At 65.5% G+C, this 98,662-nt stretch carries 92 protein-coding genes and 2 pseudogenes; 56 read left to right on the top strand and 38 right to left on the bottom strand.

Annotated features, from left to right (window positions below; all coding sequences use genetic code 11):
* Window positions 1-194, bottom strand: a 194-nt coding sequence (locus tag ACFTWF_RS36895; RefSeq protein WP_378466019.1) for a flavin reductase, incomplete at its 3' end; no start/stop codon positions are given.
* A gap of 497 nt (window positions 195-691) precedes the next feature.
* Between ACFTWF_RS36895 and ACFTWF_RS36890 the strand changes: the two genes are divergently transcribed.
* The 4 genes from ACFTWF_RS36890 to ACFTWF_RS36875 all read left to right on the top strand — a co-directional run bounded on the left by ACFTWF_RS36890 (window position 692) and on the right by ACFTWF_RS36875 (window position 5,884).
* Window positions 692-2,026 (top strand): MFS transporter, encoded by a 1,335-nt coding sequence (locus ACFTWF_RS36890; RefSeq protein ID WP_378466018.1) that lies wholly within the window; start codon window positions 692-694, stop codon window positions 2,024-2,026.
* 92 nt (window positions 2,027-2,118) lie between these two features.
* On the top strand, window positions 2,119-3,360 hold the full coding sequence (gene ribA / locus ACFTWF_RS36885) for a GTP cyclohydrolase II (RefSeq protein ID WP_378466017.1): 1,242 nt from the start codon (window positions 2,119-2,121) through the stop codon (window positions 3,358-3,360).
* An 84-nt stretch (window positions 3,361-3,444) separates the two neighbouring features.
* Complete coding sequence (locus ACFTWF_RS36880) at window positions 3,445-3,867, top strand: RidA family protein (RefSeq protein WP_378466016.1); 423 nt, start codon at window positions 3,445-3,447, stop codon at window positions 3,865-3,867.
* 46 nt (window positions 3,868-3,913) lie between these two features.
* Complete coding sequence (locus ACFTWF_RS36875) at window positions 3,914-5,884, top strand: FAD-dependent oxidoreductase (RefSeq protein WP_378466015.1); 1,971 nt, start codon at window positions 3,914-3,916, stop codon at window positions 5,882-5,884.
* 189 nt (window positions 5,885-6,073) lie between these two features.
* Here the strand turns inward: ACFTWF_RS36875 and ACFTWF_RS36870 are convergent, their stop codons facing one another.
* Together ACFTWF_RS36870 and ACFTWF_RS36865 are read right to left on the bottom strand one after the other, a co-directional pair.
* Window positions 6,074-7,198: a mandelate racemase/muconate lactonizing enzyme family protein gene (locus ACFTWF_RS36870; protein WP_378466014.1), complete on the bottom strand. Its 1,125-nt coding sequence runs from the start codon at window positions 7,196-7,198 to the stop codon at window positions 6,074-6,076.
* 48 nt (window positions 7,199-7,246) lie between these two features.
* A complete protein-coding gene (locus tag ACFTWF_RS36865) occupies window positions 7,247-8,599 on the bottom strand; it encodes an MFS transporter (protein ID WP_378466013.1) in 1,353 nt (450 codons plus the stop codon).
* A 238-nt stretch (window positions 8,600-8,837) separates the two neighbouring features.
* Here ACFTWF_RS36865 and ACFTWF_RS36860 point away from each other — a divergent pair, with 238 nt between their 5' ends.
* Window positions 8,838-10,223 carry an LLM class flavin-dependent oxidoreductase gene (locus ACFTWF_RS36860; protein ID WP_378466012.1) on the top strand — a complete coding sequence of 462 codons (1,386 nt, stop codon included), beginning with the start codon at window positions 8,838-8,840 and terminating at the stop codon, window positions 10,221-10,223.
* 44 nt (window positions 10,224-10,267) lie between these two features.
* Window positions 10,268-11,350 (top strand): alcohol dehydrogenase family protein, encoded by a 1,083-nt coding sequence (locus tag ACFTWF_RS36855; RefSeq protein WP_378466011.1) that lies wholly within the window; start codon window positions 10,268-10,270, stop codon window positions 11,348-11,350.
* 91 nt (window positions 11,351-11,441) lie between these two features.
* Here the strand turns inward: ACFTWF_RS36855 and ACFTWF_RS36850 are convergent, their stop codons facing one another.
* Both ACFTWF_RS36850 and ACFTWF_RS36845 read right to left on the bottom strand, forming a co-directional pair.
* Window positions 11,442-12,779, bottom strand: coding sequence for an MFS transporter (locus tag ACFTWF_RS36850; RefSeq protein WP_378466010.1), 1,338 nt, complete (start codon window positions 12,777-12,779; stop codon window positions 11,442-11,444).
* 36 nt (window positions 12,780-12,815) lie between these two features.
* Window positions 12,816-13,781 carry a quinone oxidoreductase family protein gene (locus ACFTWF_RS36845; protein WP_378466009.1) on the bottom strand — a complete coding sequence of 322 codons (966 nt, stop codon included), beginning with the start codon at window positions 13,779-13,781 and terminating at the stop codon, window positions 12,816-12,818.
* Window positions 13,782-14,080: 299 nt separating this feature from the next.
* Here ACFTWF_RS36845 and ACFTWF_RS36840 point away from each other — a divergent pair, with 299 nt between their 5' ends.
* Together ACFTWF_RS36840 and ACFTWF_RS36835 are read left to right on the top strand one after the other, a co-directional pair.
* Entirely contained in the window at window positions 14,081-15,184 is a 1,104-nt protein-coding gene (locus ACFTWF_RS36840) for a mandelate racemase/muconate lactonizing enzyme family protein (protein WP_378466008.1), read from the top strand.
* Between the two features lie 193 nt (window positions 15,185-15,377).
* A complete protein-coding gene (locus ACFTWF_RS36835; protein ID WP_378466007.1) occupies window positions 15,378-16,037 on the top strand; it encodes a GNAT family N-acetyltransferase in 660 nt (219 codons plus the stop codon).
* Window positions 16,038-16,144: 107 nt separating this feature from the next.
* Here the strand turns inward: ACFTWF_RS36835 and fdhA are convergent, their stop codons facing one another.
* The 3 genes from fdhA to ACFTWF_RS36820 form a co-directional block, all read right to left on the bottom strand.
* Entirely contained in the window at window positions 16,145-17,362 is a 1,218-nt protein-coding gene (gene fdhA / locus ACFTWF_RS36830; RefSeq protein WP_378466006.1) for a formaldehyde dehydrogenase, glutathione-independent, read from the bottom strand.
* 62 nt (window positions 17,363-17,424) lie between these two features.
* A complete protein-coding gene (locus tag ACFTWF_RS36825; RefSeq protein ID WP_378466005.1) occupies window positions 17,425-18,555 on the bottom strand; it encodes an FAD-binding oxidoreductase in 1,131 nt (376 codons plus the stop codon).
* Window positions 18,552-19,841: an SRPBCC family protein gene (locus ACFTWF_RS36820; protein WP_378466004.1), complete on the bottom strand. Its 1,290-nt coding sequence runs from the start codon at window positions 19,839-19,841 to the stop codon at window positions 18,552-18,554. Before ACFTWF_RS36820 ends, ACFTWF_RS36825 begins: the two co-directional genes overlap by 4 nt.
* 455 nt (window positions 19,842-20,296) lie before the next feature.
* Between ACFTWF_RS36820 and ACFTWF_RS36815 the strand changes: the two genes are divergently transcribed.
* The 4 genes from ACFTWF_RS36815 to ACFTWF_RS36800 all read left to right on the top strand — a co-directional run bounded on the left by ACFTWF_RS36815 (window position 20,297) and on the right by ACFTWF_RS36800 (window position 23,788).
* Window positions 20,297-20,710 (top strand): RidA family protein, encoded by a 414-nt coding sequence (locus tag ACFTWF_RS36815; RefSeq protein ID WP_378466003.1) that lies wholly within the window; start codon window positions 20,297-20,299, stop codon window positions 20,708-20,710.
* 133 nt (window positions 20,711-20,843) lie between these two features.
* Window positions 20,844-21,224: a WhiB family transcriptional regulator gene (locus ACFTWF_RS36810; protein WP_378466002.1), complete on the top strand. Its 381-nt coding sequence runs from the start codon at window positions 20,844-20,846 to the stop codon at window positions 21,222-21,224.
* Between the two features lie 373 nt (window positions 21,225-21,597).
* Window positions 21,598-22,836: an MFS transporter gene (locus ACFTWF_RS36805; protein ID WP_378466024.1), complete on the top strand. Its 1,239-nt coding sequence runs from the start codon at window positions 21,598-21,600 to the stop codon at window positions 22,834-22,836.
* Window positions 22,837-23,032: 196 nt separating this feature from the next.
* Window positions 23,033-23,788 carry an IclR family transcriptional regulator gene (locus tag ACFTWF_RS36800; RefSeq protein ID WP_378466001.1) on the top strand — a complete coding sequence of 252 codons (756 nt, stop codon included), beginning with the start codon at window positions 23,033-23,035 and terminating at the stop codon, window positions 23,786-23,788.
* Between the two features lie 55 nt (window positions 23,789-23,843).
* On the opposite strand, the gene ACFTWF_RS36795 is transcribed toward ACFTWF_RS36800, so the two are convergent.
* Window positions 23,844-25,127, bottom strand: coding sequence for a PucR family transcriptional regulator (locus ACFTWF_RS36795; RefSeq protein ID WP_378466000.1), 1,284 nt, complete (start codon window positions 25,125-25,127; stop codon window positions 23,844-23,846).
* Between the two features lie 159 nt (window positions 25,128-25,286).
* Here ACFTWF_RS36795 and ACFTWF_RS36790 point away from each other — a divergent pair, with 159 nt between their 5' ends.
* From ACFTWF_RS36790 to ACFTWF_RS36765, 6 genes and pseudogenes are all read left to right on the top strand, one after another.
* Window positions 25,287-26,468, top strand: coding sequence for a mandelate racemase/muconate lactonizing enzyme family protein (locus ACFTWF_RS36790; protein ID WP_378465999.1), 1,182 nt, complete (start codon window positions 25,287-25,289; stop codon window positions 26,466-26,468).
* 125 nt (window positions 26,469-26,593) lie between these two features.
* A complete protein-coding gene (locus tag ACFTWF_RS36785) occupies window positions 26,594-28,972 on the top strand; it encodes an FdhF/YdeP family oxidoreductase (RefSeq protein ID WP_378465998.1) in 2,379 nt (792 codons plus the stop codon).
* Window positions 28,899-29,462: pseudogene (locus ACFTWF_RS36780) on the top strand (hypothetical protein); the annotation flags it as partial. The gene ACFTWF_RS36785 and the pseudogene ACFTWF_RS36780, both read left to right, overlap by 74 nt.
* Before the next feature lie 357 nt (window positions 29,463-29,819).
* Window positions 29,820-30,140, top strand: a complete 321-nt coding sequence (locus tag ACFTWF_RS36775; protein ID WP_378465997.1) for a WhiB family transcriptional regulator — start codon at window positions 29,820-29,822, stop codon at window positions 30,138-30,140.
* Window positions 30,141-30,346: 206 nt separating this feature from the next.
* The gene (locus tag ACFTWF_RS36770) at window positions 30,347-30,844 is read left to right on the top strand and encodes a flavin reductase family protein (protein WP_378465996.1); all 498 of its coding nucleotides are present in this window, start codon (window positions 30,347-30,349) and stop codon (window positions 30,842-30,844) included.
* 88 nt (window positions 30,845-30,932) lie between these two features.
* Window positions 30,933-31,739: an HpcH/HpaI aldolase/citrate lyase family protein gene (locus ACFTWF_RS36765; RefSeq protein WP_378465995.1), complete on the top strand. Its 807-nt coding sequence runs from the start codon at window positions 30,933-30,935 to the stop codon at window positions 31,737-31,739.
* 46 nt (window positions 31,740-31,785) lie between these two features.
* On the opposite strand, the gene ACFTWF_RS36760 is transcribed toward ACFTWF_RS36765, so the two are convergent.
* Both ACFTWF_RS36760 and ACFTWF_RS36755 read right to left on the bottom strand, forming a co-directional pair.
* Complete coding sequence (locus ACFTWF_RS36760) at window positions 31,786-32,586, bottom strand: SDR family NAD(P)-dependent oxidoreductase (protein WP_378465994.1); 801 nt, start codon at window positions 32,584-32,586, stop codon at window positions 31,786-31,788.
* 57 nt (window positions 32,587-32,643) lie between these two features.
* Window positions 32,644-33,642, bottom strand: coding sequence for a sugar phosphate isomerase/epimerase family protein (locus ACFTWF_RS36755; RefSeq protein ID WP_378465993.1), 999 nt, complete (start codon window positions 33,640-33,642; stop codon window positions 32,644-32,646).
* A 231-nt stretch (window positions 33,643-33,873) separates the two neighbouring features.
* On the opposite strand from ACFTWF_RS36755, the gene ACFTWF_RS36750 reads away from it, so the two are divergent.
* On the top strand, window positions 33,874-34,881 hold the full coding sequence (locus ACFTWF_RS36750) for a LacI family DNA-binding transcriptional regulator (RefSeq protein WP_378466023.1): 1,008 nt from the start codon (window positions 33,874-33,876) through the stop codon (window positions 34,879-34,881).
* Here the strand turns inward: ACFTWF_RS36750 and ACFTWF_RS36745 are convergent.
* Window positions 34,839-35,861, bottom strand: a complete 1,023-nt coding sequence (locus ACFTWF_RS36745; protein ID WP_378466022.1) for a LacI family DNA-binding transcriptional regulator — start codon at window positions 35,859-35,861, stop codon at window positions 34,839-34,841. The two genes, ACFTWF_RS36750 and ACFTWF_RS36745, sit on opposite strands and share 43 nt — an antisense overlap.
* 311 nt (window positions 35,862-36,172) lie before the next feature.
* Here ACFTWF_RS36745 and ACFTWF_RS36740 point away from each other — a divergent pair, with 311 nt between their 5' ends.
* The 6 genes from ACFTWF_RS36740 to ACFTWF_RS36715 all read left to right on the top strand — a co-directional run bounded on the left by ACFTWF_RS36740 (window position 36,173) and on the right by ACFTWF_RS36715 (window position 43,293).
* Entirely contained in the window at window positions 36,173-36,322 is a 150-nt protein-coding gene (locus tag ACFTWF_RS36740; protein WP_378465992.1) for a hypothetical protein, read from the top strand.
* A 108-nt stretch (window positions 36,323-36,430) separates the two neighbouring features.
* The gene (locus ACFTWF_RS36735; RefSeq protein ID WP_378465991.1) at window positions 36,431-37,609 is read left to right on the top strand and encodes a PucR family transcriptional regulator; all 1,179 of its coding nucleotides are present in this window, start codon (window positions 36,431-36,433) and stop codon (window positions 37,607-37,609) included.
* Between the two features lie 219 nt (window positions 37,610-37,828).
* A complete protein-coding gene (locus ACFTWF_RS36730) occupies window positions 37,829-39,205 on the top strand; it encodes an MFS transporter (RefSeq protein WP_378465990.1) in 1,377 nt (458 codons plus the stop codon).
* Window positions 39,206-39,276: 71 nt separating this feature from the next.
* On the top strand, window positions 39,277-40,707 hold the full coding sequence (locus ACFTWF_RS36725) for an aromatic amino acid lyase (protein WP_378465989.1): 1,431 nt from the start codon (window positions 39,277-39,279) through the stop codon (window positions 40,705-40,707).
* 35 nt (window positions 40,708-40,742) lie between these two features.
* Complete coding sequence (locus tag ACFTWF_RS36720; protein WP_378465988.1) at window positions 40,743-41,990, top strand: NAD(P)/FAD-dependent oxidoreductase; 1,248 nt, start codon at window positions 40,743-40,745, stop codon at window positions 41,988-41,990.
* Between the two features lie 199 nt (window positions 41,991-42,189).
* The gene (locus tag ACFTWF_RS36715; protein ID WP_378466021.1) at window positions 42,190-43,293 is read left to right on the top strand and encodes a nitric oxide synthase oxygenase; all 1,104 of its coding nucleotides are present in this window, start codon (window positions 42,190-42,192) and stop codon (window positions 43,291-43,293) included.
* On the opposite strand, the gene ACFTWF_RS36710 is transcribed toward ACFTWF_RS36715, so the two are convergent.
* The gene (locus tag ACFTWF_RS36710) at window positions 43,281-43,751 is read right to left on the bottom strand and encodes a group II truncated hemoglobin (protein ID WP_378465987.1); all 471 of its coding nucleotides are present in this window, start codon (window positions 43,749-43,751) and stop codon (window positions 43,281-43,283) included. The two genes, ACFTWF_RS36715 and ACFTWF_RS36710, sit on opposite strands and share 13 nt — an antisense overlap.
* A gap of 70 nt (window positions 43,752-43,821) precedes the next feature.
* Here ACFTWF_RS36710 and ACFTWF_RS36705 point away from each other — a divergent pair, with 70 nt between their 5' ends.
* Window positions 43,822-44,400, top strand: a complete 579-nt coding sequence (locus ACFTWF_RS36705; protein ID WP_378465986.1) for a helix-turn-helix domain-containing protein — start codon at window positions 43,822-43,824, stop codon at window positions 44,398-44,400.
* A 7-nt stretch (window positions 44,401-44,407) separates the two neighbouring features.
* On the opposite strand, the gene ACFTWF_RS36700 is transcribed toward ACFTWF_RS36705, so the two are convergent.
* Together ACFTWF_RS36700 and ACFTWF_RS36695 are read right to left on the bottom strand one after the other, a co-directional pair.
* Window positions 44,408-45,832, bottom strand: coding sequence for an MFS transporter (locus ACFTWF_RS36700; protein ID WP_378465985.1), 1,425 nt, complete (start codon window positions 45,830-45,832; stop codon window positions 44,408-44,410).
* Window positions 45,829-46,284 (bottom strand): MarR family winged helix-turn-helix transcriptional regulator, encoded by a 456-nt coding sequence (locus ACFTWF_RS36695; RefSeq protein ID WP_378465984.1) that lies wholly within the window; start codon window positions 46,282-46,284, stop codon window positions 45,829-45,831. The genes ACFTWF_RS36700 and ACFTWF_RS36695 overlap by 4 nt, the downstream gene beginning before the upstream one ends.
* Before the next feature lie 256 nt (window positions 46,285-46,540).
* Here ACFTWF_RS36695 and ACFTWF_RS36690 point away from each other — a divergent pair, with 256 nt between their 5' ends.
* The 4 genes from ACFTWF_RS36690 (at window position 46,541) to ACFTWF_RS36675 (ending at window position 52,222) form a co-directional block, all read left to right on the top strand.
* On the top strand, window positions 46,541-47,740 hold the full coding sequence (locus ACFTWF_RS36690; protein WP_378465983.1) for an Ig-like domain-containing protein: 1,200 nt from the start codon (window positions 46,541-46,543) through the stop codon (window positions 47,738-47,740).
* Between the two features lie 9 nt (window positions 47,741-47,749).
* On the top strand, window positions 47,750-49,159 hold the full coding sequence (locus tag ACFTWF_RS36685) for an FAD-binding oxidoreductase (protein ID WP_378465982.1): 1,410 nt from the start codon (window positions 47,750-47,752) through the stop codon (window positions 49,157-49,159).
* Window positions 49,160-49,376: 217 nt separating this feature from the next.
* Window positions 49,377-49,862: a MarR family winged helix-turn-helix transcriptional regulator gene (locus ACFTWF_RS36680; RefSeq protein WP_378465981.1), complete on the top strand. Its 486-nt coding sequence runs from the start codon at window positions 49,377-49,379 to the stop codon at window positions 49,860-49,862.
* A gap of 71 nt (window positions 49,863-49,933) precedes the next feature.
* A complete protein-coding gene (locus ACFTWF_RS36675) occupies window positions 49,934-52,222 on the top strand; it encodes an ATP-binding protein (protein WP_378465980.1) in 2,289 nt (762 codons plus the stop codon).
* An 11-nt stretch (window positions 52,223-52,233) separates the two neighbouring features.
* Here ACFTWF_RS36675 and ACFTWF_RS36670 read toward each other — a convergent pair whose 3' ends face one another.
* Together ACFTWF_RS36670 and ACFTWF_RS36665 are read right to left on the bottom strand one after the other, a co-directional pair.
* Window positions 52,234-52,491 (bottom strand): hypothetical protein, encoded by a 258-nt coding sequence (locus ACFTWF_RS36670; protein WP_378465979.1) that lies wholly within the window; start codon window positions 52,489-52,491, stop codon window positions 52,234-52,236.
* Window positions 52,492-52,621: 130 nt separating this feature from the next.
* Window positions 52,622-53,377 (bottom strand): GntR family transcriptional regulator, encoded by a 756-nt coding sequence (locus tag ACFTWF_RS36665; protein ID WP_378465978.1) that lies wholly within the window; start codon window positions 53,375-53,377, stop codon window positions 52,622-52,624.
* A 165-nt stretch (window positions 53,378-53,542) separates the two neighbouring features.
* Here ACFTWF_RS36665 and ACFTWF_RS36660 point away from each other — a divergent pair, with 165 nt between their 5' ends.
* From ACFTWF_RS36660 to ACFTWF_RS36645, 4 genes are read left to right on the top strand one after another with little or no spacing between them, the layout of a single operon-like run.
* On the top strand, window positions 53,543-54,430 hold the full coding sequence (locus ACFTWF_RS36660; protein ID WP_378465977.1) for a phosphate/phosphite/phosphonate ABC transporter substrate-binding protein: 888 nt from the start codon (window positions 53,543-53,545) through the stop codon (window positions 54,428-54,430).
* Window positions 54,427-55,215, top strand: a complete 789-nt coding sequence (phnC, locus tag ACFTWF_RS36655) for a phosphonate ABC transporter ATP-binding protein (RefSeq protein ID WP_378465976.1) — start codon at window positions 54,427-54,429, stop codon at window positions 55,213-55,215. The genes ACFTWF_RS36660 and phnC overlap by 4 nt, the downstream gene beginning before the upstream one ends.
* Window positions 55,215-56,024 (top strand): phosphonate ABC transporter, permease protein PhnE, encoded by an 810-nt coding sequence (gene phnE / locus ACFTWF_RS36650; protein ID WP_378465975.1) that lies wholly within the window; start codon window positions 55,215-55,217, stop codon window positions 56,022-56,024. The genes phnC and phnE overlap by 1 nt, the downstream gene beginning before the upstream one ends.
* Complete coding sequence (locus tag ACFTWF_RS36645; RefSeq protein WP_378465974.1) at window positions 56,021-56,731, top strand: tyrosine-protein phosphatase; 711 nt, start codon at window positions 56,021-56,023, stop codon at window positions 56,729-56,731. Before phnE ends, ACFTWF_RS36645 begins: the two co-directional genes overlap by 4 nt.
* 63 nt (window positions 56,732-56,794) lie before the next feature.
* Here ACFTWF_RS36645 and ACFTWF_RS36640 read toward each other — a convergent pair whose 3' ends face one another.
* From ACFTWF_RS36640 to ACFTWF_RS36630, 3 genes are all read right to left on the bottom strand, one after another.
* Window positions 56,795-58,534: a PEP-utilizing enzyme gene (locus ACFTWF_RS36640; protein WP_378465973.1), complete on the bottom strand. Its 1,740-nt coding sequence runs from the start codon at window positions 58,532-58,534 to the stop codon at window positions 56,795-56,797.
* A gap of 74 nt (window positions 58,535-58,608) precedes the next feature.
* On the bottom strand, window positions 58,609-59,712 hold the full coding sequence (locus ACFTWF_RS36635) for a hypothetical protein (RefSeq protein WP_378465972.1): 1,104 nt from the start codon (window positions 59,710-59,712) through the stop codon (window positions 58,609-58,611).
* Window positions 59,706-60,974 carry a phosphotransferase family protein gene (locus tag ACFTWF_RS36630; protein WP_378465971.1) on the bottom strand — a complete coding sequence of 423 codons (1,269 nt, stop codon included), beginning with the start codon at window positions 60,972-60,974 and terminating at the stop codon, window positions 59,706-59,708. Before ACFTWF_RS36630 ends, ACFTWF_RS36635 begins: the two co-directional genes overlap by 7 nt.
* A gap of 87 nt (window positions 60,975-61,061) precedes the next feature.
* Here ACFTWF_RS36630 and ACFTWF_RS36625 point away from each other — a divergent pair, with 87 nt between their 5' ends.
* Complete coding sequence (locus ACFTWF_RS36625; protein ID WP_378465970.1) at window positions 61,062-62,198, top strand: hypothetical protein; 1,137 nt, start codon at window positions 61,062-61,064, stop codon at window positions 62,196-62,198.
* 64 nt (window positions 62,199-62,262) lie between these two features.
* On the opposite strand, the gene ACFTWF_RS36620 is transcribed toward ACFTWF_RS36625, so the two are convergent.
* From ACFTWF_RS36620 to ACFTWF_RS36610, 3 genes are all read right to left on the bottom strand, one after another.
* Window positions 62,263-63,195, bottom strand: coding sequence for an SDR family NAD(P)-dependent oxidoreductase (locus ACFTWF_RS36620; protein WP_378465969.1), 933 nt, complete (start codon window positions 63,193-63,195; stop codon window positions 62,263-62,265).
* A 98-nt stretch (window positions 63,196-63,293) separates the two neighbouring features.
* A complete protein-coding gene (locus ACFTWF_RS36615) occupies window positions 63,294-63,734 on the bottom strand; it encodes a limonene-1,2-epoxide hydrolase family protein (RefSeq protein ID WP_378465968.1) in 441 nt (146 codons plus the stop codon).
* 123 nt (window positions 63,735-63,857) lie between these two features.
* Window positions 63,858-65,216, bottom strand: coding sequence for an FAD-dependent oxidoreductase (locus ACFTWF_RS36610; RefSeq protein ID WP_378465967.1), 1,359 nt, complete (start codon window positions 65,214-65,216; stop codon window positions 63,858-63,860).
* Between the two features lie 97 nt (window positions 65,217-65,313).
* On the opposite strand from ACFTWF_RS36610, the gene ACFTWF_RS36605 reads away from it, so the two are divergent.
* From ACFTWF_RS36605 to ACFTWF_RS36575, 7 genes are all read left to right on the top strand, one after another.
* The gene (locus tag ACFTWF_RS36605) at window positions 65,314-65,745 is read left to right on the top strand and encodes a limonene-1,2-epoxide hydrolase family protein (RefSeq protein WP_378465966.1); all 432 of its coding nucleotides are present in this window, start codon (window positions 65,314-65,316) and stop codon (window positions 65,743-65,745) included.
* A gap of 24 nt (window positions 65,746-65,769) precedes the next feature.
* Window positions 65,770-66,234, top strand: a complete 465-nt coding sequence (locus ACFTWF_RS36600) for a nuclear transport factor 2 family protein (RefSeq protein ID WP_378465965.1) — start codon at window positions 65,770-65,772, stop codon at window positions 66,232-66,234.
* Window positions 66,235-66,272: 38 nt separating this feature from the next.
* Window positions 66,273-67,127, top strand: a complete 855-nt coding sequence (locus ACFTWF_RS36595; protein WP_378465964.1) for a TIGR03619 family F420-dependent LLM class oxidoreductase — start codon at window positions 66,273-66,275, stop codon at window positions 67,125-67,127.
* 5 nt (window positions 67,128-67,132) lie between these two features.
* Window positions 67,133-68,086, top strand: a complete 954-nt coding sequence (locus ACFTWF_RS36590) for a PDR/VanB family oxidoreductase (RefSeq protein ID WP_378465963.1) — start codon at window positions 67,133-67,135, stop codon at window positions 68,084-68,086.
* A gap of 89 nt (window positions 68,087-68,175) precedes the next feature.
* The gene (locus ACFTWF_RS36585) at window positions 68,176-69,483 is read left to right on the top strand and encodes a cytochrome P450 (protein ID WP_378465962.1); all 1,308 of its coding nucleotides are present in this window, start codon (window positions 68,176-68,178) and stop codon (window positions 69,481-69,483) included.
* A gap of 180 nt (window positions 69,484-69,663) precedes the next feature.
* Window positions 69,664-70,032 (top strand): ester cyclase, encoded by a 369-nt coding sequence (locus ACFTWF_RS36580; RefSeq protein ID WP_378465961.1) that lies wholly within the window; start codon window positions 69,664-69,666, stop codon window positions 70,030-70,032.
* Between the two features lie 143 nt (window positions 70,033-70,175).
* Window positions 70,176-70,988 (top strand): hypothetical protein, encoded by an 813-nt coding sequence (locus ACFTWF_RS36575; RefSeq protein ID WP_378465960.1) that lies wholly within the window; start codon window positions 70,176-70,178, stop codon window positions 70,986-70,988.
* A 329-nt stretch (window positions 70,989-71,317) separates the two neighbouring features.
* On the opposite strand, the gene ACFTWF_RS36570 is transcribed toward ACFTWF_RS36575, so the two are convergent.
* The 3 genes from ACFTWF_RS36570 to ACFTWF_RS36560 are packed head-to-tail and all read right to left on the bottom strand — an operon-like array spanning window position 71,318 to window position 73,972.
* Window positions 71,318-72,952 carry a PEP-utilizing enzyme gene (locus ACFTWF_RS36570; protein WP_378465959.1) on the bottom strand — a complete coding sequence of 545 codons (1,635 nt, stop codon included), beginning with the start codon at window positions 72,950-72,952 and terminating at the stop codon, window positions 71,318-71,320.
* Window positions 72,953-72,959: 7 nt separating this feature from the next.
* Window positions 72,960-73,253: a hypothetical protein gene (locus tag ACFTWF_RS36565; protein WP_378465958.1), complete on the bottom strand. Its 294-nt coding sequence runs from the start codon at window positions 73,251-73,253 to the stop codon at window positions 72,960-72,962.
* Window positions 73,250-73,972 carry a hypothetical protein gene (locus tag ACFTWF_RS36560; RefSeq protein ID WP_378465957.1) on the bottom strand — a complete coding sequence of 241 codons (723 nt, stop codon included), beginning with the start codon at window positions 73,970-73,972 and terminating at the stop codon, window positions 73,250-73,252. Before ACFTWF_RS36560 ends, ACFTWF_RS36565 begins: the two co-directional genes overlap by 4 nt.
* Window positions 73,973-74,483: 511 nt before the next feature.
* Here ACFTWF_RS36560 and ACFTWF_RS36555 point away from each other — a divergent pair.
* On the top strand, window positions 74,484-75,290 hold the full coding sequence (locus tag ACFTWF_RS36555; protein ID WP_378465956.1) for a hypothetical protein: 807 nt from the start codon (window positions 74,484-74,486) through the stop codon (window positions 75,288-75,290).
* On the opposite strand, the gene ACFTWF_RS36550 is transcribed toward ACFTWF_RS36555, so the two are convergent.
* From ACFTWF_RS36550 to ACFTWF_RS36535, 4 genes are all read right to left on the bottom strand, one after another.
* The gene (locus ACFTWF_RS36550; RefSeq protein WP_378465955.1) at window positions 75,271-75,561 is read right to left on the bottom strand and encodes a hypothetical protein; all 291 of its coding nucleotides are present in this window, start codon (window positions 75,559-75,561) and stop codon (window positions 75,271-75,273) included. The two genes, ACFTWF_RS36555 and ACFTWF_RS36550, sit on opposite strands and share 20 nt — an antisense overlap.
* Window positions 75,562-75,930: 369 nt before the next feature.
* The gene (locus ACFTWF_RS36545) at window positions 75,931-77,394 is read right to left on the bottom strand and encodes a pyruvate, phosphate dikinase (RefSeq protein WP_378465954.1); all 1,464 of its coding nucleotides are present in this window, start codon (window positions 77,392-77,394) and stop codon (window positions 75,931-75,933) included.
* Between the two features lie 46 nt (window positions 77,395-77,440).
* The gene (locus tag ACFTWF_RS36540; protein ID WP_378465953.1) at window positions 77,441-78,085 is read right to left on the bottom strand and encodes a hypothetical protein; all 645 of its coding nucleotides are present in this window, start codon (window positions 78,083-78,085) and stop codon (window positions 77,441-77,443) included.
* Between the two features lie 106 nt (window positions 78,086-78,191).
* Window positions 78,192-79,310, bottom strand: a complete 1,119-nt coding sequence (locus ACFTWF_RS36535; protein ID WP_378465952.1) for a Gfo/Idh/MocA family protein — start codon at window positions 79,308-79,310, stop codon at window positions 78,192-78,194.
* A gap of 234 nt (window positions 79,311-79,544) precedes the next feature.
* Here ACFTWF_RS36535 and ACFTWF_RS36530 point away from each other — a divergent pair, with 234 nt between their 5' ends.
* Both ACFTWF_RS36530 and ACFTWF_RS36525 read left to right on the top strand, forming a co-directional pair.
* Window positions 79,545-80,129, top strand: coding sequence for a nuclear transport factor 2 family protein (locus ACFTWF_RS36530; RefSeq protein WP_378465951.1), 585 nt, complete (start codon window positions 79,545-79,547; stop codon window positions 80,127-80,129).
* Window positions 80,130-80,211: 82 nt separating this feature from the next.
* Window positions 80,212-80,934: a histidine phosphatase family protein gene (locus ACFTWF_RS36525; RefSeq protein WP_378465950.1), complete on the top strand. Its 723-nt coding sequence runs from the start codon at window positions 80,212-80,214 to the stop codon at window positions 80,932-80,934.
* A 36-nt stretch (window positions 80,935-80,970) separates the two neighbouring features.
* Here ACFTWF_RS36525 and ACFTWF_RS36520 read toward each other — a convergent pair whose 3' ends face one another.
* The 5 genes from ACFTWF_RS36520 to ACFTWF_RS36500 form a co-directional block, all read right to left on the bottom strand.
* A complete protein-coding gene (locus ACFTWF_RS36520; protein WP_378465949.1) occupies window positions 80,971-81,522 on the bottom strand; it encodes a MarR family winged helix-turn-helix transcriptional regulator in 552 nt (183 codons plus the stop codon).
* A 48-nt stretch (window positions 81,523-81,570) separates the two neighbouring features.
* The gene (locus ACFTWF_RS36515; protein WP_378465948.1) at window positions 81,571-82,548 is read right to left on the bottom strand and encodes an NAD(P)H-dependent flavin oxidoreductase; all 978 of its coding nucleotides are present in this window, start codon (window positions 82,546-82,548) and stop codon (window positions 81,571-81,573) included.
* A gap of 42 nt (window positions 82,549-82,590) precedes the next feature.
* Entirely contained in the window at window positions 82,591-83,460 is an 870-nt protein-coding gene (locus ACFTWF_RS36510; protein WP_378465947.1) for a MaoC/PaaZ C-terminal domain-containing protein, read from the bottom strand.
* 43 nt (window positions 83,461-83,503) lie between these two features.
* Window positions 83,504-84,688 (bottom strand): CaiB/BaiF CoA transferase family protein, encoded by a 1,185-nt coding sequence (locus ACFTWF_RS36505; protein ID WP_378465946.1) that lies wholly within the window; start codon window positions 84,686-84,688, stop codon window positions 83,504-83,506.
* 88 nt (window positions 84,689-84,776) lie between these two features.
* Window positions 84,777-86,006, bottom strand: a complete 1,230-nt coding sequence (locus ACFTWF_RS36500; protein ID WP_378465945.1) for an acetyl-CoA C-acetyltransferase — start codon at window positions 86,004-86,006, stop codon at window positions 84,777-84,779.
* 153 nt (window positions 86,007-86,159) lie between these two features.
* Between ACFTWF_RS36500 and ACFTWF_RS36495 the strand changes: the two genes are divergently transcribed.
* The 6 genes from ACFTWF_RS36495 (at window position 86,160) to ACFTWF_RS36470 (ending at window position 91,580) form a co-directional block, all read left to right on the top strand.
* Window positions 86,160-86,561, top strand: coding sequence for a Zn-ribbon domain-containing OB-fold protein (locus ACFTWF_RS36495; protein ID WP_378465944.1), 402 nt, complete (start codon window positions 86,160-86,162; stop codon window positions 86,559-86,561).
* Window positions 86,558-87,763, top strand: a complete 1,206-nt coding sequence (locus tag ACFTWF_RS36490) for a thiolase family protein (RefSeq protein ID WP_378465943.1) — start codon at window positions 86,558-86,560, stop codon at window positions 87,761-87,763. The genes ACFTWF_RS36495 and ACFTWF_RS36490 overlap by 4 nt, the downstream gene beginning before the upstream one ends.
* Window positions 87,763-88,920 carry an acyl-CoA dehydrogenase family protein gene (locus tag ACFTWF_RS36485; RefSeq protein ID WP_378465942.1) on the top strand — a complete coding sequence of 386 codons (1,158 nt, stop codon included), beginning with the start codon at window positions 87,763-87,765 and terminating at the stop codon, window positions 88,918-88,920. Before ACFTWF_RS36490 ends, ACFTWF_RS36485 begins: the two co-directional genes overlap by 1 nt.
* Complete coding sequence (locus ACFTWF_RS36480; protein WP_378465941.1) at window positions 88,917-89,927, top strand: acyl-CoA dehydrogenase family protein; 1,011 nt, start codon at window positions 88,917-88,919, stop codon at window positions 89,925-89,927. The genes ACFTWF_RS36485 and ACFTWF_RS36480 overlap by 4 nt, the downstream gene beginning before the upstream one ends.
* A complete protein-coding gene (locus ACFTWF_RS36475) occupies window positions 89,924-90,775 on the top strand; it encodes an acyl-CoA thioesterase (RefSeq protein WP_378465940.1) in 852 nt (283 codons plus the stop codon). The genes ACFTWF_RS36480 and ACFTWF_RS36475 overlap by 4 nt, the downstream gene beginning before the upstream one ends.
* A gap of 61 nt (window positions 90,776-90,836) precedes the next feature.
* Window positions 90,837-91,580, top strand: coding sequence for a histidine phosphatase family protein (locus ACFTWF_RS36470; protein ID WP_378465939.1), 744 nt, complete (start codon window positions 90,837-90,839; stop codon window positions 91,578-91,580).
* Window positions 91,581-91,659: 79 nt separating this feature from the next.
* On the opposite strand, the gene ACFTWF_RS36465 is transcribed toward ACFTWF_RS36470, so the two are convergent.
* Window positions 91,660-92,739, bottom strand: a complete 1,080-nt coding sequence (locus ACFTWF_RS36465) for a porin PorA family protein (protein WP_378465938.1) — start codon at window positions 92,737-92,739, stop codon at window positions 91,660-91,662.
* 316 nt (window positions 92,740-93,055) lie between these two features.
* Between ACFTWF_RS36465 and ACFTWF_RS36460 the strand changes: the two genes are divergently transcribed.
* A complete protein-coding gene (locus ACFTWF_RS36460) occupies window positions 93,056-94,054 on the top strand; it encodes an SMP-30/gluconolactonase/LRE family protein (protein ID WP_378465937.1) in 999 nt (332 codons plus the stop codon).
* A 95-nt stretch (window positions 94,055-94,149) separates the two neighbouring features.
* Here ACFTWF_RS36460 and ACFTWF_RS36455 read toward each other — a convergent pair whose 3' ends face one another.
* The gene (locus ACFTWF_RS36455) at window positions 94,150-94,584 is read right to left on the bottom strand and encodes an SIS domain-containing protein (RefSeq protein WP_378466020.1); all 435 of its coding nucleotides are present in this window, start codon (window positions 94,582-94,584) and stop codon (window positions 94,150-94,152) included.
* Between the two features lie 126 nt (window positions 94,585-94,710).
* Window positions 94,711-94,965: pseudogene (locus tag ACFTWF_RS36450) on the bottom strand (hypothetical protein); the annotation flags it as partial.
* A gap of 156 nt (window positions 94,966-95,121) precedes the next feature.
* Here ACFTWF_RS36450 and ACFTWF_RS36445 point away from each other — a divergent pair.
* From ACFTWF_RS36445 to ACFTWF_RS36430, 4 genes are all read left to right on the top strand, one after another.
* Window positions 95,122-95,682: a nuclear transport factor 2 family protein gene (locus tag ACFTWF_RS36445; protein ID WP_378465936.1), complete on the top strand. Its 561-nt coding sequence runs from the start codon at window positions 95,122-95,124 to the stop codon at window positions 95,680-95,682.
* Between the two features lie 220 nt (window positions 95,683-95,902).
* Window positions 95,903-97,072 carry a hypothetical protein gene (locus ACFTWF_RS36440; RefSeq protein WP_378465935.1) on the top strand — a complete coding sequence of 390 codons (1,170 nt, stop codon included), beginning with the start codon at window positions 95,903-95,905 and terminating at the stop codon, window positions 97,070-97,072.
* Window positions 97,072-98,145 carry a phosphotransferase gene (locus tag ACFTWF_RS36435; RefSeq protein ID WP_378465934.1) on the top strand — a complete coding sequence of 358 codons (1,074 nt, stop codon included), beginning with the start codon at window positions 97,072-97,074 and terminating at the stop codon, window positions 98,143-98,145. Before ACFTWF_RS36440 ends, ACFTWF_RS36435 begins: the two co-directional genes overlap by 1 nt.
* Window positions 98,142-98,606, top strand: a complete 465-nt coding sequence (locus ACFTWF_RS36430; RefSeq protein WP_378465933.1) for a hypothetical protein — start codon at window positions 98,142-98,144, stop codon at window positions 98,604-98,606. Before ACFTWF_RS36435 ends, ACFTWF_RS36430 begins: the two co-directional genes overlap by 4 nt.
* The last annotated feature ends 56 nt before the right edge of the window (window positions 98,607-98,662 follow it).

Below are 98,662 nucleotides of genomic sequence, written 5' to 3'. Positions count from 1 at the left end.
TTCGGCCAGGAGGTGGAGGTGTGCGCAACACTGAAGCTGACCAGCGGCGGGTCCAGGGACAGGGATTGGAAGGTGCCGACCACCAGCCCGCACGGGTACTCCGCCCCGGCGGTGATGCCGGACAGGGCGACCACCCCGGTCGGCAGATGGCCCATCACGCTGCGGTAGTGCGCCTGATCGATGGTGCTGAGCATGGTGGCTCCTATTCGGGTCATCCGCTGGCGCGGACGCCGGTCCGGTCGGAAAGGCTGAGCTCAACGGTTTGACGTTCATAATATGAACGCTCCGTTCAATCACTACATCAATCGTGCGTCCTGGGTCACAATCTGTCAACCCGGCGGCGCCGGCGCGCCGCGAACCCTGCGCAAGACACCGCGCGGCGGATAGCCGTCGCCCTTCCCGTGCCCCCTCCGCAGATCGCTCACGCGAGCCTTCCCGAAGCGTTCCCACTGGCCATCGGGTTGCATGCCCGGGGCACAACCCGACATTCCGCGACGGGCTCGACCGATTCTTCCGATCACACCTTGACGAGCCATGAGGCCCATGTCACACTTTTGATCACCTCGTTCATTAAATGAACACATCGGAAGTTCCTCCCCCGACACCGGTACAGCTCCCCGAGAAGGTCGTGAACACCCGTGCGAACACCCCACCACCGTCCATTCGCCCACCTCGCGCAAGGAGTGAACTGGTGACGACTACCAAGCCTCAACCCGTCGGAATCGACCACGGCCGGGTCGACAAGCAGCGCTTCGTCGTCAAGCTCACCGGCGTGATCGCCGGCGGCATGTTCATCGACGGCTACATCCTGGGCATCGTCGGCACCGTGATCGGTGCGATGACCGTCGATCTCGACATGTCGCTGTTCTGGGAGGGGCTGATCGGCGCATCGGCACTCGTCGGCATCTTCGTCGGCGGCCCCCTCGGCGGTTGGCTGGCCGACAAACTCGGCCGCAAGCCGCTGTTCGCGATCGACCTGGCGATCTTCATCCTCGGATCTGCGCTGCAGTTCTTCGTCGACTCGGCGTGGCAGCTGTTCCTGGTCCGGTTGCTGATGGGCATCGCGATCGGCGCCGACTACTCCGTCGGCTGGCCGCTGCTCGCCGAATTCTCCCCGCGCCGGCTGCGCGGCAAACTCCTGGCCTTCTGCGAGGTCGCCTGGTACGTCGGCTTCATGCTCGCCTTCGTCATCGGTTTCGTGCTGACCACCGTGTGGTCGCTCGATTGGCGAATCGTGCTCGGCACCAGCACGATCCCTGCGGTGATTCTGTTCCTCGCCCGGTTGGGCATGCCCGAATCGCCGCGCTGGCTGATGAACAAGGGCCGCACCGAAGAAGCCACCGAGATCGCCCACGCGTACCTCGAAGACCCGACGGACGTCCTCGACATCGCCACCGAGGAGACCCGCAAGGGCACGTTCGGAATGCTCTTCTCGCCCGCCTACCGCCGCTCGACGATCTTCATCTCTGTCTTCTGGTTCTGCTGCGTGGCACCGTATTTCGCCATCGCGACGTTCGCCGCCAGTGTGCTGTCGGATTACGGCCTGGGGGACGGTCTGGCCGGTGCCATCGGCGTCAATGGACTCGCCCTGGTCGGTGTCGTCGTCTCGGTGCTGCTCATCGAACGGATCGGTCGCCGCAAGCTGACCATCCCGCAGCAGTGGGTGTGCGCCGTGGTGCTGCTGATCATCGGGTTGTGGTCCTCCGCCCCGCCCGCGGTCGTTCTGATCTGCTTCCTGGTCTTCGCGTTCGCGAACGCCATGTGCACCGCCCTCACCGGCGTCTACCCGGGCGAGGTCTTCCCCACCGAGATCCGCGGCCTGGGAACCGGTTTCGCGACCGCGTTCAGCCGCATCGGCGCGGGCCTGGGCACGTTCCTGCTGCCGTGGTCGATGCACAACCTCGGTTCCGGGATCACGATGATCATCGCCGCCGGGATCTGCGTCGTCGGTGCCGCAGTCTCGCAGGTCCTCGCACCCGAGACGATGGGCCGCAACCTCAGCGAGACGTCCGCACCGCGCGCCTAGGGCTTGTCCCCCAACCCTTCTCGACTACACCGTTTCCCATCAGATCGACACGCCACCGCAGTGCGGCTGTGCCACGAAAGGAGTCAGCGATCATGTCGACCATCACGGACGCAGTCACCGCACTGGCCAACAAGGGCATGGTCCTCGTCGTCGACGACGAGGACCGCGAAAACGAGGGCGACCTGATCATGGCCGCCGAACACGCCACCACCGACACGGTGGCGTTCTTCCTCGAGCACACCTCCGGCTTCCTCTGCGTCGCCGTCGACGAGGCCCGCGCCGACACCCTCGGCCTGGACCTGATGGTCCCCGACAACACCGAGGCCCACCAGACCGCCTTCCTGGTCAGCGTCGACTACCGGCACGGCACCACCACCGGCATCAGCGCCGGCGACCGCGCCGCCACCATCCGGGCCCTGGCCGACCCCACCCTGCAGCCCGCCGACCTGGCCCGCCCCGGCCACGTGATGCCGCTGCTCGCCCGCCCCGGCGGTGTCCTCGAACGCCCCGGACACACCGAAGCCGGGGTGGACCTGTGCCGGATGGCCGGACTCAGCGGCGCCGCCCTGCTCTGCGAGATCGTCACTCCCGACCGGCGGGAGATGATGCGCGGCACCGACCTCGAATCCCTCGCCGCTGAACACGACATCCCGATCGTGTCCATCGCTGCACTGCAGGACTTCCGCAGAACCACCGAGCGCGCCGGGAGGGTGATGGCCCCGGTATGCCACGACAAGCCCGTCACCCGCACCGGCCGCAGCACCCTGCCCACCGACCTCGGCACCTTCGACGCCCTCGCCTACCGGGCCCCCGACGGCGTCGAGCATCTGGCCCTGGTGATGGGCGACGTCACCGCCGCTAACGCGCCGCTGGTCCGGGTGCACAGCGAATGCCTGACCGGGGACCTCGCCGGGTCGTTGCGGTGTGACTGCGGGCCGCAGTTCCGGTCCGCACTCGGCGCGATCGCGGACGCCGGCACCGGGATCCTGATCTACCTGCGCGGGCACGAGGGCCGCGGCATCGGTCTGGGCCACAAACTGCGGGCCTACGAGTTGCAGTGGCACGAGGGCCTCGACACCGTCGACGCGAACGTCAGCCTCGGCTTCCCCGTCGACGGCCGCGACTACCGGGCGGCCGGGGAGATCCTCGACGATCTCGGTGTCACCCGGGTGCGGCTGATGACCAACAACCCCGACAAAGTCGCGGCCCTGCAAGCACACGGCATCGCCGTCACCGACACCCTCGCGCACGAATCGTTTCCCACCGCTTTCAACCGGCCCTACCTGACGGCCAAGCGTGACCGCCTCGGTCACACCCTGCAACGGCTCGGCTGACACACACCCGACACCGAAAATCGGTGCACCCCAATCGCGACACCACAACGGCCCCACTCCGGGGCCAGAACCGAGAGGATTTCCATGACGACCACCGAGACCATCGTCGAGACCCGCCCCGCCCCGTTCACCTGGGCGCAGTCCGCCCAGTACAGCCAGGGCGCCAAGGCCGGCGATCTGGTGTTCACGTCCGGTCAGGCCGGCTACGACGACGCCGGCACCCTCGTCGAGGGCGGTTTCGAGGCCCAGGCCCGCCAGGTGTTCCGCAACATCGAAACAATCCTGACCCAGCACGGCGCCACCCTGGCATCGGTGGTCAAGCTGACCGCCTACCTCGGCCACCGCGACGACTTCGACACCTTCAAAATGGTCCGCGCCGAGTTCTTCACCGCCCCGTACCCGGCGGTGACCGCCGTGCAGAACGACTTCCTCGTCGACGGCATGCTCTTCGAGGCCGACGCCGTCGCCGTCTCCGGTGCCCAGCGCGTCCTCGCCGACACCCCCTGACCCCACCCCCACATCCCCGCACCACCGGTAAGAAACTGGGATTTTCATGTCTGACACCCTCTTCCCGACCCTGTTCTCCCCGCTGCAGGTCGGCCCCGTCACCGTCAAGAACCGGATCTTTTCCTCCGGGCACGACACCGTGATGGTGCACGACGGCCAGGTCACCGACCAGCTCGTCGAATATCATCGCGCCCGCGCCGCCGGCGGTGCCGGGCTGATCGTCATGCAGGTCGCAGGAATCCACGAGACCGCCCGGTACACCTACCACGTGCTCATGGCCACCGACGACAGCTGCATCGAGGGATACCGGCGCGTCGCCGACGCCGTCCACGAGCACGGGTGCGCCCTGTTCGGGCAGGTGTTCCACCCGGGCCGGGAGATCATGGAATCCCAGGACGGTGCGCTTCCGGTCGCCTACGCCCCCTCGGCGGTGCCGAACGAACGCTTCCGGGTGATGCCCCGGCCGATGTCCCAGGCGATGATCGCCGAGGTCATGGCCGGGTACGCGGCCGGGGCGCGCCGCCTGCAGCGGGCCGGACTCGACGGCGTCGAGATCGTCGCCAGCCACGGCTACCTGCCCGCCCAGTTCCTCAACCCCGAGATCAACCTGCGCACCGACCACTACGGCGGGAACCTCGACAATCGGATGCGGTTCCTCCGCGAGATCGTCGCGGCCGTCCGCGAGGCCGTCGGACCGGGGTTCGCGGTCGGCGTCCGCATCTCCGGCATCGAACACTCCTCCCCGGAGGGGGAACCCACCGACATCGTCGAGGTGTGCCGCCGCCTCGACACCGACGGGCTGCTGGATTTCCTGAACGTCACCGAGGGCACCTCCGCCGGCCGGTCCGGATCCCTGCACATCGTCGCGCCGATGAGCGAGGAGGCCGCCTACACCGCCCCCGCCGCCGCCACCATCAAGGCGGCGGTGTCGATTCCGGTGCTCGTCGCCGGCCGGATCAACCAACCCCACGAAGCCGAACAAGTGCTCACCCGAGGCCAGGCCGACGCGTGCGCGATGACCCGCGCCCTGATCTGCGACCCGGACATGCCGGCCAAAGCCGCCGCCGAGCGGCCGGACGACATCCGGGCCTGCATCGGCTGCAACCAGGCCTGCATCGGCCATTTCCAGGCCGGGTACCCGATCTCCTGCATCCAGCGACCGGAGACCGGCCGGGAACGGGAGTTCGGCACCCTCACCCTCACCCCCAAACCGACGGACGTCATGGTCGTCGGCGGCGGACCCGCCGGGATGAAGGCCGCCTCCGTCGCCGCCCAACGCGGGCACCGGGTCACCCTCTACGAGGCCGCCGGCCGGGTCGGCGGGCAGATCCTGCTCGCCGAACGGCTCCCCGGCCGCGCCGAATTCGGCGGCGCCGCCACCAACCTGCACTCCGAGCTCGACCGGTACGGGGTGATCGTGAAGACCCGTGTCCGGGTCGATGCCGCGTTGATCGCCGAGCAGCGCCCCGACCACGTCATCGTCGCCACCGGGGCCACCCCGTACCGGCCGCCCCTCGAACTGGACGGGGACATGCCGGTCCTCGACGCCTGGGACGTCATCGGCACCGGCGGTGGCACCATCCCGAAGGGGGAGATCGTGGTCGCGGACTGGCGTGGCGACTGGACCGGCCTCGGGGTCGCGGAACTGCTTGCCCGCGAGGGCCGCAAGGTGACCCTCTGCGTCAACGGGTACGCCGCCGGGGAGAACCTGCAGCAGTTCACCCGCGTCGCGATGCTGCGTGCCGCGACCGAGGCGAAGGTCCGGGTCGTTCCGCACACCCGGTTGTTCGGCGCGGACGACGACACCGTCTACCTGGTCAACACCCTCACCGGGGAACCGATCATCCTCGACGGTATCGACGGACTCGTCCTGGCCCTCGGACACCGGCAGAACGACACGCTGCTCGCCGCACTCGACGCCACCGGCATCCCCCACACCGGAGTCGGTGACTCCCTCGCCCCGCGCACCGTGGAGGAAGCCGTCCTCGACGGACTGCGGGCCGCCACCGCGATCTAGCTCTCCCACGATCCCGATGCCGATACCGGCATCGGGACCTTTCGTGTGCACTGAGACGGGTGCTCTGCGATCACGAAGGCTAGGCAACGAGTTGCGTTGGCCGTCAACATACCTCAACCACAGAAAGCACCCACCGCCTACCGGTTCGTGGCCGGTAGGCGGTGGGTGCAGGCAGTGAGGAGCAGCGGTTCAGGCGCTCCACACGGCGACGGGATCGCCGAGAACGGACTCGTCGACCTCGATGCCCAGGCCGGGAGCAGCCGGCGGCAGAATGCCGCCGTCCTCGGTCAGCACGTCGAACCTCGCCGTCTGCAACGTCACCATGTCCTCGCAGTTGAGGACGCACCGCAACGAGCGCGGCGGAACGGTGGCACCGAGCTGCACGATCGCCGCGAATGCGATCGACGATCCGACGGTGTCCTGCACGCTGACGGTCATTCCCGCCGACAGGCAGATGTCGCGGTGACGCCGACCCCGGGTCAGACCGCCGGCCTTGGAGATCTTCAGCCCGATCCCGTCGGCGACGTCGTTCGCCAAGGCGAACGCGATGTCGTCGTCCTGCTGCGCGAGTTCGTCGATGATGATCGGGTACGGGCAGCGCTGCCGCAGCGACATCGTCTCCCGCCAGGTGGCGCAGGGGGCCTCGATCACGAAATCCAGCCCCGGCGGGAGCATCCGCAGCATCCGCAGCGCGGTCTCCGGCAGCAGCCCACCGTTGGCGTCGACAATGAAGAACTCACCGGGCTGCTTGTCGGCCAGCGATGCGGCGATCCGCTCGGCGTCGAGTGCAGGACCGCCCTCGCTGTCGAGCGCTCCGATCTTGACGGAGTGCCCGCGGTATCCCTTCGCCCGGTGATCGGCCACGCGGCGTCGCATCTCCTCCGGTTCGCCGGCGTAGATCGAGGAGATCATCGGCATGGGCACACCGGTGGAACCGCCGAGGAGCTCGGCGACCGGAAGTCCGACGGACTTGCCGAACAGGTCCCAGCACGCGACATCGATCGCGGTCTTGGCGTGGTTGTGGCCGACGAGCGCCTCGTCCATGGCGTCGTTGATCCGGTCGACCTGGCGCGGGTCGCGGCCGATCAGATGCGGTGCGATCTCGGCGATTCCGGCACGGGTGCCGAGTGCGTGGGATGCGATGTAGGTGGAGCCGAACGGTGTGCTCTCGCCCCATCCCTGGATGCCGCCATCGCTGGTGACACGGACGATGGACGCATCGAACGAGGTGTACGACCGGCCGCCCGAGAGCAGGTAGACCCCACCCGAGTACGGCAGGTCCACCTGGAAGAGTTCGATCTGAGAGATCTTCATCGTGTGTTCTTACTCCTTGTTCTTGTACGACGGTGCGAGGGAGGAAAGTCAGGATCGGGGGGCGGAGGTTTCGCTGAGGTTGCGGCCCATCGTTTCCGGTGCGAGAACCTGGGAGACGACGGCGCCGACGACGCAGATGCCTGCGGCGATCACCATCGTGGTCGCACTGCCGAGGTTGTGCATCGACCATGGCATCAGGAAGGTACCCGAGGCCGCTCCGATCCGGCTGAAGGACGTCGCGAAACCTGTTCCCAGACCGCGGATCTCGGTGGGAAAGATCTCGCCCGGATAGACTCCGGTCAGACCGGCGCACATGGCGTTGGCGAACGCGAAGACCAGAAAGCCGATCAGCACCATCAGCGGCGGGGCCGAGGACCACAGGCCGAGAACGAGCAGGACCACCGCGCACACCCACTGCTGCGGGATCGTCAACTTCCGCCGGCCGATCCGCTCGATGAGGAACACCGACACCACGACGCCGAGCAGGGCGAGTCCGTTGAGACCGATGGCACCGGCCAGCCCGTCACCGAGACCGTAGTCCGACAGCACGCTCGCAGCGAACGTGACGATCGGGAATTGCACTGTGATAGCGCAGAACCAGAATACGGAGATGAAGATCGTCGAGCGGCGATACGCCGGGGAGAACAGCATGCGGAAGGTGCCCTTGCGGGTGCCCTCGTTCGCGATGTCGAGGACATCCGTCGGGTCTTCGAGATATGCGTGGGCGATCTCGGTAGCTTCTTCCGTCCGACCGCGATTCATCAACCAGCGCGGTGATTCCGGCATACCCAGGCGGGCCAGGAACAAGATCACCGCGGGAATGGTGCTGGTGCCCAGAATGATGCGCCAATCGAGCGACCACGCAGTGGTCAGCACGTAGCCGACGACGAAGGCGACCATGAAGCCGACGAACCAGGCGACCTCGGTGACCGCCAGCAGTTTGCCGCGTCGCCGGTGGGGCGCGAACTCGGCGAGTAGCGGCCAGCCGACGGAGTAGTCGGCGCCGATTGCGATACCCATCAGCAGCCGGACGACGAACAGCTGCCACGCCGAGTCGACGAAGAACTGCAGCACGGACCCGAGAATGAAGACCGCCAGGTCGATCGCGAACAACGGCTTGCGGCCGAGCTTGTCGGCCAGCCAGCCCCCGAGGGGACCGCCGAAGAAGATACCGATCAATGCGGAGGCACCGATCAGCCCCTCCACGGCCAACGACAGGTCGAGATCGACGGTGATCGCACCGATGACGGGACCAACGATCCCGAGGATGTAACCGTCGATGAACATGCCGCCGGCGATCACACCGGTCAGCTTGACGAGGAAGCGCTGCTTGTCGACGGAATCGTGCCGGTTGCCGACGGAATAATGGTTGCCGATCGATTCTGAATTGGTAGTCGTCACCAGGTCACTCCTTGGTGGTATTGGCGATGCGCCACGATTTGCATCTGCGTTCATATATCGAACAATGCGGCCAAAAGTGTGACACGGGCCTCATTGGGCAGTCAAGACCGAACTCCGCGACGACTCGCACCCGCGACCCGAACCGGCACCGTTTCGGCGTTGACGTCCCCACATTCCGACCCTTAGAGTGTTGTTCACCACATGAACCGAGCGTTCATAAAATGAACGGAGATAGACGATGACGTCCCAGCGCATGCGACTGTTCGCCTTCGACTTCCAGGGACCGGCCCACCTGTCCGCCGGCCTCTGGCGGCACCCGGACGACCGGGGCGCGAACTACACGAACCTCGCCTACTGGACCGACTACGCCCAGCTGCTCGAGCAGGCCCGCTTCGACGGCATCTTCTTCGCCGACAACGTCGGCTACCACGATATCTACCAGGGCTCCGCCGACGCCGCCCTGGCCGACGCCGCCCAGATCCCGGCCAACGACCCGTTCATGGCCGTCTCCGCGATGGCCGCCGTCACCGAGAACCTCGGCTTCGGCCTCACCGGGTCCACCTCCTACGAGCACCCCTACGCCCTGGCCCGCAAGTTCAGCACCCTCGACCACCTCACCGACGGCCGGGTCGGCTGGAACCTGGTCACCTCCTACTCCGACAGCGCCGCCCGCAACCTCGGCACCGGACAACAGGTTCCGCACGACGAACGCTACGACATGGCCGCCGAATACCTCGAGGTCTGCTACAAACTCTGGGAAGGATCCTGGCAGGACGACGCCGTCGTCCGCGACGCCGACCGCGGCCTCTACGTCGACCCGAGCCGCGTCCACAACATCGACCACCACGGCAAATACTTCACCGTCCCCGGCTTCGCCCTCTGCGAGCCCTCCCGCCAACGCACCCCCGTCATCTTCCAGGCCGGCGGCTCCGCCAAGGGCCGCGCCCTCGCCGCCGCCAGCGCCGAAGCCGTGTTCGTCAACGCCGTGTCCATCCCCGCCCTGAAGAAGCAGGTCGACACCCTCCGCGCCCTCGCCGCCGAATCCGGCCGCGACCCGAACAACGTGCACGTGCTGCAGATGCTCAACGTCGTCGTCGCCCCCACCGACGAACAGGCGCACGCCAAATACGAGGCCTACCGCAAACTCGTCAGCTACACCGGCGCGATGGCCCGCTACAGCGGCTGGACCGGCCTGGACATGTCCCAATTCGACCCCGACGTCCCGTTCGAGAACGTCCAGACCAACGCCGGCCAGACCATGGTCGACCTGTTCTCCAAGATGGACCCCGACAAGAAATGGACCCCCCGCGACATCGCCGAATTCGTCGGCATCGGCGGCACCGGCCCCACCATCGTCGGCTCCCCCACCACCGTCGCCGACGAGCTCACCCGATGGATGACCGAAACCGGAATCGCCGGCTACAACCTCGCCCACGCCCTCAAACACCGCGACATCGCCGACTTCATCGAACTCGTCGTCCCCGAACTGCAACGCCGCGGCACCATGTGGACCGAATACGACGGCTCCACCCTCCGCGAAAAACTCTACGGCCCCGGCGCCGTCCGACTCCGCGACGACCACCCCGGACTCCGATTCGGCGTGTCTACCCCGGCTGCGGTCTAACCGATACCCTCAGATCAGAAGGAGCCACCTTGCTACCGGAAACCATGACCGCTGTTCTCCTGACGGGTCACGGCGGGCTCGACAAGCTCGAGTACCGCACCGATGTGGATGTTCCCCGCCCCGGGACCGGGGAGGTGTTGATCGAGGTCGCCGCCGCCGGGATCAACAACACCGACATCAACACCCGCATCGGCTGGTATTCGAAGGCCGTCACGTCCGACACCAGTTCCGGCGGTGCCACCGGCTTCGAGTCGGTCGATGACGACGACGATGCCAGCTGGTCCGGCACGACCCTCAAATTCCCGCGCATTCAGGGTGCCGATGCGTGCGGGCGGATCGTCGCGGTCGGCGACGGTGTGTCCGCCGACCGCATCGGCGAACGGGTCCTGGTGCGCAACATGCTGCGCACGTACGTCGACTACCGGCCGTACGAGTGCTGGACCTTCGGCAGCGAATGCGACGGCGGCTTCGCGCAATACACGGTGGCGCCGGCCCGCGAGACGTACTCGGTCGAATCCGACTGGAGCGACGTCGAACTCGCCGCGGTGCCGTGCGCGTACTCCACCGCCGAGAACATGCTGCACCGTGCCGACGTGGGAGCCGAACGCGTGCTGATCACCGGCGCGTCGGGCGGTGTCGGGCTTGCCGCCGTGCAGTTGGCCAAACGCCGCGGCGCCACCGTGATCGCGCTCTGCTCAGCCGACAAGGCCGCGGAAGTCATTGCGCAGGGCGCCGATCAGACGATCGCTCGAGGCACGGATCTGATCGGCGCGCTCGGCGCCGGTTCGGTCGACGTGGTGCTCGACCTCGTCGTCGGACCGCAGTGGCCCCAGTTGCTCGACGTGCTGCGTACCGGCGGGCGATACTCCGTCGCCGGTGCCATCGGTGGGCCGATCTCCGAGATCGACCTGCGCACCGTCTACCTCAAGGACCTCACCCTCTTCGGGTGCACCTTCCAGGACGACGCCGTTTTCGAGAACCTCATCGGATACATCGAGCGGAACGAGATCCGCCCGGTCGTCTCGGCCACCTACCCGTTGTCGGACATCGTCCGAGCGCAAGAGGATTTCCTCGCCAAGAAGCACATCGGGAAACTGGTGCTCGTTCCCCCGACGGCAGCGCAGTGACGGCTCTGTAGCGATCCTCGAGATCGCACACCGGACACCCCGGACCGAAGGCTATCGGTCCGGGGTGTCGATGTTGCCGGGGGCGACACCGTCAGGAACGGATGCGTGTGGTGTCGGCAAGGGACTTGCCCCGGGTTTCGGGTGCAAAGACGACACTGACCACGAGGCCGATCAGGGTGACTGCGGCGGCGCCGAGCATGGTCGGGCCGACGCCCCAGCGGTCCAGGGAGAACGGAACCAGGTAGGTACCGACGGCGCCGCCGATCCGGCTGAGCGAGGAGGCCAAACCCACCGCGCTGCCTCTGATTTCGGTCGGGAAGAGTTCGTTGGGGTACACCAGCTGTAGGACCTGGGCGCCGCCGGTGAAGATCGCATAGGTCGCGAACAGGCACAGGATGACGGCAACGGAGCTGTCCGGGAACAGTCCCAGGAAGAGCAGGGTCGCTCCGGACCACGCGAAGCTCTGAATCAACAGGGTGCGGCGACCCAGCCTGTCGATGGCCGCCATCGCGATGACGCAGCCCACCAGGAGCAGGATCGTGATGAAGGCGGAACCCAGGTTCGCCATTCGCCCGTCGAGACCGAGGCCCGCGAGGATCTTCGGGCCGAAGGCGTACACCGCGAACAGCGGCACGATTGCCGCGGTCCAGAACGCGGTGACGAAGACGATTCGGCCGAGGTATCCCGATTTCCACAACCCACCGGCGCCCCCGGCGGGGAGCCCGGATTCGATCTCGACGACACCGTGCCGCCCGAAGATCTTCGTGATCACCGCATTGGCTTCGTCGATGCGCCCCTTGCTTGCCAGCCAGCGGGGCGACTCCGGCGTCCCGATGCGTGCGAGCACGGTCAGCGCCGCCGGCACCGCGGCGCTGGCCAGCATCCATCGCCATCCCTCGTCGCTGACCCGGGTGAGGACGTCACCGACCAGGTACGCGGCGGCGGCACCGACGAACCACATCACGGTGAGGGCACCGATGAACGGGCCACGGTACTTCCTGGGGGCGAACTCGGTCAAAAGCGATGTGGCGATGGGATAGTCGGCCCCGATCGCCATTCCGATCAGAACCCGGAACAGAAACAGCCACAGAAAGTCGTCGACCCAGAACTGCGCGACCGAGAATACGACGACGCCGACCAGATCGCAGGCATAGAGAGTTCGGCGCCCGAAGCGGTCGGTGAGACCTCCCCCGAGGAACGCCCCGACGAAGATACCGATCGATGCCGATGCCGCGAGGAGTCCTTGCTGCGCCGAGGTCAGACCCCACTGCGGGGTGATGTGCACCATCGCGAGACCGATCATGCTCAGCACGTATCCGTCGAGGAAGGGTCCGCCGGCCGAGTAGAGGACGAGCCGTTTATGGAAGGGCAGCAGCGGGGCGTCGTCGACGCGGAAGACCGTTGCGTGGCCGAGGGGTGATTGATCCATCGCCTTCTCTCCTGATGTGTAGCGTCTCGATCTTTGTCAGGGAATGAGCACGATGGATCCGGTCGTCTTCCGTCCCTCCAGATCCCGGTGGGCATCGGCGGCGGATTCGAGCGGATATTGCGCGCTCACACGGATGTTCAGGGTGCCGTCCACGACGGCACCGAACACCTCCCCGGCTCGCCAGGCCAGCTCCTCGCGGGTGCGGACGTAGTGCGCGAGGGTGGGCCGGGTCAGGAACAGTGAACCTGCGGGATTGAGCCGCTGCGGGTCGAACGGCGGCACGAGGCCGCTCGCGGCGCCGAACAGGGCGACAGTGCCGCGGATGCGCACGGACGCGAGACTCGCGTCGAAGGTGGCGGCACCCACGCCGTCGTAGGCCGCGGCGACCCCCTCACCGTCGGTGAATTCACGTACCCGAGCGGCGATGTCGTCGTCGTAGCGCAGTACCTCGACCGCGCCGGCCTCCCGCGACAACTTCTCCTTGGTGTCCGACGAGACGGTGGTGATCACCCGCGCCCCGATCTTCGTCGCGAGTTGGGTCAGCATCAGTCCCACTCCACCGGCACCGGCGTGGACGAGCACCGTGTCGCCGGACTGCACCGGGTACGTCGAGTACACCAGGTAGTGGGCAGTCAGACCCTGACCCAGCGTCGACGCCGCCTGCGGCGCGGGCACACCCTCCGGCACCGCAATCGCGACCGCGGCGGGCACGACCACCTTCTCTGCGTAGTTGCCCGTTGTTCCACACCACGCGACGCGGTCGCCGGGGACGAAGTCGCGGACGTCGGCGCCCACAGCCTCGACGACGCCGGAGCCCTCCTCGCCGGGAACGTACGGCAGCGGCTGCGGGTACACCCCGGTCCGGAAATAGGTGTCGATGAAGTTGACGCCGATCGCCTCGGTCCGCACGAGGAGATCGTGCGGACCGGGCCGGGGATCCGGCATTTCGGCGATTTCGAGGACTTCGGGACCGCCACGACGAGAGACCTGTATTGCGCGCATGCGCTATGTTTACACGTTCAGCACATTTTTGAACATTTAGACTACAAAATGAACGGTTCGAGATGCGCGAATAGTCGACCTCGCGGTGTCACCCGACTCGCCATTTCGACTGCGCGGCAACCTTGACGACCCCTGAGTCGTGTGTCACACTTTTGACCGTTACGTTCATTAAATGAACTCTCCAACTCGCAGCTGCCGGGATTCCACTTCGAGCCTGCCGAGTTCCCCGCAGATCAACGGGACTCGAGTCTGCGACCACGCCGTTGTCATCGCCCACTCTCGCACTGAGGAGGACCGCATTGCGCATCGCCGAGGTTCACGTGTATCAGATGGATCTGCCGCTGAGCGGCAAGGCCTACCGCATGTCCGAAGGCACCTACACCTCCCTGGACTCGACGATCGTGCAGATCGTGTCCGATACCGGAGTCACCGGTTGGGGAGAGACGTGCCCGGTCGGACCGACGTACGCGCCGGAGCACGCCCTGGGCGCGCGGGCAGCACTCGGCCAGATGTCGGAAAGTCTGATCGGCACATCCGTGACCGGACCTCGCGCGGTGCGCCGCTCGCTGGACCGCGCCCTCAACGGACACAACTACGCAAAAGCCGCCATCGACATCGCGATTCACGACCTGATCGGCAAGGCCCACGGCATCCGGGTGTGCGACATGCTGGGAGGTGCAACGACCGATCGCGTGGATTCCTATTACGCTCTGTCCGTATGTGATCCGGACGAAGCCGCCGAGATCGCCGCGGAGAAGATCGCCGAGGGGTATCCGCGTCTGCAGATCAAGGTGGGCGGTCGACCGGTCGAGATCGACATCGAGGCCATTCGCAAGGTGTGGGAAGCAACTGGGTGCACCCGCATCGCCGTCGACGCGAACCGGGCACTGTACGCGCGGGACGTCCTGCGGATCGGCCGGGAATGCGCAGACATTCCCTTCGTCTTCGAACAACCCTGCAACACAATGGAAGAGATCGCCGCGATCCGCGGCCAACTGCATCATGCGGTCTACCTCGACGAGAACACCGAGAGCCTGAACGATGTGCTCCGGGCGATCTCGCTCGGTGTGTGCGACGGCTTCGGACTCAAGGTCACGCGACTGGGCGGCCTCGGCGCCCTCGCGACCGTGCGAGACCTCTGCGAGGCGCGCTCCATGCCGCATACCTGCGACGACTCGTGGGGTGGCGACATCATCGCGGCCGCCTGTGCCCACATCGGAGCAACGGTGCAACCGCGTCTGCTCGAAGGCGTGTGGATCGCCGCGCCGTACATGGAGAACCACTACGACTCGGCCAACCCCGTCCGGATCGACGGGGGTCGCATCCAGGTACCGACCGGCCCTGGTCTCGGAGTCGTTCCCGACGAGGGCGTCTTCGGCGAACCGGTCGCGTCCTTCTCGTAGACACGCTCGGCTGCCGGGATCGCCGGCGCGAGCGGGGCCGCAGATCTGCCCCGACCGACGGATGCGACGATGTACGTGGCCTCGACGGCTACCGCGTCGTCGACATTTCGAAGCTGGGTTCGGCCCTGGAACCCGGTCACCTGAGAGGGGCAGTGCAATAGACCTCCGCGACGCCACGGCACTCGACGACCCGGTGGGCGAATCACTGCGATCCCGGCACGCACATCTCGCACGCCGATACGGCCGGGCCGTCACCTACCTGCCGGAGGTGGCGACGTTCTCCGCGGTCGTCGACTCCGAACCGCAGGCGTGGGACGACCTCGCCCGGTTGCTCGGGCCGAGCGAGTTTGCCGACATGTTCAGCAGTGACGCGACGCCGCCGGCGGACTGGGAGCCGGTGTTCACCCTGGAAGGCCGCCAGATGATCTGGGTCGGCGACGGGCCGGACGATCGTGATCGGGCCGGAGTCGGTGTGGTCGAACTCGGCGCGGACAGTGTGCCCGACATGCGCGCCCTGATCGCGTCGACTCGGCCCGGACCGTTCTGGCCGCGTACCCATGAGCTCGGCGGCTATCTCGGTATCCGCGAGCACGGCACGCTGGTGGCGATGGCGGGCGAACGACTCCGGCCACCGGGATGGACAGAGATCAGCGCTGTGTGCACCGCGCGAGAGGCACGCGGGCGCGGCCACGCAGCCCGTCTGGTACTCGCGCTCGTCGCGCAGATCACCGCTCGCGGCGAACGCCCCTTTCTGCATGTGGCCGAGACGAACACCGGCGCGATCGCCCTCTACGAGCGGCTCGGCTTCCGCACACGCAAGCACGTGACATTCCGCGGATTCCGCACGCCCTGACCACCGTTACGCCGGGGCGTATGGAAGAGCTCGAGCAACACAGGCCGGCACTCCCCGGCCGTCCGAACCGATTGTCTCGGTCGGACGTCCGGGAAGCAGCATTCATGTCAGGCCGAGACGAGGCCGTGCGGGTCGATGACGAACTTCTTCGAGGCACCGCTGTCGAATTCGGCGTAGCCGGCGGGCGCGTCGTCGAGGGAGATGACGGTCGCGTTGACGGCTTCGGCGATGTGCACCCGGTCGCGGAGGATGGCGTGCATCAGTTCGCGGTGGTACTTCATCACGGGGCACTGTCCGGTGGCGAAGGACAGTGACTTCGCCCAGCCGGTGCCGAGGCTGAGCGACAACGCTCCCTTGCGGGCGGCGTCGTCCACGCCGCCCGGGTCGTCGGTGACGTAGAGGCCGGGGATGCCGATGCCGCCGCCCGCGGTGGTGATGTCCATGAGCGAATTGAGAACGGTCGCGGGCGCCTCGTGCCCGGCGTGGTCACCGTGTCCGCGGGCTTCGAATCCGACTGCGTCTACGGCGCAGTCGACCTCGGGAACCCCGAGGATCTGCTCGATCTGCGCGGCCGGGTCGCCCTGGGACACGTCGACGGTCTCGCAGCCGAACGAGCGGGCCTGCTCGAGGCGGCCGGCGTTCATGTCGGCGACGATGACGGCGGCGGCCCCGAGCAGCTGGGCTCCGACGGCGGCCGCGAGTCCGACCGGACCGGCACCGGCGATGTAGACGGTGGAGCCGGGTCGCACGCCGGCGGTGACCGCGCCGTGGTAGCCGGTGGGGAAGATGTCCGACAGCATCGTCAGGTCGAGGATCTTCTCGAGTGCCTGGTCGCGATCGGGGAACTTCAACAGGTTGAAGTCGGCGTACGGGACCATCACGTATTCGGCCTGCCCGCCGACCCAGCCACCCATGTCGACATAGCCGTAAGCCGAGCCGGGCCGGTCGGGGTTCACGTTCAGGCAAATGCCGGTCTGCCCGATCTTGCAGTTGCGGCAGCGGCCGCAGGCGATGTTGAACGGCACCGAACACAGGTCGCCGACGGAGAGGAATTCGACGTCGCGGCCGAGTTCGACGATTTCGCCGGTGATTTCGTGCCCGAGGACGAGCCCTTCGGGTGCGGTGGTGCGGCCGCGGACCATGTGCTGGTCACTGCCGCAGATGTTGGTGGTGACCACCTTCAGGATGGCACCGTGCTCGCACTTGCGTCCGATGTTGGCGGGATGGACTCCGGGCCCGTCCACCAGTTCCAGCTTGGGGAACGGGATGTCTTTGATGCGAACCTCTCCGGGTCCGACGTAGGTTACTGCTCTGTTCGATGCCATCTCTGGCCTCCTCGTCACTGAGGTCGGGGTTGCGATGTGGTCTGACGTGTCCTCGCCGGCGATCAAGCGTCGACGACGAGCGGGGTGCGCGGCGTGGAGCAGCACAGGAGGATCTTGTTCTGGGCGATCTCCTTCGGACGGATACCGCCGTTGTGCTGCATGTCGACCTCTCCGGAGACCAGTGTGACCTTGCAGGTCCCGCACAGGCCCTGACCGCAGGAGGACGGCATGTTCAGTCCCGCCTTGGTCGCGGCGTCGAGCACCGGCGTCCCCGTGGCGCAGCGGATCGTCGTGTTGCTCTTGGTGAATTCGACGTCGAAGCCGGTGTCGGTCTCGCTGTCGTCGCCGCCGGCGAGGATCACGTCGGCATCGCCGGCGTCGACGGCCTCGGAGTCGGAGAGCAACTCGTCGAGGACGAAGCTTTCCTGGTGGTGCCGGTCCATGTCGAAGCCGGCGTTCGACAGCAGCGACTTGACCGCGGCCATGTAGGGTCCCGGCCCGCACACGAACACTTCCCGATCGCGGAAGTCCGGGCAGATCTGCGTCAGCGTCTCGACGGTGAGCCGGCCCCGGTGACCCTCCCACGCCTCGGTGGGCGCATCGGTCTCGCAGACGTGCGCGACCTGCACGGACGGCGACGCCGCCGCGATGTCCGCGAGCTCCCGGCGGAAGACGATGTCGATGGGCGTGCGGGCACTGTGCACGAACACCACATCGGTGTCCTGGGAGAGATCGTGCAGGGTCCGGAGCATCGACATCACCGGTGTGATACCGCTGCCGCCGGAGAGGAACAGATACTTGTCGGCCGGGTAGTCGGCGCAGGTGAACTGTCCCAGCGGGCCGCGGGCGTTGATGCTCTGACCCGGCTGCAGATTGTCGTGCAGCCAATTCGACACGACGCCACCGGGCACCCGTTTGACCGTGATCGAGATCGTGAACGGCCTGGTGGGTGAGGAGGAGATCGTGTAGCAACGCTCGATCAGCGTTCCCTCGATCTCCACGCCGATGGTGATGAACTGACCGGGTTCGTAGTCGAACCGCCGCGGCGCGAGGGCCTCGAAGACGAAGGTGGTCACGTCGTGGGTGACGGCGTGGCGCCGCCGGCACACGAGAATGGTGTCTGTCTCGTCGTCCCAGGCGGGGCGCGCGCCCCAGGCGACGAGTTGGGTGGGTGATTCCTGCACGATGGTCATTCTGCGAGGTGCTTCCGGAGTCGGCCGATGTACCAGTTGATGAAGGCCTCGACCTGGTACTCGGAGGGGCTGTAGGGGCCGGGGATGTAGGCCGGGCTGAGCAGGCCCTGATGGGCGCGCTCGACGAATCCGGCGTCCTGTTCATTGGTGGCACGCCACACCGAGGTGAGGTTGTCGATGTCGTAGTCCACGCCTTCGACGGCATCCGGGTGAACCAGCCAGGTGGTACGTACCAGGGTCTGGTCCGGGGCGATCGGGATCGCGCTGAACGTGATGGCGTGGTCGGCCATGAAGTGGAACCAGGCATTCGGCTGAACGTGGAATCCCAACCGCCCCAACTTCGGCGACGGGAAGTCCGCCATGAGCCTCTTCGAGGCAGCTGTGCCGTCGGGGGTGAAGGACTCACCCGCCTTCTCGAGCGGCACCCGGTCGATCCGGAATCCGGTGGGCCGGGTGTCGAGTTCCTCGATCTCGGCGTACGGCAGGGACAGCGTCTCGCACTTGTCCACCAGCTCCGCCATCGCCGTGACATAGCGGTCGCGGGCCGGCACCAGGCGGGGCGGCAGGTCGTCGAGGTCGAAGCCGTAGACGGGGAAATACGAGGACAGCAGCTCGGGATGACCACCGCAGTGGTAGCACTCCCGGTTGTTCTCGACCGTGAGCTTCCAGTTGCCGTGCTCGATCAGGTCGATCTGCTTGGCCACCTTCGCCTCCCGCAGGCGGTGCGGTGCCAGGTACGGCTCGACGGTCGCGGCGAAGTCGTCGAAGTCCGGCGGGGTGTCGTTGCTGATGCAGATGAAGATGAGACCGCCGACGCTGCGCGCGTGGACGCCGCGCAGGGAGAAGCAGCTCGGATCGAAGTCCGGCGCCTGCGAGTCGGCGAAGACGAGCTTGCCGTCCATTCCGTAGGTCCACTGGTGGTACCCGCAGACGATACGACCGACGGACCCGCGCTCGTCGTTGATGATCCGGGCGCCGCGGTGACGGCACACATTGTGGTAGGCCCGCACGTTCTCGTCGTCGTCACGGGTGACGATGATGGAGTAGCGACCGACGGTGACCGTCACGTAGTCGCCGGCGTCGGGGATCTCCGCCTCGTTGGCGACGAAGATCCAGGACTTGGCGAAGATCGCGTCGATGTCGAGGTCGTAGTACTCCTGACTGGTGTAGAAGGGCGCCTCCAGGCTCATACCCACTTCCCGACGTTCTACGAGCTGGCGCGGATCGCCCGCGGCTTCCTCGCGAGCGAGGTCGGGGTCGAACTGTGGCTGGGTGGGGGCACTCATGGCATCTCCAAGGGTGTCGACGGTGTGGGCTGGAGTCCGGATGACCAGGCTCGGAACTGACAGAGAACTGAATCGATCTGCATGCCAATAGCTTCCGTGCCTCTTCGGGATGTGGGGTCTCGCACCGATTCGGGCTGTCACACGCGATTGCTGTCACAGCCATTCCGGTATTCGGTTCATCGCGGTTGTTTCGTATCGTGAAACAGTGTCGCGATATGAAACAATTCTGATTCACGCCGGGGTGTGGTGTCAAGCACTCTTTTGCACCGGCTGCGGTCGGAGTCGCACCACATCGCGGGGCACGCGCCCGGATCGACCCTCCCGTCCGCCCGCATGCGGACGGGAGGACCGATCTTTCCTCACACAGGCGGATGCGTTCGGGCTGTCATCCAGATCACCCTGGAACCCAACCCGCAATCCTGAACATCCCGGCCCACCGCACTGGAGAGAACACCATGCATGACATGCACATTCTGAATGCCACGACCGAGCGCGACGGCATCGTCACGGGCGGTTCGATGACCGCCTTCGCAGCCGCGACCCGGACCGGCGAACTGCTCTACCTGTCGGGCCAGATCGCCCCGGAGCCGGACCGCGGTCCCGCCTCGACCGTCGTCTCACAGACCGAGGCCGCCTACCGGCAGGTCGAGCAACTCCTCGCCTCCCACAACCTGACACTGCAGGATGTGCGGTACGTGACCGGCTATCTGAACAACCCGGCCGACTTCGACGAGTACCACGCGACGTGGCGAAAAGTCTTCCCCGTCGACCCGCCTGCCCGGACCACCGTCGCCGCCGCGATCCTCGCCGACAACGCGCTGATCGAACTGTCGGTGATCGCCGCACTCACCACGCACCCCGGCGACTAGACCGTTCGACCAATTGCCGGAAACCTGTTCGACCACAACAGCTACCGCTGTCACCGGCACTCGAAACTGCCGCCTCCGCGCCGGTTCACCGCGGGGGCGGCTTCTTTTTGACGACGAAGAGGAGGGACGGACCATGACCCGACGGCCGCTGCTTCAGGTCCCGAGGCCCTGCACCGGCCAATGGGACTGGCAGCTCGAAGCGCTGTGCCGCTACCTGGACACCGACGTGTTCTTCGCCCGGGACAACGAGAGCAAACCCGCACGAATCCGCCGTGAACGCGCAGCGAAAGAAATCTGCGACGACTGCCCCGTTCGGGCGAAGTGCCGAGAATTCGCACTGTCGACCAGCGAACCCTTCGGCGTCTGGGGCGGCACCTCCGAAGCGGACCGCCGTGCCTTCGCGCACCAGCCCGAACCCGAGCGCACCGAGCGCCGGCCGCTGCGGATCACCGGGCAGTACCGCTCCCCCAGCATGCGGAGGTCCACCGAATCCGTCGACTGCGCAGCCGGATGACGAATCAGCGTACCCAGGCTTCGACAGTGCACGACAACACCTTTCGACACGAGTCCGACACGCCCTCGAGGAGGAGGTGCGCATCGAACCCGCGGCCGCTCAACCTCCAGCGTGAGCACAAACAGGGCTGGTTTTCCTCATACCGTCGGATGCCCTCGGGCTGTAACCCGGATCACACTAGAACCCTGCCGCACTTCGACCGGACCACCATCCGAGATCGCAACCAGTGAAGGACGTTCCATTGAAAAACATCACAACGGATGAGGGGTCATCGGTGCCATCGATCACCAATCCGGCCGCCGATCAGGGTAAGACGTCCGCGGCGTTCAAGCGCCGCTTCAAGTGGAGACTGCTCGCCGTCCTCACCGGTGGGATGTTCCTCGACGGCTACATCCTCGGGATCATCGGTCCGGTGACCGGCACGATGTCCGCCGACCTGGGCCTCTCCACATTGTGGGAGGGCATGATCGCCGCGGGCGCGCTGATCGGCATCCTGGTCGGCTCGCCGCTCGGCGGGTGGGCAGGCGACAAGTTCGGACGCAAGCCGCTGTTCCTGGCGGATATGGGTGTGTTCCTGGCCGCCTCCGCCCTCCAGTTCTTCGTCGACTCCGCCTGGCAACTGTTCGTGGTGCGACTGCTGATGGGTGTCGCGATCGGCGTCGAGTACTCGGTGGGCTGGCCATTGCTCTCCGAATTCGCACCGGCACGGCTGCGCGGCCGGCTGATGGGCGTGACGCTGATCGCCTGGTACGTCGGTTTCATGGTCGCGTTTCTCATCGGCCACGTGCTGAACGAGTCGACGAATCTGAGCTGGGAGGTCATCCTGGGCACGAGCACCCTGATCGCAGGGGTCCTGTTCGTCGGCCGGATCGGTCTGCCCGAGTCGCCGCGCTGGTTGTGGAGCCAAGGCCGCAAGGATGAGGCCCTCGACGTCGCGCACCGGTACATGGAGAACGTCGACGACATGGCGGATCTCGAACACGAGGACGTCCGCAAGGGCACCTTCGGGAGCCTGTTCACTCAGCACCGACGGGCCACGCTGTTCATATCGGTGTTCTGGTTCTGCGCGGTCACCCCGTACTTTGCGATCGCCACCTTCGCCGACAGCGTGCTGGACAAGTACGGTCTGAGCGGGGGCCTGACCGGCGGAGTCGCGCTCTCCGGGCTCGCCGTCGCCTCGGTGGTGCTCACGGTCCTGTTGATCGACAAGGTCGGTCGGCGTGTGCTGACGGTGCCGCCGCAGTGGCTGTGCGCCGGGGTCCTCGCGGCGATCGGCCTGTGGGTGGGTGCGCCGCCGCTCATCGTGCTGGTGCTCTTCCTCGCCTTCTCGTTCCTCTCCGCGATGTGCGGCACGCTCACGAGCATCTACCCGTCCGAGGTCTTCCCGACCGAGGTGCGCGGGATCGGCACCGGCTTCGCGGCCGCCGTCAGCCGGATCGGGGCGGCCCTCGGCACCTTCCTGCTGCCGTGGTCCATGAGCAACCTCGGCACCACGGTGACCCTGCTGGTCGCCGCCGGCATCGCCGCAGTCGGGGCAGCAGTGTCGCAGTGGCTGGCCCCCGAAACCAGGGGGAAGAGCCTGACCGAGACCGCCGCCGAATTCACGCACTGACCGAACATGCGATGCCCTCCCTCACGGCGGGCGCACGGCCCCGGGAACGTCGGTTCCCGGGGCCGCCGGCCGTTTCGGTCGACGGTCGGCGTCAGTTCCGATCAGGTGTCGCGGATTTCGACACGCCTGCAAGCGCTGACGCTCCACGCCCGGTTACAGTGTCGCTGTGAGCAGGTCAGAAGGTGCACGAGAAGGTGTGGTGCAGTCCGTCGACCGGGCGATATCGATCCTCGAGGTCATTGCGCGGAAGCGGTCGTCGGGTGTCACGGCGATCGCCGGTGAGTTGGGTCTGAACAAGACGACCGTCTTTCGTCTGCTCGCCACCCTCGAATCACGGGGCCTGGTCGAACAGAACGAGGACCGTGGTGAGTACCGGCTCGGATTCACCGCCGGGATGCTGGCCGCCGGTGCGGTCCGGCAACCGGACACTGCTGCCGTGTGCCGCCCGTACTCCGTCGAACTCGCCGATCGGGTCGGTGAAACCGTCAACGTCGCGATTCTGGACGGTTCCGATGTGATGACCCTCGACCAGGTCACCGGCGGGTCGTCCACCATCGCCAGCATCGATTGGATCGGCCGCCGGGCACCGATCCACGCGACCGCGGCAGGAAAGCTGCTTCTGGCGTACCTTCCTCCCACCGAACGTGACCGTCTCCTTCCCGACCCTCTGGTCCGGTACACCGATCACACCGTCACCGATCGTGCGGTACTCGACGCGCAACTGGAAGCCATTCGCGCCGAGGATGTCTCGTATTGTTTCGAAGAGAACGAGATCGGTGTGGTGGCGCTGGGAGCACCGATCCGCCGGCTCGACGGCGAGATCATCGCCTCGTTGAATCTCACCGGACCCACGTTCCGGGTCACCGCCGAAGTCCTCCCGGACCTCCGTGACGCCCTCCGTGAGACCGCCGAGCGCATCTCCTGGAAATTCGGCTGGTCCAAACGCGCGTAGGCCCCGGCCACGTGGTGGCGGGGCCGGTGCTGCGCGGACGCGGCGAGCCGACGGGTCAGGCCGTGCCGACGGGGCCGGGGTCGTCGAGTCGATAGGCTTCCAGCAAGCGGGCCAGTTTGATGCCGAGATGCAGGCTGAGCCGGTCGCGGCCGTCACCGAGATCGACGCCGGCGGTCTTCTCGATGCGAGCCAGCCGGGCATAGAGCGACGAGCGATGGATGTACAGCCGCTCCGAGGTGATCCGCGAATCGCCCGCGCAGTCGAGAAAGACCTCGGCCGTTTCCAGGAGATTCTCGGCGTCCTTGTGTTGTTGCAGTCGCCGTACCGAGTCCGGAATCATCCGGGCGCTGAGGTCGCCGACGGGCAGGCTCATCAGTGTGGCGTAGACACCGAGGTCCTCCCAGGTGCTGATCCGGGGCAACGTGGACAGCATGCTGCAGGCGTGTGCGGCGAGGCAGGCTTCGGTGTAGCTCTTGTGGCTGTGCGCGATGCTCGCCACCGGCCGGCCGACCCCGATGGTGCAGTGCGCCTCGGAGCCGAGTGAGCTGTCCGTTGCGGCGAGCAGCCGGGAGGCGAGCTGCCCCGGCAAGCGGCTGTCCGGCGCGAGACCGGCCAACAGCACCGCGATCTGGCGGCCACGAAGGACGAACAACGTGGTCCCTCGCGGCTCGGCGCGCACGCACCGCTCGATCGCACTGTAGAGACCGTCGCGGTCGATGCCCTGATGGGTCGGTGCCTCGTTGAGGCGCACGACGAGGACGGCGACGGAACCGCTGCGGGTGACGAATTCCTCGTCGTGGATCTCCTGCGCCGCCCGCAGTCGCGCGGCCTCGTCCGCGGAGAACAGATCGCGCATGATCGCCTCGAACTGGTTGTGCACGCGTTCACGCAGCACCAGCCGCCGGTAGAGCACCACCCCCGCATCGCGAGCGGCTTCGACGCCCTGGTCCATGGCTTCCTGGCTGAGGTTCTGATCCCGGTCGACGAGCGCCAGAAACCCGAGGGGCACACCGTGGTGACGGATCGGGACGATGAACCGGGGGTACAGACCCAGGTCCTCGTTACCCGGCACCCAGGCCGGGCTGTCGAGCTCGGTGACGCCGTGCCTGCGCAGATGCTCGACCGCGGGTGTGTCGAGGCCGCGTTTCATCACGGCCGTCACGCGCGCGGGGTCTTCGTCGCCGAAGTGCGCGCTGACGGCAAGCATGCGGACGTTCATGTCGTCGATCGCCACCGACCGTCCGATCCGGTGCGACCACGCCTCGACCAGTTCCTGTAACTCGTCGTTCTGTCCGGTGCCACCCCCGCGCGAGGACGCCAATTCCTTCGGACTCATCATCCTCCGAATCGTAGTGACCGCGGTCACCCCCGCGCATTCTCACGGCGTCGAATGAATGAGGGATTCTGTCCTCGCCCGTGAGGATGTGGTCGGCCCCCGGCCTCCGGCACTCTTCTATCACCAGCCGTGCATCGACGCGCAACAGAAGAGAGAACTCCAGTGAAGATCACATCCATCAAGGCAACACCGATCAACGTGCCACTCTCCCCGGGATACGTATGGAGCGTCGGCAACGCGCACGGGTACTCGAAGACGATCATCGAGGTGACCACCGACGAAGGCATCGTGGGTCTGGGCGAGTCACCGTCGTCGGCCTATGCCGCGCTGATCGAGTCGGATCTCGCTCCGGTGCTGGAAGGACTCGACCCGTTCGACATCGCGACCACCGAACAGACCGCGATGCCGGAACTGCGGTCGGGCCTGAACTTCATGGACGCCGGCCTCGCCCGCGCGTACGGCGGTATCGAGATCGCTCTGTGGGACATCAAAGCGAAGGCGCTCGGCGTCCCCCTGTACCAACTGCTCGGCGGCGCGGTTCGTCGCGACATCCAGTTCACCGAATTCTTCGGATACCGCGTCGGGCCCGATGACGAACCCGTGCTGAACTCGACCGCCGCCCTCGTCGACTACTGCCTGGAGATGAAGGAAACGCACGGCTCGACCATCTTCGAAGGCAAGGTCGGCTGCCTCTCTGCGCGAGAAGACGTCGCCATGCTCACCGCGCTGCGTGAGGCCCTGGGCGCCGATGTGCAGATCCGGATCGACGCCAACTACGGGTGGTCACTGTCGACGGCACGGTCGATCGTCCGGGAACTCGAGGACCTGCAGATCTGCAACATCGAGGACCCGGTGCTCGGCTACGAGAACATGGCGCGCCTGCGCGAGCAAACCTGGATTCCCTTCTCCACCCACGAGATCAACCTGCCGCGGGCGGTGGAACTCGGTGCTCCCGACGCGTTCGTCGCGAACTTCGCCAGCCTCGGCGGGATCCGCGAGACGATGCGCTTCGCCTCGGCGTGCGACGTGATGGGACGGGACTTCTGGGCGTACTCCGGAGACGCGGGCATCATGACCGCCGCCTACCTGCACCTGAGCGCCGCCCTGCCCTCGATGCGTCTGCCCCACCAGTCGCTCGGACGACTGGCGCCGTTCGACGTCGTCGCCGAGAACGTGCTGAAGCCCCACAACAACGTGGTGGCGGTTCCGGAAGGCCCCGGCCTCGGAGTCACCATCGACCCCGCGGCTCTGCAGAAGCTGCACCAGATGTACCTCGACGAAGGCGCGAGCGTGTCGATCAGCCGCGGTAAGCAGGGACTCTTCAACCGCCTGCCCCGCTACTGACATACCCGGCGGCTGGACGGGTCCGGCCGGTACGGGCCCATCCAGACCCGCGTCCGGGACGCGGGAACGGTTTCCTCCTCGGTGAGTGTCGTCTCGCCGACCGATCGATTGGTTCGACGCAGCGCATGACGACACGATCCGACAAGCATGTCTTCGACGAGAACGACGTGCAGGTCACTCACCACAAGACCTACGCCGCAGGCGTTCCGGCGGTACTCGTGTCGCTCCGACGTGGCGTCGAGCAGATGGGTGCGGTGCGCACCGCCCGCACCTTCCTGCGGCTGAACCAGCGACACGGGTTCGACTGCCCGGGCTGTGCGTGGCCGGAGACCCCCGGACACCGCAAGGCGGCGGAGTTCTGTGAGAACGGCGCCAAGGCCGTTGCCGAAGAGGCGACCACGCGCACGGTGACGCCGGAATTCTTTGCCGTCCATTCGGTCTCGTCGCTCCTGGGGGAAACCGACTACTGGCTCGGACAGCAGGGCCGGCTGACTCACCCGATGATCATCCGCCCCGGCAGCGACCACTACGAGCCGATCGGATGGGACGACGCCTACACGGTGATCGCCGACCACCTGCGCGCCCTCCCCCACCCCGACGAGGCCGTGTTCTACACCTCCGGCCGCACGTCCAACGAGGCCGCGTTCGTCTACCAGTTGATGATCCGAGCGTTCGGCACCAACAACATGCCGGACTGCTCGAACATGTGCCACGAATCCTCCGGCAGCGCACTGACGGCGACCATCGGGATCGGCAAGGGATCGGTCTCGGTCACCGACCTCGAACACGCCGACCTGATCCTGATCGCCGGACAGAATCCCGGCACCAACCACCCCCGCATGCTCTCGGTCCTGGAGAAGGCGAAAGCGAACGGCGCCAGAGTGATCGCCGTCAATCCCCTTCCGGAGGCCGGACTGCTGCGGTTCAAGGACCCGCAGAAGGTCCACGGTGTCGTCGGCGACGGGGCACAGATCGCCGACGACTTTCTCCAGATCCGTCTCGGCGGTGATCAGGCCCTCTTCCAGGGCCTGGCCAAGCTGCTCCTCGACGAGGAAGACCGCCACCCCGGCACCGTCCTCGACCGTGAATTCCTGGACACCTGCACCGCCGGCTTCGCGCCCTGGGCCGAGCGCATCCGCACGGTGGACCTGGCCACCGTCGTAGAGGCAACGGGATTGTCGATCGAGCAGATCCAGCAGACCGCCGCCGCGCTGATCGCCTCCCGGTCCACGATCATCTGCTGGGCGATGGGCCTGACGCAGCACACGCACGGCGTCGCCACCATCGAGGACGCGGTGTCGCTGCTGCTCATGCGCGGCATGATCGGCAAACCCGGCGCCGGTGTCTGCCCGGTCCGCGGACACTCGAACGTCCAGGGCGACCGCACCATGGGCATCTGGGAGAAGATGCCCGAGTCCTTCCTCCAGGCACTCGACAACGAGTTCGGCATCACCAGCCCCCGCAAACACGGTCTCGACGCGGTCGACTCGATCCGCGCCATGCGGGACGGCACCGCGTCGGTGTTCATGGCGATGGGCGGAAATTTCCTGTCCGCCACCCCGGACACCGACGTCACGTCCGCCGCGCTGCGCAACTGCGCCCTCACCGTGCAGGTCTCGACGAAACTCAACCGCAGTCACCTCGTCCACGGCAGCACCGGAATCATCCTCCCGTCCCTCGGTCGCACCGACAAGGACATCCGCGACGGCCGCAAACAATTGGTGTCCGTCGAAGATTCGATGTCGGTGGTGCACCTGTCCCGCGGCGGACTCACCCCGACGAGCAAGCACCTGCGCAGCGAGGTCGCGATCGTATGCGAACTCGCCCAGTCATTGTTCGGGACGGACCATTCGGTGCCGTGGTCGGTGTTCGCCGACGACTACGACCGGATCCGCGACTCCATCGCCCGGGTGCTCCCCGACTTCGCGGACTTCAACACCCGGGTACGGCAGCCCGACGGATTCGTTCTCCCGCACCCACCGCGCGACGAACGCCGATTCGTCACCGGCACCGGAAAGGCCAACTTCGTCGTCAACGACCTCGAATGGGTGCCGGTACCCCCGGGCCGGCTGATCCTGCAGACCCTGCGCAGCCACGACCAGTACAACACCACCATCTACGGGCTCGACGACCGCTACCGCGGCGTCAAAGGTGGTCGGCGCGTGCTGTTCATCAGTGACGACGACCTGCACACCTTCGGATACACCGCGGGCGACCGCGTCGACCTGATCTCCGAATGGTCCCGCCCCGACGGCAGCATCGAGGAGCGTCGGGCCGGCGACTTCCGGCTCGTCCCGTATCCGACGCCGGTCGGCAACGTCGCCGCCTACTACCCCGAAACCAACCCCCTGATCCCCCTGGACCATGTGGCACGTGAGTCCAACACCCCCGTCTCCAAGGCCGTCACCATCCGGCTCGAGGCGTACCCCGGACGAGATCGCGCGTCTCGCCCACATCGCGGTGCATCGCCTCGGGGTGCGGGAGGTGCTGTTCACCGGCGGTGAACCGCTGATGCGTGCGGATCTCGGGCGGATCGTCGCCGGCTGCGCGGAGGCGGCGCCGGGCGCGGGAGAACATGGTGTCCGCGGACCGGTTGCCGGCGGTGCTGGGGAACGTTTCGACCCTGCGGAGGTCGAGCGGGAAGACCCGTCGGAGCCGGCGGAGCGGTGGCAGGTGAACGGTGGCCCGGCGACGGTGGGGATCATCGCGTCGGTGACGCGGTCGTTCTGCGCCGACTGTGATCGCACCCGCCTCACCGCGGAGGGCACCGTGCGATCGTGTCTGTTCAGCGACGCCGAGATCGACCTGCGCGGAGCGCTGCGGTCCGGGGCCGGGGCCGGGGACGAGGAACTGGCGTAGCTATGGCGTGGAGCGATGTGGGGCAAGTCGGCGGGACACGGCATCGACGCTGTGCCTGCGTGCGACACCGGACGCATCGGATCGGCGAACATCTCCGAGAAGTGCGGTATTGACGCCCACCCATTCGGCTTTTAGAGTTATGTTCAATAAATGAATCTTATATTCACTTATTGAACGGAGATGGGAGATGACACCTCGACGCATGCATGCCCATCGCCGCACCCACGACGACGTGGCCCACACTCGACGCGGACTCCGCCTTCGAGGTCGAGCGAATCGAAGTCGAACGCCATCGCAGGCGGCGACCGGGCGGGCACCGGGTCGGCGAATACGAAAGTTCGGCACCATCGAGTTCGACGTGTCCACCACCACCAATTGACGCCTCGTCCCGCTGTCCAATTGCACACGGGGAATGGCGAACTCGCCCGACAGCATCCCGCTGATCACCAGCGGCAGCCGTGGGCACAACAACAACGTCGATCCGAGAAATCCATGACCACAACCGAACTACCATCCGATCGTCCCGCCCCCACCCGCTGGGACTGGCGGGTTCACGGATCGTGTCGCGACATCGACCTCGACATGTTCTTCGCCCCCGACGACCGTGAGCGTAGGACCGTCCGCACCCGACGCGAGCGGCACGCCAAACAGATCTGCCGGCACTGCCCGGTACTCGTCGAATGCCGAACCCACGCCATCACCGCCGCAGAGCGCTACGGAATCTGGGGCGGTATGTCCGAGACGGAGCGGGCCCGCCTCGCTCGGCAGCGGCCGCCGGCGCACAGGCCTCGAGGGCTACCAAAACCAACATGAAGATCGTTGCGCGGCGATAGGCCCGCGAGAAGAGCATCCCGAAGGCGCCCTTGCGTGTGGGTTCGTGCCGACTCCCCTTGACAGGGTGTGATCCAGAACGCAATACTGATATTCAGTTTGAACGTAGCGTTCAATATATGAACGTATGACGAATCGTTCCGTCCCTCCCCGTTCCGCGCCAGCGTATGACCCGAATAGGAGCCACCATGCTCAGCACCATCGATCAGGCGCAGTACCGCAGCGTGATGGGCCATCTGCCGACGGGGGTGGTCGCGCTGTCCGGCATCACGGCGGGCGCGGAGTTTCCGTGCGGGCTGGTGGTCGGCACCTTCCAGTCGCTGTCCCTGGATCCGCCGCTGGTCAGCTTCAGTGTTGCGCACACCTCCACCTCCTGGCCGAAGGTCCGCGCCGCCGGCCGGTTGTGCGCGAGCGTGCTCGCCGCCGGCCAGGAACCGGTGTGCCGCGCCCTCTCCGGCAAGCAGCCGAACAAGTTCGCCGACCTCGACTGGTCCCTGTCCGACGCCGGGTCCCCCCGGATCACCGGGGCGCACGCGTTCATCGACTGCGACATCACCCACGAACTCGACGGCGGCGACCATGTCATCGTCATCGCCCGGGTCCTGCAGATGGACACCGGCCACGGCGAGCCCCTCGTCTTCCACAAGGGCAGACTCGGCGGCATCCGGGAACTCACCGCCGCCTGAACCACAAGGTCTCCTGCATGTGAGAATTACTGCCGCGCAGCAGGAATCGAGGCCCAGGAACAGCGTTCGACCATCCCGAAGGAAACATATGAAGATTTATGGTGAAAGCAACCGAAGCAGCGGTCTGCACACCCCGCTCCTGACGCTCGACGACGGCCGCATCCATCCCGGTGCCTGGGTCAGCTTCCGCGACCCGGCTGTCATCGACATCTTGGCCGCCGAGTCCTTCGACTGGGTCTGCATCGACGGTCAGCACGGCGGGCCGGAAGTATCCGAACTGCAGCCCCTCATCGAGGCTGCACACGTGTTCTCCGTTCCGTCGATCGTCCGCGTACCCGGCCACGACATGGGAACCATCGGGCGGGTCCTCGACGCGGGAGCCGGAGGCATCATCTTCCCCACCGTCGAGGACGCAGCGACGGCGACGTCCCTGACCGCCGCGTGCCGCTTTCCTCCGCGCGGCAAGCGCAGCTACGGACCCACCCGGCGCAGCCCCCGGTATGCGAAGCAGATTCCCGGCCGCCCGCAGGAGGACACGTTGTGCATCCTGATGATCGAGACGGTCGACGGCCTGGCCAACCTCGACAAGATCCTCGCCACCGGTCCGGACGGCATCTTCGTCGGGCCGTACGACCTGGCACTGAGCCTGGGCACGACCCTCGAGAAACTCACCAGCGGCGGTGAGGACGGGATCTTGGCCGATATCGCACGCCGGTGCACCGCAGCCGGTGTCGTGCCGGGCATCTATGCCGGAGAACTCGGGCTGGCCGAGAAGATGGCCGACCTCGGCTACCGCTTCATGCCGACCGCATCGGACACCGGCCTGCTTGCCGTGGCAGCTCGCACTGCGGTTGCCGCTGCCACGCGACTCGCGGACCCGCTCGGCGTGAGCTGAGCTTCAGGACCGATGCGCCACCTGGCCACGGCGGATGGCCCTATCGCTAGCGGTATCCGATTGCCCGCAGCGGGCGTGGGGTTCCCGACGACGCTGTGGTGCCACCGTCGACGGGGATGATCGCACCGGTGATATAGCCTGCATCCGGACCGGCGAGGTACAACGCCAGTCGCGCAACGTCTTCCGGTACGCCCGCCCGGTTCGCCGGCACCCGGTTCATCAAGGCATGCGAGAATTCGGTGTCGTCGAGGCGGGACCGGGTCTGCTGGGTCGCGATGAAACCGGGGGCGATGGCATTGACCCGGATCCCCCGGTCGCCGAGATCCAACGCCAGACTCTGCACCATGGTGTTGACGCCGCCCTTCGTGGCGTTGTACGCGAACTGGCCCCAGTCGCCACCGAGCCCCGCGATCGAAGAGATCGCAATCAGGTTTCCCCGGCTGGCGGCCAGCGCCGGAACCGTCGCGCGCGCAACGTGAATGAGACCGTCTAGGTTGACCGATCGCATACGGTCCCAGGCACGGTGATCGAAGTCGTCGATCACACTCGGCTCACTCGACCCCGCGTTGTTCACCACGACGTCGATCCGGCCGAAGCGGTCGAGTATCGACCACACGGCGCTGTCGACGTCCGCCTGCACCGTGACGTCGGCCGGAACCGCACAAGTACGTTCGGCAGGGAACCGCGCGATCGTGTCACCTAGAGCATCCGCCGACCGACCCAGCACACACACCGTCGCTCCCTGCTCGAGGAAGGCCACGGCGATCGCCCGGCCGATGCCGGATCCGGCCCCGGTCACCACCACGACCCGGCCGCCGTACGGGTAGGTGGCCCAGCCAATGGTCATCGTCGAATCCTCTTTCCTCGGTGCCGGATCTATCTCGTGTGATGGGCGGTCCAGGCGTCAGATACCGGCCGATTTCCTCGCGGCCAGCAGGGTGTCGGCTGCGATCTGCAGTCCTTCGAGTGCGCTGTATGCGGTGTCCTCGTGCTCGATGTTGACGGCCATGTCGGGATCGACCTTGTGCAGGGCGGCGAGGAAACGGGACCAGAACTCCACGTCGTGCCCGTTGCCGACGGCGACGAAGTCCCACGCCGAGTCCTCGGGCCACTTGTTGACCACGTGCCTGCCGCCGAGGCTGGTGGGGTTCTCGTCCGCGGGAATGCGGGTGAACCGGTCGTCGAGCACGCCGTAGATCTCGCAGTTCTCGTTGATGCGAGTGTCTTTCGCGGCCGCGTGGTAGACCAGCGGTCCCAGCCACTCGATCGCCTTGACGGGGTCGATGCCTTGCCAGAACAGGTGTGACGGGTCCATCTCGGCACCGACGTTGGTGGCACCGATCTTGTCGACGAGACGCTCGAGCGTCGGCGGGTTGAAGACGAGGTTCTGGGGGTGCATCTCGATGGCGACCTTGACGCCGTTCTCGCGGGCGAGGGCGTCGATCTCCGTCCAAAACGGGACCGCGACCTCGTCCCACTGGTAGTCCTGCGAGTCGAGGTAGCCCGAATCCCAGGTGTTGACGTGCCAGGCCGGCCACTGTCCGCCGGCATGGGCGGCGGGCAGACCCGACATGGTGACGACCCGGTCGATGCCGAGCAGGCCGGCGACCTTGATGGAGTTACGCAGATCGTCGGCGTCTTCCGGGCCGACCTCCGGATCGGGATGCAGCGGGTTGCCGTTGCAGTTCAAGCCCGCGATCGACACGCCCGTTCCCTCGAACACCGCGAGGTACTCGGCAGGAGTGACTGTGCCGGACAACAGATCTGCCACCGGGATGTGCACGGGCGGCAGAAAACCGCCCGAATTGATCTCGATGCCTTCCAGGCCGAGGGACGCGATGGTCGCGAGCGCCTCGGGCAGCGGCTTGTCGTGCAGGATTGCGTTGTAGACACCGAGCTTCATCAGCTACTTCTTTCGTCGTGAACGGCCTGGAACCGATCGATCTTCGTCACCGAGCGCCGTAGCCCCTCGCGTCCACGCCGCGGACGTGGTTTGATCGGTCTACTTAAGCGCTTTAGTGACCCACTATCGGTCAACTCACACCCCGCGGTCAAGACCTCGCGGAAATCAGGGCGCCGGAGCTGGACGAACGAGGAGGTCGGCATCGACGAGAACATCCCGCGGCGTGCGACGATGCAGGACATCGCCGATCGCGTCGGCGTTTCGAAGGCACTGGTGTCGATGATCTTCCGCGACATCGCCGGCCCCAGCGCCGCCACCCGGGAAAAGGTGATGGAGGTTGCCGACGAACTGGGTTACCGCCCCAACCGCGCGGCCGCACTCCTGTCCCTGCGCCGCACGAAGCTGATCGGCGTCATGGCGGAAATCCGGAACTCGTTTCACACCGAGTTGGTCGACTTCCTCGTCGACGACGCGGAACGAGCCGGATACGAGGTGGTGCTCGGGCCCGTGACAGCCACACGCACACAAGCCCAGGCCGTCGACATGCTGCTCGAGTTCCAATGCGAAGCGCTCGTCCTGCTCGGCCCGCAACTCGACTCCGCCACGCTGCACACGATCGACGAACGGGCGCCGGTGGTGAGCGTCGGTCGTCGTTTGCCGGGGTCGACCGTCGACGTGGTTCGGACTGCCGACGGACGAGGGGTCGCGATGCTCGTGAATCACCTTGTCACCCTGGGACACACCGACATCGTCCACGCCTCGGGCACCGGGGCCATCGGAGCCGACCGGGCATCCGGTTACCGCCGGGCGATGATCCGCCACGGGCTGGATCCGCAGGTCGTCGTCAGCGGGTTCACCGAGATGGCGGGTTCGAGCACCGCGCCGGGGCTGCTCGAGCGTGACGACCTACCGTCGGCCGTCGTATGCGTCAACGACCGCTGCGCGATCGGACTGCTGGACGCGATGCAGAAGGCCGGGATCGACGTGCCGGCCGACATGTCGATCACGGGATACGACAACTCCCCGCTCGCACAGCTGACACATATCGCATTGACGTCGGTGAGCCAGGATCCGCGAGAACAAGCCCGCCGCGCGGTCTCGTCCGTACTGGAACGACTCGACGGCGGCCGCACCAGGCCGGCCTCGGTCATCCTGCGCCCACGCCTGAGCTTGCGCTCCACCACCGGCCCCGCAGCTCAGCGCGAGAAGACGCGTCGCCGCATCGAGCGCTCACGCTGAACGGACCGGGCGGGTCCGGTGCTCCCCCGCACGATCAACCGCGGTTCTACGATGACCTCGGCAGCGACTGCGTCGTCGTCCTCGAGACGCTTCACCGCGAACGCGACCGCGTTCTCGGCGAGCTGATCGACGTCCTGACGGACCGTGGTCAGATCGATGCGCGACAGATGCGCGATCTCGCTGTCGTCATACCCGACGACCGACACGTCCCGAGGGATATCGACGCCCGCTCGGTCCAGCGAGTCCATCAGCCCCAGCGCACACCGATCGTTGCCTGCCAGGACCGCGGTGGGCAGCGTGCCTTCCTCGAGCATCAGCCGTCCCGCCGCCACTCCCGCAGCCTCGTCGTGAGAGCCGGGGATCACACGGATGAACTCGGCCAGGCCGTGATCGCGCATCGCCGCAACGTAGGCGTCGCGTCGAGCGTCCGCACCCGGTGCCGAACCTCCACCGATGTGATGGATGGCGCGGTGCCCGAGGCCGGCGAGGTGATCGACCGATTGCCGGATTCCGCTGGCGTCCGCGCTGCGCACCGCGTCGAATGCACTCGGCGGCATCGGTTTTCCCACTACCACCACGACTGCGCGATCTTCCAGCTCTTCCAGGTATTCCCGGCCCGAGTTCGGGCCGAGGAGAATCAGGCCCTCACAGCGGTGACTGAGCATGGACTCGATCGCCTCGACCTCGTCGCGTCCCGGCGCGCTCACCGACAACAACACGTCGTACCCGGCCGCTTTCGCAGCCGGGTAGATCCGCGTGACCAGGTCGGCCTGAAACGGCTGCTGAACGTCGAGCAGCACCCCGAGCGTTCGGCTCCGGCCGCGGGCCAGCAGTTGCGCCGCGCTGTCGGGCTTGTATCCGAGTTCCGCGGCGACTTCCAGCACGCGCAGACGGGTCTGCTCTCCTGCCCCGGGCTTGCCGCGCAGCACGAACGAGACCAGAGTGCGGGAAACTCCGGCACGGGCGGCAACGTCGTCCATCGTGGGTTTGCGTGCGCGCGCCGTGCCCGTCGCACGGGTGGAACCAGCACTGTTCACGGCAACCCCTTCCTCTGTTCACCGGCCATGCTGTCACCAGCACCAGTCGATCCGCCTCATCGTACTGATTAAGCGCTTAAGCAACACCCCTGCCACGTCGAATCCCACCCGTCCAGCCGGGGTCGACGGCCGTCGCCGTCGGACGGAGTGGCACGAGACCGTAGTTGTGGTGTACAACATAGTCGGCCACGATGTGAACCAGATCACAAGCGTGACCGTGAGGCACACATATCAACATCGACGAAAGCAGGACCGTGGCGACAACCTCGATCACCCCGACGACTCCCACCGGACCGCAGACGTCCCGGCGCGGCGGCACCATGAGCACCGCGGAGATCAAGTCGAGGATCGAGGCGATGTTCGCCGACGACCGCAGGCCCACCCGCCGCACCGCTGCCGGCTGACAGTAGAAACCGATCTGGCGCTCAGCCGTTTTCGGGCTCGCGCCACCTCCTGACTACCCTCGATCCCAAATGGGTGAGGCGCGTGGGATGACGGCCGGTAGGTGACGGATGAACGATGTCCAGCAGTACGCGGACGGTCTCGCGGATCAGTTGAACCGCTCGATCGAAGTCGACGACTGTGGCCTGAAGCCGCTCGCGTTGACCGAGCAGCACGGTGATCTCGACGATGTCCGGGTCCGGTCCATCCTGCAGCGGCACTCATCCCCGGAGGTATTCGAGTACGCATTCTCGCTCGATATTGCACACGCGACCGGGCCCGTTCGGTTTCCCTCGAACCCGGCGCTGCAGACGTTGCCGCGGGTGTGCATTCCGATGCGGGCCCGCGGGGAACTTCAGGGATATCTGTGGCTGATCGACAGTCCACCGCTGACAGATGCCGACATCACCGCAGCGGCTGGCACCGCCTCGGCGATCGCAGAAGTGCTCCACCAACAGTCTCAGTCGACCACCACGGTGCTCGACCGCGAGGCACAACTCGTGAGTGTACTGCTGGACCCGCCTCGCGAAACCACACCGCCGGCCGAGCTTCTCGCCGATGAACCCCTCCTTCGCTTTACCGATCCCGCGGTGGTGCTCACCACGAGGCTGGCAGCGATCGACGCCGACGGCGAACCACTGAATGCCCGGGCGGTGCGCGCCGCCGCACAGGAAGTGGCGTATGCCCGGCCGCTGGGCCATTCTCTCCTGGGCCACGGCGAGGACACCATCCACCTGATTGTCGGTGCAGACCTTCTCGGTGACCGCCTTCGCTCGTTCCGCCACGCTCTTGCGCAGGCGGCTCGGCGACGCGGATGGACACTGCTCGCAACCGGCGCGGGACAGACCGCTTCGACTCTCGATGAGCTGCGCCTGTCCGGAATGCACTCCCGCTATGCGGCGACCGTTGCCCACGCTCGCAACGTCGAGCAGCTGAGCTGGAACGAACTCGGAGCCGACGTCGTGTTCTATGGACTGCCGTGGACAATGGAGACCCTGGAGATTCTCTTTCCGGGCGCATCTCGCCTGCTCGACGCAGACAACTCACTCATTCGCGAGAGTTTGGACGCCTACTTCGATTGCGGCGGTGACACACGCCGCGCGGCCGGCCGGCTCTCGGTCCACCGCACCACCCTCTACTACCGGCTGGACCGTGCGCAGCAACTCCTCGGCGAAGGCTGGGCACAGGGCGAACGCCGGGCCGGACTCGAGCTCGCCCTCAGATTGGCGATGCTGATCCGTAACGCCTGACGTGTACTGAACCGTCAGTTTCGCACGCTTACCTGCCGCTTTCGACAATGTGAGGAATGGGGCTCACCGTTACTCGAACGCAGACGGAAGACGCTCCGATACGTCGTCCGTAGTGTTCCGAATCACAGTCGAGAACGTCACCGGCGCCCCTCCACGCAAGGCCCGCCGACTACGTCCGCGATCTCGACGTACACAGCCACTTTCCCGAAGGAGCCCACCGTGGCCACACACGCTCTCGATGACGCGAAACTATCGCGGTTCCATCTGAAAACGACGCTCTACGGAAATGGCGGACATCTCTGCGATGGGTACATTCTCGGCGCAGTCGTGCCCGCACTCCCCCTCTTCGCGCAGTCTCACCCCATCGGGCCCTTGATGAGCGGATTGATCGGTGCCTCCGCACTGATCGGCGTGTTTCTGGGGAGCTTGTTGTTCGGCTGGGTTACCGACAGGATCGGCCGCCGGCGCATGTTCGTCATCGACCTCGCGCTCTTCGTCGTTCTCTCCCTCGCCCAGATCGCGGTCACCGACGCCGTCATGTTGCTCGTCCTCCGAGTCCTGCTGGGGATCGCGGTAGGGGCCGACTACACGATCGCCACGACTTTGGTGGCCGAGTTCTCACCACGGAAGTACCGCGCCACCCTGCTCGCCGTGGGGCCGGCGATGTGGACGGTGGGATACGTCCTCGCGATTGTCGTCGGAACAGCGCTGGCCGAAGTCGGTGGTGACGACGCCTGGCGCTGGATCCTGGCGACCAGCGCAGTCCCCGCGCTCGTTCTGCTCATTCTGCGGCGCAACACCCCCGAGTCCCCGCGCTGGCTCGCCCGGAACGGCCGGGCCGAGGAAGGCCTTGCGATTCTGCGAAAGCATGTCTCCCCGAACGCAACCCTCGCCGACCTCGCCGAAGAGGAGGAAACGGAATCGCACGGTTCGCTGCGCGACGTATTCGCGCAACAGCACCTCCAGCGTCTGGCGTTCGCGTGCCTATTCTGGTTCTGCCAGGTGGTTCCCTATTTCGCGGTCTTCACCTTCCTCCCCACGATCCTCGACTCACTCGACATCGAATCCGGCTTCTGGCAGACCACCAGTGTCAACCTCTTCCTACTGATCGGCGGCGTCGTCGGCATCGTCACCATCGGCAGGATCGGTCGACGTCTCTACACCCTCATCTCCTTCGCACTTCTGACCGGATCGACGCTGGCGATCGGACTGTGGCAGAGCGCCCCCGCGGGCTATGTCATCGCCCTCTTCGCACTGTTCGCACTCATCTCGTCGGCAATGGCCGCACTCGACACCGTCTATCCGAGCGAACTGTTCCCGACCAGCATCCGCGCTTCGGCGACCGGAATCTGCGTGTCCTTCAGCAGGATCGGGGCAGCGATCGGCACGCTCCTGCTGCCGATGGGGATCGATCGATTCGGGGCGCACGGGGTCACGCTGATCACCGGTGTGGTGGCCGGTGTCGGTTTCCTCATCAGCATCGCCTGGGCACCGGAAACCGCGGGCCTGACCCTCGCCCAGGCGGCCGCCGACGCGCCAGGACAGTTGATCCCCGAAAGTCCGGACAGCAACTCATCGTTCGTGGCTCAGCCGTAGCCCCATTCGACGTGGCCGTTCGACCGGCCGGACCGTCGCCATCGACAGCCCACTACACACGGAGGATTTTCATGACCGTTGTCATCGACAGTAGCGACGACCTCACCCTCGACAACGTCGCTCGGGTGGCCTGGATGGGCGAACAGTGCAGCATCGGTGATCGCGCACTCAGTGCCATCCGGTCCCGTCGACATGAGTTCGTCGACTTCGTCGAACAGAATGCGGATCGTCATCTCTACGGAATCACCACCCGACACCATGTCGGCGCGAAATCCGTTCTCGGCGAAGATGGCCGAGCAGAGTTCGCGACTCGACTGCCGTCGACACCCGCCACGGTCGGCCCGCGGCTGCCTGACCGCGTCGTCCGTGCCATCGTCCTGGCCCGGCTCGCCGACGTGCTGAACGGAACTGCGTGCCTGCGCGTGGAGACAGTACACCGGCTACTCGCCCTGCTCGAAGCGGAGCTGCCACCGGTCCCCGCGCGCGGAAACGGTGAACCCGGCGACATCGTCCCCCTCGGACACCTGTTCCGGAACCACTTCGACGGAACCCTGGAGATCGGCGAGGGAATGGCGCTGATCAATGGTTCCCCGGTCGCTGCGGCGGCTCTGAGCGACGCCGCACTGGCCGGACGGCATCGAATCACCGTCATGGAGAACGTGATGGCGCTCGCGGCGGTCGCGATCAATGCACCAGCCGCTCACTACGCCCCCGAACTCGAGGCCGCCTGGCGCGACGAACATCAGGCCGAGGCCGTACACAACATCCGCCGGCTCATCGAGACCGATGACGGCTCGTCCGAACTCCCCTACCAGGCGCCGGTGTCCTTCCGGAGTGGCCCGCGCGTCATCGGGTGGGCACGGCGGGCGCAGGCCGCCGCCGAAGAATGCGCCGAAATCGCCCTCTCGGCGTCGTCGAACAATCCCATTTTCGTCGGCCCGGCAATCCACCCACCCCTCGGTGCGATCCTGTCGAACGGCGGCTACCACAACCCCCTCGTCGCCCCGAGTCTCGATTCCCTCGCTCGCACGTGGGCCGACGTGTCCCAGTTGGTCACCGCCCAGGTCAATCGCATCGTCGAGGATCCCCGGGGGCTTGTCGCTTCCGAACCCGAATCCCAGGTCAGCTTGCTGTACATGACGGCAGCCGGGTGGGCTGAGGAGGCGCGCGCTGCCGCCACGACGTCACTGATCGGGCTCGGTGGAGCAGGTCAGACGGACACGGGGACACCCGACCTGCTTGCGTGGCGGAAGGCGCAGGACGCCGGTGCCGCCCTCGACAACACCCTCGCCGTACTCGCCGCCGTGTCCAGCCACACACTGGCCCGCAAGGGGCAGACGGTGCCACACCGGCTCACCGCGCTCAGCCGGCAGATCCTAGAGCGATTCCCCGTCGGAAGCCCGCCGGTCGACTTCGGCGCGCAGCTCGCGTCGGTGGTTGACGTGCTCGGCGAGCCTCGACAGGACTCGTCGGCACCCATCGCCGAATTAGCCATCACCTGAACCTATTTCATCGAATCATCACGAAGGAGATCGATATGACTGTCGCAGTGATCGGCGGCGGGATCGTAGGGATGAGTACGGCGTGGAGTCTTCGCCGTCGCGGTGAGGACGTCACCGTCATCGAAAGCGGTTCGATCGGCCACTCGGCTTCGGGCGTCAACGCCGGCTGGATCACCCCGTCCCTGTCGACCCCGCTCGCCTCACCCGGCATCGTCGGACTCGGAGTCAGACACGCCTTCGACCCGAATGGCGCCCTGTCCATCCGGCCACGTCTGGACACCGACTGGATTCGGTGGCTGTGGAAGTTCGCCCGCGCCTCACGCCCCTCCGCCTACGAGAGCGGAGTCCGGGCGCTGTTGGAACTCAACACCCGCACTCTCGACCTGTTCGACGAATTTCATCAGGACGGCGTCGATTTCGAGATGCATTCGGCCGGACTGCTCGCTCTCGCGAGATCCGCCGACGGCCTGAACTGGTTCACCCAACTGTTCGACCACCTGCTCCCGATGGGATTTCCCGGCAGCGTCGAATACCTGTCCGGCGACGAAGCACGGGAACGCGACCCAGCCGTGGGAGCCGGAGTACACGCCGCCGCGCACACCTCCATCGACCGACATGTCGACCCGGAATCCCTGCTCCGAGGCCTGCACAAACGAATCACCGAAATGGGGGTTACTGTCCTCCAGCACACGTCCGTGCAGTCGGTCGCTCCCGGTGGCGCACGGTGGTCGGTACGGATCACGGACCGCTCCCTGGATGTCGACCACGTGGTCGTCGCGCTCGGTGCCGCGACGAACGCGCTTCTCGCTCCACTCGGTGTCCGATTGCCGATCGTCGGAGCCAAGGGGTACTCGATCGATGTCAAGGGCGTCGGCACGCCCCCACGCCATGCGCTGTACCTGATGGAACCCAAGCTCGGACTGAGTCCGTACCACGACGCGATACGCATCGCCGGCGCATTCGAACTACCCTCCCGCAATGAACGCGTCCCCGAGCGCCGGATTCGGCTCCTCGTGGACCAGGTACGCCACTACCTGACTGAATGGGGTGCGGACGTAGGGAGCGACATCGGCGCCGGCAAGGCCGGACTCCGGCCCGCCACCCCGGACAGTCTGCCGTTCATCGGCCCGGTTCCCGGGCGCCGCGGACTGTACATCGCCGCCGGCCACGGAATGCTGGGCGTCACCCTGGCACCTGCGACCGCCGAGGGTATCGCCGACATGGTCACCACCGGTCACATCCCGGAGTCGATGCTTCCGTTCCAATTGGCGGGACGCACCTGACGGCCACATCGACAACTTCATGGCCGTGACCGACTCGATGAAAGGCCGGTGAGCAACCGCTGCCATACTGTCGCGCACGAGATCAATGATCGTCGGGAGGTCATGGGTAGTGGGCAGCACAGAGGCGGTTCCGGAGGCTCCGGATGTCGAGGCCGAATGGAACGACTTCGACTGCGCGGAGGCCGGGTACGCGGCCCGGATGGAGGAGTGCTCCGACTTCTTCCGCCAGCCCGAACTCGCGCACCTGCCCGATTCCCGCTTGGACGAGGCGCTCCGGTCACTGGCCGCGACGGGACGCTACGAGCAGACCCGGGAAGAGATCGAGATCGGCGCCCAGTTGGCCTGGCGAAACCACGCCCGGTGTGTGGGGCGCAAGCATTGGCGCACCCTCAAACTCCTCGACGCCCGGCACGCCACGACGGCCGACGAGATCGCGGAGGCGTGCTGGGAGCATCTGCGGGTCGCGACCAACGGCGGCGCGCTGCGGTCGGTCATCACCGTCGGTCCGCTGCCGCTCCCGGACGGTCGCGAGTACAGGATCCTCAGCCCGCAACTCATCCGCTACGCGGGATACCGCAATGCGGACGGGACGGTGACCGGTGATCCCGCGCACCTGGACATCACGGAGACCGTCACGAGGATGGGGTGGCGCGGCGCGGGAACGCGATTCGACGTGCTGCCCCTGCTGATCAGCACGCCCGACGAGCCGCTGCGCTGGTACGACGTTCCCCCGGACCTGGTCCTCGAGGTCGAGATCGAGCACCCCGACCACCGCTGGTTCGCCGACCTCGGTCTCCGGTGGCATGCCGTACCCGCGGTGTCGAACATGAGCTTCTCGGTCGGCGGGCTGATCTACCCGCTCGCCCCGTTCAGCGGGTGGTACGTGAGCACGGAGGTCGGGGCCCGCAACTTCAGCGACGAGAACCGGTACGACATGCTGCCCGCCATCGCCGAAAAGCTGTGTCTGGACACGTCATCGGAGCGGACACTGTGGCGCGACCGCGCCCTGGTCGAACTGAACCGGGCCGTGATCCACAGTTACCGGCAGGCCGGTGTGCACATGGTCGATCATCACACGGTCGCGAAGCAGTTCATCAGCCACGTCGAGCGCGAAGAGTCGCTCGGCCGGACGTGCCCGACGGATTGGTCGTGGATCAATCCGCCGATGTCGGCGGCGCTCACGCCCACCTTCCACCGGCTCTACGACGCGCCCGACATGGACATCCGGCCGAACTTTCTCGCTGCCCCTGCGGCGTCGGGATGTCCGATCTCCGGCGCGGGACATTCCGCTCAGCCGCGATAGGGCGGGGCGACGCCCCACCCCCAGCGCGGGACGGGGGCGTGCTCGACGACCTCGGCGCCGGGACTCGAATTCTGGAGGGCCAGTCTGGTCCCCCATTCCACGTAGGCCATGAAGGCGGAACGGAACTCGGGATCGGACGGCAGGCCGGCGTCGTCGGCTGCGAGGCTCATCGTCGCCGCGAAACGATGCCGCTGCTCCGGGCTGATGCCGAGTCCGATGTGGTGCCGCAACATTCGTTCGTAGCCCCCGAGTCGCTCGGTGTAGCCGGGCGGGCCGCCGAACACCTCGCACCACCACAGGGTCACGTTGCGGCGATGCTCCTCGTGCACTCCGCCGGGGAACATCGGCGACAGCAGGTCGTCGCGCTCCACCCGGTCGTAGAAGGCGTCGATCAGCCGCCGGAACGACTGCTCACCGCCCGCCCACTCGTACAGGGACGGTGTGTCCTGATCACTCATGCGAGCTCCCGATGTCCGTCATCTCTCCATTACAATACACATCAGTATTGGATTGAAAAGAGGATCGAGCATGAGTGTGGCCGGGCGCAGTCGCGACACCGATATCGACACCCGGGTGCTGAAAGTGGCGAGCCGGCAACTGTCCCGGGCCGGATACGACGCGATGTCGCTCGCCGCGATCGCCGCGGAGGCCGGCACCACCCGTCAGGCGCTGTATCGGCGGTGGGCGACGAAGGCGGAGCTGGCCGCGGCCGTCGTGGCGCTGCTGGCCGACGAGGCGGCGGACCCGTCGTCGGCAGACCCGTTCGGTGATCTGGTGCGCGAACTGACCGACTTCCAGCGCGGAGTGTCGCGCAGCGGCCGGCTGTCGCTGGTCGGGACGATGCTGCAGGACACGACGGACGACGACGTCCGCGCGCAGTACCGTGCGCGGGTGGTGGCGCCGCGCCGCCGCCGCATCCGCGCGATCCTGGACCGTGCCGCGGCGCTGGACCTGATCGACGCCGACGCCGATCTCGATGTCGCCGTCACCATGACCACCGGCAGTTGGTACGGCCGGGCCCTCGCCGGCGATCGTCCCCCGGCCGACTGGCCGGCCCGGACCGCGGCGCTGATCTGGCGGGCCGTCGGGGGAACCGTCCCCGCCTGAGTGCCGGCTACGCCGCCGACATGACCGGGGCGCGGCGGTCGCCCATGTTCCGCGACGTCAGCACACCGACGAGCAGGAGAACACCCGCGACGGCGATGAACCAGCCCGTGCGGTGCAGGCCGTCGTCGCCGATGACGTGACCGGCGGTGGTCTGCAGCACGACGGCAGACAGGTTCGCGCCGACGTACTGCACGGTGCGGTACATCCCGATCGCCGTGCCCACTTCCTCGACGGACGTGACGGAGCTGATCAGATTCTGATTGCCGATGTTGTTGAACCCATTGGGGATTCCGAGGACCGCCGCCACCAGGAGCAGGACGACGATCGGGGCGGTACTGCTCTCCACCGACGCCAGGAGCAGCCCGCCCACCAGCAGTGCGCACGTGCCGACGGTGAGCGTCCGGCGCACCCCGTGCCGGCGGTACGTCCGGGACGCGAGCAGCGTCGAGCCGATACCGACGGCGGCGACGGGCAGCATCGTCAGCCCCGCCTCGGTGGCGCTCATCCCCCGGGAATACTGCAACCACTGCGGAATTCCGAAGAAGACGCAGTAGAACGCCGTGTAGGTGAGCAGGGTGCGGGCGAGGGTCGCGCTGAGCGCACGGTTTCGGGCCAGCGCCCGGACGTCGATGAACGGTTCGTCGGCCCGCCGTTCCCACTGGACGAACAGGGCCAGCACCACCGCCCAGACCGGGAGGAGCCACCACACCGGCGCGGTGGTGAGCGAGAGCAGGAACAACATCGTCGACGAGATGAGCGCGAGGAACAGCAGGACCCCCACGACGTCGAGCGCGTGCACCAGTTGCCGCCGGCTGACCGACATGCCGCCGACGAAACCGACGTTCGCGAACTTCGTCACCGCCACGGCACTGAACGCGGCAATCGGAAGGTTGATCCACATGATCGACTGCCAGCCGAACGCTCCCACCAGCAGACCGCCGAGCGTCGGGCCGAGTGCCACGACCGCCTGGCTGCAGATCGCGAGGGTCGTGATCGCGGTTCGCGGCTGCGCGCCGTGGCGTTCCGCATAACCACGAATCATCGTCATCGCATTGGGATACTGCGTGGCGGTACCGATTCCGACCAGGACTCGGGAGAAGATCAGCCAGCCGACGGTGGGGGCCAGCAGACCGGCGACGGAGCCCAGCGCCACGAGGGCGAGGCCCCCGAGGTACACCTTCCGGGCACCGAGGAGGGCGCCGAGTTTCCCTGCCATCGGGGCGGTGACGGCCGTCGCGATGTACAGCGCCGAGATCACCCAGGTGATCCCGGACGAGGAGCCGAACTGGGCGGCGATGCCGACGATCGCCACTGCGATCATCGACGAGTTCAGGGGTTGGAGGATGCTGCCGGTCGCGACGGATCCGCTGACCCGGAACGGCACGGATCGAGCCTGCTGCGCGACCCCGGCGTCCGCGACGGCGGCGCTCACGAGTGCATCAGTGACTCCCGCTGCGGCGCCGGCTCGGGGGTCGCGGCGAGTCGGCGGAGTAGCCGTCCGGCGATGAAGAGCAGGTCGCGCTCGGCGTCGGTGCATTCGGCGGCGAGCGCGGCCGTCAGCCACTCGCTCCGCCGTGACCGGTCGTCGACGAGGGTCTGCAACCCCAGCGCGGTGATCGCGACGATGCTCGCTCGCGCATCCTGGGGGTCCACGGTCCGGGAGACCATTCCGGACTCCTCGAGTATCGCGACGGTCCGCGCGATCGACTGCGGCGCCACCTGCTCGAAGCGTGCGAGAGCCCGCGCACTCATCGGACCTTCCCGGTCGAGATGCGCGAGGGCCTGGAGCTGCGAGGGCGTGAGCAGATGGCCGGCGCGCTGGGTCCGGATGCGCCGGGTGAACAGATTGACGTCCTCACGGAGCTGTTCGACCTTCTCGTCCATGGGGCCTCCCTCTCGCAGTCGGTTTCATTAGCCAGTCTAGCTGTTTTATTTCCGTATCACAATCCGCCGATTCCAGCGCAAACACGCAATTCGGTGCGAGATATTCATCAGCACTGCTGTCTAATACGTTCGGGCGCGGTTCGGCGCGCTCGAATTCCTGCAGGTAAGGCGGGCGCGTCGGGCGTCCCACAGGAAACTCGGAGGCGATCGCTGGCACTATTGAGGACGGCGAACGCTGATCGAGATCGGAAAGAAGGTGGTCGTGACTCTCCGCACGCGCACAACCGGCATCATCGCAGTCGTGGCCATGACGTTCCTGGCCACGGCATGCACCATCGGCGATACCGGCACGTCCTCGCAATCCGCGACCACCACACAGGCCGCACCCGCCTCGATCGCCGTTCCCGCGGCCGAGGGCGCGCCGATCAACCCGACCACCCCGATCGTGGTCACCGCGACGGGCGGCAAGCTCACCACCGTGACCGTCACGAATCCCGCGGAAGCCGGCGCCCCCGTCGCCGGAGCGCTCGCCCCCGACAGCATGAGTTGGACCACCAGCGTGCCGCTCGGCTACGGGTCCACGTACACGGTCGTCGCCGACGCGGTCAACCCGGACGGTGCGCCCGTCGAGAAGACCTTCACCGTGACGACGATGACGCCCGGTGCCACGGCGTACGCGAACGTCGTCCCGGCACCCGAGGTGGTCGCCGACACCGGCATCGGCGTCGGCCAGCCGATGGTGTTCCAGTTCACCGAACCGGTCGTGAACAAGGCCGAGGTGCAGCAGCGACTGCACGTGACGACGACCCCGCCGCAACCCGGGGCCTGGTACTGGACCGACGACCAGAACGCGCACTACCGCGCCGCGAACTACTGGGCGCCGGGAACCAAGATCCACATCGAGGCCGACGTGTACGGCGTCGACCTGGGCGACGGCGTCTTCGGCGCGGAGGACAACTCGGCCGACTACACCGTGCACGACGCATGGGTGGCCAAGGCGGACGGCGCGAGTGAGGTGCTCACCGTGTTCCACAACGGTGTGCAGGAAACCTCGATGCCGATGAGTCTGGGATCGCCCGATCACCCGTCGCACGAGGGTCCGCACGTGATCTCCGACAGGCAGCAGAGCATCATCATGGACTCCTGCACCTACGGGGTCTGCGCCGGCGACCCCGACTACTACCGCGAGAAGGTCGACCTGAACCTCCGCATCTCGAACGACGGAGAGTTCGTCCACTCGGCCCCGTGGTCGGTGGGCGATCAGGGCAGCAGCAACGTCTCCCACGGTTGCGTGAACCTGGCGCCCGCCAACGCCCATTGGATGTTCGACCACTTCGGGATCGGCGACGTCGTCGAGATCACCAACTCCGGCGGCCCACTGCTGCCGGTGTGGGACACGTACGGGGACTGGGAGGTCCCGTGGGCTGAGTGGCAGGCAGGTAACGCAACCGCATAGGAGGCGCTCGTGAGTTCACCGTCCGCGGGATGTGTCGAACAGTTGAAGGCGGTTCTGCCGCACCGGGTGCACCTCCCGGAGACGGACGACTACCACGCTGCCCTGGGCCGGGTGTTCTTTCCCGAGGCCGCGAGACGCCGTCCGTCCTGCGTCGTCGAACCGGTGTCGGTCGACGAGGTCTCCAACGTCATGAGGGTGGCGCACCGGACGGGCGGCACCGTCACCGTCCGCGGCGGAGGGCTGAGTTCCAACTGCGTCGCCGACGACGCAGTCATGATCGACCTGTCGGCGGCTCTGAACACGGCCCGCCCCGAAGGTGACCGGGTGGTCGTGGCCGGCGGCGCCACCGTGGGAACCATGCTGGACGCCCTCGCCCCCACCGGCCGGGTGGTGCCGGTCGGGATCGTCGGACACGCCGGTTTCGGACTCGTCACCCGCGGCGGCGTCGGGTACCTCACGCGCAGTCTCGGGTTGACACTCGATCAACTGGTCGAGGTCGAACTCGTCCTGCCCTCCGGGGAGGTCGTCCACCTGTCCGACGCGAGCACCGGCGACGAGGCCGATCTGTGGTGGGCGGTCCGGGGCTGCGCGCCGTGCTTCGGCGTCGTCACGTCGGCGGTGCTGCGCACGCATCCGCAGGGCCCGGTGTGGGTGGATCGGATGGTGCTCGGAATCGACGCGCTCGCCACCTATTTCCGTGTCGCGCCGACGCTTCCGCGGAACACCACGATGGGCGCGGTACTCGGCTACAGCGCACTGTCCGCCGACGAACCCGTCCTCTTCGTCTACACCGCGTGCGCGAGCAGCGACGCCGCCGACATCGACCGGGCCCGCGCCGCCGCCGATTCGGTCGCCGGCGTGTCGGGCAGCGTCCTGTACCGGTCCGAGACGTCGGGCGCCTACCTCGGCGGGCTGCCCGAATTCGCACCACCCGGACTCGACGGCGAAGAACCCGAGCCGATCCGGCTACCCGAGCCGGGCGAACCGCGGGGATCCTTCTTCGGGAAGGCCGTCTTCACCGGCGCCACCCTCGACTCCCACGTCGCGGAGGCCCTGGCCACCCAGATCCGCGGGGCGCCGACGCGGGAATGTCGTATCGACTTCCAGCACACCGGTGGTGCACTCGCCGACGTGGGCGACGAGGACACCGCCTTCTGGGGCCGGAGCGGCGAGTGGAACATCCCGCTCAACGCGATCTGGTCCGACCCGTACGACGGCGCCGCCTGCCTGTCGTGGGCGGGCGGCACCCTCGACGCGCTCGCGCCCCACACCACCGGCGTCTACAGCGTGGAGGTACGACCCGGCTTCCCCGAAACCGGCGCCGAAATCGACGCGGCCTACGGCGGAAACCTCCGCCGACTGCGGGATCTACGGCAGCGACACGACCCGATGGGCGTGCTCACGCACTATCCGCTGTAGGTTCGGGACTGACGTCGCCAGGGGACCTGCAACTCCGAACGTCCTGGTTTCTGTTGCCGTTGGGCTGCTCTCGGCGAGAGCGTCGCCCAGATAGACTCGGTCACCGGGCGCAGGGGTGCGTTCGGCAGCGCAAGAATTACAAGGAGGAATCGCCGTGCCACCACGGAAGAACGCCGCGACAGCCGCAAACAAGAGGGCTGTCAAGCGGAGCGATCCAGTGGACTGGGCGAGCTACTTCTGGGAGAAGAACGACCTCGGCGCGGACCGCGAAGCCTTCCTCGCCATGAGTTCGATGCTCCGGTTCCATCGGATCGTGACCGACGCGCTCGAAGTCGAGCTGAAGACCCACGGGCTCAATCTGACGGACTACCTGCTGCTGATGACGCTCGAGCTGAGCGAAAACGGTACCCGGCTGCTGTCCAGGCTGGCCAAGAGTTTGCTCGTGCACGCCACGACGATCACCCTTTCGACCGACCGTCTGGAAAACAAGGGTCTCGTATCGCGGGACGCGCACCCGACGGACCGGCGCGCAACGTACGCGACGATCACCGATGAAGGGCGCGAGTTCATCCTGGCGGTGACCAACACCCTGAAGGAGATCAACTTCGGCCTGGTGGGCAGTACGCCTGTGCAGCAGCGCAAGCTCCTGGCCGCGCTCACGGCACTGCGCTCCGCTGCGGGCGACGTCGACCCGGCAGACTGAGCGGGCATGATCGCACCTCACGTCGGAGAGTCGGCCTGGTACTCCACCGGCCGAGGTGAGATCTTTACCGGATGAGTGTGCGTGCGGTCGGCAACCTGCCGGTGGAGATGACCAGTTTCGTCGGCCGGCGAGAGGACCTCACGCAAGCGAAGAATCTCCTCGCCTCCGCGCGGCTGCTGACCCTGAGCGGCATGGGTGGAGTCGGAAAGACGCGATTCGCCCTCAGGCTCGCCGGCGAAATCCGGCGCAACTTCGCCGACGGTGCCTGGCTGGTCGAACTGGCGGATCTCCGGCAGGGCGGCTTGCTGGCCCCGACGATCAGCAGCGTCCTGGGCATTCGGGACGAGTCGAAAGACCCGGTCGGCTTCTTGACCGAGCACCTCCGGGATCGGCGGCTCCTCCTGGTTCTCGACAATTGCGAACACCTCACCGACGCGTGCGCGGAGCTGATCTCCGGGCTCCTTCGCTCTGCACCGAACCTGAAGATTCTCGCCACGAGCAGACACATCCTGGGGGTCGAGGGCGAGCAGGTCTTTCCCGTGCCACCTCTCGCGCACGAGTCCGCAACCGGCCTCAGTGAGGCGATGTTGCTGTTCGAGGAGCGAGCATCGGCAGCGGACCCCCGATTCCGGATCACCGACGACAACCGCGAAGCCATCGCAACGATCTCCCGAGCGTTGGAAGGCCTACCCCTGGCTGTCGAACTGGCTGCGGCAAACGTCCGCACGTTCAGCCCGGTCGAGATTGCAGAGCGACTCCAGGACAGCGAGGTCCTGACGGCCACCGAACAGACGCGACCTCCACGCCATCGGACGTTGGACGCCGCCGTGGACTGGAGTTACCGCCTGTGCACTCCACACGAACGGCATGTGTGGGAGCAACTCGCCGTCTTTTCCGGAGGGTTCACCGTCGAGACCGCGGTCGGGGTATGCGTATCCTCCGAACCCGGATCCAGTGTGCTCGGCGCGTTGATCGGGCTCGTCGACAAATCGATCATCGTCCGCATCAACGGCCCTCACGGAACACAGGGCCGGTATCGAATGCTCGAGCCTGTGCGCCAATACGGTATGGAGAAGTTGACGTCGTCCCCGGACGCGTCGACTGTACGACAACGTCACCGGGATTACTTCTTCCGTCTTGCTCAGCGCGGGATCTCCGACTACTGCAGCACCAGGGACATCGAGTGGTACGCGACGACACAAACAGAACAAGCCAATATCCGCGAAGCGCTCGCCTTCAGTCTGTCCGACCCCGGCGAGCCGCTGGTCGCGCTCGAGATGGCTACGGCTCTGCGTCCCTTCTGGGAGCAATCCGGATCCGTTCTCGAGGGATATCAGTGGCTTCGACGCATCCTCGATCGTGTCACCGACCCGTCGCTCGAGCGGGCCACGGGTCTCGTCGCCGCGAGCATCCTCGCATTCCTCGTCGAGCAGACCGAAGACGCCCGCACACTCCTTCGCGAGTATCGCGAATATCGCGAACTGACCGCACAACCACCGTCACACGAGTTGGCCGTGACAGCCCTGTTTGCATCAGCGCTGGAAGCGTACGCGGACGATGACATTCAGAAAGCATTCGACGAGGCCGAGAGGGCTGTGGAGCTGGGAATCGACCGGGAGAATCCGGGTCCCGTAGCCGAAGCGATGGCCCTCTCCGCCCTGTGCGCATTCGTTTCGGAGCGCGAGGACGCGGAACACATTACGGGGCGTTTCGTGCATTTCGCGGAACGCCACGAGGCACACCTGCTCAAAGCGATCGCCCTGTATCCGCTCGGAGCAGTGCGGTGGCGGAAGGGAGACAGTGCCTCCGCCACCGCCCTCATGTCCGAGGCGATACGCCTGTACCAGATGTTCGAGCATCCGGGCATGGTCGCAGTCTGTATCGATGGGCTCGCGTGGTCGGCCGCCGCGAGCACACCTGATCGCGCCGCCATGCTCTTGGGCGCGGCAAAATCGATATGGCAGTACAGCCAGATGAGGCTGGCCCAGGCTGCCCTGCAGCAGGTCACGAGCACTGTCGAACGGGAACTCCGTCAGGAACTCGGGAACCCCACGTTCGAGCAGATGTATGCCAAGGGTGAAGCTCTCACCTTCGACGAATCGGTGGCCCTTGCCCTCGGATCCGAGACGGATCGAAAACCGAAGGGTAAGGAATCTGCTACTCGCGCCGGCCTGACCCGCCGTGAGCAGCAAATCGCCGCCCTGGTCGCCGACGGTCTCACGAACAGAGAGATCGCCACCAAGCTGGTGATCTCCCAGCGGACCGTCGACGCCCATGTCGAGCACATCCTTGCCAAGCTGGGTTTCCGCTCACGAACCCAGATCGTGCGATGGTTGGATACAGCCGAGCAATCCGACTGACCACCCTCCGCTCAGCTCGTCGCGGTGATGTACGCGAGCGCTTCGATGCCGGCCGAGGTGATCATGACGCGTCCGCCGCTTCGCGAGTGCGCCCCGCGCGCGACGAGGCCCAACTTCTCCAGTCGCCCGAGCGCCTGGCGGTCGGAAGCAGGTTCACCGGCGGGGCCGATCGATGTCGCCGTCGGCCCGGATTCGTCCCACCGATGCGAGTACGCCACCAACTCGCTCACTGCCACCTGCTCGAGTACGCCCAACTCCGCTGTGTTCATTCTCTGACCTCCTTGTCTTGTCCAGCTTGGAGGACCGCGACCGGGGAGACCATTCGTCGAACTACCTACGTAGGTACCTATGTCGTACGTCACACCGGGAGCACGTCGGGTGATCGGTGAGCGTGGTGACTCAGTCCGCCTGGAGATAGTTCGCGACGAATCGCACGCGGTCGCTGCGGCACGACCGGTTGATGTAGATGGTCGGAATGCCGTCCTCGTCGACATTGAGGCCGTCGCGCAGCAGCACCGGTGCTCCTGCGGGCACACCGAGCAGTTCCGCTACGCGCGGTGAGGCCGCGGCCGCGGCGAACGACCGCCATGCCGACTTCAAGCGCACGCCGTAGACGTCGCGCCACACCGTGTACAGCGGGACACCGTCCTGCAGGTGCCGGTCGATCCCGGCGAACCGGTGGTCGTCCATCCACACCGAGTTCGCGAACCAGGGTTCACCGTCGACCGCGAGCACGGAGTCGATGCGACGCAGTCGACGACCTGGCAAGTACTCCTCCGCCTGCGGTGCACTACCACCGAGCACGATCGCGCTGCTGACGGGCGTCTCGCTCAACGTGCGGCCGACGGATGCGAATGCCCCGCTGAGACCATCGGGTCCGTCGATGTAGCTGGCGGCGAGTTCGATGGGGAAATGCCGGGGCGGCGGAGCCACGAACGTGCCCGACCCCTGCCGGGCGACGAGCCGGCCCGCCCGGGTCAATTCACCGATGGCCTGGCGGATCGTCAGCCGGTTCACCTTGAGTTCGGCGGCCAGGTCGGTCTCGGGCGGCAGGCGGTCGCCCGGCCGGAGGGCGCCGCTGTCGAGTCGCTGCAGGAGGACGTCCTGCACCTGTCGGTAGAGCGGTACCCGGCCCGCGGACCTTGTGCTCGGCATGCGACAAGTCTAGAGGACTTTCGGCGCTGACCCCCGTGCCAACTGAGTGCATCGGACCTGTTCGACGGGCATTCACTTGTGCGACACGTTCGAGCGTGGTTTACGCTACTTGTCTAGATGAATATTCGGGCATCACTTCGAACACATCTCGGAAAGGCCCCGCCCGTGAGCATCCACCCGACCCTGCGCCGCACTTTGGCCGCTACCGCCTGCGCGGTCACCCTGTGCGGCGCCGCCGCCTGCGGCGACTCCTCCAACCAGGACGGCGCGCCCGACGTCCTGCGGGTGGGACTGCCGCCCGCGGAGGCCAACGCAGACCTGCAAGCGAAGTTCGCGCCGGTCACCTCTTTGATCGCGGACGGAACAGGCAAGTCCGTGGAGGTCAAGCCGACGAGCGACTACCTGTCGATCGTCGAGGCGATGCGGTCGGGTCTCATCGACGTCGCCGCGTTCAGCCCCTTCCCGACCCCGCTCGCCGAGGCCGTCGCCGGTGTCGAGCCGCTCGTCGTGGCCAAAGGCGCCGCCTACAGTTCGGTGTTCGTGTGCCGCGCCGATACCGGCATCGACTCGATCGACGACCTCCGCGGCCGCAAGGTTGCCTTCGTCGATGCCGGCTCCACCAGCGGCAACTACATTCCCAAGCTGCTGCTGAAGCGTGCGGGTATCGACCCGGACACCGACGTCGAGGGCACCTACGCGGGCGGCCACGACACCGCCGAACTCGCGGTGAAGCAAGGCTCCGTCGACTGCGCCGCGGACGCCCGCTCCTCCTACCAGACGATGGTCGACAAGGGTGTCATCGACGGCGCTGCGCAGAAGATCGTCGCCGAGTCCGAACCCATCCCCGTGTCCCTGGTCATCATCGCTCGCAAGGGCCTCGACCCCGAACTCGAGCAGGGCATCGTCGACGCGTTCGTGGGCAGCGACAACACTGCCGCGCTGGGTGTCGTGGGGGCGACCAGCTTCGAGCAGGCGAACGAGGACGACTTCGCCATCTTCCGGGACGCCGCAGCAGAACTCGGCGTGAACCTCGAGGAGCTGTCGCGGAAATGACGTCCACACAGAACGGCGTGCCCCGCGTGGAGGCCGACGCGGTGAGCTACACGTATCCGGACGGCACGACAGCGCTGCACGAGGTGTCGGTGCGGGTGGCGCCCGGCGAGATCGTCGCGGTGCTCGGCCGCAGTGGCGCCGGAAAATCCACGCTCATGCGATGCCTCGCGGGCCTCGAGGAACCGACATCGGGGTGCGTGCTGCACGACGGGAGCGAACGCGGCGGATTGCGCGGCCGCGCCAGGCGGCGTGCACAGGCCCGGGTGGGGTTGGTGTTCCAGGAGTTCCAGCTCGTCGAGCGGGCGACCGTGCTCTCGAACGCGCTCATCGGACGCCTCGCCTATCAGCCGCTGTTCCCCAGCCTCGTGCACTTCGTCCGGCGCGACGATCGGGAGATCGCCGTCGAGGCCGTCCGCCGCCTCGGACTCGAGGACCAGCTACGCAAGCGGGCCGACGCCCTGTCCGGCGGGCAACGTCAACGCGTGGCCATCGCCCGCGCGCTCGTGCAGCAACCAGACATGCTCCTCGCCGACGAACCCGTCGCCAATCTCGATCCGGTCGTCGCCCGCGGCGTCGTCGACGACATCGTGCGACTCGCTCGCGTCGAAGGGCTCACTGCGGTCTTGAATCTGCACGACGTGGATCTGGCCCGGCAGGTCGCGGACCGGCTGGTGGGTTTGCGCGCCGGAGAACTCGTCTTCGATCTCCCCACCGCGTCGGTCACGGACGCCGACCTCGACCTGCTCTACGCCGATCCGGCGCGTGCGCTGGCGGGAGTGCAGTGATGAAGGCGGACCTCCCCTCGGCCCCGACGACGGCCGAACTCGCCACGCTGCGACGCCCGTCCTGGCAGACCGGCGTCGGTGTACTCGCCGCCGCCGCGATCATCCTCTGGTCGGCGCAGGCCACCGAGTTCTCCCTCGCCGCACTGCTCGACGGGATCCCGAACATCACCGACTTCATCGGTCGCATGTTCCCCCCGGACCTCTCCATCCTCCCGACCGCCGTCACCCTCATGGGTGAGACCCTCGCGATCGCGGTCATCGGCACCGCGATCGGCGTGGTCCTCGCGCTGCCGTGGGCGCTGCTCGGCGCGCGTTCGGTCTTCGACCAGGCGTGGTTGCACCACGCCGCACGAACATCGATCAACGTCACCCGGGCCATCCCGGAACTGATGTGGGCGTTGCTGTTCGTCTCCGCGGTCGGGTTGGGTCCGCTCGCCGGCACCCTCGCCATCGTCGTCGGGTCGGCAGCAGGCATGGCCCGCTTGTTCGCCGACATCTTCGAGACGATGGACATGCGGGCCTGGGAAGCGGCCGCCGCGGCAGGCGCCACCCGATCCCAGCGCATCAGCTGGGTCCTGCTGCCGCAGAGTGTGCCGACCGTCGCCAGTTACACCCTCCTCGTGCTCGACGGGAACGTGCGCGCCGCGTCACTCCTCGGCATTGTCGGTGCCGGTGGCATCGGCATGGAACTCACCCAGCAACTCCGGCTCTTCGAGTACGGAAACGTCCTCACGATCGTCCTGGTCGTGCTGGTGGTCGTGGTGACCCTCGACCGCGTCGCCTCCTATCTCAGAAAGAAGCTCCTATGACAGTGACCGACATCGACGCTCTCCCCAACCTCCGCGATCTCGGCGGGCTCCCGACCACCGACGGCCGGCGAACGCGAACCGGGGTGCTGTACCGCAGCGCACTCCCCGCCCCCGGCGACGCCCGTCCCACGGCCGTCGCCGAATGGCCTGCACGCACCGTGATCGACCTCCGCAGCCCGCGCGAGTTCGCCACCCGCGCACACCCGCTGCAGTCCGACGACACCACCGTGCATCAGGTCTCTCTGCTGACCGACGCCGAGGTCACCGCACCCAGCCAGGGCACGCGCCTCGCCGACGTCTACCAGGGCATTCTCGTCAACGCGGGCGACAAGCTCGTAGACCTCCTGCAGATCGCCGCCGCCGCCCCCGGACCGATACTGCTGCACTGCGCGGCGGGGAAGGATCGCACCGGCATCGCCGTCGCACTCCTGCTGCGTATCTCCGGTGTCGACCCCACCGACATTCTCGCCGACTACGTGTCGACCAACGAGCACATGCCCGCCGTCCTGGCGCGCATCACCCGGTTTGCTCCCGAGCTCGGCCGCACGCATCCCCACGACCGCGACCTGCGGGGCGCCGTCCCCGACGCCCTCGACGGCGTTCTGTCGCAGTGGGACTCGCACTCCGGCGGAGTCCACGGATGGGTCCAGTCGCGCGGCGCCACAGACGAGTCGATCCAGCTCTGGAAAGAGCGATTCACCGAATGACGGTGTCCGGCCGGGCGGACGAGACTTCCTCGTCCGCCCGCCATCACACCGCTCCCCCCGCGGTCAGTGGACCGTGACCGTTCCGGCCCCACCGTCCACCGTCAATACCATGCCGTCCTCGATTCGCTTGGTCGCCTGCCGAACGCCGAGGACGCAGGGAATGCCGAGTTCCCGACTGACAATTGCTGCGTGGCTCATGGAGGAGCCGACGTTCACGACAACTGCGGCAGCCGAGGTGAAGATCGGCGTCCAGCCCGGATCGGTGAGCGGCGCAACGAGGATCTCACCGGGTTCCAGATCAGGGGCGTCTTCGGGGTCGGTGATGACACGAGCGACGCCGGTCGCGACACCCGTACAGGCCGGCAGCCCCGTCAACACGTCCCCCGACACGGCAGTCTCGGCACCCGGGTCCGATTTCTTCGGCCACTCGGTGACCGGCGGGATCTTTCCGGCCTCGACGATGAACGGCGGCTCGAGTGCGGAGAGCTGATCGAACCACGCCCACCGTTCGACGATGAGGTTGTGGAAGGATCGCGGATCGGCGACCAAGTCGTCCAGTTCGTCCTCGCGCACCATGACGATGTCGTCGGGACGGTCGAAGATTCCCAGGTCGGCGTACCGTCGCCCGAGTTCGGCCATGGGCAGCCTGGCTTCGTGCAGAACCCTGATCGTGTTGGTCTTGCTTTGCTCGCGTGCAGGTGAGTACACGGACACCGACTGAAGCGCAGCCTCGAGCTTTGCCAGTTGTTCGGGTTGGTCGGCGAGTGTGTCGCGCATCTGGGCAACACAGAGCTCTCGTTCCTCCCGCAGCCTCTTGCTCTGCTGGACCGGGTTCTTGTCCTCGTCCTGCAGTCGCATCCGGTCGATCATCCCCAGCGGAATGGACGGGAATGCTTCCCAGGTTCGCGCGTTGGCCTCCCATTCCTGCGTGGAGCGGGAACCGAACTCGTAGAGGAACTCGTCGAACGCGGCAACGAAGTCGGTGATCTCGGGATCGGTTGCGGCTCGGAGACGTTCGTCGAGCGATGCCACGCCTTGCTCGAAGAGGGCGGTGAGGTTCGGACTCTGCCTGACCGTTCGGCCGAGTGTCCACATCGCGTGATTCGGAGCGGCCGAGGCGATGTTGCCGAGGCCTGCAGTGAGCCGGACAGCGAGCCCCGGGTCGGCGAACGGGGCCACTGCGTCTTCCAGTGCCCCGGTGACGATGGAACCCTCGTAAACCATGCGCAGGTGGGTGCGAGTGAACATCGGATAGTACTCGCGCATCACCATACGTTGGTACGCGACGAGGTCGGCCTCGCTCATCGACGAGTAGTCGGGGCGGGCACTGCGCAGCTTCTCGGCGGTCTTCCGATGTTCCTCGATATCGGGTCGGCCGGTTTCACTCATGACGCGCTGGACCGTCGCCAGAATCCGGTCGGTGTACTCGGGCCTCTGGTCGTCGGGATGCGGCACGTAGGCGGGCGCTTCGCGGTCTCCGAGGTAGGTACGGTCCATCAAATCGGGTGTCGCTCCGGGCATCCGAGCGCCGAACGTCCGCATGTTCGACAAATTCAAGTAGACGTACCCATGCACGAGTCCTTGGATGTCGATGACGCCTTCACGGAACTCATCGATGTCGAACGCACCGAACTCCGCCAGTGCCTGCTGCCATTCACGCTCGGAAGGCGGACCACCGATCATGCTCCAAAAGAGCGGTGTTGCAACGGTAGAAGAGACTTCACCGACGTTTCCGCGGGTGTAGACCGGCCACCGCGTGCTCAACTCGTTGTCAACTACCCAGGGACGTGTGATGTCGCCCATGATTCTCCTTCCGGCGACTCCGAGTGGCGTCGCTCACACAAGATAGTAGTTCACACGACTATCGGAAACTAGACTTAATTTGCCGAGTTCTGGCGATGCATGTTCCCGCTGCGCCACATGATCGGCAGGTGCGCGAAGCCGGCCTCACCGTCGACGGTGACCGCCGCCAGGTTCTCGCGATGGCCCGCTTCGATCGGAAGTCCGTCGCAGTACACGTCGCCCGAGTCCGCGAGGTCGAAGACGTCGTATTCCACTACATCACCACGACGGGCACCGAATCCGAGTCCGTCGCTGAATCCACGGTTGTAGCCACCACCGCGACTCGCCCATGCCTTGTCCGGATGGGGAGCCGCCTCGATGGCGAGCTCGGCGCCGTCCTCCAGCGTGACCCGCAGCCGGGCCTTGCGCCAACCGCCGGGCGATCTCTCGATATCGTGACCGATTGCGGTAACGCTCAGCGAAGAACCGTCATTCGCGTACACCCGCCCATCGACGTAGGGAGGCCTGCCGTCGGCATACTCGCGAAGCTGGACGAGTCCGCACCGGGTGGGGGTCGAGAAGTTACACCAGATCGTCAGACTACCGACACGCCGCGACAGTGGTGGCGGCTCCAGGCCGCCGACGTCGACACGGACACCCCAGGAGTGGTCGCGATCCCCCCACCAGTCACGGACGTTGAATCGTCGCCCCTCGACCTCAACCCACCCATTCCAGGATCCGACCTGGTCGTATCGAGTTTGCTCTTGAATCAGTCGATGCCCGGCCATTTCACGATGCTTGGCCTCCAGGTGGGCAGGACGCTCGGTGACGAATGCGAGTTCCGCCCGTACACGATGCGACGGCTCGTCCACCGTGAGCCGGATCAGTCGGAACGGATCCTCGACATCGATCGCGAAGCCACCGACCTGGGCCCTGTTGACGGTTGTGGCATCGGCGAGCACGTCGATCTCGGTCGACACCCGCAGGTTGTGCTGACGCGACCCGATGAGCACGTTGAGGAAGGCGTCGCGCGTCGCCATGTTGGGGTATCTGCCCGTTCCGGCGAAGAAGGCAACCGTTCCATCGGGGGCCAGACCCGAGAACCAGTAGCGATCGAAGAAGCGGTGATCGGGCGTCGCCACCACGGCGAACGGGTCCGAAGTCTGGTGAAACAAGCTCTCGTCGAGGGGAGTCAACATGCGTGTGCTCCCGTGACCGCGCGCGCCGAAGACACCGAACGCACCGCACGTGTGAGAAAACGTGGCGCGAGAAGAAGACCGGAGATTCCGTAGAGGACCTGGTCGGGGCTCCGCAGGAAGAGACTGCGCATCCGATAGGCGGACACCGCACGCCAGAAGTCCTGCCAGACGATGTACCAGACCAAGGCGTCGCCCGATGGTTCTCGACCGCCCGCCGCAACGTACTCGCGCATGAATGCGGTCCACGAATCGTCGTCGAGGGTGGGCCGGAGGTAGGCGAGATCTTCCACCGCAAGTCCGGCGTGACTACGTTCCCAGTCCAGGATCCCCGAGAGCTCGTCGCCCTCGATCAGGAAGTTGTGGGGCCCGAAGTCGCCGTGGACCAGTACCGGCGGATCGGCCGGCTCGGGGATCGCAGACTCGAGCCAGTCCAGCACCAGACGGAATGCCGGTGCCCAGGCATCGTCGCCAATCGCCCACAGACCGTCGAGCACCTCTCTTCGCTCGGCGAGCGCCTCCCGCCGGTCCTCAGCGGAGATCAACGGGGGCAATGGATTCGCATCGAACGCCTCCAGCTCTACCTGATGCTGCTGCGCGGCCGCTCGCGCCACCGACGCCAGCACAATCGCAGAAGGAGGGGCAAGCCACCCGTTCGGGTCGCCGGCGGGGGTACCGGAGAGTGCCGAGGTTGCGATCGCAGGGGTTCCGAGAGCCTCGCTGTCATACCACCACGGCTCCGGCACAGGGCAGCCGCTGCGGAACGCCGACGACAGGACGTCGTATTCGGCACGAAGGCCATCTGCCCGTCGCCCGGGCGCCACCTTACGGACGACGAATCGTTCGCCGGAGCCGTCGGAGTAGGTAGCTCGCGCCATCAACATTTCCTTCGAGAATCCGCCGGACAGCCGTCGGACATCCTGCACGGACGCCACGACGCGTCCCCCTCTCGGGTGGAAACCCAGAGCCGCAACAAGATCCGAGGCAGTGACTGTCAATTCCGTGGACGTGCCGTAGTCGATCGGGACGACGGCGCCGTCGAGTTCCTCACCGACGGCTGGGAGTTCGACCGCGAGGAGTTCTTCGATGCCCTGGGGGGCAGGCGTTGCCGCGCGCCTGCAGGCGAGGCCGTCGTCGAGTTCTGCTCGTCGTAGCAACGCGCGCCCCACCGTCAGCAGGTCGAACACCCTACTCGGATCGGTGTCGACGAGAGCCAACTCGGCTTGAAGAACGCGGGCTACCTGGGACGCTACCGAATGTCGCACTCTCGCACGGTAGCATCGTCAACAATAAACATCTAGGGTTAGACTATCGATAATTCGAATATCTGACCCGGATCCCAGAGGTGACCAGTGATCGACGAACGCACTCTCCATCCCGCGGACGAGACCTTGCTCCACCAGGCGCCATGGCCTTTCCTGTACACCGCGACCAGCGACCACCGATTCTTCGACCGGTACTGGTTCGCGGGCGTCAACCCCTCCGGGGAGTTCGGCTTCGTCGCCGGACTGGCCATCTACAAGAACATGGGAGTGTGCGACGGCTTCCTCTGCATTCTCGAAGGCGACCGGCAGCACAACGCGCGGTTCTCCCGGGCACTCGGCGACGACGTCGTCACGACGGGCGTGGGCGGTTTGACCGTGGACGTTGTCGAACCATTTCGGCAACTCCGCGTTCGACTGGCCGACTCCGACACCCCGCTCACTGCAGACCTCACGTTCACCAGCACGCACGAGCCGGCCTGCGAGGCACACTATGTCGACTCACGCGGCGGACGTGTCGGACAGGAAATCACTCGGTACCACCAGCCCGGCCGCTGGGCGGGGTCGATACAGTACCCCGGCGAAACGGTAGACGTCGACAGCTGGTGGGGTACGCGTGACCACTCGTGGGGAGTGCGGCCCGGTGTGGGAGGTTTCGACCGGTCGGTCGCAGATCCACAATCGGCGAAGTCCGCCTCGCCGACCTCGCCTGCCTCGTCGATGCTGCACATAGCTCTGGTCGTCGAGCACGACGACTTCTGGGTGTCGCTTCAACAGCGCGAAGACGGTGAAGGACGGATCACGTTCAGCGACGTCGTTGCCATGACCCGGGACGGGGTTCGTCTTCCGGTGGGCATTGCCGCCTTCGACGTGGACTTTCACCCGGGAACCCGGCAGTACGACGAGGTGACGCTACGACTGGTCGTCGGCGACGGGAAGGAGTTGCTGGTCAGTGCTACGCCGTTGATCCATGCCTGGGCGTACGCAGGGACCGGGTACGACGGCGGATACAGGGACGGGCGCGGCCTCGGCGCGTGGCGAGGTGCGGTCGCCGAATACGACGTCTATGTGCATGCGGATCGGGAGCAGGTGCTACTCGACGGTCAGCCGACACCGACCGGACATCGCGAGCAGCTCGCCCGGATGACGGTGAACGGTGTCGAGTCGACGGGCTATTGTGCCGTGATGACGCGTGGGACGCTCCCCCGGCGCGGCCTGTACGCCTGAGTCGCCTGGTTGCCGGTGCCCCCCGAACTCCGGCGGCACCGGCAACCCTCGTGGCGGAACGGGATCAATCGCCGAGTAACGCCGTCGCATGCTCGTCGAGCATCTCCGGCCGCGGCGTCTGCCACGGCACGAGCGAGCGACTTCCGACACCCCCGTCCACCGGGAGAACTACCCCGTTGACGTAGCGGCCGGCTGCGGAGCTGAGATACAGCACAGCATGCGCAATGTCCTCAGGCGTACCCGCTTTGGGAAGCGAGGGACCCCGCCAGGCATCCGGATCCTCCTCGACCGGATCGGCGGCGGCACGTAGGCCCCCGCCGTGATCTACCGCAATCCGGCCGACACGGATTGCGTTGCAACGTATGTCGAGATGCCCATAACTGCCCGCGATCGCACGCGTCATCGACTCGATCGCCCCCTTGCCGGTGGCATAGGTATCAAAGCCCGGCATCGCCTGTGCTGCGGCCATCGAGGAGATCATGACGATGCTGCCGGCACGCGCACCGAGCATGTCGGTCAGCGCTTCGCGCGTCGGCAGGTAACTCGACGTGACCGTTCTTTCCATCAAGGTCGCAAACGCAGTCGGCCGTACCGCACCCAACGGACCATCGACGTCGCGCGAGTGCAGCAGGTCGGTCGGGCCGGCGTTGTTGACGAGGACGCTCACCGGTCCGTAGCGCGACCTGACATCGGCGAACAGATCGGAAACCGAATTCTCATCACTTACGTCAGCGGGGGTGAAGTGCACGTCGCCCACCGCCCTCAGCTGCTCGACCGCGTGGCGCCCTCGCTCAGGATTGCGGCCGCAGACGACCACCCTGGCCCCGGCGCTCAGTAGCACCCTGGCCGTCTCGAAACCGATCCCCGCGGTGCCACCGGTCACGACTGCGACCTCACCGTCGAGCCGAAACGGATCCATTGTCATGAAGTCGCCACCCTGCATTTGTTCCGGCCGACGCCGGTGTCGACCGAGACCGGCCGTGTCGTGCGAATCCATCGCGATCTCATGTGAGTTCCTCCTCGACCGAACCTGCAAGCCTGTGAGCTACCGATCCCGGTGTGGGGCCCGTCCCGGACCCCTCACCGGCGGGAAGATCAGGCGGTGACGGCTCCGTGACCCATCTCCTGAGCCAGCGACTGCAGCTGGGTCGCGGTGCCCAGACTGTCCAGGTAGTCGGTGTAGCGATGAATCTTGCCGTCTCGCACCTCGAGAACGCCCGCAACACGGAAGTCCATGATCTTCGATCCGTCGCCCCGGTACATCGTGTCGACGCGCTCGGTGAAGACCAGGTCCCCCGCCGAACCGATATTGATCACATTGATGTCGCAGTACGCCATCCCGGTCTGCTCGGCGAGCGTGTCGAGGTACTTCAGTGAGTCCTCGAGGTTGGGATGGTGGTCGAACCCCACGCTCTCCCACTCGACATCTTCGGCGAGGCTCTCGCGATACGTCTTCTTGAACGACTCCAGGTCAGGTCCCATTCCCCGGAAGAAGTCGAGAACAAACCGTTCCTTGTCATTGCTGGGCGACACCATGCCAGATCCTCCAACTATCGAGTGGTAGATATTCCGAAACAAGACTATCAGTCGAGTGACGTGGGTAACAGATCGAATTTCAGACTCGACCGCCGAACTCGTTGCGCGACAGACGCCAGGAGGTCAGCCGATGATGCCGGGAATGACCAGTGGGTTGTGGTGGACGACTTCGCGGCGACCAGCCTGCCAGGCCCGCACCGCTTCAGCGATCGAGGGCTTGTGCAGATCGGCACGATCGAAGTGATGGGCATACCGCTTGACAGCGAGGGCCACCTCCGGATCCTCGGTCGCGACCTGCGACAGCAGGGCACCAGCATTCATGTCCTCCGGGGTCGGCCTCGGCACTCCGACGAGTTCGGCACCCTCGTACGCCCCGTCGGTGGACACCGCCATGGCGAAGACGGTGTCGATGACGCCCTTCATCGCCGCCTGCGCCCGATGCGACAGGCCGGCTACCGACGAGTTCGCAGACACGCTGCGCGACAGGGCAACCGCCTCACAAGCGGCTACCGACATGCCCTGACCGTACAGTGGGTTGAACGCCATGACGGCGTCACCGATCAATAGATATCCGTCCGGCGACCGCCGACGGTCCTCCCACATCCGGCGCCGGCTACCGCGGACTCGATACGTCACGATGTCGGTGAGAAACTCCGCCTTCCGAGCGATCTCCCCCACGATCGGACTCGGAGCGGCGTCGAGGTGTGCCATGAAGCCATCGAGGTCTCGTGGTGGATCCTGATTCATCATTCCGAGGCCGGCGATCAGATAGATCCCGTTGTCGGCGGGTACCGCTGCCGCACCACGACAGTTCCCGGGGTGCGGATGCGCCAGCACCCCCACTACCCCGTCGTCGAAGGCATCATCCGGCAGACGCACCTCGACGGTGGCATACCCGATGTGCGAACGCATTTCCTTCTCTTCCGGGGCTTCATATCCGAAATCGGCGAGCCAGTCGACCGATTTCGATACCCGGCCGGTGGCGTCGACGACGAGATCACCGTCGACGGTTGTGTCGTCGTGCAGCCGAAACCCGATTACTCGCGTCCGGTCGCCGGTCATCGACAGTCCCGTCGCCGCCGACTTGTGCACCGTGACATTCGGGAGAGACAGAACCCTCGCACGCACCACGTGCTCGAGCACCGGCCGACGCATCATCACCGTCTTGGTGCCACTGCGCACTCGCCCGGCCCAGCCGAATCGACCGAAGACCGCAAGATCTGCGGGAGAGTCGACCATGCGGGCGCCTGCGGCCTCGAAATCATCCACGATGCCGGGCAGCAGTTCCGACATTGCGTCTTGACCCGCGCCAAGTAGTGCGTGGACCTGCCTTCCCTGCGGCACCCCGCGGCGGTGCGCTGGTTCAGCAGGGAAGTCGTCCTTTTCGAGGATCGTGACCCGCTGCGCGTGGGGACTGACGGCGGCGGCGGACAGCAGGCCCGCGATGCCTCCCCCGGCAATGACAACCGAATCCAGACTCACTGTGCCTCCCGCGCGACCGACGATAGTTACGTTGACGATCAATAGTTTTTCATGCGAGTATCTGCTGCGACAAGGACCATAAACCAAGGAGGATCGAGTGATCATCCACCCGGGCGCAGAACCGCAAACCGACGACGAGAAGGCTGTCGTCGGCTTCCTCGATGACTGGGGACCCGGCGGGTGGCCTCACATGCGTGATTGCTACGACCGGTGGATGACCGATGATGTCTCGTGGGAGAACACCGGGTCACCTGCCACCAAGGGCAAGCAGGCTGCCATGGATTTCCTGACAACCCTGCACGACACCCTCGACATGGAGTACTGCACCGCGGAACTTCTCAACATCGCATCCCGGGGCAACACCGTGCTGACGGAGCGGATCGACCGCGTGCACACCGCCGACGGCAGGGTGGCGATCGAAATCCCGATCATGGGCACGTTCGTGGTCGAGGACGGAAAGATCGCTCGCTACGCCGACTACAACGCGGACTCCCCCATCCGGGAGCGATTCCCGCGGCACCACCACTGAACACCGTCGGACAGGAGTGGAACAATGACCGTTGAACCCCTCGAGCAGGCCGTTCGCCGGCTCGTAGCCATCGAAGACATCCGCCAACTCAAGGCCCGTTACTTCCGCTGCGTCGATTTCCGACTCTGGGACGAGTTCGCCGACCTGTTCACGGAGGACCTACAGGTCGATTTTGCGGAGTCGACGTCGTCACCCCGAGGAAAGCAAGAATTTCTCGCCAGCGTGGCCCGGCACTTCGAAACGGGATACTCCGTGCATCACGGCCACGTTCCCGAGATCGACGTCACCGACGATTCGACGGCCACCGCCACCTGGCCGATGTACGACCGGGTCGAATCTCCCAGCGACAGTGGATATGTGTCCCATGAAGGGTGGGGGCACTACACCGAGACCTACCGCCGGTGCGACGACGGACGGTGGCGCATCTGTCGCAGTCGATTGACTCGGATCGAGCGCCGCGAACTCCCGAAGCAGGGCGTCCCGTCGTGACCACAATCGGCCTCACTCTGCCTCAGCTAGGACCAGTCGTGTCGGCATCGCTGGTTCGCGACTTCGTGCAACAAGCCGATGAGATGGGCTTCGACAGTCTCTGGGTACAAGATCACTTCCTGTACTCGCTTGACCAGTCGGGTGACTACGGCGGTAGCGCCGCCAGCCAGCCCGACGTCTACCGCTCGGTGTGGGCTCCGACCGAGATGCTCGCCGCCGTCGCCACCTGGACGGAACGGCTGCAGTTGGGAAGCAGCATTCTCGTCGGCGGAAATCACTGGCCCGCTCAACTCGCCAACCGCTTGGCCACCATCGACCGAATCAGCAACGGTCGGCTGTCCGTGGTCGGCCTGAGCGTCGGATGGTCCGAGGAGGAGCACCGCGCGGTCGGAGTCGATCCCCGGACACGCGGCAAGCGCATGGACGAATTCGTTCCTGCGCTTCGCGCATGCTGGGGCGACGACCCGGTGGAGTATCACGGCGCCTTCTTCGACATCGGCCCGGTAATCATGCAGCCGAAGCCCACCCGGATTCCGCAATTCATGTCGGGTATGTACTCGAAAGCCGGACTCGCTCGAACCGCACGTGACTTCGATCTGTGGAACCCCGGTTCGATACCGATCGGCAATGTCGTGAGCCTCCTCGACGACATCAACAGCGTGCGTCCCGCTGGGAAGGCACCGGTGGGAGCGATCTATCGACTCGCCCAGCAGTCCACCGCGGGCAAGCGCATGTCCGTCGAGGAGATGACCACCCGAGTCGCGGAGTGTGCCACGGCCGACCTCGACGGAGTCATCGTCGAGACAAACTTCTGTTCCGAAATCACCACATCAGCAGCGTGGCTCGACGTTCTCAGTAAGCTCGAGCCGCTTGTTGACGCAGCGAAGGGATGATCACAATGATCACCACCATCGAACGCCTGACCCTCCGCGTAATCAGCGTGACGGTCGCCGCCGACGACGTCATCGAAGTGTCTTTTGCGCATCCGGACGGAGATCCCCTCCCCGTCTGGGAGCCGGGAGCGCACATCGAAGTGCATCTGCCCTCCGGACTGTCACGTCAGTACTCACTCTGCGGCGACACAGACGCCCGGTCGAAGTACACGATCGCCGTGCTGCGCGAGGAAAACGGTCGCGGCGGATCGAAGGAACTCCACGACGCCGTGCAGACCGGGGTCGAGCTGAGCATCCGCCTCCCGAGAAACAACTTTCACCTGGTCGAGGCGGACTCGTACGTCTTCATCGGCGGAGGAATCGGCATCACGCCGCTCATTCCCATGATCGAACAGGCCCGCAGAGCCGGCGCCACGTGGTCGCTCGTCTACGGTGGGCGCCGCGCGAGTTCGATGGCGTATCGCGACAAGCTCGTCTCTTTCGGAGACCAGGTAGACCTGTGGATCGAGGAAGAGCGCGGATATCCCGATCTGCCGGCCATTCTCGCTGATGCACCCGCTGGAACTGTTGTCTACACATGTGGCCCCAGCCCGATGATCGATGCCGTCGCGAAGGAGTACACCGCCCACAACCATTTGGGCGACCTGCACTTCGAACGGTTCTCCTCGAGTGGCCCGGTCGACACCAGCGGAGACTCGTTCGAAGTGGAGTTACGCCGGACCGGGGTCACCTTCACCGTTCCCGAGGGTGTCAACATCCTCGACGAGGTACGCAACGTGCTCCCCGATCAACCCTTCTCGTGCGAGGAAGGCTACTGCGGGGAATGCGAGACCAAGGTACTCGAGGGTGAACCCGACCATCGCGACGACTACCTGACTCCCGACGAGCAGGAATCCAGCGACGTGATGATGATTTGCGTGAGCCGCTGCAAAGGACGAAAGCTCGTCCTCGATCTCTGACGTGGTGATGCCCGTGTGGTAGACAGGTCGGCACATCGTCCGATACTCTAATGCTCAACATTCTATCAATCGTGCATGAGGAGTTTGCGGTGACAGAACGAGTGGAGACCTCAACCTGCCCAGTCGCCACACTTGACGACCTGCTGGCACTACGCCCCGACGTCGTGCGGTGTCCCTACGGCGCGTACGCCGCGCAGCGGGACAGTGAACCGGTCACCCACAACGAGCAACTCGGGGCCTGGGTCGTGACGCGACATGAGGATGTCCTGGACGTGCTGCGCGATGTCACCCGATTCTCGAATCGAATGGCCAGCGGTCCGAGTTCGGTGTCCAGCATTGCCCAGCAGATCCTGCACAACGACGACATTCCCGAGCGCACCCGTCGACAGGCGGCCCGCAGGATGGAACTCAGCAAATCACGTGTTCTGCTGTTTTCCGACCCGCCTCTGCACAAGCGTCAACGCTCGCTGGTGAACGCCGCATTCACGCCTCGCCGGGTGGCGGAACTCGATGGCGCGGTGAAGGAGTTGACGAACAGCCTCGTCGACAACTTCGCCTCGGACGGGACCGACATCGTCGAAGCCTTCAGCATGCCGATCCCGATGACGGTGATCGCCACACTCCTCGGAGTCCCGCCGTCACACATGAAGACCTTCAAGGATTGGTCGAACGCCTTCACACGTGGGGTCGGCGCCCTCTCCCACGACGTTGATGCCATCATCGAAATCTTCGACCAGGTGGATGCCTTCTACGACTACTTCACCGCGGAGCTCGACCGTCGACGCGAGCACCCGGTCGACGATCTCTTGAGCGACCTGCTCGCCGCACGACTCGACGGTGAAGCACCGCTGACTCTGCCCGAACTGCTTCAGATGCTGGTTCAGTTCCTGGTCGCCGGAAACGAGACGACCACGAACCTGCTGACCAGTGCCGTGTGGACCCTGGCCAAGGATCCCCAGCTGCAGGACGTTCTGCGTGAGGATCCCTCCAAGATCACGAACTTCCTCGACGAGGTACTTCGTCTCGAACCGCCCGTGCAGGGCATCTGGAGGGTCGCGGTCGAAGACGTGGAGGTCGGAGGCACACATATTCCCGCCGACAGTCTCATCTACCTCGTCACCGGCTCCGCGAACCGTGACCCCGCGGTCTACAGCGAGCCCGACGATCTCGACCTGGACCAGGCGAGGGCACGGCACCTGACATTCGGGCGCGGCGAACATTCGTGCCTGGGTATGAATCTGGCCAAGATGGAATCCAAGGCCGCACTGGCGGTGCTGCTGGAGCGGTGCCACAACATCGCTCTGGCCGACCCCGACCAGGACGTGACCTTCCACCGCAGCTTCGTGTTGCACGGCATCGAATCGCTGCCGGTCACCTTTTCGCCTGCCTCGGCCTGACGGATCGTCGCGGGGATCTGCCACGATGACAATGCGATAGTACGAACTCCATCCGGGAGTTCGTACTATCGCATTTTTGATCTGCGATCGAAAGTGCCGGATACCGCAGGTAATTTCGACTATTCGACCATGTCGCAATAGAGCATCAACAAGCAACCTTCATCGCGAGGAGAGACGGCAATGCAGCGATCACCCGAAGAGGTAGTTCTGCGGTACAACCACGAGTTCTGGAGTGAACGAAAGTTCGACCTTGCCGACGAACTCATCTCCGAGGAGGTGATCAGACACGAGGTCGGCAAGGTTGAAACGCTCACGCGAGCGGAATCACGACAACGTGCAATCGATTTCATGGCCGAGATGGACGACGCGCGATTCGACCTCCTCCACACCGTCTCGGACGGCGAGTTCGTGACAATTGTGTATGTATGCACGTTGGTTCCGAAAGAGGCCGAGAAGCAGGAGGTCTCCAGCATCGAGGTTTTCCGCGTCGTCGACGGACGAATCTGCGAGGTGTGGAACGCCGCGTACGAAGCAGGACGCTGGCGCTAGCGTCAGCCTTCCCTCGAGAGTCATCGCTCCAGAACAGGGACGTGATCAGTAGCTGCACCATTGACCAACCATCCACACATAGATAGTCTCTTATTAGACCATTTCTGTGACGCCTGCCACTTCCGCGAAGGAACTTCTGCACCATGACCTATCTGTCATACGTTCCAGACCCACCACGAGACGTTCTCGCCCCCGCGACCACGCATGATATTGCATTGGCAGTCGCGATCGTCGTCGCCGGCTTGTTCCTGATCTACGCACTCTACGACTTCATTCGACATCGCACTCCCGCGCTCCTGATGTGCGCTGTCGGTGGACTTCTCGCTGCACTCACCGAGCCGTTCTACGGCGTCCTCGGGCTTCTCAATTACCGCGAGGGCAACATCATGACGTTCGTGATGTTCAATTTCAGGGGAGATCCCACTTGGTCGACATTGCTCTACCCGGCTTTCGCCGGAGGGAGCGCCTACCTGTTCTTCCAGTTGTTCAAGAGCGGTTCATCGAAGAAGGAGTTCTGGCGTGCTGTCGCCGTAGTCTTCGGAGCAAATCTCATCATCGAGATCCCACTCACCGCCCTCAAGTTGTACGACTATTACGGTCCGCAGCCTTTCCAGTTCTACGACGGCGGCTTCCCGCTGTGGTGGCTCTTCACGAACCTGGGCGGGATTGCCTCGGGTGCACTGCTCGTGGTGGCCGAGAGACGGTTCGGCACGAGGGGCACACTCCTTGCAGTTCCACTGATACCCAGCGCTTTCGTCGCATGGGAAGTGTGGACCGGGTGGCCGACGTTTGCCGCGCTCAATCTGGGCGGAAGTGTCCTGTGGACGACGGTAGCGGCGGTGATCACGGCGGCACTCAGCATTTCGACGGCGTGGATGGTTGCAGAGTTCATGCTGCCGAAACCCCATGTGACCGGGGAAATCGCGAGCGAGCCGAGTCGGGCCGAAGCGCATTGACGGAATAGGTTCCTTCCACAGACGTTCTATGCCCGAGCCGAGTCATTCTCGGCTCGGGCATCCGCATATCACCGGCTACGGCGCGAGAGGGTCATCCAGGACCGGCCGGCCTCGATCCCATCCGGCGCTTTGCTGAATAGCGACGACCGTAGTTCGGCCCTCTTGCTCGTCTCCGACGCCGTCGAGACTTGGTACTGCAGATAACGCTCTGCAGGTCGACGCATTCTCGCGAACCACGTTCCGACTCAGAGGTTGTCGACGAGCTCCCAAACGCAGAGGCGCCGCATCCGCGGGATGTGCGGATGCGGCGCCTCGCCATCATCGAAGCGTCAGAGATCAGTCCGGTCAGCCGTACCGGCGAACCTCTCCAAGACCGTGACAATGCCGGCTGTACCGTTGACACGGATGCGGTCGCCGGTGCGAATCGCACGGGTACCGTTTCCGGTGTTGATGACGCAGGGGACCCCGAGTTCCCGAGCGACGATGGCTCCGTGGCTTGCGGTGGAGCCGATGTCGATGACGACAGCCTCCACGAGCGTGAACAGTGGTGTCCAGCTCGGATTGGTGATTCGACACACGAGGATGTCGCCGTCCTCGAAGAGGTCGTCGTCGTCCGCGTCGGTGGCCAATCTGGCCCGGCCCTCCACCACACCGCTGCTGGCGCCGATGCCGGCAATCTCGGTGATGTTCGGGTCGTAGTCGGAGGCGGGGACGGGTTCCGGCACGCCGTAGAAGGTCATCGGCAGGTCGACGGAATGATATTCCAGGCGACGGTCCCGCCGGAACTCGATCAGCTCACGCACGTGCGCCGGTGGCGCGCCGAGTTCTTCGATCGTAAGGAAGAACACGTCCTCCGGATCATCGACGAATCCACGGGCGGCAAGGTCAGCGCCGACGCGCCGGGCCGCCGCCCGGCAACCGTCGAGCGCAATGTGGTAGCTCGCCTTGCCCAACTCCAGATTCCGTACCTGCCGACCCGCTTGCGAGAAGAGGAACCGAGAAAGTCTCTGTTTCAGGGGGCCCATCGTTGCCATCAGCTGCGCCTCGGCGTCGAGGCGGGCCTCTCGTGCAGAGTCGGCGCGGCTGCCCACCTCATGAGTGGGACGGGCAGCCATCGACCGCGCCAGCGCGAGCAACGGTGTCTGGTCCTCGCGCCATGACGACGTCCAGACCATTCCCTCGTCGGGGCCGTAATAGCCGTGCAGCTCGAGGAACTCGGCCATGGTGAGCTGCTCACGGCCCAGTGCCCACATGTCATCGGCAAGCGCAGATTCGCTGACGTCGCCGTAGGCCGAGAAGACCGTCAGCGACAAGTCCGCACGCCCCGCCTTCTCGGCCATGCCGACGAGAGCGCCCTGGACCCCTTGCAGGAACGTTCGGGTACGAATATGCAGAGTCATCGTGTCGCGGAACCGGCTCGCCGCGTCGTGCAGATCGGCAAGGGGGTCGTCACTGCCGACCCCGTACAGGACGTCCCGCCGCCACCAGTCCACCATCTCCGTGTGGGAGCGCTGGAGCTCGCCCGAATGGCGACGGAACACTCGTGGCAACTTGACCAGCATGGCGGGGACGCGTCGGAGTGAACCCTTCCCGTCCTGCATGTCCGGGCGGACTGTGCCGCACACGTCGCGCTCGAAGTCATTCGGCGACGCGCCTGGTACGGCCCCCATGAAGTCGCGGACGTAGTCCACGTTGAGAGCGTGGCGCCCGTAGAAGACGTAGGTCTGCCGGAGATTCGGATCAGCGGGTAGGTGCACATCCTTCGGCTGCATGATCCCCATCTGGCACCACGCAGCCCGGACGGCCAACTCGAAGTTGTCCCAGACGCTCCAGTCGAGCGCCGTGAGGATCCCCGGTGTGACCTCGCTGGTGTTGGCGAGGGTCCAGAAGCGGTCCGGCTCGGACCACCCGTGGACAGGGTCGGACAGGTCCGCCGCGGCGGGGGTGAGAGCGTTCATCGACATGTGGGCCTCATGCGGGCTTGCCGTCGGGACCGACCCTGTCGACCGGGAAGCCTTCGTTCCAGGTCAGGCCGTCCACAAGCGTGCGCGTGTCGCCATCGCGTCGGGACTGGCCGAGCTGGGCACGGTAGCCCGCCCAGCGCGATTCGGAGAATTCGGTCATCCGACCGGTCGCGGGGGCGTCCATACGGTACGTGGACTCACCGACCTCGAACGTCGCCTCGGTGGGCCAGCGTGCGTCGTCGAGCTGGAACCAGGCGTCCGTGTCGGAGGTCAGCTCGACCTCACCGGTGCTTTGGATCACCACACCCGGTGAGAAGCCATCGCGGCCGGAGACGAGATGCCCCCTTCGAACGAGCCGTCGTCGAACTTGTTGCAGAACACGTGCCACATGATCTGCTTGTCGAGGAAGTAGCCGTACTCCTTCCACTCCAGACCGTGCCGCCAGAAGGAATTGTCGAACCAGATCGGACCGGATACCTTCTTCCCCTGGAAAGTGCCCTCCATCCAGAAGCACGTGCTGGTGTACAGCAGCGGACGATCGAGGGACGGGATGAAGAACTGCATACCCAGTCCGGCGGACACGCCTTCCATGGCGAGGATGTCGCCCTCGTTGTAGACCAGCTTCTCGCGGCTGAACTCCAGTTCCATCGACTGCTCGCCTTCAGGGAAACACCCCGCCGGGAGCTTCTGAAAGACAGGATCGGACCACCGGCGAGTCTTACCTTCCACGGTGCGACGCAGCTCCCCGCGGGCGCTGCGGCCCGAATCGGGATGCACATTCAGTTCACGCGAAAGGTCCCCGTCCTGAGTCATGACGAACAGGCCAGAGGTCAGTGATCCGACAAAGTTGCGTTCGATGCAATAGGTGAGCCCTTCGGCATCTCTGAAGAAGCCGTAGAGCCAGGACTTCTGGAGACCGAGTCCGTGCTTGTCCGCCAATAGGTCCATATCGTCGGGCTCGGGCTCGAAGGCACCCACTACCGGGCGCGTGGCAAAATCGCCCAACTTCCAGATTGTCATTCGATCTCCTTCGTTACGCCGCTTCACTGACCGAGTGTGAGGCTAGTCACGATCGGAGGGCATTGTCTAGCATCCGACCGTTTGATGGTCGACTTATGTCGTGGCGAGTCGATCCGCGACTCGGCTAACGCTCCCGAGAGTGACCGCTTCAGCCTCATCTGAAAACAATCGCGATTGCGAACATCTAACTATCGACTTTTGTGTGGCCTACGTCATAGAGTTGAGCGGGTGGCGACGGTTCTGCAGTCGTTCCCACTCGAGAGTTGCCGCTTCAAGGCAAAGTCCACACTCGCCGTCGCCAAAGAGAGGCGCAGACATGGTTTCCACGCCATCCAAGGAGGGCTCCCCACAGCGAGTCGCTCCGCAGGTCAACCCCGATCAATCCTCGCTGGAAGGAATCACACCAAGAGGCAAAATCATTATCGCCGTTACGGTTGTGTGCGCAATCGCTGCGGCTCTCATCATCACCGCGCTCCGGCAGGGCCCTGTTCTCGGAAGCGCGGACTTCACGATGGATCCCGTCTTCAAGATCCCCGTTCCGCCGCAAGATACCCCGTACATGTCGATGAACAACATCATTGCGACGTCCTTCATGACCTTGGCAGGGCTGATCGGAGTCGGACTCGGCGTCCGCGAACTCAGGAAGACCGGTTCCTTCCTGCCCTTGATGCTCGCGCTCAGTGGGGCGATGATCTGCATCCCCGAGGTCTTCTACGACGTGATCGGCGCGGTGTACTTCCCGTGGAGTGAGTCGAACCATGCTTTCACCATCCTCGGCCGGGAGATGCCGTGGTGGATCGTAGCCGGCTGGTTCGGCTACGGGGCTTTCATGATCTTCATCTACAAACTTCTCGAGAGCAATCCGCGCACGAAGACGATCTGGCTGATGTGGGCGGGGGCCGCGGCGAGTTCGGTGATATTCGAGGAGATCCTGCTGAACATGGGTGTCTATCACTACTACGGGAATCAGCCGCTCATCATCCTCACACAGCTGCCGTGGTGGTGGATCCCGTGTAATTCGGTCGGTGTGTTCCTGGCCGCCGCAATTGCCTACCGGTACCGCGAGCGTCTTCGCGGTTGGAGGTCGGTGTCGATGCTCTTGATCACTCCTCTGTCCGTGACGGCCGTCTACGGTTTCATCGCAATGCCCTCCTGGATCGCGGTCAACGGCAACTACCCCTGGCTGCCGACACAGCTGCTCGGAATGGTGACGATCGCCTTGGGGGTTGCGGTGTTTGCATTCATCCTCGAGACAGTGCTCGGGCGCCGTCCCTTCCGACCCAATTACAGGCCCGCTACTACTCCTTCGCCGCGGTAGGCGGCTCCGCCACCCGTGCGCCTTTCTGGTTGTTCCAGCTACCAGAAAGGCGCACGAGGCGCGAAGCGGCCACGTAGGTCCCGGTGGCAGTCGCGACAAGACCGCCACCGGCAGATCTTGCAACCGCGCTGGTGCGGACGCGGTCGCCGATGACCTCATCGATCTGGGCCTCGACAGTGAGTTCCTGCTCGGCATCGGAAAGATGTTCGCAATCGATCGACAGGTGCTCGACCTTCATCGATGTCGACACCAGCCCACCGAGCAATCCCATCGACTCCTCCAGAATCGCTGAGATGATCCCGAGCGGTACGGGTCCGATGCATCGTAGATTCGTCGCTGCCGGTGCCACCGACGCACGCAGCGACAGCCCCGGACCGGCGGTACACCGGAGTCCGAGCCCGATCGGGTTGTCACTGCCGCAACCGAAGCAACCGTCGTCGTGACCCGTGATCATTTCAGACGCCTGCACCATGGACGGCCCGGCAAATGCAACGGGGATGACAAAGGCGAGTATGACAATTCGCGCATCCTTTCGTGTCGATGTGTGAAGGTTCGGCAAACCAGTGTGGCCCCTCAGCGAACTCGCTGAGGGGCCACACCCTGCACCATCTCTCGTCAATTATGTTGTGCTGATTCGTGACTAATGCGCAGCCGCGAGAATCTTGTTGAGCGGGTTGTCGCACCCGGTTGCACTCGCCGCGAGCCACTCGGTGACGACGCGGAGATCGGGGTGCGTGTCCTTCGAGGGAATCTCTACCTCGAGGACGCCGTCGAGGATTTCACCCGACGTGGCGTCGACGGTGACGTTCTTGCCCACCAGACCCATGAGCGAATCCTCACCACAGCCGACGACGCATGCCCGGTTGAATTCGCGACTGACCACCGCCGCGTGCGAGGTGGCCCCTCCGATCTCGGTAATGATCGCCTTGGCGGCGAGAATTCCGTGGACGTCGTCCGGATCGGTCGTCGGGCGAGCGAGGATGACGTCGATGCCTTGTTCGGCCATCTCCTCCGCCTCGTCTGCCGTTCCGACCACCAGGCCGCTGACCACGCCGGGACACGCGACTTCTCCCCGCGCCAGTAGCTTGGCACCGATGCGTGCCGTCGGCGCGAGATGTGGTCGGAGGAACGCGCTCAACTGCTCGGGGCTGATCATCGACAGTGCCCCCTCGGGTGTGACGATGCCTTCCTTTTCGAACGTGACGGCATGGTGCACTGCGGCGCTCGCCGAGCGCTTCGCGGAACGTGTCTGGAGCAACCACAGATGCCCGGACTCAACCGTGAACTCGATGTCCTGGACGTCACGGAATGTGCGTTCGAGAAGCGCGGCGGACTCCATCAATTGCCTGTGAACGTCAGGCATGAACTCGGCGAGGTGGCCGAGAGTGAGCGGTGTACACCGTCCGGAGACGACATCCTCGCCCTGCCCCTTGGGGAGCCACTCACCGAACGGCGCGGACTGAGCCGTGACGGGGTCGCGGGTGAACAGTACGCCCGTCCCCGAGTGGTCGTCGAGATTCCCGAAGACCATGGCCTGCACAGTGACCGCGGTGCCCCCGTCGTCGGGGATCCCGTGGTGGCGGCGGTAGGCCACCGCGCGAGGCGAGTGCCAGGAGTTGAATACGGCCGCGACGGCGGCTTCGAGCTGCTCCCAGGGCTCCGGCGACGGGTCACTCCCGACAACCTTTCGGAACTGCTCCTTGAAGCGACGATGGGTGTCCGCTGCATAATCCGAGTCGGCGGTCTCCTCACGAAGCGCAGCCTCGACGGCGTCGTTGATGCCGAGATTCAGAACGGTGTCCATCATCCCCGGCATACTGCGGGGCGCACCCGATCGAACGGAGACGAGCAGCGGCTTCTGCGCAGCTCCGAACGTACGCCCGAGTGTGCTTTCGAGAGATTCGATCCCCCGTCGCAATTCTGTCAGTACATCATCGGCGAGCTTCCGGTCGGAAGCGTAGTACCGTGCGCATTCATCGGTTCCCAGAACGAACGCGGGGGGCACCGGGAGTCCAAGGGTGAGCATCGAATTGATGCTGAACGCCTTTCCTCCGATGAGCTCGCGCTCCGCATCCGGGCACTGCCCCAGGCGCAAGACCGTCATCTCTTATCCTTCCTTGCCAATTTCAGTCCATGAATGGTGACGGTGATCAGACCGCTCGGCCAGCTGCGGCCTCGGATGCGCGATCCCTGCCGAGCAGGCCGATCAGTTCTTCGTGCAGCTCGAACCACACGGTGTGGTAGCTGTCGGCAATTGGGCGCGCTATAAAGCTGTGATCGCCGCTGTTGACTTTGTCAATAGCGGTATCGAATCGGGCTGTGTAGTGAGCCAGGCGCTTGTTCAGCACCGCGAGCTTTCCCAGCCATGGCAGGAAGGACTCATGCAGGTCGGACAGCCGACGCACGATCTCCTCGTCATATGCCGCATCCGAGTGATCGTTGGGTGTGGCCCCATCCTTCATCTGCCAGTCGGTGACAAGGGCTTTGAGGTCGTTGTTGTAGGAGTCGAACTGCTCGTACAGACTCTCCAGCCCTGCGTGGTCGACCGACGCTCGCTCAGCGGCAGTCAGTTCCGCAAGTCGCTCCTTTCCCGATGCCGAGAGCTTCACGAACTGACCCGTTCGAGTGCATCGTTCGGCGTCGACAGCGCTGTCGACGAGACGTTCGACCGTTGCGTCGTCGATCCCAGCAGCGGACGCGAGCGCATCCGATGTCGCGCGTCCCTTCAGGCGAAGGGTCTGCAGCAGGCTCAGTTCCTGCGAAGTGTCCTCGTGGTGCGAACTTCCGGTGCTCATCGATTCTGCCTTCGTGCTCGGTGTGCGTTCTTACTCGACTGATTTATTGTCGACTCTTAGAGTAAAACTGATCGTACAGCAGTGTGCAACAGATCACTACCACTCGTCATCGCGACCCGCACCGGCTCGAAGCGCTCGCACCGATACGCTCGAGCAGACTATGGCGCCGCACGGCATGTGCGAACGTAGGCGCGAATGCGGTCCCAGAAGCGAGATCATCCCGGATCTGCGCGTATGCGTTCGCCACGTTGTAGGCCCGCGGAACATCGCCGAACGCGTCCCGCGGTGCGAGTTCGTAGCGCCGCGGCGGGGACATCACTGCCATGTCGCTTCCGGCGCGGGAGCCCCGCAGCTCGATGTCCGCCAACTGGAGATGCCCGGAGTTCCCCGTCAGCACGAGGTCGCCGTCCGTGCCGTTGATCTCCCAGAGAAGGTTCGTGCCGGCGGACATTCCACCTCGGAAGTGCACGGACGCGATTGCACCGCCCGCGAGAACGCCGCTCACCACAATTTGGTCTTCGGCGGTCATCGGGATCCCCCTGCTCGACTCCCCGTCGAAGACCTGCCGTCGTCGTGTCGCCGTGGTGGCGGCGAGGTCATCGAACTCTCCCAGCACCACGGTGAGAGCGTCGATGGTGTGACCGAACGGAATGGTCAGCATTGTCGCGCCGTTCGCACGATCGAGGGTGTACGCGTTCCGGGCGTCGACGGTCGCCCCCCAGGTACCTCCCGATCCGATGAGGCTGGTCGACAGGACCTCTCCGATATAGCCGTCGGCGATCAGATCGCGCATGTATCGGATGGTCGGAGCCGACCGTGCCTGGAGTCCGACGAATCCTGGGAGACCCCGCGCGTGCGCCGCCTCCGCGAGTTGCTCGGTCTCCGCGAGTCCGTTGCCGAGCGGCCATTCGCAGAGAACAGCCTTTCCGCAATCGAGAGCCGTCATGACGAGCTCGCGGTGTTCAGGAACCTTGACCGTGATGACGACGAGATCGATCTCATCCCTGTCTACGAGTTCTCGCACGTTGTCGTACGCCAAGTCGACACCGAACTTGTCGCCCGCCACCTTTGCCGTAGCACTGCTGCTGGCGACCAATCCACGCAACTCGAAGCCGGCAAGCCTCGTCAGGGCGGGCACATGGGCACCGGCGGCCCAACCACCCGACGCGCTGAGCCCCACGATGCCGACGCCGAGCGAACTGTGATTACTGATGGGGACCGTCATGTGCTACCACTCCTATTCGAGACCATCACTGAGGGGCGCGCAATCGTCTCTGCCGATCGGTCCTCGCCGCACAGGCCGAGAACTGTGGCGATCGAGCATCGACGCCCCACTTCCCCATACTATCTAACTGTTGATTATTGATGACAAGAGTGATTTGCTGACATCAAGCGGCCGAGCAGAGCCAGCCGACACGGCAGCTCCGGCACGACCTGGACCACCAGTTTGGAGACACCGTTGCCTGACATCGCAGCAAAACTGGAACTTCTCGCGGCGGAACGTGACATCGATCGGGCGTTGAAGTTGTACTGCCGGGGAATCGACCGGCGGGATGGCGAACTCGTGCGATCCGTCTATCACGACGACGCAATCGATGACCACGGCGGAGCGTTCCGGGGTGGACCGGACGCTTATGTGGAGTGGGTGATGGAACACCTCCTTCATTTCGAGAGCACGATGCATACGCTGCAGAACACCCTGATCGACGTCGACGGCGACATTGCGCGTGCCGAGAGCTACTGCGTGGCCCACCACGTGCGGCCCACCGACAGCGACGAGTTGATCATGGATGTCTTCGGGTGCCGTTACATCGACCGCTTCGAGAACCGGCCGGGGGCGGGGTGGAGGATCGCGCACCGCATCGTGGTCCGCGAATGGCGCCTCCGTCAGCCGATGCTCTCGGAGGCAGAGCAGCCACGTGGATTCGCGCGGTCACGACGTGATCGCTCCGACCTCAGCTACATGGGTCGTCTCCCCGCCCGCGACGACGATTCTGTCGTCGGAATGTTGTCCCGTTGGTGGCCTGCGTCCGATCTCGCATGAGTGCGTCGACGCGTCACCATGCGGGTGCCATGAAACCCGCAAGATAGCTCACCCTGAGCGCAACTCGAGGAGTAACTCACCCATGAACGAGACAGCACGCCCTATCCCTGCACCCGATTCGACGCCGTCGACGCGTGATCGGATCCACCGCGCGCTGCTCATCGAGGGGCCCCGCACAGAAGTTGTTCTCATTCGGCACGCCCAACAGGTGTCGCCCTCCAGGACTGAGCCTCGCTCAGTGCATTTGGATCCGCCGCTCTCCGATGTCGGCCTCGAGCAGGCCGATGCGGTAGCGGCGCACCTTGCGCACGAACAGTTCTCTGCGATCTACTGCAGCGATCTGGAGCGTGCCCGAGAGACCGCCATGCGCGTCGCGCGAGCGCAACCGTCTTCGCTGGACCCGGTGGTGCTCGGCGGGTTGCGGGAGATCGATGTCTTCGGTTTCGGCGACGATTCTCTCCCGGATCCCACCGCGGACGAGCTCACGGCCGCCAGCGCCGAGTTCCTCCGGACACGACGCTGGGAGGCATTTCCTCACAGCGAACGCAGCGACGACTTCCGTGCGCGCGTGTATCGCGAGATCGAAAAACTGGCACTCAACCATGACGGCGAGCGATTCGCTGTCGTCGCTCATGGCGGTGTGATCAGCGCATTCCTGGCTGCAGCATTCGCGATCCGTGAGGACATGTTCTTCTATGCAGCGCACACCTCGGTCACCCGCGCCTTCCATGGCGACGGACGGTGGGCCATGCACACTGTGAACGAGATCGACCATGTGCGCTCCCACGACCTCGTCAGCTACTGATTCGTGCGGCAGCGGGCCCACAGCCGCGCGGTGGTTTCAGTGAGACCGATCGAGATCGCCTGCCGAACGCCGCACGGGTGCCAGTAACTCGACGAGCGTTCGGGCAGTTTCGGCATCGAGACCGGGCATACCGAAACCACAGCCACTGAGCTTCTCGGTCGCCGAATCGACTACCGCACGCCCTTCCTCCGTAATGGTGACGCACCTCGCTCGGCGGTCACGAGGATGCGTGTGGCGGTACAGCAACCCTCGGGCCTCCAGACGGTCCGTCGCGATCGTCACGGTCGTTGCATGCACGAGCAGGTGCCACGCGACGCGGCTCAACAACCGGGTCCCGTCATCGCTCATCTGGAGTGTCTTGAGCATGAGGAAGTCGGTCAGATTCATCTCGAAGTGCTCTTTCAACTCACGTTCGAGAACCGAGGTCATGTGTTGTTGCAACCGCATGACCGACCGCATCGCCATGAACATGGTTGTGTTTCCGTCGTCGCGATGGTCTCTCGCGAAGGTCAACCAGTCGACGGTCTCGGGTTGCGCCGGGGCCGCCGACACCACTTCCTTCACCGCAACCTCGAGATTGTCGTCCACTGCTGCCGCCTCCTGATGACGATCCGTTCCGGATCACGCACGCACTATCTACATCGACATCGATTGGAGACGGTGCGCGAGCACCTCGGTGGCATCGCCGATGATCTGGTCGATCACCTCCGCGCAGGGCGCGATCTCGTGGATCAGCCCCTGGGCTTGTCCTGCCCACCACATACCGTCGTCGACGAGGCCGTGTTCGAGAACCTGGGTGCGACCACGCTTACCGGAGGCGAGGTGTGCGACGTCCTCGAACGTTGCGCCGGGCTTGCCCGATATCTCCACGATCTGTTCCGAGATCGCATTGCGCGCGACGCGCGCGGTGTTCCGGAATTCCCGGAACACCACCACCGTCGATCGCTCGTCGTTGGCCACGATCTGCTGCTTCACATTCTCGTGCACAGGCGCCTCGTCGGTCGCAACGAAACGCGTGCCCATGTTGACAGCTGAAGCACCCAGGGCAAGCGCCGCAACGAGCCCGGCACCGGTCGCGAACCCACCGCTGGCGATGATGGGAATGGACAGAGCGCGCGCTGCCGCCGGAATCAACACGAGCCCCGGAATGTCGTCGTCGCCCGGGTGGCCCGCGCACTCGAATCCGTCGATACTCACCGCGTCGACGCCGAGAGCCTGCGCCTTCACCGCGTGCCGCACCGCGACCGCCTTGTGGATGACCTTCACGCCTGCAGCCTTGAACGCCGGCAGGTGCGGCGCCGGATTACTGCCGGCGGTCTCGACGATCTTGATTCCACTGTCGATGATGACGTCTCGATAGTCGTCGTACGGAACCGGATCGATGGTCGGCAGAATCGTCAGATTGACCCCGAAGGGGCGATCAGTCATCTCCTTGCAGCGCGCGATTTCCTTCGCCAGGTCGTCCGGTGTGGGCTGCGTCAACGCCGTGAGGAATCCGAGCGCGCCGGCGTTCGCAACGGCCGAAATCAACTCGGCTCGACCTACTGCCGTCATCCCACCGCAGACGATCGGGTGCTCGATCCCGAAGGTGGTGGTGAAATCGGTGGTGAACATGCTTCCTCCTGGGATTGTCTCGGGCAACCGGGGTAACGGTGGTCAGCCGACGTACTCGGCGCGGCCGTCGTCGAGGACCACACGTGCATCCGTTCCGTCGGGTGCAACTGCCTCGGTGCGAAACACCGCCACCCCGGGTTCAGTGGTCCACACCGATGTCGTCAACGTCTCACCGGGGAAGACGGGCGAGGTGAATCTCGCGGCGATCGCCGTGATGCTCTGTGCTTTTCCGTGACCCAGCTCGGCGACAAGAGCGCGCCCGGCGACACCGTACGTGCACAGTCCGTGCAGAATCGGACGCGGAAAACCCGCCTTCTCCGTGGCGAACCAGGGGTCACTGTGCAGGGGATTGCGGTCTCCGGAGAGCCGATAGAGCAAGGCCTGATCTTCGCGGGTCGGCAGGCTGACTCGTGCGTCCGGCAGACGGTCGGGGATCACGACGGCATCGGCACGGGTCCCCGGCCGGCCGCCGAACCCACCGGCGCCACGGATGATAAGGGTCGTGCGGGTCTCCACGACCGCCGAACCGGTGTCCGGGTCGGTGCCCCGGGCCAGCAGGACGATGACAGCATTCTTCCCTTCACCCTTGTCCTGGATGTCGGCCACCTCCGACACCACGTCGAGACTGCCGGCGGCCGGAAGTGGTGCGAACAACCGGATCTCCTGAGATCCGTGAAGGAGTTTTCCCCAGTTGATCTTTCCCACCTTCGACAATGCGCCGAATCCGGCGCACGCGATGACTGCGTAGGTGGGCAACACCTGCTGCTCCACACCGTTGCTGTTCTCGGTGGTGAACGACAGGTCCTGCGTTCCCACCCCCACACCGAGCGCGTAGAGAAGGGTGTCGCGGTCGGTCCACGAGACGCGTTTCGGTTCCGTCACTGCACCGATAGCTGCTGGGTTGATCGACATGAGTTGATTCCTGTCTGTGCCGTATGCCCGGGGGCGGAGAAGGTTACGAGGTCGTTGCAGGCTGATAGGTGTTCCCGGCGATACCGTCGGCGATCAATGCCTCTGCGCTCGCCAGCCCCCAGTCGGTCAGTACCTCGAGAGTGTGCTCACCAAGCCTGGCCGGGGGACGTTGGACCGCGCTGGGAGTTCGATCGAAGCGCGGAGCGGGCGCCGGCTGCCGGACGCCTGCGATGTCGACGAACGTCTGACGATCGCGCAACTGCGGGTGATCGGCGGCTTCACCGAGAGTGAGAACCGGAGCAACGCACGCGTCGGTGTGCTCGAAGACCGCAGTCCATTCCGCGCGGGTCCTGCTCTGGAATCGATCGGCGATATGTTTGCGAAGCTCCGGCCACCCGTCCTCCTTCGGACGGCGCGTGAACTGCGCGGGAAGTTCGAGGAGCTCGACGAATTGTGCATAGAATTTCGATTCGAGGGCGCCCACCGTCATCCATCCACCGTCGGACGTCTCGTACACGTCGTACCAGGGGCGACCGGTGTCGAGTAGATTCACACCGCGCTCGTCTTTCCAGCTTCCGGCGTGGAGCATGCCGTGCAGCATGGTCGTGAGTGACGCCGCGCCGTCGACGATTGCGGCGTCCACGACCTGCCCGCGACCGGACTGTCTCGACTCCCACAGTGCGGCGAGCACGCCCATGACGAGGTAGGTCGACCCCGCACCGAAATCGCCCAGCAGGTTGACCGGGACCGCAGGAGGTTCGCCGGCACGGCCCACAGCGTGGAGGGCACCTGTGAGGGCTACATAGTTGATGTCGTGCCCGGCCATCTGCGCCCACGGGCCCGACTGGCCCCACCCGGTCATCCGGCCGTAGACGATCCGCGGGTTTCGAGCAAGGCAATCCTCGGGCCCGACGCCGAGGCGTTCAGCGACGCCCGGGCGATAACCCTCGAGGACGATGTCCGCCTGCTCGACCAGGTCCAGGAGCACCGCGACCGATTCCTCCCGACGTAGGTCGAGCACGACCGAACGGCGGCCCCGCTGGAGCACGTCGGTCGCCCCCAGGTTGCTGTCCGGTCCCGGACGATCCACCCGGACCACATCTGCACCCATGTCGGACAACAACATCGCCGCGAAGGGTCCCGGCCCGATCCCGCCGAGTTCCAGGACCTTCAGCCCTGTCAGCGGCCCGGTGGCGGACTGGTCCGACGTCTGCTCTTGCTGGGGCACTCGTGATCAACTCCGTCGAATCGGTGTGGCTGCGCGATTGATATTCGCGTGTCAGATTATCTAACAATAGAGCTTTAGGTCAACGTCGTCAGATTCGCTCGATGATCGTGGCGGTTGCCATGCCACCTCCGGTGCACATCGTGACGAGGCCGGTGGAGAGGTCGCGACGTTCCAACTCGTCGAGGACGGTCTGGAACAGCATCGGCCCGGTCCCTCCGATGGGGTGGCCCAGTGCGATGGCTCCGCCGTTGACGTTGACGCGATCCGGGTCGATCTTCAAGTCACGGATAACCTTGAGCGGCACCGCTCCGAACGCTTCGTTGATCTCCCACAAATCGATGTCCTGCACGGACATGCCGGCCTGCTCGAGACAACGCTCGGACGCCGGGCCCGGGGCGGTCAACATGATGATCGGGTCGGCCGCGGCGACTGCCGCCGCCCGGATCGATGCCCGCGCCGTCAAGCCATGAGCCCTCGCATAATCGGGATCAGCGAGCAGGAGGACGCCGGCACCGTCGACGACACCCGACGAATTGCCTGCATGATGAACATGATTGATCGTATTGATCTGCGGGTAGGCATCGACGGCCATCTGATCGAAGGAAATACCCTCCGGCTCACGCACCTTGGAACCGCTACGCGCGAACGAGGGTTCCAGCGCGGCCAGCGATTCTGCGGTGGTCTGCGGCCGCGGGTGCTCGTCGGCATCGAGGAGAATCGTCCCCGCGTCATCACGCACCGGAACGAGACTCCGCGCGAAGCGTCCGTCGGCGATCGCTTCGGCGGCCTTCTGCTGGCTCTGCAGCGCAAACTGGTCGACCTCCTCGCGGGTGAACCCCTCCACCGAGGCGATCAAGTCGGCGGAGATTCCCTGCGGGACCAGAGCATGTCTTGCGAGGATCGCGGCATTCCCTCCGTCCAGCCGGCCGCTGGTGCGCCGAGGCTGGTACCGGGACATCGATTCGACGCCGCCTGCGACGACGAGCTTCTGCCAGCCGGCTGCGATTCCCGCGGCACCGAACATCACGGCCTGTTGTCCCGAACCGCAGAACCTGTTCAGCGTCACGCCGGGAACGGTCACCGGCCAGCCCGCCGCCAGCACGGCGAGACGCCCGATGTCGTCGCCGTGGTCGTCTCGCTGATCGCCGTTTCCGATGATGACGTCGTCGACATCGGCCGCCGCAATATTGTTCCGCTCAGCCAGAGCCGCGAGGAGCTGGGCGAGCAACTCCTGCGGGTGGACACCGTGCAGTGCGCCGGTCGGCTTTCCCTTGCCACGCGGCGTCCTGACGCCGTCGACTATCCATGCCTGAGTCATCTTGTCGTGTCCTTGCTGCGAGAGACGTGTGATTCGGCAACCGGATTCCGAACACGGTTGCTTGCCGGGAAACTCTACTCATATACTATTTTCATGTCGAGCTTTGTGTAGGCGCTCGGCCCTCACCGCTATACGCAGATCGGACGGATCACCATGCCGGGACAGATTCCGGTCGTCGACTACTTGGTGCTCGGCGACCCATCCCATCTCCAAGCGCGGATGTGCGCGCAATGCGATGCCCTCTACTTCGACCGGCGCAATGCCTGCGCACACTGCGGTAGGCGGGACTTCACCTGGAAAGCTCTCGCCAGTACAGGACAGTTGCGTGGCTATACCCAGGTCCATCGGGCGGCTCCCTCCGTTCCGGTGCCCTACATCTCCGCGATCGTCGAACTCGATGGAGGTGGCGTCGTCAAGGCGAACCTTCTCGATGCCGAACTCGACGACATCACCCCGGGCCTGACCGTCACCATGACGACGTTCGTCGCCGGTGTCGACGACGACGGCACCGAGGCGATCGCCTTCGGATACAAGCCTGTGAAGGAGCAAGGATGAGCAGCGGCGACATCTGGATCATCGGCGCGTCCATGACGCCGTTCGGCCGTCACGACGACAAGGATCTCATCGACCTCGCCGCCGAGTCGGCGCTCGATGCCCTCGGCGACGCAGACGTCACCATCGAGGACATCGACATTCTCACCATGGGCAACGTGTACGAGGCCAACTCGCACAACGGCCAGCGACTGCAGAAGCAGATCGGGCAGACGGGCATCCCCGTCTACAACGTCGTGAACGCCTGTGCGACCGGCGCCACGGCACTGCGGGTCGCCCTCCTGTCGATCAAGGCCGGCGAGTCCGACATCGGGCTTGCCGTCGGCGTCGAGAAGATGGGCAAGGGTGGACTGATCGGCGGCGCAGCCAAGAAGCGCGACGCCCGGAAGGTGTACAGCCCGAACGGTCGGTACGGCTCCGTGCTCAAGACCGAGGGTATCCTCGGCACAGGAATCATGCCGGGCGTCTTCGCACAGGCGGGGACCGAGTACGCCCTCGCTCACGGCGTCACCGCGACCCATTTCGCCAAGGTCGCCCAGAAGAACCACGCGCATTCGGTGCTCAATCCCCTGGCGCACTACCGCAAGGAATTCAGCCTCGACGACATCCTGAACGCCGACGTCATCGCGTTCCCCAACACACTGCCGATGTGCTGCCCCAATACCGATGGCGCCGCCAGCGTCGTCGTGGTCTCCGACGCGAAGTTGAAGACCATGGATCCAGATGTTCGCCGGCGCGCTGTCAAGATCTCCGCGTCCGTTCTGACGTCCGATCCCTGGGTGGAGGGCGGTCAGGTCCAGCCCGACGTCAGCACCCTCACCCGGAACGCGGCCGTCGCTGCCTACGAGCAGGCAGGTGTCGGCCCGGAGGATCTCGACCTGGTCGAACTGCACGACTGCTTCGCGACCGCCGAACTGATCCACTACGACAACCTCGGGCTGTGCGAACCGGGCGGCGCCGGGGACTTCCTCGACTCCGGCGCGCCGTGGCGCGACGGGAAGACCCCTGTGAATGTGTCGGGCGGCTTGCTCTCGAAGGGCCATCCCCTGGGTGCCACGGGCATCGCGAACATCTACGAGGTGGCGACTCACCTGCGCGGCGAGGCGGGCGAACGCCAGATCGCGGGGGCAAAGGTCGGACTCACACATGTCATCGGACTGGCGTCGGCATGCGCCGTTCACATCCTCGAGGCAGGGGTGAGCTGATGACCACGATCCAGTCGGCACTTCGCAGTGACATGTCGATCGACGAGCTTCGGACCGCTTTCCGCAGCTGGCTTACCGAGCGGGCCGACGCGCTCGAGCAGTTCCGCGAGCTTCCGACCGACGTCGACGGCATCTTCTCGACCCTGTCGAAGATGCAGCGTGAGCTCTACGAGGCCGGCTGGATCAGATTGGGCTGGCCCGTCGAACTCGGCGGCCTCGGCGGCGTGACCGCGTTACGCGCGGTCGTCAGCGAAGAACTCGCCGCCGCCGGCTACCCCCCACCATTCTCGTTCGCGACCCAGGAAGTCCTGGGACCCGCCATCGCGCGTTACGCCCGCACCGATCTCGCAAACGAGGTTCTTCGTCGACTACTCCGAGGCGACGAGAGCTGGTGCCAGGGTTTCTCCGAGCCCGGCGCCGGAAGCGATCTCGCCTCGCTGCGCACCAAGGCCGTCGACGCCGGCGACCACTGGGTGGTCAACGGCGAAAAGGTCTGGACGAGCTGGGCGCAATTCGCCGACCGCTGCATCGTCCTGACCCGAACCGGCGCCCCCGACTCCGCACATCGGGGTATCACGGCGCTGTTCGTCGACATGGACACACCGGGCATCACCGTCAGCCCGCTCGTCGCCATCACCGGTGAAGCGGACTTCTCCAGCCTCCATTTCGACGACGTGAAGGTGCCGAAAGCGCGCACGCTCGGCGACGTCGACGGCGGCTGGGCAATCGCGATGTTCATCCTCAGCTGTGAACGAGGTGCCGCCGCATGGCAGCGGCAAGCGTGGATGCGGTGGCGACTGGACCGGCTGGTTGCGGACGCGCCGGGACTCACCGACGCCCGCGCCGGCGAAGCGTTCGAACTGATCTCGGCGCTACGTCTTCTCTCACGCCGCACTCTGCGCTCGCTGTCGGCCGGGCAGGATCTCGGTGTACTCCCCTCGTTCGACAAGTACCTGATGTCGACCGCCGAGAAGTTCCTCTTCGACTCCGCACTGGAAGCGATGCCGGAGACGGTCCTCTTCGACAACGATCGCGAGTCGAAGGACTGGCGAACCGACTATCTCTACTCACGCGCGTCTTCGATCTACGGCGGCGCGAAAGAGATCCAGCGCAACGTCATCGCCGAACGAATCCTCGGCCTTCCACGGGAGAAATGATGGACACAGACGAGAAAGATCTCTTTCGTACGAGCCTCGAGCAGGTGACCGCCGCAGCGGGCTCGGATGCTTGGCCCGACGCCGTCGCGGAGTTCGGCTGGCACGAGTTGCTCGACGAAGACGCCGAAACAGCCGTCAGCATCCTGTCGGACCTCCAGGGGCGTCTCCTTCCGCGCGCCTCTTTCGTCGACGACGTGGCGCTCGCCGCTACGGGCCGGAGCGAATGGCAACGCGAGCCGAACGCACCTGTCACACGCATCGTCTTCCCCCCACTCGGATCGGCCCGTGTCGGGAGCGTCGTCGAGGGCTCTGCAACCCCCGGCTCCGACCGCTGCACCGTCGCTGTCTCGGGAATCGTCTCGCTGGACCCCCGTGCTACCACGTCGCTCCTCGTTCCCGCACGCCTCGGGGAAGATCTGATCGTTGTTCAGACTCCGCTGGACGAACAGAACCTGGCGCTCGAGCCCGCGGGTATCGAACCGGAATCGGGGTGGACGCGTGTCACGGGCTCCGTCGAGGGAACGGTGCTGTCGACTGGTGGCGAGGCCGCGGACCTCTGGGGTGACATCCGAGCGGCGGCGAACCGCGCCCTGTCGTACGAGTTGAACGCGATCGGGCGCGAAATGCTCACCGCGACTGTCGACCACGTCACGTCGCGCAAGCAGTTCGGCCGTGAGCTCGGTAGCTTCCAGGCTGTGAAACATGCGCTCGCAGACACCCGGGTGTGGCAGGAATGCGCAGAACTTGCCGCAGACGCCACCTGGGAAAGCAGCGCGGTCGAGGCACCGATCCTGGCGAAATCCCTGTCAGGCAGATTCTTCCGCAGCGCCGCCGAAAACTGTCAGCAACTCCTCGGCGGCATGGGATTCACCTGGGAGCACAGCTTCCATCGGTATCTCCGACGCGGCTTGATACTGGAACAGCTGCTGGGAACATCCGCCGGCCTGCGCGTCGAACTCGGCGCGGGGGTCAAGAGCGGTGACATGCCGGTGCTTGCCTCGCTGTGACGTCGACCGTAGCCGAGGTTCTCGACCTTCTCTCGCTCGACGAGATCAGCCCACAGACCTTCCGGGGGGCACAACCTGTCGAGGATCGACAACGTGTCTTCGGCGGCCAGGTCGCGGCACAAGCCTTGATGGCGGCCGGCCGGACTGCACCGGGGCGACTGCCGCACAGCCTCCACGGCTACTTTCTCCGGCCCGGCGACCCTGTCGCTCCAATTGTCTACACGGTGGACGCCCTCCGGGACGGCGGATCGTTCTCCACTCGGAAAGTGGCTGCCGCGCAGGATGGGATCGTCATCTTCGAAGCGCTGATCTCCGTCAGCGCGCCGGTTTCCGGTATCGACTATCAGCAGCAGATTCCCTCGGTTCCGAAGCCGGACAGCCTCATTCGAATCGAGGAACAACTCGCTCCGTACGCCGACGAATACGACGGATGGTGGGTCCGCCGACGCCCCTTCGACATGCGCTATGTCAACGCTCCGCCCCGCGTCGCGCTGGACCGTGACACCGTGCCACCACCGCGGAGCCGGCTCTGGCTGCGACCCGACGGTGACATCCCGGAAGACCCGATGCTCAGCAGCTGCCTGATCACGTTTGTCAGCGATCTGACGCTCCTCGACTCGGTGATGCTTCAGGCGCGTAAGACGTCGCGTGGCCCCGGTATCGTCGCCTCTCTCGACCACGCGATCTGGTTCCACCGGCCCGCGAACTTTGCGGACTGGCTGCTCTACGACCAGCACTCCCCGAACGGAACCGGAGGTCGCGGACTCGCTTCGGGCCGCATCTACAACCGCTCGGGTGCGCTGGTGGCGAGCATCATGCAAGAGGGCTACCTCGGACGGGACACGTGACGCCACCCGGTCGACGAGCCCCGCTGGTCGACGTGCCCGCACAACCTCTGGAAGGACCTCCATGAATCGGCGATGTTCCATCCTTGCCACCGCAAGTACCGCCTTCCTCACCGCCATTTCCTTGGCGGCGTGCACCGGGACCCCGACCGCGTCCGCGCCGACCTCGGCACAACCAACTCGGAGTGACGCGGATCCGATCACCATCACCCTGATGCGCCACGCCGAGTCCGCGGGCAATGCATCCGGGCTCATCGACACGTCCACACCCGGCCCGGACATCACGGACAAGGGCCGGGAGGAGGCGCGCGCTGCGGCCGACAGGTTCGCCGGCCAGGACTTCGACGGCGTGTACGCCTCCACGATGGTCCGCACGCAGGAAACCGCCGAGTTCATGGCGCGCGCTGTGGACGAGCCGGTCGAGGTACTGCCCGGCCTACGGGAGATCGAAGCCGGACAGTACGAAGGTCAACCGGAGGCCACGGCGCAGAGCGCCTACCTGGCAGCGCCCATCAGCTGGCTCCAGGGGCAGCGTGACGCGCGAATCCCCGGCTCCATCGACGGCAACGAATTCGATCAGCGCTTCGACGATGCCGTCGAGCAGATATCCGACAGCGGAGACACGCACCCCATCGCGTTTGCACACGGTGGCTCGATCATGATCTGGACACTCATGAACGTCGACAACCCCGACGTGAGCCTGCTGAAAACCAACCCCCTCCGCAACACCGGATATGTCGTCATCACCGGGCGCCCGGACACCGGATGGACCCTGGTCGATTGGAACGGCACCCCGATCCCACACTGACAAACCGATTAGAAGACACCTGAACGGGGTGGGCTCGCACTGCACTCGTCTGAGCCCACCCCGTTCCGTTCGTCGAGTATCAGACGTGCGCCGCTTCGGCCGTCCGCTCCCGTGTGACCGAGGCAGGTTTGCGCCAGCGCGCCGCTGCGATCGCGACGAAGAGCAGCCCCACGACGACCAACCCGAGGGGAACCCACACACCCGCGATCGACAGCAGCATGCCGTTCTTCGACAGTTCCCCTGCAAGGCCGGTGATTTCGCTCGGCGCGGTGTGCAGCTTGACGGTCGAGAGCGGAAGTACGGGCACATCCTCACCGTTCACCGGGACGGTGACGTACATGCTCTGCGTCTGGTCGACGTTCAGAGGTGCGCCGAATTGTTTGTCCACCGCCAGTTTTGCCACGTTGGTACTGCCGAACCCGAGGTCCAGAACGTCGGGGAGCGTCGCGAGATCGGCCTGCAGAGTCGCGCGCGAAGCCTCGGGGACGATGCCCGCCTGCAGAAGGCCCGCGACGACAGCCTTGGGAAGCTGCGACGGGAAGTCCTTGAACTGCGCCAGCACCGTCGGGCTCTCGATGGGACCGGAGGCGTTGACCTCGTAGTTGTTCACCTCGCGCCCCTCGAGGGTTCCCGAATCGACGTACGTCGCTGCCTGCCCGGACCGGGTCACTGCGTCGTACAGCAGATTGCCGTCCTCGGCGGGTCCCATCGGGAAGCTGAACGCAATGCCCTCGTGATCCTCGAACGTGGCCTTGTCCGCGGCGGGGATCAGCGTCTGCTTCTGCTCATCGGTGAGCGGTACGGGTGCGTAGTCCACGCGACTGACCGCGTAGCTGTGCACGTCCTTCTGCGTCGACCCGTCCGGCAGGGCGATTGCGGTATTGCTGGTGACGATCGCCGTGTCGCCATCGGTTGCGTCGACGGTCAGAGACCGGTCGGCCGTGATCGGCATTTCCGGCGTGATGAGGTTCGCAAGATCGTTCGCCGCAAACGCCTGAGGGTTCAGCGCACTCATCGTTCCCTCGTACTTCTGGCCCTGACTCAGGTCGGCGGGAAGCTTCGTCAACGAGGGCAATGCAACGAATCTGATCACGCCGGCCGCTACGATCAGCGCTAGTCCGACCACCAACAGCACTATCGATGACCTGCGAATTGACATGCAGAACTCCTCATTGTGGGTGTGATGAGCGATCGAGACCGCACCGCAGGCACCTGAGTGGAATCCGGCTCCGGGCGGGTCATGTTCGGCGTGGATGCGCTGCACCCTCAGCCGCCGATCGACAAGCGTCCGATGTGACGCCAGTCACCACCATAGTCGCTACATCGACTATTTGTAAGTAGACTTCGACGCCACACTCACCCGCACCTCATCACCATGAAGGGGATCGACAGTGTCATCACGCCACAACCCGTATTCGAGGACCCGCGCCTCGATCGCCGTCCTGGCCGCCACCGCAACTGCATGGACCCTCTCGATGACTGCCTCTGCCGCAGACCCATTGGGCGGATTCGCCGAGTACCCCGATCCACTGCATGCGCCGTGCGAAGGGATCTACCACGCCCCGAGCGGTCAGATCTACATCGAGGAAATCGTCAATCCAGGATCGAACGGAAACGTCGGAAGTCTCGGCGTCCTCGATCCCATGACCGGCGAGGTCGCGCGCTATCCCCTGCCCGTTCCGGGAACGACAGCCGGCGGGGCTGCTTTCGGGCCGAACGGGAAGCTCTGGTTCACATACTTCGGCGCATCCAGTGGTGTGGCGTTCCTCGATCCCGACACCAGACTGTTCAGTTCATTCCCCACCCCCAGCCCGAACTCGACTCCGACGGACATCTGGCCCGGGCCGGACAATGCCATGTACTTCACCGAATCGATCGCCCAGAATCTGGGACGAATCGACCTGACGACACACCAGATCACCGAGGTGCCGATTCCAGGCGGCGGACTGAACGTTCCCACCACGATCATCATGCCGGGCGCCGGCACCAAGATGATGTTCTCCGCGGCACTTGCCAACAGGATCGTCGAGTACGACACCGCGACCGGGGTCTTTACGAACCATGACGTGCCGACGCCCGGCGCCGTACCGCAGGGACTGACGCTCGGCGCCGACGGCGCGATCTGGTTCAGCGAGACACTGGGGGCGAAGATCGGCCGGATCGACCCGGCGTCCGGCGATGTCACCGAATATCCGATCGCAACCCCAGAGGTGCCCGTTCCCTCCATGGGCCCCCTCGTTCTGGGTTCGGACGGCAACCTGTGGTCCGCGAACGGCGGCTTCACCGGAGGAAGCACGATCGGGCGCTTCGACACCACAACTCACCACATCGACTATTTCCCTCTTCCCCGGCCGGCATCCGGGCCGTGTGACATCGATTCGGTTGCTGCAGCGGCCGGAAAGCTCGTCATCGGCCAGACGACAGGCGGCGCCGTGGCGGTCGCCGAGATCGAAGAGTTGAACGGAACCAAATAGGTAGCCCACCGGGAGAATGCGGGCAGCTCCGGCAGAGTCGAGAAGTCGCCGGGGCGTGGTGCTTGCTCCACGCCCCGGTCCCGATGGCCAATTCGCTACCCGTCGAACGAATCGGTGGTCATCGAGAAGGATGCGATCTGCAGACTCATCAGCGTTGCAAGCACACTCACCGGTTCGCCGCCGGGAACCACAATCCCGATATCCGACGATTCGATCAGCGCTGATTCCGCAAGACACGACAACCCCACAACCGATGCCGTACCTGTGGCACGGGCGGCCTCCACCGCTTCGAGGGTGATGGGATTCTGTCCACTACAGCTCACGGCGAGGACTACGTTCGGGCGCAGGAGACGACTCGCCGTCAATTTCTGAACGAATGCATCTGCGGGCGCCTGAGTCCGTCGACCCGCCCGCACGAACAGTGCTGCGGACGCCATGGCCAAAGGTGCCGATCGACCGTTGCCGAGGACGAGAACCACGTCGGCTGCGGCAAGCAGTCGCACTGCCCGGTCGACTGCGACCGGATCCAACGCGCCGAGCGTTTTCCGGAGTCCTTCCGACGTGTCGGCAAAGGTGGAGCGTAAGACGTCGGCAGCAGATGCCGGATCGACCTGGGGGCGTGGCGAACACTCGCGTGCCGAAGCGCCGAGTTCTTCCAAGAGCGCTCCACGGAGATGCCGGAAACCGGCATAGCCGAGACTTCGGCAGGCGCGAACGACGTGCGCGGACGACGTGCGTGACTGGGCGGCCAGATCCGCCACCGAGCCCCACGCAACGTCGCACGACCGCTCCAGACAGACTTCGGCTACCCGCCTCTCACTGGGTGTCAAACTTGGTACCGCGGCCCGGATCGCCGTCGATGTGGCGCCGGACGCTGCGGTCCATGGTGTAGCTCGGTGTTCGTCAGCCACGCTGCACCTCTCGACGGACGTACTCGGATTGCCGCTGAGCCTCGCCTCACAGCGACTACACTTGCTTGATACATAGATAGTGAATTATTAGACTATCTGCACGCTCTAGTCTGACGACGAGGCCGCCCCAGGCGCTGTCCACCGAGAGGCAATCACATGATCACCCCGTTGAGCCCAGAGGCCGCCAAGACGTGGCGACTCCTCGCAGATCGTGCTGCAGCAGAGCAGAATCCTCGACTGCGCGCGAACATGGAGATCGTGGCAAGACACGTCGAGGCCGAAGTGCGCGGCGACATACCCGCCTTGATGGCGACCCTTGTCCCGGAACCGCGATATCAGGTGTGGGGCGCCTCGACGAGCGTCGGGCCGCAGGGCTACGACGAAGTGGCGGAGTTCTATCGGGCTGCGATCCGGATCGGCAAGAATCGACTCGAGTTCGAGATCGGTCGCGTCGTGGTGGACCGTGACACCGTCCTCACCGAAGGCGTCTTCCGCCACGCCTATTCCGGCGCCATGCTGACAGCCCGCGGCTACGAGGGCCTGCAGGACGACTCGTCGGCATGGTTCCTGGTGGAGTACCAGGCGCTGATCGTCTGGCCGATCAGCGCAGAGGGATTGATCCTCGGGGAAGACATGTACGCGGGCGAAGCTCCTCGCATCGTGCGGCGACTCGACGCCGGTGAGCTCGACCATCTCGGCCCCGTCGACCGCACCTGAGCACGGCCGTCCACCGAGCCCCGCCCCCCTGGTGACCGAGTTCACACTAAGATACGATAGTCGACGAATAGATATTCGTATGAGCAAGTTCGCGGGTCGAGAGCCGAACGGCGCAGTTGCCGGACCTCGGTAGCCGGCTATACGAAACCACCGGCGGCACAAAGTTCGCGTCGGCGCTGCACATCGCGGTGAAGTCCACCAGTCGCCCGAAAGGAACTCCATGCTGAGCCCGTACGACGAGCTTCCCGTCCATCAAACTTCCCACCCCCTGTCGGTAGTGACGAACACCGACCCCGGGTTCGACGACGGCTACTTCTTCAGTGTCTTCTCCGCGGACCACCGGATCGTCTGCTTCCAGGGTCTGCGCATCAACCCCAACACCGATATCGTCGGTGGGTACGTCGGCTTCATTCGCGACGGCGTCCAGAGGACGGTCCGGTTCAGCCGAACCTGGCGTGAACTGTGCGACACCGCCGTAGGCCCCTATCGCATCCAGGTCGTCGAGCCGTATCGCGACATCCGTCTCACGCTCGACGACAATCCTTCGGGTCTCCGATTCGACCTGAACTGGATGGGCTCCTCCCCTGCGTACGAGGAAGCGCACCATCTTGCAACGAATCGCGGTCGTCCGACCACCGACCAGACGAGGTACTCCCAGGCCGGAACAGCGCAAGGATGGATCGACATCGACGGTGAGCGCATCGACGTGAACCCCACCCAGTGGTACGGCAGCCGTGATCACTCGTGGGGGCTCTATCACGAGCGGCCGCCGCTCGCACCGAATCCACGGTTCCTACCCCCGCGAGGAGCGGAAGGGGTACCTCGCGCCCTGCGATTCTGGACGCTGTTCGGTTCCGGAGGGCTGTCGGGCTTCTATGCCATCCATGAATCCCCCGACGGCAAACAGGTGCCGATGAACGACACGTTCGGTACCCCCTTCGAGGGCAGGCTCCACCTGGGATGGGACACGGAAACCATCGATCTGGTGGGCGGGTCGCACGAGCTCGAACTCGTGCCGGGCACACGCTTGCTGCGCGCGGCGACCGTCACCCTTCTCGATGCCGACGGGGGGAAGTGGGTACAGCACGTCGAACCGGTCGCACCGCCGTGGGTCACCGCCACCATCGGTTACCAGGCCGGGAGTTGGAAGGATGGCGGCTCGATGCGGACTTATCACGGACCGGGAGTAAGCATCGAATGGGACGAGTTCGATTTCGCACAGCAACCGTTCGACCACACGATGTACGACGGCACGGTCCACCGCAATCTGCACGGCAAGGAGTATCTCTCCCGGGTCACCACCCTGGCACCCGATGGCCGACGCTGGGACGGCGCCGGCCATACCGAACTCTTCCTCGACGGCCCCTTCGCTCCCTACGGTCTGCAGTGATGGCAGAACTCGGAGACGTCACGTTCGTCGAGCGCTGGTTCCGCGAACGGCTCGGCCACATCGACCCGCAGGCTACCGACGTTCGGATCGCCGCAGCCGAGCGTCTCTCGCGCGGAGTATCGCGGGAGACGTGGTCGGTGACCGCGACCGTCCAGGTCCACGGGACGTGGTCGCCGCAGCAATTCGTCGTCCGCCGCGACCACGCCGGTGGGAGCATCATTCCGACCTCGCTGCAGACCGAGTACGACGTCTATCGGCTCCTGCGCGACTCCGCGATTCCCACCTCGAAGGCCCTGTGGTTCGAGGACGACGCCGACTGGTGCCCCGACTCGCGGCCGGCATACGTTCGCACCCATGTCGCCGGCGACTGGAAGCTTCCCTTCATCAGCAGCACCGACGAAGCGCACGACGAGATGCGCATTGCCGCCTCGAAGGAACACCTCGACAAGCTCGCACTGGTGCACACCGCGGACTGGAAAGGCCTCGGGTTCGCCGACATCTTCGCAGTGCCGGATTCGCCGCCGGACTGCGCCGCGAATCTGGTTCGCGCGAATATGGCACAGCTTCAACGGTTTCAGTTCGAACCGAGTCCGATACTCAGCGAGGGCGTGTCGCGCCTGCTGCAGTCGGCTCCCCGGGACTGCCCGCAGATCACGCTGTGCAAGGGGACCAACGGACACGGCGAGGAGGTCTGGTCCGGTGGGCGCATCGTGGCGATGTCCGACTGGGAACTCGCCGCACTCGGTGATCCGGCCTACGACTTCGCACAGATTCAGGAAATGATCCCCGAAATCGAGCGCGGCGGACAGCGCCTCTGGGGTCTTCCCGAGGCGCTGTCCTACTACTACGACCGCACCGGCATCGAGGTCACGGTCGAGCGGATCGACTACTACCGAGCGCTCTACGGCCTGTTGCAATTCCTGTACACCCATCACGCGGCGGCGCAGGTTCGCCATCAGGACCATCCATCATTGCGGTTCGTGTGGAACGCCGCCGAAATCGGATTCCACAGCGAGGTGCGCCTGGCGGGCCTCTTCGGCGCCGCACCCGGAGAAGTGAGGTCCTCACAATGATCTATCCCACGACAGATGTCGTTCTCACGTCGATCATCGATGCGGTCGAGACCGACATCGCTCCCCACGTCCAGGACGACCACGCCGCGAGTTTGTGTAAGACCGTCGCGCAGATGCTGCGCTCGGTCCGGGCACGCACGGCGGACGAAATCTCGGCGCTGCATGCCGGCAACGATGAACTGCGCGACATCCTTACGACGGCCCTCCAGTGTGCGGACCACCCCACCGAGGTCCGCGCATCCATCGTCGCGGCTATAGACGACGCACCGGCGCCGCGGTACCCGGACCTGGCAGAACTTCACCGTGACGCCGTTCGCCTCCGTGCTGCGCTGGTCTCGATCATCGACGCGACACCCGATGAAGCACACCCCAGTCGGCAAGCCGCGCGTGAATACATGCGTCACCAGCTCGAGCGCGAACAACGCTGGCAGCAAGACGCCTTCACCGGCCCACGCCGGTAGACGCAGAGGTCGGCCGCCTCCGCCGCCGTGAACGCCTCCGGGCTCCGTCGGCCGTG

The organism is Rhodococcus sp. NPDC056960, assembly GCF_042674125.1.
GTDB lineage: Bacteria > Actinomycetota > Actinomycetes > Mycobacteriales > Mycobacteriaceae > Rhodococcus_F.
The sequence above is the reverse complement of the archived record's forward strand: the minus strand, read 5'-3'. Positions and strand labels throughout refer to the sequence as shown.

What these genes read in the sequence shown, in the direction of transcription:
- ribA (WP_378466017.1), top strand. Translation starts at nt 2,119, where the DNA reads ATGTCGACCATCACGGACGCAGTCACCGCACTGGCCAACAAGGGCATG.
- ACFTWF_RS36880 (WP_378466016.1), top strand. Translation starts at nt 3,445, where the DNA reads ATGACGACCACCGAGACCATCGTCGAGACCCGCCCCGCCCCGTTCACC.
- ACFTWF_RS36875 (WP_378466015.1), top strand. Translation starts at nt 3,914, where the DNA reads ATGTCTGACACCCTCTTCCCGACCCTGTTCTCCCCGCTGCAGGTCGGC.
- ACFTWF_RS36870 (WP_378466014.1), bottom strand. Translation starts at nt 7,198, where the DNA reads ATGAAGATCTCTCAGATCGAACTCTTCCAGGTGGACCTGCCGTACTCG.
- ACFTWF_RS36860 (WP_378466012.1), top strand. Translation starts at nt 8,838, where the DNA reads ATGACGTCCCAGCGCATGCGACTGTTCGCCTTCGACTTCCAGGGACCG.
- ACFTWF_RS36855 (WP_378466011.1), top strand. Translation starts at nt 10,268, where the DNA reads ATGACCGCTGTTCTCCTGACGGGTCACGGCGGGCTCGACAAGCTCGAG.
- ACFTWF_RS36850 (WP_378466010.1), bottom strand. Translation starts at nt 12,779, where the DNA reads ATGGATCAATCACCCCTCGGCCACGCAACGGTCTTCCGCGTCGACGAC.
- ACFTWF_RS36845 (WP_378466009.1), bottom strand. Translation starts at nt 13,781, where the DNA reads ATGCGCGCAATACAGGTCTCTCGTCGTGGCGGTCCCGAAGTCCTCGAA.
- fdhA (WP_378466006.1), bottom strand. Translation starts at nt 17,362, where the DNA reads ATGGCATCGAACAGAGCAGTAACCTACGTCGGACCCGGAGAGGTTCGC.
- ACFTWF_RS36825 (WP_378466005.1), bottom strand. Translation starts at nt 18,555, where the DNA reads ATGACCATCGTGCAGGAATCACCCACCCAACTCGTCGCCTGGGGCGCG.
- ACFTWF_RS36820 (WP_378466004.1), bottom strand. Translation starts at nt 19,841, where the DNA reads ATGAGTGCCCCCACCCAGCCACAGTTCGACCCCGACCTCGCTCGCGAG.
- ACFTWF_RS36815 (WP_378466003.1), top strand. Translation starts at nt 20,297, where the DNA reads ATGCATGACATGCACATTCTGAATGCCACGACCGAGCGCGACGGCATC.
- ACFTWF_RS36810 (WP_378466002.1), top strand. Translation starts at nt 20,844, where the DNA reads ATGACCCGACGGCCGCTGCTTCAGGTCCCGAGGCCCTGCACCGGCCAA.
- ACFTWF_RS36805 (WP_378466024.1), top strand. Translation starts at nt 21,598, where the DNA reads ATGTTCCTCGACGGCTACATCCTCGGGATCATCGGTCCGGTGACCGGC.
- ACFTWF_RS36795 (WP_378466000.1), bottom strand. Translation starts at nt 25,127, where the DNA reads ATGATGAGTCCGAAGGAATTGGCGTCCTCGCGCGGGGGTGGCACCGGA.
- ACFTWF_RS36785 (WP_378465998.1), top strand. Translation starts at nt 26,594, where the DNA reads ATGACGACACGATCCGACAAGCATGTCTTCGACGAGAACGACGTGCAG.
- ACFTWF_RS36775 (WP_378465997.1), top strand. Translation starts at nt 29,820, where the DNA reads ATGACCACAACCGAACTACCATCCGATCGTCCCGCCCCCACCCGCTGG.
- ACFTWF_RS36770 (WP_378465996.1), top strand. Translation starts at nt 30,347, where the DNA reads ATGCTCAGCACCATCGATCAGGCGCAGTACCGCAGCGTGATGGGCCAT.
- ACFTWF_RS36765 (WP_378465995.1), top strand. Translation starts at nt 30,933, where the DNA reads ATGAAGATTTATGGTGAAAGCAACCGAAGCAGCGGTCTGCACACCCCG.
- ACFTWF_RS36760 (WP_378465994.1), bottom strand. Translation starts at nt 32,586, where the DNA reads ATGACCATTGGCTGGGCCACCTACCCGTACGGCGGCCGGGTCGTGGTG.
- ACFTWF_RS36755 (WP_378465993.1), bottom strand. Translation starts at nt 33,642, where the DNA reads ATGAAGCTCGGTGTCTACAACGCAATCCTGCACGACAAGCCGCTGCCC.
- ACFTWF_RS36750 (WP_378466023.1), top strand. Translation starts at nt 33,874, where the DNA reads ATGCAGGACATCGCCGATCGCGTCGGCGTTTCGAAGGCACTGGTGTCG.
- ACFTWF_RS36745 (WP_378466022.1), bottom strand. Translation starts at nt 35,861, where the DNA reads ATGGACGACGTTGCCGCCCGTGCCGGAGTTTCCCGCACTCTGGTCTCG.
- ACFTWF_RS36735 (WP_378465991.1), top strand. Translation starts at nt 36,431, where the DNA reads ATGAACGATGTCCAGCAGTACGCGGACGGTCTCGCGGATCAGTTGAAC.
- ACFTWF_RS36725 (WP_378465989.1), top strand. Translation starts at nt 39,277, where the DNA reads ATGACCGTTGTCATCGACAGTAGCGACGACCTCACCCTCGACAACGTC.
- ACFTWF_RS36720 (WP_378465988.1), top strand. Translation starts at nt 40,743, where the DNA reads ATGACTGTCGCAGTGATCGGCGGCGGGATCGTAGGGATGAGTACGGCG.
- ACFTWF_RS36715 (WP_378466021.1), top strand. Translation starts at nt 42,190, where the DNA reads ATGGAGGAGTGCTCCGACTTCTTCCGCCAGCCCGAACTCGCGCACCTG.
- ACFTWF_RS36710 (WP_378465987.1), bottom strand. Translation starts at nt 43,751, where the DNA reads ATGAGTGATCAGGACACACCGTCCCTGTACGAGTGGGCGGGCGGTGAG.
- ACFTWF_RS36705 (WP_378465986.1), top strand. Translation starts at nt 43,822, where the DNA reads ATGAGTGTGGCCGGGCGCAGTCGCGACACCGATATCGACACCCGGGTG.
- ACFTWF_RS36695 (WP_378465984.1), bottom strand. Translation starts at nt 46,284, where the DNA reads ATGGACGAGAAGGTCGAACAGCTCCGTGAGGACGTCAATCTGTTCACC.
- ACFTWF_RS36675 (WP_378465980.1), top strand. Translation starts at nt 49,934, where the DNA reads ATGAGTGTGCGTGCGGTCGGCAACCTGCCGGTGGAGATGACCAGTTTC.
- ACFTWF_RS36670 (WP_378465979.1), bottom strand. Translation starts at nt 52,491, where the DNA reads ATGAACACAGCGGAGTTGGGCGTACTCGAGCAGGTGGCAGTGAGCGAG.
- ACFTWF_RS36665 (WP_378465978.1), bottom strand. Translation starts at nt 53,377, where the DNA reads ATGCCGAGCACAAGGTCCGCGGGCCGGGTACCGCTCTACCGACAGGTG.
- phnC (WP_378465976.1), top strand. Translation starts at nt 54,427, where the DNA reads ATGACGTCCACACAGAACGGCGTGCCCCGCGTGGAGGCCGACGCGGTG.
- phnE (WP_378465975.1), top strand. Translation starts at nt 55,215, where the DNA reads ATGAAGGCGGACCTCCCCTCGGCCCCGACGACGGCCGAACTCGCCACG.
- ACFTWF_RS36645 (WP_378465974.1), top strand. Translation starts at nt 56,021, where the DNA reads ATGACAGTGACCGACATCGACGCTCTCCCCAACCTCCGCGATCTCGGC.
- ACFTWF_RS36640 (WP_378465973.1), bottom strand. Translation starts at nt 58,534, where the DNA reads ATGGGCGACATCACACGTCCCTGGGTAGTTGACAACGAGTTGAGCACG.
- ACFTWF_RS36635 (WP_378465972.1), bottom strand. Translation starts at nt 59,712, where the DNA reads ATGTTGACTCCCCTCGACGAGAGCTTGTTTCACCAGACTTCGGACCCG.
- ACFTWF_RS36620 (WP_378465969.1), bottom strand. Translation starts at nt 63,195, where the DNA reads ATGGATTCGCACGACACGGCCGGTCTCGGTCGACACCGGCGTCGGCCG.
- ACFTWF_RS36615 (WP_378465968.1), bottom strand. Translation starts at nt 63,734, where the DNA reads ATGGTGTCGCCCAGCAATGACAAGGAACGGTTTGTTCTCGACTTCTTC.
- ACFTWF_RS36600 (WP_378465965.1), top strand. Translation starts at nt 65,770, where the DNA reads ATGACCGTTGAACCCCTCGAGCAGGCCGTTCGCCGGCTCGTAGCCATC.
- ACFTWF_RS36590 (WP_378465963.1), top strand. Translation starts at nt 67,133, where the DNA reads ATGATCACCACCATCGAACGCCTGACCCTCCGCGTAATCAGCGTGACG.
- ACFTWF_RS36580 (WP_378465961.1), top strand. Translation starts at nt 69,664, where the DNA reads ATGCAGCGATCACCCGAAGAGGTAGTTCTGCGGTACAACCACGAGTTC.
- ACFTWF_RS36575 (WP_378465960.1), top strand. Translation starts at nt 70,176, where the DNA reads ATGACCTATCTGTCATACGTTCCAGACCCACCACGAGACGTTCTCGCC.
- ACFTWF_RS36570 (WP_378465959.1), bottom strand. Translation starts at nt 72,952, where the DNA reads ATGTCGATGAACGCTCTCACCCCCGCCGCGGCGGACCTGTCCGACCCT.
- ACFTWF_RS36560 (WP_378465957.1), bottom strand. Translation starts at nt 73,972, where the DNA reads ATGACAATCTGGAAGTTGGGCGATTTTGCCACGCGCCCGGTAGTGGGT.
- ACFTWF_RS36555 (WP_378465956.1), top strand. Translation starts at nt 74,484, where the DNA reads ATGGATCCCGTCTTCAAGATCCCCGTTCCGCCGCAAGATACCCCGTAC.
- ACFTWF_RS36550 (WP_378465955.1), bottom strand. Translation starts at nt 75,561, where the DNA reads ATGGGATTGCTCGGTGGGCTGGTGTCGACATCGATGAAGGTCGAGCAC.
- ACFTWF_RS36545 (WP_378465954.1), bottom strand. Translation starts at nt 77,394, where the DNA reads ATGACGGTCTTGCGCCTGGGGCAGTGCCCGGATGCGGAGCGCGAGCTC.
- ACFTWF_RS36540 (WP_378465953.1), bottom strand. Translation starts at nt 78,085, where the DNA reads ATGAGCACCGGAAGTTCGCACCACGAGGACACTTCGCAGGAACTGAGC.
- ACFTWF_RS36535 (WP_378465952.1), bottom strand. Translation starts at nt 79,310, where the DNA reads ATGACGGTCCCCATCAGTAATCACAGTTCGCTCGGCGTCGGCATCGTG.
- ACFTWF_RS36525 (WP_378465950.1), top strand. Translation starts at nt 80,212, where the DNA reads ATGAACGAGACAGCACGCCCTATCCCTGCACCCGATTCGACGCCGTCG.
- ACFTWF_RS36515 (WP_378465948.1), bottom strand. Translation starts at nt 82,548, where the DNA reads ATGTTCACCACCGATTTCACCACCACCTTCGGGATCGAGCACCCGATC.
- ACFTWF_RS36510 (WP_378465947.1), bottom strand. Translation starts at nt 83,460, where the DNA reads ATGTCGATCAACCCAGCAGCTATCGGTGCAGTGACGGAACCGAAACGC.
- ACFTWF_RS36500 (WP_378465945.1), bottom strand. Translation starts at nt 86,006, where the DNA reads ATGACTCAGGCATGGATAGTCGACGGCGTCAGGACGCCGCGTGGCAAG.
- ACFTWF_RS36495 (WP_378465944.1), top strand. Translation starts at nt 86,160, where the DNA reads ATGCCGGGACAGATTCCGGTCGTCGACTACTTGGTGCTCGGCGACCCA.
- ACFTWF_RS36490 (WP_378465943.1), top strand. Translation starts at nt 86,558, where the DNA reads ATGAGCAGCGGCGACATCTGGATCATCGGCGCGTCCATGACGCCGTTC.
- ACFTWF_RS36485 (WP_378465942.1), top strand. Translation starts at nt 87,763, where the DNA reads ATGACCACGATCCAGTCGGCACTTCGCAGTGACATGTCGATCGACGAG.
- ACFTWF_RS36480 (WP_378465941.1), top strand. Translation starts at nt 88,917, where the DNA reads ATGATGGACACAGACGAGAAAGATCTCTTTCGTACGAGCCTCGAGCAG.
- ACFTWF_RS36470 (WP_378465939.1), top strand. Translation starts at nt 90,837, where the DNA reads ATGAATCGGCGATGTTCCATCCTTGCCACCGCAAGTACCGCCTTCCTC.
- ACFTWF_RS36465 (WP_378465938.1), bottom strand. Translation starts at nt 92,739, where the DNA reads ATGTCAATTCGCAGGTCATCGATAGTGCTGTTGGTGGTCGGACTAGCG.
- ACFTWF_RS36460 (WP_378465937.1), top strand. Translation starts at nt 93,056, where the DNA reads ATGACTGCCTCTGCCGCAGACCCATTGGGCGGATTCGCCGAGTACCCC.
- ACFTWF_RS36445 (WP_378465936.1), top strand. Translation starts at nt 95,122, where the DNA reads ATGATCACCCCGTTGAGCCCAGAGGCCGCCAAGACGTGGCGACTCCTC.
- ACFTWF_RS36440 (WP_378465935.1), top strand. Translation starts at nt 95,903, where the DNA reads ATGCTGAGCCCGTACGACGAGCTTCCCGTCCATCAAACTTCCCACCCC.
- ACFTWF_RS36435 (WP_378465934.1), top strand. Translation starts at nt 97,072, where the DNA reads ATGGCAGAACTCGGAGACGTCACGTTCGTCGAGCGCTGGTTCCGCGAA.
- ACFTWF_RS36430 (WP_378465933.1), top strand. Translation starts at nt 98,142, where the DNA reads ATGATCTATCCCACGACAGATGTCGTTCTCACGTCGATCATCGATGCG.